Source organism: Anaerocaecibacter muris, from assembly GCF_943192945.1.
GTDB lineage: Bacteria > Bacillota > Clostridia > Christensenellales > Pumilibacteraceae > Anaerocaecibacter > Anaerocaecibacter muris.
In genome coordinates this window covers 1-115,343 of sequence record NZ_CALPCE010000004.1, presented here as the reverse complement: position 1 = coordinate 115,343, position 115,343 = coordinate 1, and the positions used below count along the sequence as shown (strand labels likewise).

The following is a 115,343-nucleotide window of genomic DNA, read 5'->3' as shown; positions in this document are numbered from 1 at the left end:
GCGAACGGTAGAAGTTAAACTCAAACCACAGCAATACGCGAGCAAATACGCATTTCCTAATCGTGGGGATAAAGCCGTGGTGTATATGGACACGGCGGCAAACAGAGCGTACCGATGGGATGAGATTACGGGAACGTATATTTGCATCGGCGCGGATTACAGTCAAATAAAAATCATTAACGGAGGTAACGCAAATGGCTAACGAAACAACGGAAAGAGTGTTGGAGAGCAGGATACAACTGCGAAACGACACGGCGGCGAATTGGGCGGCGGCAAATCCCGTCCTCTTAAAAGGCGAGATAGGCATCGAACTCGACACGCGAAAGATTAAGGTGGGCGACGGCACGACGGATTGGGAGTCGCTCAAATACTTGTCGGACGACATCGTGCTGTCGGAAACCAATCCGACCGACAGCGATGCGCAGTATGACTTGGGCGAACTGTGGCTCAATCAAGCGGACGGAAAGATATACATTCTCATCGCCAAAACGGATACGGCGGCGGTATGGACGCGCATCGCAACGGCGGATGAACTCGCTGTCGTTGCGGAAGCGGAAACAGCACAAAGGCTTAAAACGCCGCGCAAAATCGAGATAAGCGGGGATGCGGAAGGCTCGGCGGATTTCGACGGTAGCGAAGACGCAAACATCGAAATCGTGCTGAAGAACAGCGGGGCGACCGAAGGCACGTTTACCAAGTTTACGATCAACGAAAAAGGCTTGGTCATTAAGAGCGAATTGCTTACGGCGGAAGACATTCCCGAACTCACGCTTGCCAAGATAACCGATGCAGGCACGGCGGCGGCAAGAAATGTCGGTAGCAAAGCGGGGGATTTGCTCGAACTCGGTGCAGGCGGCAAGATAGACAAAAAGTACCTTCCGCCCATTGCAATAACGGAGCCGTTTGCGGTGTCGAGCGAAGAAGAAATGCTTGCGCTCAACTGTCAAAAGGGCGATGTGGCAATACGTTCTGACGAAAGCAAGTCGTATATTCTCAAAACCGTCCCGGCATCGAAATTAGAGAATTGGCTTGAACTGCAATCGCCCGATTGCAAGATAAACTCGGTCAACGGAAAAATCGGCGCGGTTGTATTGACCACGGCGGACATCGAAGAGAAAGACAATCTATACTTTACCGAAGACCGTGCGAAAGCATCGTTTGCGGACAATTTTGCACAGACAAGTTCGACGGATCTTACCGACGGCGAAACCATTCTCCACGCGACCGACACTATAATTCTCAACGGCGGCAACGCATAAGGCGGCGGCTATGGCGGAAAAAGAAGTACAAGTCAAACTCCGTCTTCGCTCGGACAGTGCGACGAATTGGCTCAAAGCCAATCCCGTACTGCTTGCCGGGGAAATAGGAATCGAGGCGGACACGGGCAAGATGAAGGTGGGCAACGGTCAAGCCAAGTGGCGGGTACTGCCATACCTTATAACGGGGATGAGTCAAGAAGAAATACTCGATTGTTTCTTTCCCGTCGGATCGGTCAAGGTTACATCGATAAACGCCAATCCCGAAAGCAGTGTGGGCGGAGTGTGGGAACGCACGGCGGCGGATGATACCGCTCTTTTTTATTGGGAGAGAAAGGCATAGGAGGCAATATGGTAGCAATCATTATAAGCATTGCATCGAGCATCATCAGCGGTATGGTGCTTTTTTTCTTGCAGCGGTTTTTCAAGAAGAGAGCGAAAAGCGAAGAAGAGCGCGATGCGGCAAAGGCTAAGGAAAACATACTCATACTGAAAAGTATCGATGCGGTCGGAAAACTGACATACGCCAATGCGATAGCAATCCGCGACGGAAAGACCAACGGTGAGATGCACGAAGCGATGGAAAGTTACAACGAAAGCAAGGACGAAATGTACGAATACCTTTTGGAACAAAACGCAAATAAATAGGAGGTAACAATGGAACAATATCTCGAACTCATAAGCGTACCCGTGATTGCGGCGATTGTTTATTGGGTGGTCAATCTCATAAAGTACGCAACAAAGCAAAACGAAAAGTTTAAGCGGTTTATTCCGCTTGTGGCGGCGGCTCTCGGAGCCGTTCTCGGTGTGGTGGCATTTTATGCTGTACCGAGTATCGTCCCGGCGGAAAACGTGTTTGTGGCAATACTCATCGGAATAGCAAGCGGACTCACCGCAACGGGAACAAACCAGATCATCAAGCAGCTTGGCAAAAAGGAGGAAGACTCCGATGGAAAGCAAGGCGATTAAAATAGCATACGCGAATGCCATTGTCGAAAAGATGTGGCTGAAGGGCATAATAAACGATGTCGAAAAAGAAAAGATATGCGGAATAATTCTTTCTAAAATTCTTTCGTGATTTGGCGATGTTTCGCTGGGCTCAAATCGCTTTTTACGGTATTGTTTGTCCTACCCACGATGAATGGGTAGGACAAATTTTTTTACACTACATTCAAGTCCGATAATGCAAAGGTGTAGTTGAACAGGAGGTAATAATGCTTAAAAAGAAAGCCGTTGCATATTGTAGGGTTTCCACAAAAAGCAACGCGCAAATGCACAGCTTGGGATACCAGACCGAGTATTGGAAGAGTCAAATGGCAGAGAGCGAAGAGTATGAGTTTAGCGGAATCTATGCCGATGCAGGAATAGGCGGTCGATGGATGCGTAAACGACCGCAGCTATTAAAGATGTTAGCCGATGCAAAAGACAAGCGGTTCGAAGTGATTTTCACCAAGTCCGTCGCAAGGTTTGCAAGGAATACCGAGGAATTACTCACGATGGTAAGGGAATTACGCGAAGAAGGCGTAAAGGTTATATTCGAGAAAGAACAAATCGATACCTTTAATCCCAATAGTGAGGTGTTTTTAACCATAGCCGCATCGGTTGCCGAGAATGATCTAAAGATTTACTCGGAAAACCAAATGTGGTCGATGCGAGAAAAATTCAAAGAAGGTTATATCAGCGTCGGTGCAGGAATTTTAGGATACAAGATGAACAAAGAAACAAACACCCTCGAAATAGAACCGACCGAAGCCGAGTTAGTAAAGAGAATATTCAAAATGTATATCGGCGGTATGGGGATGATAGCCATAAGTAAGCAACTCCGTAAAGAGGGTGTGAAATTCAAGACAAAGGAAACATGGAGCCGAGGCACATTACAATATATCCTTACAAACGAGAAATATATCGGTGATGCGCTCTCGCAAAAATACCATACTGTAGACGGCGCAAGCATCCGAAACAAGGGCGAGGTAAGGCAATATTATATGCAGCATACGCACGAGCCGATCATATCCGTTGAGGACTTTCAGCTTGTCCAAAAGCTAATGCACGATAGAGCAAGCGAGAATGAGTTCGGCAAGACTCCGCAACACTATGAGTTTACAGGAAAGATAAGATGCGGAGTGTGTGGCGGCGGCTATACTCGTAAGGTGCAAAATCCGAATTTACCATATCGAGTCGAGGTGTGGGTATGCTGTAAAAAGGACACATTCGGGCAAGAGGCCTGCAACACCACGCGAATAAAAGACAAGGTTCTCAAAGAGAAGTTTGTGGAGTGCTATAACGAATTTATAGCACAGCGTGGCAATGATGACGCAACGCTTAAACTGCGGCAACAAAGAGCCGAACTACTTGAACAAGAACGCGAACTGAATGCGCTGAAAATTAACCGCATGATAGAAATCGCCGATTATAATGCGGAATGGAAAGAACTCAAGGTAAAGATTGATGAGATAACGCACGACATCGATATGCGCGAAATACGAGGAATAGACAAATCGGATTATGTCCCAATAACCGAGTTCGAAGCCGACAAGGTGGAGAAATTCTTGGATCATGTCGAAATAGTCCCATACAACATAACATTCGTATTCATCAATGGGGCGCGAATCAGTAGAGAATACACAAACGGTCCATCGGGGAATAGACCTGGGTGGGCGGAACGAAGGCAAGAAAGATTGGCTAAGGAGCAAGAGGTGAAAAATGGCAATAAACGGTAGAATAGTAGTCGAACGTCCAGCCATATATCGTCCGAACATGACTGCGGTGACGGCATTAGAAAATGTGACTTACTATGCGCGTGTTAGTACGGATAGCGATGAACAAGAGGAATCCTACGAACGGCAAAAAGAACACTTCGAGGCGAAGATAAAGTCGAACCCGAAATGGAACTACATAGAGGGCTACGCCGATTGGGGTGCAACGGGAACTCGCGCCGAAACACGCAAGAATTTCATGCGTATGATAGATGATTGTCGAGCAGGAAAAATCAATCGTATCCTATGTAAATCGATATCCCGATTCGGCCGCAATACAGTTGATACATTAAAGTATGTGCGCGAACTCCGCGATCTCGGAATCAGCATATTCTTCGAAACACAGCAAATAGACACGATGACGGCGGGCGGTGACGTGCTTATAACTATTCTCGCGGCGATGGCGGAACAAGAAAGTCGCACGATGTCAACAAACATTAAGTGGTCATTCCAAAAGCGATTCAAAGATGGGCGTGTGCTTATAAACGCAAACACGCTCGGTTATAAGAAGGATGGCGATAACTATGCGATAGTAGAGGAAGAGGCGGAAATAGTTCGAACTATATTCCGAAGCTATATTGCAGGCGATTCCGTAAGGCAAATAGCCGAAATGTTAAATGTCGAAGGGAAACGTACTAAATGCGGATACCCGTGGAAAGCAAATTCCGTACTGAACATCCTTGCTAACGATAAGTACACAGGTAACGCCGTCATGGGGAAATCATTCAAACCCGACGTTTTATCGCCGCGGCGAGTAAAGAACGAAGGGCAAGCACCGAGTTATTATATGCCGAACAGTCACCCTGCAATAATCACCCAGGAGATGTTCGACATGGCGCAAGCGGAAAAGGCAAACCGAAAAGCACTACGTTCGACCGCGAAAACAGGGAAAGGAAAATATAGCCAAAAGTACATCTTAAGCGGTCTTCTGGTGTGCGGACAATGCGGAGGCAAGTTTAGGCGCAACAGCAGAAAGCTTGCAAGTGGTGAGTCCGTTCCGACCTGGGTATGCATCACGCACCAGTTGGATCGAGATAAGTGTGGAATGAAACCGTTGAAAGAGGATGACGTGTACGCAGCATACGAACGCGCAATAGAGCGGCTTATAGGAGATGCAAGCGAAATCATCGAAATCGTAAGGCAATCTACGCAAGAAGGCTTGCAAGTTAATGAAAGCGATGGTATCGAGGAAGTGCGCGAGGCACTTATGCAAGCAAGGAAAGAAGTCCTGGATTTATTCAAAGCACGAAAGGACGGCTACATTTCGTCGAGCGAGTACGAGAAAAAATACGAAGAATACAGCCGAACGATAATAGAGCTCGAAGAGCGCGAAAAGGTAATCAGCGAGCAAAACCTGCAAAATCAGCTTGCGCAACGAAAATTGGATGAGGCATATGAATTACTTGTCAATGCAGGCGAAAACCGTCTGGATAGGGATGTGATGCGTAAGATAGTCGATGTCATAAAAGTTAACGGCAAGCACGAGTTGGAATTCCAATTTAAATGCGGCGTTAACATTATAGAATCCGTGTAGGATCAACAAAAGAAAGCACCTCATAGCTCAATGCTATGGGGTGCTTTTGTCGTTATTGCAGTTGGACGATTTGGTACTTATGAGTGCCGAAAATCTTTTTTACTTGGTATTGCGAGTCGTCTATCCAGTAAGTGATTTTGTCGGACGCAGACTCATTGGTAATAATATTGGTACAGATAAGGTTTTCGGTAGCATCTGTACCGCCATGTGTTTTCGGAAGGATGTGGTGGATATTCCATCCGCAATATATCCGCTGCCCGTTTTCCCGAATGAAATAGTCGGCATCGCCGTAAGCGGATCGACACATAAGATTGCCGTGAAAGTCTTCGGCATACTCCTTATCCCCGAAACTCTCATACCACAACTGCATGGCATTGGTGCGATTGATTTTCACTTGCTTCACCTCCTTTCCAAATCAGAATAGAAAAACCCCACACGTTGCGTGTGTGGGGAAGAAACCGATTTGGAAGTTTTCTACGTTACACGCAACAAAAAATTGGCAAAGGAATAAACCAATGCTATATTTTTTTGTAGGGTGTAACGCAGCGGTACGGGCAACGAAGCTAAGTTGAACCATTTCCGTGGCTTAACGAGAATTTTCAATGACCACGTCAGTACCGATGAGGTTACGAAATGCTGTCATAGGTACGTCGTGCTTTCCTCAATCCCGATTGTCTTCAAACCTATGGGGGAGTCCTCGTCAAACCCTTGTAGGGAGAACCAGCACGGTCTTCTAACTAAAGTACCTATGGCTTACTTATATATTATAACAAAAAAACAGGTGAAAGTCAATAGCTAATATGAAATATTTAGCGAAAAGGAAAATAGACCGACGCTGAAACGTGGCCGCAAGGTTGCAAAAAAAGCGTGGTACGTTGCAACCTTACAAAAGACAAAATACCACCGATAAAGGCACGATTTTATTGGTAAAGCCAATAGAAATCAATATTTCGGTTTGCAAGGTTGCAAGAATACCGAGGGAATACTTTTCGACTATTTAATATACTTCACCATTTGTGTCAGCATTCTTTGTCCATCGATAGAAATGCTTTGCATATCAGCAATAACGCTTCGCATTTCGGGTGTGATTTCATCTTCGGGTGCAAAGAATTCCCACAGCTTAATGCCGAGAATATCGCAGATAGAGCAAATGGTTTGAAGATTGGGCATCGACTTATTAGCGCGAGTTTTATAAAGAGTGGATATATTTATATTCGCCCGACAACTTAACTCGTGTAAAGACATTTTGTGTTCTGCCAGAACAAATTCGAGCCGTTTGAAAAAGTGTTCCGAATCCCAAATCGTCATGTTGCTGTACATAAGAAATACCTCCTTTTCAGTAGTCTGCCAACTTGGGAGTGCAGCCAAATTGATTTGTACAGCATCTGTGAAAATTAACCAAGCGATTTGGCGGTGTTTTGAAAAAATGCATTTTAGATTTTTTTCAAGTTTTTTATCTGAATTTTCAAGAATTCGGTGCGAAAATTAGAATTAAGTATTCGCGGTGCGTTTTATGAAGATGGTATAATAGTTATAGTTGAAAATTGGAGGCTTTATGGACAGCAAAACGCAGCCCTATCCAATTAAATATTACAAAGAAGTCAACGCCAAGGCGGTCGAGTGGCTGTGGTATCCGTACATCGCATACGGCAAAATTACAATAATACAAGGCGATCCCGGCGAGGGAAAGTCTACGGTTGCAATTAATCTGGCGGCGGCAATATCCAACGGTGAACCGATGCCGTTAGAGAACGAAAAGATAGAGCCGCAGGCGGTAGTATATCAAAATAGCGAAGATGGGAAAGAGGACACGATCGTGCCACGCTTAATAGCTTGTGGGGCGAATTTGGACAAGGTTTCTTATATCGATGAGGACGAGGCAACGGTTGAACTCGGCGATGAGCGCTTGGAAAAAGTCATTGAAGAAACAGGGGCGCGAGTGTTAATACTTGATCCGATTCAAGCCTATTGGGGAGCAAATACCGACATGAATCGTGCCGGGGCGATTAGACCTATAATGAACCATTTGGCGCACATAGCCGAACGTAGGCATTGCGCGATTATTATGGTCGGACATATGAATAAGGCTAATGGGAAAGGGCTGTACCGAGGACTTGGCTCGATTGATATAGCGGCCGCCGCAAGAAGTGTTTTGCTTGTTGCGAAATTGAGCAGTCAACCCAATATGCGTGTACTTTCTCATGTGAAAAGCAATCTCGCACCGTTAGGCGATTCAATACTGTTTTCGGTGGATAATAAGTCGGTGGTCTCTTGGATGCGAAGAAGTAAAATAACCGCAGAACAAGTATTGGATGAGTCATATGATGATGAATACAGTAAGACGGACCACGCTATCCTTATTATTAAAAAGAATATGGAGTCGGGCGAGTGTTCCGCAAATCAAATTCTGCAACAATGCGAAATGAACGGAATATCCAAGCGTACAGTCAATGCAGCAAAAGTGCGGTTGAATATAGCATCGGTTAAAAGAAAGGACGGATGGTATTGGGTATTAGATGAAGACAATCAATCGGACGATGCGGAGTAAAGGAGGTACGCATGGTTGAAAACGAGAGCCGTGACCAAATTCGGCAAGCATACAAAATAAGTGCTGACGATGCTCCGACAAGGACAATTCCAGCTCAAAGAAAAATCGATATCCACGAAGATAATCGAGCAATGCGCGTGTGCGCATATTGTCGTGTATCGACGGGCAACGATGAGCAGTTGTCCTCTTTTGTCTTGCAACAGGAACATTATTCGCATCTTGCCGGGGCGCACAAAAATTGGGATTTGAAGCACGTCTACGCAGACGAGGGCATATCTGGTACATCCTTAAAGCATCGAGATAATTTCAATGAAATGATAGCAGCTTGTCGAAGGGGCGAATATGACCTCATTATAACAAAAAGCGTCTCGCGTTTTGCAAGAAACATCGTGGACTGTTTATCGTTGGTTCGAGAACTGAAAAGTCAAACTCCACCTGTTGGCGTTTTATTTGAAACGGACTCTATCTACACGCTTTCGGAGGAGTCGGAATTAAAGCTGTCGTTGTTTGCAAGCATAGCGCAGGCTGAGTCGGAAAAGAAAAGCGAGGCGATGAATTGGTCGCTAAATGAACGTTTCAGGCACAATAAACTCCTTACGCCAGAATTATTCGGTTATAGGCGTCCACGTGATGGAGCAGGGAATTATATAAAGTACGGCATACTGCAAATAGAAGAAAAAGAAGCGGCAATCGTCCGTTGGATTTTTAATGCTTTTCTTACGGGCTTTTCTTTGGAACGAATAGCTGAAATGCTCACAGAAATGAATGTAAAGACTATGCTTGGAAATACCAATTGGAATAGTGGAACGATAGGCTACATTATTCGTAATGAAAGGTATTGTGGGAGTGTTCTGACTTGGAAAACTTTCACTGCGGATATATTTGAGCATAAAAAGAAAAAAAATCGCAATAATCGCGATCAATGCTATTACGAAAATCATCATGAGCCGATAATATCGGTGGAAGTATTCGAGGCGGCGCAACAACTATTATATAATAGGCGTCACGGTATGCGCGGCGGTTTTCATGTAATGCAAGTGATTGATGACGGCATTTTTCGAGGGTATGTGCCAATCAATCACCGTTGGACAAATGACGATCCGACAGCATATTACAATGCATCGGATAGCGTGGAAGAAAGAAAAACAGCGGCTCGAAGAATACGTCGGTCGGCGTTTAGTGCATTCGATTTATCTGGATACCAAGTAGTACGAGGGCAATTTCTTACGGCTCGGAGCGAATTGCCTTGTATGACAATATCGTCAGAGAAAATAATGTTTAATACAGCTTGCGGAAAGAAACTGCAAGATTTTTCGTACATACAATTACTGCTACATCCAACCGAGAGAAAAATAGCCATTCGACCTTGCGAAAAGGATGACGCTTTCAGTATTTCTTGGTTGCGAAAAAAGACGGGAGAGCCTGTCCTAATTAAGGTGCTGTCTTGCCCGTTTTTCATTAAAGCGTTAATGCAAATAATGGATTGGAATCCCGATTTCAATTATAGGATATTGGGTACTTGGATAGAAAAAGGTCCCGATTGCATTATGACTTTCAACCTTATGAAAGCAATGCCTATTGTAGAGATAACCAACGCTGAAGAGCAAGAATCGATACGTAAACGTCGAATGGCGATATGTCCAGAAGAATGGGAGGAATCCTTTGGCGATGAATTCTATGAATTTAGCATGGACAATGAATTATATTATTTGAAATCCGTACCGAGCCTGCAAAGCAGCGTAAAGTGCCGGGATGTGGAAGGACAGCAACAGTTGACGCTATTATCTCGTGAGGAGATAATAGAAAGCGCAACTCAAATACGAACGGGAGTAAAAACTACAGATGAATGATAACGAATACATTCAAGAATTAAGAGAAGGCGAGGAAGCCGAGACGGTAAACCTTGCAGGCTTTCAGGTCGCAAAGGCGGAATTGTTTGCGCATACGCGAGAACCCGCCATAACAGTCTGGGATACAAAGATTAAATTTAATATGGCGTGTCTTAAGCGTTTCCCTGGGGTAACGCATATTCAATTATTGATACATCCCGATGAAAAGCGGTTAATCGTGCGACCGTGCGATGCCGATGCTCCAGATTCCTTACGGTGGGCAAGCGGAGGCGGCGAAAAAGAAATCAAAGCCAGGGATATGATATGCCAAATTTTTGCCGCAAAGTTATTCGAGCTTATGGGATGGGATAAGCAATATAGGTATAAGATGCTTGGTAAACCCGCCGTGTATAATAATGAGGGCTTATACCTTTTTAAACTCACGGACTTTGAGTTGTTCGTAGGAACAGGTACAAAACGTAAACGGTCATATTTGCCTGCTGATTGGCGAGAATGTTTCGGCATACCTGTTGAAGAACATGAAGAGCAATATAAAATTAATTTAGCCGAGGGTTATATCTCAACGAATGGAGGAGAAGTCAAATGATTGACGCATCAACACTTAAACAATTGGATCTCGACGGTTTCCAAGTAGTAAACAGCTCATTGTTTTGTAGTATGAGCTCACCGACTATGTCGATTTGGAATGATTCGATATCTTTCAGCCAAGCGACATATATAGCATTAAATAATTGTGAGGCAATCTCTATAATGGTAAACCATAAAACCCGTTCTATTCTTATAGGTACGGTACAGTCAAGCAGTCCCAATGCTGTTGCTTGGAAAAAAGGTAAGGAGGTGGTGAAGTACAGCAAAATAAGCTGTGCAACATTTACTCGTCAACTATTCGAGGAATGGGGATTGGACAGTGAAGCGCGATACAAAGCAATCGGACGTATGGTTCAAGCGGAGAAGAAAGTAATGATACTTTTCGAATTCGCCAATGCCGAAAAATGGTATGGCGATAAGGTTGTAAGAAACAATGAATGAGCAGACATACATATCATTTTATGTGAAGACAAGCTGTATACGCATATACAAACAGTCGGTACGAGCTATCGGAATGCCGAGGTTTATTCGATTTCGTATTAGCCAGGACGTAACGTCTATAATACTCGAACCGTTCGACAGGATTACTTTGACATCATTCCGTGTACCACCGTCATTAGATAAAGAGGAAATAGGAATGGAAGTGTACAGCAAAAGTATGGTAGATGCTTTGGCACAACGAATGGGGTGGAATAAGGACTGGTCATACCGTGTTTTGGGTACGCATTTAATCAGGCAAAATGTCGTTTTATTCGATCTGAATAAAGCGGAACTTATTCCTGCCGATGATAGATAATTTTTTATGTGAGCTGTTGCAAAAAATGCAACAGCTCAACTTGCTTGGAGGCGAATATGGAAAACATTACATTGGAAGACCTACTACAAAGGCATTTTGGACTAAAAGGTGCATTATACTTGAAAAAGCCTATTGCAGAAGGTTATGTCGGAGGGAATCGGAGCGCGGGTGATTATGATCCGCCTTCTCCCGAATTCCGATATTGGACAAAGGCAGGTTTCAAAGCATACGGCAAACTTACAGAGATGCTTTTTGACTTATCAAAGCACGTATCGCTACATATAAGCGATGAACTTGCGCGAGAGATTGTAAAATTTGTTGATACATTCGATAGCTATGAACACGGCTCCGATTAGAAACCGCATTGCTATATCCGCCATGCACGGCGTATATAAACCCCTTTCCGTAGGCCCGGCGATTATGGTAAGTGCAAATAACCATGACCAAGAAACCACAGGGAACACTACCGCCCTATATGTGCCAGCATACAATCGATAGATTGGTGGATGGGAAGGAACTTTTTGAGGTAATGGATATGGACAAAAAAATCGGTTGTCTTATTAGTGAAAGAAACAAGATAGCCGAAACGGTTATCTCGATTTGTGAGCCCGAAATTGCGGCAGTGTGCCATTTGTTCGAAAAAGGCGAGCAAGTAAGCGAACAAACCATAGAAAGGCTTTTTGACCGCCTTTTAGAGCATTGTTACAATGACGAGGTTGTAAAACTTTTCAATGAATTATGCCAGGTGGCGGTGGCACAGCATCCGCAACTTGTGCAGGACTATATTCGATATTATAAAGAGCAATGGGAATAGGATGGATTGATTTTTTCTTGGATAAGTGCTATAATATATTCAATTTTTATTAGAGGAATTAAATTATGCCATCCTTGACTACTAAGCCTTTATATGTCGTTTTAGATACCTGTATTTTTGAAAATGAAAATTTCAACTTTAATAGCCATGATTTGTCTATATTAAAGCAGTATACGCAAGACGGAACGATAGCCCGGCTTATTATTCCTGATATTGTAATTGGAGAATCGCAAAAGCATTTTCGAGATCGTATAAAGAAAGCGAATGAAAGAATTGATGCGCTACTTGATGGACGCGAGCTTAGGCCATTCTCCGCAACTAAGAGTTTATGCAATTATGTTAGACGTATAGATGATTCCAAATTGTTTTCGGAGATGGTTGGGGTAATGAATGCTTATCTTAGCGCAACCAGTGCTACAATTTTGAAAACCAATAAAATAAAGCTAAAGGATGTATTGGATGATTATTACAATATAAGACCGCCATTTGGTACGGGAAAGAAAACGCATGAATTCCGTGACGATATTATTATTAGACGGCTGCGAGAAGTGGTCGATGTTTATGGAGAAATAGTATCGGTAAGTACGGATGGCGATTGGAAGGATGCATTAAAAGATGATCAGCGTTTTATTTTTTATTCTAATCTGGAAGATTTATTTTCTTCGATTACAAAGGAGAAAGCGTTAACTCAAAAGACACAAGAATATTTTTCTATGCATCGTAATGAAATTGAGAGCCATATTGAAAATCGACTATTTGAAATTCCGTGCGATGTAGATGGTTTGGAATATGATAATAAAGGCGTCGTTGGAGGTGTGGATTATATAAGTAGCGATATACAAGAAATAAGTGTACGGTCAAAAATAAGTGGGATAGATTACATTGGTGAAGGAGAAGTTATAGCACGCTTGTTCACGCAGGCTGACTTTTGTATTGAGTGTGTTTGTAGGGATGAAAATAAATCTATATGGGATGCTGATGATAAGGATTATTGCTATGAAGAATTTATTCCTATTATAGAAGAACATATCTTAAACTTGAGTGTTGCAATTACTTTTTCGATCAAGGATGGAGAAGTGGACGGTGTAAAGAAAATTGAGCCGTTTATTAAAAATAAGATGCTTCATTTTGACACAGAAACGCGCACTGGATGTCACAGTAAAAATTTCGATGGTTTCTTTTCTTATAAACAAGTATATCAATGTGAGCAATGTGGACATAAAATTTGCATCGATTTGATAGATTATGCTGAAACATCATCAGCAATAGCAGACAGAGGTATGGGACCAGAAATAGAACATACAATTTCTCACAATGGGGAATGCCCGCGCTGCGGAAAACAGTTCGAAATTTCCGGGGCAATTTATGAATATCCGATGGGTGCGCTAAATGACGATTCAACTATTATAAAGTGGAAATGATGCAAGAAAACACTCATTGCAAGGTTGCAAAAGGACGAAATCTTGAAATATTACGTTATAGCAGATACCCACGGGTTCTATAAGGAAATGGTGGAGGCTCTAACCGAAAAAGGGTACTACACCGATACATCGCCACACAAATTGATTATATGCGGTGATTTGTTTGACCGCGGATCACAAAATAAGGATATAGAAAAGTTTGTACTCGACCTCTTGGCACGGGATGAGGTTATTCTTATACGAGGCAATCACGAAGACCTCTTGGTTTCTTTCGTGGAAACGCTACCGAGTATGAGCGAATTAGATATACGATACTCACATGACCAAACCAATGGTACAGTTGATACCGTGCTCCAGATTACGGGCTCGTCAATGAATAAGATGGTTTTATACCCGGACTTTGTCTCAAAACAAATGAAGCAGTCTGGCGTATTCACTAAGATACTCTCGGCGATGAAAAATTATTATGAGACGCAAAGGTACATTTTTGTGCATGGGTGGATTCCATCTGATGCAAGTGGCTTTGGCGGTCAAGGATTGTGGTTTAATTACAAGGTTAATTGGAGAGAAGATGATCCAATAGGGTGGGCATACGCTCGGTGGTACAATGGAATGTTGGCAGCGCACCAAGGCGACGTAGAACCTGGCAAAACAATCGTGTGCGGACATTGGCACGCATCTATGGGCACTCTCATTTCGAAGAGAAAGGCTCGGAGTTTGGGGCTGATGCAGACTTTTCACCGTACTATGCCGACGGGATAATTGCGCTCGATGCTTGCACGATTCACAGTAAAAAAGTTAACTGTATCGTGATAGAGGACGACGAACTCCAAGATGCGTAAGCCGATGGAAACGAACAGCAGGGAACAAGGGAAGACTAAACTAACTTTTAACACTGACGCTATAGAGAACTCTTGGGGAAGATTTTGAAGACATATTAACAAAAGAATTATTTAGGACTCGCTCGAAAAACGGGCGAGTTCTTTTGTGTCTTTTGAAAAGTTGGCTTTTTGTACAACAAACACCCGAAAAATATATTGAAAAAATGGATTTTGGTCAATTCACACAGATTTCTGGTGTCGCGGATATTATGTGAGTACAGTAGGAAAGAACGAAAAAGCTGTACAGGAATACATACGAAACCAAGAAAAAGAGGATATAATGGCAGACCAGATAAGCATAAAGGAATATATGGATCCGTTCAATAAAGATATGACATCCCAAAATGGTAGCATTTCTCAATGCCTAAGCATGTTACGGTATTGCCATCTTGTACGATTGCATCGTCTTGATCCAGTAGAGTTTTTATAGTGGCATTATTCGTATAAATAGTACCGGAGCCATTTGCTTTTGTATTCCAGTTCGTAAAACGCCAACCGCTTAAAGAATACAAATTAGAACTTAATGTTGAATCAAGGTAACCATGATATAATCGATAGTAAAATCAATTCAGTTTTTGATTATCTTTATGAGGCTAATGCGGAAGCAAGAGAAAATATTTTGCGTAAGTATGGCAGAGTGAGCGAATTCGATAGCGAAAATTTAATGCAATTATTGATAAAAGATATATTGAAAAACGATCGGTTTTCTAAACTTAATGTTGTAATGCATGTACCATTGCATTTATTGCTTAATGACCTGTCGAGCTTAAATGAACGAGAATTCGGGTTCGCAACTAACCATTTAACCCATGTGGACTTTGTGGTATTTTCAAAGTTGACGCATAAACCCGTGCTTGTAATCGAAGTAGATGGGTTCATTTATCATAACACAGATAAACAACGTGAGCGAGATAAGCTTAAAGATGGAATTCTTGATAAATACAATATTCCGATTTTAAGGTTAAGTACTGTTGGAAGTGGAGAAAGAGAAAGAATAACATCAAAACTTATTGCGTTGCTAAATTATGATGGTTGATTGTGAGTAATCAGCTTATCGAAAAATCGGTCAGTCGGAGTTGAGGACAAAGTTGTTGATAAATAGGGCAAGGGACGAAATGACTTTGCCGATAAAGAGTTCGCCGCGAGTGGTGCGCAGGGTGGCGCAAAGCACGTCGGGCGAGTGGAAAATCGCATAGGACATTGCGCTACTAACGGTTTTTCTTGAAATACCGTAAGTAGCGGCAATACGAGCATAAATTGCTTTAAATCTCGAACGCTTATCCTTGGCGCGGATCGCGGGCTTCCGCAAGGAAAAGAAAGCCTTGCAGGTGCGGCGGCACGTCGAGTGCGAACAGCATTATTTCCGCAAACTCGAATAGGTGATTTGAATAGCGTTTGTATGACATGGGATTTTTGTATTTACGGGCGGGGGTGCGGGGTTATTTATCTGTCGCGTGATTGTTGTTCGACTGATATTCGGCGTCGTTATAATAGTTCATTTTAATATAAATCGCGAACGATGTTATAAACGCCTTGGGGAACATGTATTTTTTTGGCATGTCCAAATTGGCGCACAGCTCCGACTTGTACGACTGAATTATCGTGTCGATTAGCTTCGGGATGGCGCGCACGTCTATTCGGTGCTTATTTGCTACGTACTTGTAGGCTTCAAGCAACGCGCGTGATTTGTAAATTACTTTGTGCGCGACGACTTCCGTCAGCATTTTGTATCCGAGCGAGTCGGGCGGTATTCCGCAACAGTCTAAAATATTGCCGACAAACTCGGCTATCGCGTCGAATTCTTTTGTATTGGACATTGGGTTCTCCGTTTTGGCTTTTGTAAAATTTCCCTCTCATTATATAAGACGTTTTACGAGGTGCGTTTTGGCGATGTTTTTTGAAAAAAGTTCAAATTTTTTTATTTTTCTTTTTTACCGAATTGAAGTTTATCGTGACGAGCTGTGTCGCGCATTGCGATACGGCGATATTTTATATTTTCGATTGACTATAAGCGCGAAAAGGTGATATAATATTTTCAGGCTAATGTAAATTTCGGAGGATTTATGAGAATAGGAATACTCACCTCGGGCGGGGATTGTCCCGGACTTAACGCCGTAATCCGCGGGTTTGGCAAGTATGCGTTTGAAAACATTAAAAACGTCGAGCTTATCGGCATTGCCGACGGGTACGGCGGGCTTATTCGCGGCGAGTGTCGGGAAATGCGAAAGTCCGATTTCACGGGAATACTGACGCTTGGCGGAACAATCCTCGGGACAAGCCGTCAACCGTTTAAACTGATGACGGTGGAGGACGAGAACAGCGTTTCGCGGCTTGATTTGATGAAGCGCAATTACAAAAAAATGGGGCTTGACTGTCTGTTGACCTTGGGCGGCGCGGGCACGCACAAGACCGCCGCACTGTTGTCCGCCGAGGGTTGCAACGTCATAGGTCTGCCCAAGACCATAGACAACGATATTTGGGGCACCGACGTTACGTTCGGGTTCCACACCGCCGTGGACATTGCGACCGAGTGTATCGACCGCATACACACGACGGCGGCGAGTCACGGGCGCACCATGCTCGTGGAGATTATGGGCAACAAGGCGGGCTGGCTCACGCTGTACGCGGGGCTTGCGGGCGGCGCGGACGTGATACTTTTGCCCGAGATCCCGTTTTCGCCCGAAAAGGTCGCCAAGGCGGTCGCCAAGCGCGCAGACTCGGGCAAGGCGTTCAGCATAGTGGCGATTGCCGAGGGTGCGATGACCGTCGAGGAAAGCAAGATGAAAAAGAAAGAGCGTGCGGCGGCGCGCGGCAACGATGTAACCGCGACCAATGCGCTCGCGCGTTACATTGCCGAAAAAGCCGACGTCGAAACGCGCGTCGTAATCCCCGGGCATATTCAGCGCGGCGGCAGTCCGTCGGCTTACGACCGAGTTCTCTCCACCATGTTCGGCAGTTACGCAGGCAAGCTCGCCGAGCAGGGCAAGTTCGGCGTGACGGTCGCGCTCGTCAACGGCAAGGTGACTTATAACGCGCTCTCCGAAATAGCGGGCAAAGCCAAGCTCGTGCCGACCGACTGTCAAGAAGTCCTTACGGCGGAAAGCATAGGAATAGCGCTCGGTCGATAGTTTGTAATCAACGCCGCGGCGATTGTCAAGCGTTTGGAATAAAAATCCAAATTCGGCGTTGAAATTGTATATATGTTACGCGGAGTAATCGTTCGCGCGGACGTAAACGTTTTTCAAGGAGTAATAATGAAGTTTGCTGTTATAGATTTGAGCTCGACGGGAGTGTCCACGGTGATAGCCGAGGGCGAAAAGGCGACGGGCATATTTTCGTCCGTATACAAGGACAGGACGAATATCGCGGTTGCCGATTATTTCGACGGGCGTTCCATTTCCAAGCGCGGCATAGAAAAGATTATCGACGCGCTTATCACGGCGCGTTCGACGTGCAAAGCCATGGGCGTGGAGGAGTGCTATTGCATATCCACGGCGGGCTTGCGCAACATAGACAACATTGCGGAGGTTGCGGAGCGCATACGCATGCGCACGGGCATTGTTATAAACTATCTCGACGGACCGACCGAAGCGTACTGCGACTTTGTTTCCAACCGCAAGTATGCGGCATACGACAAGGTCATACTTATCGACATAGGCGGCGGGAGCGTGGAGCTGTGCGACCTTGCCAACGATCGCAAGGACGAAATGATATGTTTGGACTTCGGACCGATTAAACTTCGCAACAAGTACGTCACCGATATTTATCCGACCGAAGACCAAGCCAAGCACATCAAAAAGTATGTGCGCAAAAAGTCGGACGAATCCAAGCTCGCGGGCAAGAGCAAGTTTACGACGGCGGTGCTTGTCGGAACGATAAGTACGGCGATTTATGCCGTGTATCGGGAATATTGCGAAATGGAAAAGCTGGGCACCGAATTCGATTACAGCAAGTTTAAACAGTTTACCAAGTGGCTCATGAATTCATCCGATCGCACGCGGCTTATCATGAAAGTCGCGCCCGAAAAAATACACGTATTGCCCGTCGCTACGCTTGTGCTTAAAGAGTTGTTGCGGCGGTTCAAACCCGACAACGTCGTTGTAAGCGATTGCGGCGTTAAGGAAGGATATATGACGCTCGTTGCGACGGGCGAGGAAAAGGGCGTGCCTATCAACCTCGACGGCGGCGCGCCGACTGCGGAAACGGTTGCGCAGACCGTAGCGTCGTCCAAGCCCAAGACGCGCTCAAAGAGCAAAAAGGCATAGCGCGCGATTACCGCGAATATGATAATCAGTCGGGCGCGCGGATACTGTTAATGCGCCGATTGCGGGCGAAAATGTCAGGCGCGAAACGGTTGACGGCGGCGGCGGAAAAGCACGCGAGCCGTGTGCAAATTCGGCGGAGAGTTACATGGATAACGAAAAAAACAAATTCATAAAAGGCGTATATGTCAACCGCGAATATTCGTGGTTGGCGTTTAACAAGCGGGTGCTCGACCAAGCGACTGACGGAACCAATCCGTTGTTGGAGCGGTGCAAGTTTTTGTCGATATTTCATTCCAACTTCGACGAATTTTTTATGGTGCGCGTCGGCAGTCTTTTGAACGACGCAAAGGCGCACCCCGACGCGACGGAGAACAAGACGGACTTAACTGCGCGCGAACAGATCGACGGGATATTGCGGCTTGCCAAAGGTTACTACCGCGCGGCGGACGCGGTGTATTGCAAGCTGAAAAGCGAGCTTGCGAAAAACGGGTTGAGAATAAGAACGGGCGCGGAACTGTCTCAAAAGCAGTACGCCAAGTGTAAGCGGCATTTTGAAACGCAGGTGCTTCCGTTGCTGTCGCCCATGGTGCTCGACGCCAAGCACCCTATGATAAGATTCGAAAGTATGAACTGTTACATGCTGCTCGAGCTGACAAAGGCGGACAGACCCATGTACGGCGTTATGGCGATAAGCCCCAAACTTCCGCGCGTGTATCGGATAGACGGCGGAAAAAAAGTAAACGTAATCACGACGGAAGAACTAATACGCACGTTCGGCGCGACAGCGTTCGACGGGTATAAAATCCAAAGCCAAGCGATGCTGCGCGTGACGCGCAACGCCGATTTCGACGCTAATATAGACGATGCGGATATCGAACGCGACTTCGATTTTTCCAAGTTTTTAAAGCGCAAAGTGGAGCTACGCGGGTCGCAGGACGCTGTGCGCTTGCAGATAGACGCGGGTGCGGACGGAATAAGGGCGTTTGCGCTGAAACTGCTTAATATCAAAAAACAGTTTTGCTTTACGGTCAAACACGGATTCGATTTCGGATTCATGACGGCATTGGGCGGGTTTATTTCGCCGGACGTTTTGCCCACGCTTAAATACAAGCCCGCGCGCCCGCTCCCGCCGCCCGTGCCGCAGGGCGCGTCCGTGCTGGAAACGGCGTTGCGGTCGGATATATTTTTGGCGTATCCGTTTGACAGCATGGACACATTGGTCAGACTGTTGGACGAGTGCGCGGACGACCCGCGCGTCGCCGCCGTCAAGATAACCATATACAGGCTCGACCACCGTTCGCGTATTGTCGAGGCGCTTAAAAAAGCGAGCGAGAACGGCAAGGACGTGACCGTCGTAATAGAACTGTGCGCGCGATTCGACGAGGAAAACAACCTGTATTTTTCGGAAGTGTTGCGCGACGCGGGTTGCACTATTATTTACGGCATGGGCAATTACAAAGTCCATTCCAAAATAATTTCTATTGTACTGACGGACGGCGAAAATCTGCGATACGTCACTCACCTCGGTACGGGCAACTATAACGAGCAAACTTCCAAACTGTACACCGACCTAAACATCATAACGTCCGACGACGGGATAGGTAGGGACGCGGTCGCGTTTTTTCGCAATATAGCAATCTGCAATACCGATTACGATTACGAACGGTTGCTTATCGCGCCCAAGTCGCTCAAAGGCGGCTTGATTAAATATATAGAACGCGAAACGCAAAAGGCGGAGAGCGGGTTGCCCGCGTGTATCAACGCCAAGATGAACAGCCTTACCGACAAGACCATTATAGACAAACTCATCGCGGCGAGCAAAGCGGGCGTGCAAATAAAACTGGTCGTGCGCGGCATTTGCTGTCTTGTTCCGCAGGTCAAGGGCGTTACGGAAAACATTTCGGTTATAAGTATAGTCGGCAGATTTTTGGAACACTCGCGTATATATTCGTTCGGGTCGGGCGACGATCGCGTTACGTTTATTTCGAGCGCCGATCTTATGACGCGCAACACCGACAAGCGCGTGGAAATAGCGACGCCCGTACTCGACAAAGAGATTGAGCGCAAGATCTGCGACATGCTGTGCGTAATGCTGTCCGACAACGTCAAGGCGCGACGCTTGACTGCGGAAGGAACTTACGCCTTGCCCAATATAATAGGCGAACCTATAAACAGTCAAGAAACCTTTTTAAAGGGGATTAAGTAGCGCGATTATAACGATAAAAATTTAAATTAAAAAGCTCGCTTTTGCGAGCTTTTGTATGCGTTATATAAAACTTATTCGGCGGGGTCTTGCGGCGGCGGGGTTTCGCCGTAAAACTCGGTTATCGTCTTTTCGGCACGGGCGTAATAGCGATTGTAGGCTTTTAAGCAATATTTGTCGTGCTTGCTCGCCTGCGGCGCGTCGGTCGGCGGCGCAAACGAATATTCGCCGTTAACTTTCCAGCTTTTCAATATGCCGAGCTCTATCGAGTTTTTTGGGCAGAACATTGCGCAACGCATGCACATTATGCACTTGCCGCCGAATTTTATTTTGCCGCGCTTATTTACGCGTATATTGTTTACGGGGCACAGCTTAACGCATTTGCCGCAGTGCACGCACGTTTTGTTTGCTTTGTAGGTTTTGCCGACGATATGCGCGCCCCAGTGTTCGGCGCGGAGTATCCATGCCAAAAATCCGCCCATAAACATTTTTTTGGGCAAGCTCGGCGTGCCGTTTACTATTTCGTTTACATGCACGGGCGTTAAGGCTTGCGCGGTCTGCCACATTTTATAGACCTGCGCGTCCGTGTGCCTGAAAATTATGTTGTACGGCATGACGTACTGATATTCGTTGGTAAGCGCGTAGCCGCGGCGTTTGAGTATGCCGCGCATTTTCAACGAAGAAACGTCGCTCATTCTCACAGGCTCGCCCGACGTTTTGTATACGAAAACTTTTTTTCGGGGTGTTTTGCGTCCGAGGGCTTTGCGACGGTTTTGCAACGCCTTGCACGCGTTTAATACGGTTTTGGGCGCGTTAAACGCGTGTATGGGGTAGCCGAAGCCTATAAAGTCGTATTCGTCGGGATTGATACAGTTTACCGCCCGATTATCGGCGGGCAGTTTTACTTCGTCCGTTTGATAACCGAGTTTTGCAAATTCGTTTTTGTACAGTTCGGTTATGCGCTCGGTGTTGCCCGTGCCCGAAAAGTAAATTAAAAGAACTTTCATTATTGCGCTGCCTTTGCGGAAAATACGGTCGCGTGCGCTTTGAAATCGTCGTCCAGCGAATAGGTTACGTCCTCGTCCGCGGCGTGCGTGTCGTACCACACCGAGGCGAAAACCTTATCGTTTTTGGCGAGCCTGTCGAAATCCCACACGAAGTCCGTATATATGGGATTAAACCAATGCCCCGCGCGCAATACCGTATATGCCGAAGCGGTAAACTTTTCGCCGTCCTGTGTGAGCCAGTCGAGCTTTTTATACATATCGCCGTCAAACTCGCTCAAAAGTTTGCCGCCGTGCGCGGTCGCCGCCGCCGCGACGTCCGCCGCGGTAAGGTCGTTGTCCGCTTTGCCGAAATCGAAGCCGTAATATACGGGCGTGTCGTTGTCCGATTTGGTCGCTATCGAGTTGCGGTCGGGGAGAGTAAAATCTTTCCACTTGGCGCGTTGCAGTTTTTCGTAATTCTCGCGTCCGCCGAAGTACGCTGTCAATCGCGCTTCGTCGCGGTGTTTCGCCCAGTAGTGCGGCGCGTTCTTGTCCTTGTACAGGCGGCGGAACATGAAGTAGCCTATAACGCGTTTGGGCACCGCTCTGCCCAGTTTGAATACGGGGTGCGCGCGGAACACTTCTTGCCAATAGTCGCTCGTGGTCTGCGATTGAAATTCGAACATGTCGTTTAGCTCGTCGCCGTCGAGATACCAAACGCCGTGGAAGTTGCGCGTTGCGTTATCGCCGGGGCGGAAGTAGTCTGTTGTTTTGCCGCCTATAATTTGAAACCCGTCGTCAAACGAGTTTACGCCGTAATTCCTGTTGCTCGCGCCGCCCGCTATGTTGTAACAGCGTTTCCAAAACTTATCGGGCATTGTGCCGTCGACAAACTTTTGCACAATGTTGCGAATAAGCACGCCGCTGTCGTGCGCCGTGACCCATTCGAGCGGGGAATCGAACGTCGTGTGGAACATAAGCCCGTCGTGAATATTGTCGGTGAGCATTTGCGGGTGGAGCATTGCCGATTGACGAAGCACTGCCCATTTTTCAATCGCGCTTTCGAGCACGCAAAATTCGCCGCGCAGTTTCGTCGCGGAATACACGTCGAGCGGACTGACCAAAAGCGGGTCGCCCACGCGCGCAAACGGGTGCGCCCCCGAACGGTTGCCGTATACCGCGACGGTGGAAACGTGAACGAGCGCGGGCTGATCGGCTTGCACTCGTTCTATTTCCTCCACCAAAATCTGCGTGCCTATTTGGTTGCACGCGACGGCGGCTTTGGGGTTTTGGTCGGAGCGCGGCGGAATAACCGCCGCCATGTTTATGACAATAGCCGCGTCGCTTATAAGGCGCCGTATCGCATTACGGTCGGACATGCCGCCCTCGACGAGTTCGATTCTGGGTCGCAAACTTTTGTGCCGTTTAAGCAGTTTTTTCATGCGCTTTTTGCTGTGGCACAGCAGTTTTATTTTGCCTATGTTCGGCGCGTTCGACAGTTGTGCGAGCGCGGCTTGACCCATATTGCCCGTAATTCCGGTGATTGCGATTGTCATAAACAGTACTTCCTTTCGGCTTATGCCAGTTTAATTTCTATCGTGCGCGACAACGTCCGCGGTGCGATTTTCGCCCGCCGCAGCTGTTTCGTCGATATAGTCTTTAAGTTCGTCGCGGAACGCTTGCGGTTCTACAAGCTCCGCGCGGATTACCAAAATATCTCCCTCGGACAGCTTTGTTTCGCCGTCTGGCACTATGTCGAGGTCGCCGCGGATTAGTTCGGTGACGAGCGAATTATACGGCCACAGCACGTCGCGGATAAGTTTTCCGCACGCTATGGAATCGCTTGTTACAAGCCCGCGCACCGCGACGTTTTTTCGCCCCGAGCTTGTCGGCGCGGCGTTTTGCATTTCTTTCATCATGCGTTCGTACAGCGGTTCCGACCGCGCAACGCCCGCTATTGCCGTTGCCACCGCGACAGCTATGGCGCAGGGCAAAAGGTTGGCAAAGCTCGCCGTCAGTTCCAACGCCATGGCAATCGCGCTTATGGGCGCGCGCACGGACGCGGCGAAAAACGCCGATATGCACAGCATGACGATGTTGCCCGCATACTCGGCGGGCAGACCGCACAGCGCGCACACCTTGACGAATATCGCGCCGAGTATGCCGCCGATAGCTATCATGGGAATAAACAGTCCGCCCGTCGCGCCGCTTCCGCTCGCTACCGCGGTTGTGACGAACCGCGCGACGAGCAGGGCGAAAAGCATCCACAGCGCCGCGCCGTGGAGCGCCGATTCGAGCGTTTTTTCGCCGCTTCCCACCGTTTTGAACAACGCGAAACCGATCGCGCACGTAAACAGGAACGCGGGCAAAAGTCGCAACGTTCTGCTTTTAATTTTGGAAAACGACTTGCCGAGCACGGCTATCGCGCAGTTGAACGCGACGGCAAACGCGGCTGTCACCGCACCGCATACAGCGGCGATGCCGCACACCGAAAAGAACACGCCCACGTCGGCGTATTGGGTTTGCGCGAGAAAGGGAAGTATGGATGCGCCCGCGCGTATGCCTATGGAATAGAGATACGGGTCGTGCCCCAGTCCCCAGAATATCAGTTGGGAAACAAGCACTGCGGGCACGACGGCGGAAAACGCCGCGAGCAAAATGTTCGGCGAAAAGCGTCGGTGCGTTTCTTCGAGCGCAAACGCAACGCCCGTAAGCGGCGCGTTGAACGCAACCGCAAGCCCCGCGCTCGACCCGCCCGTTATTAAATAACGTCTGAACTCCAACGGTTTTTTAGCCGTTCTGCCTATGCCGTCGCCAATAAGCCCGCCCACGCCTATGGACGGTCCCTCGCTGCCGAGCGGCATGCCGCAGGTAAAGGACAAAAGACTGCCCGCGATCAGCGCGCCCGCGGTACGCAACCACTTAACGCGCAAAATGCCGCGCGCGCAACCCTCGGCGAGCGGAATACCGCTGCCTTTGGCGGAGGGCGCGAGCGTTTGCACAACCGCCGTCAACAGACAGCACACTATGGCAAGCGCAATTACGCACACTATTGCGAGCGGGGTTTTTGCCGCTTCGTACATGCCGAACGCAAACGATATAACAATCTTGGCGCACGTCAAAAACAGCGAAATTACTCCGCCGCACGCTATGCCTGTGGCGCAACCGTACAGCAAAAGCCGCGCGGCGCGCAGTCTGTTTCCGTTTTTTCGTTTCACTTGCGCAAGACTCCCGTACTACCGTTAATTCTTTTTACGCGACTGCCCGTTGCGTTCGCTGTTTTTCGGCGTGCTTTTATCGGTCGGAGGCGTTTGCACGGACTCGGATGAGGCGCGTGCGCGAGTTATGGTTACGGTGCGCGGCGTGTACACGCGTTTGCGATCCGTTGTTTGTTGCGATTGCGGCGCGGTTTTGGGCAACGCGATTGTAGGAACTTCGTCCTCGACCTTGCCCGAGCGTTTTCCGCGCGATTTTTTGGACGCATCCGCGCCGATTTCGGGCGCGGGGCAGTCGAGCGGAACGGTTATAACCGCGTCGAGCACGTCTTGACGATTGTTTTTGTCCGAGCGAGAATTGCGGCGCGCCGTCGTTTCTGTCGTGGCGCAGTCGTGCGTTCTTTCGACAGTGCGGCTTGCGCGCGTTTGCGTCGGCGCGCCCGACTGTTGATCTATTGCTTGCGCATTTTGTTCGGCGGCTTGCTTCGCGGCTTTTTTTGCGGCGGCTTTTTTGCGCTTTGCCGCGTCGCGGAAAAAGAACGCGCGAAAACTCTTGCTGACGCATAACAGCAAAATTATAAACAGCAAAACCGCCGTAACCATTACGAACACGACCAACGTTACCGTGAGCGTAAATTCGCTCGCGCACGTAAATGACGATGCGATTGTCGAATTGTCTGTCGTCACGCGTCTACCTCCGCACCGTCGTTATGCCAACCGTTGCCGTTGGGCGGTATGCGCAGAGAGCGCGGGCGCGTCGTTGACGGCTTTAAGGAGGTTGTAATATTCGGTCGCGTTTGCGCCCTTAAAATAATCGTCGGCGAAAATTCGGTTGACGTGCGAAATTTTATCGAGTAATACGGTCGCCGACCGCTTGATTTGCCGTAAATAATCTTCGTCTGCGTCTGCGGACAGGTATATAATATTGCTCATGCTGTTGAAGTAAATTTTATCGGTCATAAACTTACTGTACGCGCGAGAATACAGCACCGACGTTTGCTCCGAGAACGCGCTCACGCCGTATGTCAAGTTGGAAAACACCGTGACGCCGAGCAAGTCGAGTATCGTGGGGTAAATGTCCAGCACGCACGTAAACTTTTTGATATGCGGATTGCCGAGCGTTTGATTGCCCACCTTCATCATTACGGGCACGCGGTATAACTCCGTATAGTTGGGCGCGTCCGAATTATATATGTTCTTTACGTAGTTGCTGACGCCTTGATAGTAAACGTTGTGGTCGCCGAACAGCGTAATCAACGTGTTGTCGGCAAGCCCGTTTTCTTCGAGGTAGTCGAGCATTATTCCTATCGCTTTGTCTAAATCCATGCCCGCCGCGCAGTAAAAGCGCAACGCGTTGGCATCGTCGTCGTCCTCGTTATAGGGGAGTATGCCGAGCGCGTCCATTTTTTCATAGTACGGTTGGAGGTTTTCGCGATAGGCGTACTGACCGTGTTGCGTAATGGTCGTGATGTACGTGTTGAACCGCCTGTCGGTGGGGAACATGTCTTCTTTGCACGCCTCGAACATCATCGAGTCCAGATTGCGTTCGCCCAAGCCCGTGTCGTCTGTCACCATGTCCATGTCCTCCGACGAGGTGTAGCTGTTAAAGCCCAACGCTTTGACGTGGTGAATATTGCGGTTGTAAAACGTCTTTGTGCCGTCGTGGAACGAATTGCTCTCCACCCCGTACATGTTTTTCAAAATGTTGGGCAAGCTGTACGGCAAAGTGTTTTCGGGATACGCATAGTTGATATATTCGTACAGCGGATAATTGCCGATTATAGATTCGTTTTCGGATATGTCCGTCTTGTTGAGCGAATACGAGTTATCGAGTACGACGGTCGCGTCCGAATCGTAAAATCTGTAAAGATTGGGGAATAACTTTTTAAGGTTGTTTACGACGGATTGCATATCGTCGTTTTTTACCGCCGCCGCGCGCGCAAAACCGTTGGGATAGCGTTGCGCGTCGTATAGGAAAGTAAACCATTCAAAGCTCTCGCACAGTATCGTGACCACGTTGTAGTCCGCGGCTTTGCCCGTCATGGGCGTGGTGTCGGTTATTTCTTTGTATATATAATCGTGAAGTTCCTTTTTGTCGCCGACGTCGATTTCCGAAAACCACAGCCCGCGCACGAGTTCGTTGTAGAAGTTGCCGACTATGCCTTTGTTTGAATACGTGCCCGTTTCGGTCTGTTCGAGCATGTAGCTCAAATCGTTGGAGTCGTATTTAAAGTTGCCGAAGTAGGACAGCAAGAAGTTTCCGCCCAGAACGAGCGCGGTGAGCGCGGCTGTCGTTATGCGCGCGGAGTTGGCTACATTGGGCGCGGGTATGCGCTTGCGCAACATAAACCCTATCGTGCCGTACAGCGCGATTATAAGCGCGCTCACAAACACATAAGTAAAACTGAACGGCAGGCTCTCTACAATCATCATTGCGTCTTGACGAAGATTTAACATTGCAAAGTCGAATACCGTTCCGCCCGTGCTGTCGTACACTACGATAAAAATGAGATCGAGTGTAAAATTGGCAAGCAACGCGACCAAAAACAGGGCGTAGCGCGATTTGTGTCCGGGAAGGAATTGCGAAATCAAACACGCAAACGCTATAAGCGTCAAATACAGCCACGGTTCGGTCATGTAAAACTTGCCCGCGGTGACCGCAATGCCCGTAAGTTCGATTAAGAGCGACGCGACGATGTAAGCGCACATCAAATAGTTGGTCAGTAAAAAAGTCCGAAGCGTTACGCCCGATTTTTTGAAGAAGTTTTTTAACTTCGTTTTAAACGGTTGTTTTTGTTCGGTTTGTTCTTCCATATTACAGCACCAAAATAGCGACCGACGTCCAGTAGGTCAGGTGAAAACTGTGGTCGGTAAGTTCGAAAACCGCGGCGTAAGCCAGCGTGAACAGATAATACATCGACGGATAGAGGTGGTCGGTCAGTTCCAGTTCGCAGACAAACTCCAACAGTCCGAACACGGCTACCAAAAATATAGAGCCCCAAGGCAGAGAATACTTTGCGGGCACGAGTATCGTCATTGCGCGCTGTACGAGCGCCGCCGCCGCAAGCCCCAGCCACAAATGGAACGCATAGTAAAAATATACGGCTATATTGGTGAGCGCGGTCGCCATTGTCACGCCCGTGCCCATTTCTATTTGAAGTTTGAGTTTAAACTTGAACGACGCGCTTGCAATAAACACAGCAACGGCGGCGACGGCTATAACGCCGAGCGCGCGCGTGATTGTCATTTGCGGTTTTTTGGGTTTGAACATGCGCGTGTCGCACGCTTTTTTGACGCATATGTTAAGCCCGACGATATACGCCGTAAACAGCACGCCTATTATTATATAGTACAGTATTTCGGAAAGCGTGCCGTAATAGACTTTGTCGAGCGCGGGTTCCAAATACCATATAAGCCGCGACAGGAACAGTACGGCAAGCGTGACCCCCGCCGCGACCAGCATGCCGTAAGCCTTGCGCTTTTCGGACGGCGGCACGGCGCGGTTTGCAACACGAAAATCGGCGTAAACGGGTTGTTCCGTTTCGCCGCCCGTCGCCGCGACGTTGCTTGCGGCAGGGATATTCGTATCGGGAGTTGCTTCTGTCATAAGTTAGTGCCGTTCCGTTATAGTATGCGCTATTCGCCGTGTTCGAGCACGGCAAGCACGTCGTGCATGGATTTAACGTATTCCGCCTCCGACGAATTGTAAAACAACAGCAGGTCGTCTTTTACGTCGGGGTTGTCGAGGTGCGACGGGATAGAAAAGTCCACGGTCTTTATATATTCGTCCCAGTGCTTTATTTTGTACACGTCGCGATCGGAGTTGCGCCGAAGCATGCGCTCGCGGCAGACCGCGGGCGACGTGACTACCCAAATTACCGTAAGCCGAGCTTTGTATTTAGCCAGCTTGTCTGTCAGCTTTTTGATATACGCTTCGTCGCGGATCTCGCGCGTGAACGGCGCGTTGATAAGCACCGTATCGTCGTACAGCAGAGCCTCGAACCCGAGGTTGAGAATTACCTCGTATTCGTAATCGCGTATCTGTTCTTCGAAAAAGTCGGAACTGCGATCGTAAGGCTTTTTTGCCACGCGAAATATCTGTTTGGACAGCGGAATAAGCGTGTCTTTGTCAAGATACACGACATGCTTCAAGTTTTGCGCGAGTTGCTTCGATATGTAGGTCTTTCCGCATGCAGGCGGCGACGTTACCAAAATCATTCTTTTCATGAACGTTCCGTGTTCCGAATTTTGCCGACCGCGGCCGCGCTTGAGCGTTAATCGGACGTGTCGAGCAAAGGTTCGGCGCCTTTGAATATATACGGATATTTTACCAAATCGCCAAAACGCCGTCAAGCGATTGTGCGGCGAATAGCCGAATTAGCCCTATTTTGGCGCGCAACCGCCCTTGTTTTAAGGCAAATCGCCGATCGGGCGGCGGGCGCATATCTATTTAAAAGTTAATAGGCACAATAAAACCCGCGACCGAATACTGCGTTCGGCGCGGGGCGTAAGTCGGTATATTAAAGATAAATAGGTTTTACGCGTTGGTTTGCCGACGTGAGGCAGTCGCGCGTTTGGCGCGAGCGCGCTTGCGTTTATCTGGCTTGGTTTTTTCGGGCTTTGGCTTGTACTTGGTCAGCCAGTAGGTAAAAAGATAGCCCGAACACAGCGCGGCAAACATGTACGGCGCGAGAACCGCGCCCGAAAATATTACATACAGCGTGAACCCCGCGCCCACCGTTATGACGGTCAACGCGTCGAGCACGAACGTTACGGGCAAAATATTCGTTCGCTTGGCGAGCGCGTTCGTGCCGATAAAAAGCAACCGCGCGAATATGCCCAGACCGAGGCAGAACAAAAAAGAGTACATTTCGCTCATTTGAAAATTCTCTTTAAAAGCGGCACTTTGGCTTGCGCGTACTTCATGCAGTCTATGTTGCCGCAGAACGACAGATTGCCGTCTGCGTCGTCGAACTTGACGATTTTAAGTTCGCTGCCCGTGATTATCAGTCTGCCCATGCACGTGGTCAGAGATATTTCGGTTTCGTTGGAGCTGTCCACACGGACGACGCCCGTCAGCGACGCTTTTTTGCGGTCGGACATGTTTATGCCGTGCGACGTGAATTTGGGCGCGGTTTGCGCAATAGTTTTGAGTTCTTTCATATCGATATTGTATGCCCGACGGCGCGCGGTTAGAATAGCGCGACGCGTTAAACTCGCGCTTCGGAAAGCGGCGACGTGTCGGCGCATTAACTTATATATAATAAATATATTGTATTTTATAAAGTGGAACTTTACGGCGGCGGCGGTCATATCATGAAGTATAAGAACCGCCGCGCAACCGTTTATCGACTTTTCGACAGATTTTTGCGCAGGCGGATTTTCGGAGAGTGAAATGACGCTCGGTCTTTGCATGATTGTCAAAAACGAAAGCGAAGTGCTTGCTCGCGTGCTCGACGTTGCGCAAAAGTTCGCCGACGAAATTGTCGTTGTCGATACGGGTTCGACCGACGGCACGGCGGATATTGCGTTGAAGTACACAGACAAGGTCTATTCGTTCGAGTGGCGCGACGATTTTGCCGCCGCGCGCAATTTCGCTCTGTCCAAAATCAAGTCCGACTATTGGATGTGGTTGGACGCGGACGACGTCGTTCCGACCGAAACCGCCAAAGCCGTCGCCAAGTTCATGCGCGGCGCGGACGGAAGCGTAGACGCGGTTATGCTTCCTTACGTGCTGGGCACGGACGGCAACGGCAAGCCGACTTTTTCGTATTTCCGCGAGCGCATTATAAAAAATACGCCGAGCATGCGTTGGCAGGGGCGGGTGCACGAGGCGGTCGCGGTGCGGGGCAACGTCGTGCGGTTGCCGTACAGAATTATGCACGCAAAACCCGAGGGGCGAAGCTCGGGCACGCGTAACCTAGATATTTACCGTAAGATGATAGACGAGGGCGTCAAACTGGAAGCGCGCGAACTTTACTATTTTGCGCGCGAACTGTATTACAACGGATTTATTTCGGACGCGGCGGAACGGTTTTCGGAGTTTATTGCCTTGCCCGACGGTTTCGCCGTCAACAAGGCGGACGCGTGTCTTATGCTGTCGCGCTGTCGGCAAAAATCGGGCGACTTGCGCGGCGCGCTCGACGCGGCGTTCTCGGGGTTTGCGTTCGGCTTGCCGACGGGCGAAGCGTGTTGCGAAATAGGTTCGCTGTTTTTCACGCTAAAAGACTACCGCGCCTCGGCGTACTGGTACGAGCGCGCGGCGCGAGCAAAACCCGATATTTCGTCGGGCGCGTTCGTGGACGGCGCGTGTTACGGATTTATCCCGCTTGTATGGCTGTCCGTTTGTTACGACAGGCTGGGCGACCGCAAAAAAGCATACCGCTATCACTGCCGCGCGCGCAAACTTTCACCCGAACATCCGAGCGTCGTTGCCAACGAACGCTACTTTTCCAAGCTGGGCTTTTCGTAATATTGTAACGCTTCGCTCGGCGATTTCGTATACCGATAGAAAAAGTCATTTAACAAAAGGAGGTCATCTATGTTTTTCAATTTCTTCAACCGACCGTGCGGCGACGATTGCGACTGCGATTGCGACCGTGAACCCGATTGCGAGTGCAAATGCTGTTGCGATAAGCCGAGCTGTCCGCTTCCGCCCCGTCCGACCCCGTGTTGCGTAGGTCCTACCGGCCCGACGGGCGCGCCCGGTCCCATCGGTCCGCGCGGCTATCCCGGCATGAACGGCGAACGCGGCGCAACAGGCGCGACGGGTCCGCAAGGCGTGCAGGGTATTCAGGGCGTTGCGGGTGAGCGCGGCGCGACGGGCGCGACAGGTCCGCAGGGTATTCAAGGCGTGCAAGGCATACAGGGCGTTACCGGCGCGACGGGCGCAACGGGCGCAAACGGAGCCGACGGCGCAGTCGGACCCACGGGCGCAACAGGCGCGACGGGCGCGCAAGGTATACAGGGTCCGCAAGGGTTGCAAGGCGTAACGGGTGCAACGGGAGCTACCGGCGCAACGGGCGCACAGGGTATTCAAGGACCGCAAGGTATACAGGGCGTTACCGGTGCGACGGGCGCAAACGGCGTTGACGGAGCAGTCGGTGCGACAGGTGCAACAGGCGCAACAGGCGCAACGGGTGCACAGGGTATTCAAGGGCCGCAAGGCATACAGGGTATAACCGGACCGACAGGTGCGACGGGCGCAACAGGTGCGGCAGGTGTAGACGGTGCAGTCGGCGCAACAGGCGCAACAGGTGCCACAGGACCGCAAGGCATACAGGGCGCGACGGGCGCAACGGGTGCGCAGGGTATTCAAGGACCGCAAGGCATACAGGGTATAACCGGACCGACGGGTGCAACAGGTGCGACGGGCGCAACAGGTGCGGCAGGTGTAGACGGTGCAGTCGGCGCAACAGGCGCAACGGGTGCGCAGGGTATTCAAGGACCGCAAGGCATACAAGGTATAACCGGACCGACGGGTGCAACGGGTGCGACGGGCGCAACAGGTGCAACAGGTGCGGCAGGTGTAGACGGTGCAGTCGGCGCGACGGGACCCACAGGCGCAACAGGTGCAACGGGCGTTGCCGATTTAAACGCTTACGGCGGTTTGTATAACACGACCCCGCAAACTTTAAACTTGACTGTCGGCGGCACGACGCAGTTGCCTATTCCGACGGCAATGCCGCTTAAAAACACTACCGCCGCGCCCGCGAACAGCATAACTGTCGAAAGTGCGGGCGTGTACGAAATCAACTACTATACCAACGTGTCGGCGGCGCTCGGAACCACCGTTACCATGTCGGTGCGTATAAACGGCACGGCTATTCCGCAAGCGACAATTTCGCGCGTGTTGTCGGTAGGCGTGGGGTCGCTCTATAACGGAAGTATAATAATAGCGCTCAATGCGGGCGACGTAATAGATATGGCGCTCTCCGCTTTGCTCGCTGTCGGCGTAACGCTCGGCGGCGGCGTAAACACGACCTTGACCGTAAAGCAAATCGGTGTGTAACGTTTTTTCGGCAACAGGTTAATTAAAGAATTCGGTAAACTTCGGCAACGTTATAACGTTATATTCAAGCCGCGCGCGATTTTTGTTCGCGCGCGGTTTTATCGTCCGCAAAGAAATTAAATTTCGGCAAACGGGCATAATACGTTATATGAGTACAGCGGTTAGAAGTAAGTTTAAAAAAGCGTTGCTGTCGTTGGCGTTGCTTGCGCTTGTAGTGTTGCTCGCGGGACTGTCGTTTTTGCCCGCAGTGAGAAAAACGCCCAAAACCGCGGCGACTTCGGCGGGGGGAGTGGACGGCGAAGCGTTGCGCGTCCTCGAAAGCTGTCGAGCATATGCCGCCGTTCACGATTTTCAAACTGTCATGAACGGAAAAATCAAAGCCAAGGTGTTCGGAGTGCCGTATACTCAAAACGTCCACGGCACTCGCAGAGTGTGCGGCGAGGAGTTTGCCGACGTTACGGAAAGCGTTTCCGCTTTTGTCAAAGCGGGGATTAAACGCGCGTGCGCGGACGGCAAATATACGGCGGCGCGCGGCAAGTACAAGAACAAAACGTTTGTGTACGGCGCGCCCGATTCGCTCGACCGCGACGGGTATGTCGCCGCTTACGGCATGCCCGCGACGGGTTTGGTCAAGTATAATTTGGACGATTCGATTATTGTCGCCGAGTGCGTGGGCGAAAATGTTTACCGTTATGTGCTGGACGTGCGCCGCGCCACGCAGTATTCGCGCAACGAAATAAAAACCATGCTCGGATCAAAGTCTTGTCCCGATTACGAATCGGTCGAGTTTACGCTGACCGCTGACGGCGAGCGCGCCGTCAAAATTACCGCAACTGAAAAATTTCGAGTGGATAACTTCGGCGGAACGCATTGCACGGCGCAATATACCGAAGTTTTCGAGTACGCCGAGCCTATTCTATAAGCGCGAGCGGTCTACGGTTTTTTGCGTTTTATGCCCTTGTAGCCGACGTTTGGACGCGGCGTGCGCCGCGCGTCGTCTTGCGTGCGTAACGGTGTGTCGGGCGTAGGGTTTTCGGAAATAGGTTTCGACGTCGCGTTAGATTGAGATTGATTTGATTCGGAAGACAACGGCATAGAACTTAATGTCGAGGGCGAATCGTCGTCCGTTATGTGGGAAAGCGCAGGCGCGTCGGGTTTAACGGGGGAGTAACGACCGCCGTCGGCGCGGGGAACGGCACGAGCGGGCGGGTGTTCTATGGCGTAAGCAATGCTGTCGAGACGCGACTGATAGGAGGCGGGCGAGCTTAAAGAGTGTTTGTCGAGCAGTTTGACAAAGCCCGTTTCGATATTTATGCGCGTCGGAATGAAATCGTCGGGCGGATACTGTTTGCCAACGATTTTTTCGTAACGATTACCGTCATTTTCCAAAATCAGTCGATAGACTTTTATTTCGGGCGGAGGCGAAGACGCATCGGGCGAGGTGATGGGCGTGCAGGAAATAATTTTGCTTACCTCGCGTAATTCATTGTCGTCGGGGATTGAGGCGATAAAACTGCGGTATGATTCAAGTTCCTTTTGCTCTTTGCGTTTACGAGAAAAATCTATCAGTTTGGAAATGACGAGTGATAATATTATCATAAGGCAAGAACAGCCGAACGCAATTCCGCCCGCAACGTAAAAGCCGAAACCAAACAGAAACATACTGCCGAATAGCAATCCGATGTAAACGACAGCAAATATTATACCAAACGCGCACGAGCGTTTGTCTTTAAAATGAGTTTTTTGCGACGACGAAGCAGAACTGTCGCCGTCGTCGCGAACGGGTCGGTTGTTATCCATACGAAAAATACTCCGAAAAAAGAGAAAAGGCGAAAGCGCGTGCGGCGCGGAATATGCGGAATAAATCCGCAAATGTGCCGCAGGATAGGTTACTTAAATAAAATAGCATATAACCAAAGGATTGTCAAACGTCGGCAAAATGCTTGACAAACGCCGATGTTTAATTTATAATGTAAAAACGAATGGAGAAGTACCCAAGTGGCTCAAGGGGCTCCCCTGCTAAGGGAGTAGTTCGGTAACACGGAGCGCGGGTTCAAATCCCGCCTTCTCCGCCAATCTGTGAACAGTACGACTTTTTATTATAAAATAATGGTACTGTTCATTTTTATATTCGGGATTCAAATTGTAAAACCCGTTTGTGCCGTTGGAAATGACATAAATCTTATTAGTAGTGACAAGTTGAACTTTATATTTTTATATTATAAGCAAAAGAGGTATTATGGACGCATCTGTTTACGAAAAAATTGAAACGGAAATTAAAACAAAAGATTATTATATGCGTGAGAGTTTTTTAAATAGTGTTGTATATATTGCGCTTTGTATTGTGCTACCTATGAATGTTTGGCTTGTTGTATTATATAAGTATATAGGGTGGATAGTCCTTGTGTTTGAAATTCTTTTATTTGCATTTATAATGCATATTATAAAGTTTAAATTGGTCTATCAAATTTCTCGTTTACATAATTTGAACAATGAAGACCCTGAAAGTACGGTGAAACGTTCGGAAATATTTAACTTAAAAAAAGTTGATCTAATAGCAAAAAAATTAAAAACTTGTAAGCCGAATATGTTAGAAATATTAAAACAATTCGGTATAACTACTAAAGATGGATTGGAAGAAGCAATTGAGCATTATAGATTTAAATTAAACAATTCTGCCCATATATCTGTAAATTTTTTAGCTTTATTTACATCGGGTGTCAGTATAATTAGTTTTTTTCTTAATTACGAAAACATTCAAATGAATTTTTCCAAAATTATAGTTATTATTATTTTGATTTTAATTTTTATTGTATATTTATTAGTTTTATATATTTATAGAACAATATTTTATAAATATAGCAAAAATGCGTTTTATTCCAGAATAGAAAACGCATTGTCAGAAATTAGAGCTTTAAATAAATTGACAACACGCGGAAGAAAGAAAAAAGAAGATAGAGCGTTGTCTAATATAACCGACATTAAATAATTTTGAGCATGCGATAAATTATAGTGTCGAAATATTGCATAATATAGGTTTGACAAGAGGTTATTTTTAGGATATAATCTTTTTATGGAAAACGACCGAGAAAAATTTAATGTTTCTATAAATAAAATATTGAAATGCGTAAAAAACGGAGATAAAAACAAAATGGATGAGTTGTTCTTAAAGTCGTTCAACCATTTTTACGCGTATGCGCTGTATCGTACATACAATAAAACGAGAGCCGAAGACGCCGTAATGGGAATGTATGAAAATATATTAAAATATATAGATTCATTTGACCCCGATAAAGGCGGCGTCGGCTGGATGGTTAAGATTTTAAACAGGGTAATTTATAATTTAAACAGCGACGAATTTGATAAGAAAAAGCACGAGCAAGCTATTGAGGATGATATAAACGCGACACAGTTAAATGACATATACGAAACTATCGGTTTGGCGGAAGCAGTTTCGGATTTGAGTGATAGCGATAAACAAATAGTGTTTTTATATTATTTTGAACGGAGAACGCTTAATGAAATTGCGAACAAGGTTAAGTTGAGTAGTTCGGCGGTACATAAGCGTTTACAGCAGATTTTAAAAAAATTAAAAAAGGTTTTGGAATAGATTATGCGCATAAACGGTTATATCTATTATCAGTTTTTAATTAGGAGTATTTATGAAAGGTAATAAGATAGACGACGCTATTGAAAGCGTCAATAACGAAAAAAAGACGGAGATGCGTGCGCAATTACATGCTCGTCTTGGTATACAAGTATGCGATGAAAAGCCAATAAAAAGACGGCGACGGTTTTTTGATTATAAAGCCATTGCGTTCGGTAGCATAGGCTTATGCGCAGTATGTCTTGCCATAATATTGCCTATTGCATTTCGTGATACGGCTCCAAATAAGCAAGATAGATATAAATATACTTCGTCTGAACTTTCACATTCAGATTTAGGATATAACGTTAAGGAATATGCTGAACTGTTAGGCAAAAATTTATTATATGTAGATTGGTACGATATTGCCGATGATTGCATAACGTCAAAATACTTTTTGCCTAATGATGAAAATAATATTATTTACATTTCAGAAGATTTATGCAACGGGGAAACCGGAGATCATGTCCGCATGCTCATTATCGAGAATAGTATAGATATAGATGCTTTTGAATTTATAAAGGAATCATGTGGTTTAACTTTCGAGTACAATAATATCCTTATAAAATGGTCATACGATACAGCTGCGTCACAAGCATACTTTGAGTATGATGGGTATGAATATATAATGCGTTTATTTGAACCGACGGAAAGAGAGGCAATATTGGATATAGCGAAAGATATGTTGCAAAAAAAATTATAAAAATTTTTATTTTTGGGGGAAAAAACCATTCATAATTTACTATTTATTAATGAGGGCGAGAAGCGCTATGCGTGACATATTTATAAGTCGGCATTTGATTGGGTCTGTTGCAATTTAAGGAGTTCATTATGAAAAAGAACAAAAAAACAGTAGTTTGGGTAATCGTATTTACGATTTTGTTGAGCCTTTCGGCAATGGCTTTTTTGGCGTGCGGTAACGGTAAAAAACATTACACGTTGAGCGCGCCGGAAGCCGAACATGTTTTTATTGATGCGTTTGACGACCATATTGATGTACAAGTTACATATATGCCGTATGACGATACGCCGTTGTTATTTATGATTACACCCGGTGGCGGACAATGGGAGGAGGCAAATAACGAAGCGGATAGAACTTCCAATCCTGCGCCGATGTTCACGCATCGATTTAGCGGGTTATCGCCTAATACGGAATATATTGTAAGCGTAAAATATAAGGGTAACGCCACTAATAACGATAGTGAGCCTTACACGCAAACAGTGACGACGCTGAAATATGTTCAAGCCAAACCCGAAGCAACATATACGCAAGCAAATAAAACGGTGACCGTCGAGAAAAACTCCCGACTCGAATATTCTTTTGACGGCGGAGCAACATTCGGTGATGAAAATATATTTACATTTGCCGAAAAAGGCGAAAAAATTATTAAAGTAAGATATAAAGAAACAACAGACAAGTATAAGAGCGACGAACAGATTATAAACGTTTACATTAGTGATTATTATGCCGGATTCGGTACGGCGGATGATCCTTATTTAATAGCGTCGTATGACAATTTCAGCGCGTTATCAGGTAATGAAAAAGGACTATATTATAAACTTGTGTCGGACATAACTTTCCCTGCGACTGCTGTTACTCCAATAGTGGGATTGCAATATAGTTATTTTGATGGCAACGGATATAAGTTAATAAATCCTATTATTTCACTAAATAAAAGAAATGAGAAGTGCGCTGTTTTCAAGGAAATCGGCGCGGTTAAAAATCTAACTGTGGATAATGCAAAAATAAATTATACTCCAGATGATACGGGCGATTATTATGTGGGCATTATTGCCGGCAGCGCGCAAGTCTTGGAAAATTGTAAAGTAAGCGGAGAAATTACTATTACACATACAGGCACTTACGGTGCAACTAGTTATATAGGCGGTGCGGTAGGTAGAATGCGCTCTGCACTCGGTTTGGATGAATACAAGGTCATAGATTCATATAGCGATGTAAAAATCAGATACTATTCGGTAAATAAAACGTCAAGATCATTGTATGTCGGCGGGCTGTTTGGCTCTGACGAAGAATCATCAAATTTGGATCATAAAATCGAATTTTCAGGTTGCGGCGCAAATGTGAATATAGAATTATTGGGCGTAAGTACTGTGCTTGTCGGTGGGCTTATAGGATATATGACGGGTGATATAACAAATAGTTATGCGACCGGGAAAATCGTGGTGGACGGTGACGGCAGCACTGCAAGTAACACGGTTATTTCCATAGGTGGGGTGGTCTCTAATGTAAATAATGGTAGTATAACTTCGTGCTATGCGGCTATGAATCTTACGGCTAATGGCGACGTACAAAACGTATATATCGGAGGTATTGCGCGGTCTGCAGCGGGTAAAAAAGAACAAGAATTGAAAAATTGCCTTTTCGTAGGTAATATTGCGATTACAGCGGGCGAGGATAAGCTCGCAATGTCGAATAGTTTGGCTGTGGGATTACTGCCATTGTATACCGTAAATAATTGTTATCATTCCGATAATTTGGTTGCTCCCGTTGTTACCGAGAAAACTATTGCTGTTGCGGAAGCAACGATTAAGACAGCGGCATGGCAACAAGAAACGTTAAAGTTTGATCCCGATGTTTGGAATATCGAGGATGGGAAGTACCCGACGTTAAAATAGTAAGAAACGGATTTAAAGCGAGGGAACAAATGATAAAATACGCCGTAAAATCACTCCTATTAAAGAATCGTATCCTCACTAATATGAAGCGCAAGCAAAGAAATAACTCTCGAAGCGTAAAGGTTGTTAAGCCCTAAACGGAGAACGGAACAAATGTGTTCTCGGTTTTTGCCCAAAGCATAAGCAATAGAATTGGAAACTGTCTTTGAAGTAATACCGCGCGAGGAAGCAATGCGGGAATAAAGGATATTGCTTTTACGATAGTTAAATAAACATTTTAAGACGGCGGCTTCTGCGATAAAAGAAAAGCCGTCTAAATGAATGGGTACGCCCCAAAGTTTAAGAGTGAGTTTGGCTTTGTAAAATAACAATTTTGTTTCATTGGACTTGACAATCATAATTTCCTCCTCGATATAAAACGGCACGCAAAAATAATTCTTCGATAGGCCAGGAAGAATTAGAAAGGCTAATGCCCTATGTAAAGACGGCAGGGGAACAAGACCCGCCGAATAATTACAATATAAACAAAGAAACCCCAAAAATCAACAATCTGCGTTGTTTCTTTTTTGGGGTTTTTGTTCGCAAAATTTTTGTAAACAATCTTTGATTTATTTAAATGTAGATATATAAAATCGTGTTGCGACGGGTTTATTGGACGAGTTTTATTATGTCGGCGGGAATATTGGCTATTTTGTCCGCGCCGGCGGATTTCAGTTCGGCTTCGTCGCCGTAACCGTACAGCACGCCTATCGATTTTATCCCGACGGCTTTTGCGCCGTCTATGTCAAAGTGTCTGTCACCGACCATGACGGCGGTGCGCTTATCGATATTGCAAGTTGCAATCGCGTATTCTATCACCTGCGCTTTTTCCGCGCGGGATTTGTCCAGCGACGCGCCGGCGACGTAATCGAAATATTTGTTGAGTCCGAAGTGTTCGATTATTCTAACCGACATGATTTCGGGCTTGGACGTCGCGACGTACAGCTTTTTGCCCGCGGCTTTGAGCGCGGCGAGCGTTTGCTCCACGCCGTCGTATACTTTGTTCTCTTTCCAGCCGCGGTCGTTGTAATACTCGCGGTAGAACTCCACCGCCAGCGCCGCTTTTCGCTCGTCGCCGCAAAACCGTTTCGTAAACGAATCGAGCAGAGGCGGACCGACAAAACACTTTAATTCCGATTTGTCGGGCGCCTGCTCGCCCAGTTCGCCGAGCGCGTACAGAACGCCGCCCGCAATGCCGTCGAACGAATCGGTCAGCGTGCCGTCGAGGTCGAATAGAATACTGTCGAACATGGTTTACTCCTTAATCGGCAAAAGGTTATTGCGTTCGGGATGAGTGAGCGCGGAGTGCACGCGCTCGAACGCGGCGGGCGTGACGTCGCACATTTTGTCTATAACGGACTTCATGACCTCGCGCTTGGTAAAGCCGTTTGCGGGGCAGGGATTGACGATTATCGGCGCGCCTACGTCCTTGACGAACGCGGCGGTTTCCTTTTCGCGCACGTACAGCAACGGGCGTATCAGTTTAATGCCCGAGCGGTCGAGGTAAGATTTCGGTTGCAGCGTGTTGAGCCGACCCTCGTACATCATGCCGAGTAAAAACGTTTCCACCATGTCGTCGGCGTTGTGACCGAGCGCAAGAGTATTAAAGCCCAGCTCGTTGAGCTTGCCGTCGAGCGCGCCGCGTCGCATTTTGGCGCACAGCGAGCACGGGTTTTTCTCCTTGCGCGCCTCGAAAACGATGGGCGCGATCTCGGTGCGCACTATGTGCAAAGGCACGTCCAAACTTTGACAGAGCGGATCGAGCGGCGAAAAGTCCGCGCCCGCGCCCGCATCGATAACGACGGCGCAAAGCTCGTACTTGTTCGGGCAGAACCGTCTGTACGCGGCGAGCGCATACAAAAGGGCGAGCGAGTCTTTTCCGCCCGACAGCCCGACGGCAATCCTGTCGCCGTCCGCCGTAAGACCGAAGTCTGCGTCGCACCGCCTGACCATGGACAATAATTGTTGAAGTTTCATCACGTCAAGTATACTGTAAAACGCGGGATTTGGCAAGCGTTACGCGCGATTGCGCACGCCTTGCGCGCCGCCGATAAAAAAATTATGTCGGACGGGGTATATATATCATGTCTGCGGCAATAATCGTGTGTATGAAAAAACTTATTCCCGTATGCAAAAAAACACTATGTATGTTGTTGTCCGCTTTAATAATTTTTTGCATTCCGTCTATATTTTTGGGGTGCATAGATAATAATACTTATGACGGCGAACTGTTGCGCTTACACATACGCGCGCACTCCAATGCGACGGTCGATCAAACGGTCAAGTTGAAGGTGCGCGACGCGGTAAACGACTTTATTGCCGACAATATCCGCAAATCGACTTTTGAGGAGGCGTATGCCGAGATCGGAGCGAACCTCGGCGCGATAACCGACATAGCGAACGGCGTTCTGCGCCGCAACGGATTTTATTACGGCGCGCGGGCGCGGCTCAACAACGAGTACTTCCCGTCGCGCATGTACAAAGACGTTACGGTGCCTGCGGGATATTACGACGCGCTTATTATCGAACTGGGCGACGGCAAGGGCGATAACTGGTGGTGCGTGGTGTATCCGCCGCTGTGCTACGGCGAGGACTTTGAATATAAGTCGTTCTTTGCGGAATTGTTCGGTTGACCGATAGGCGCGCGCCCTATCGGTCAGGCGTATGCGATACGGTCGATAAGTCGTTAGGCGCACCGTCGCCGAATAAAAACAAGGAAGAAAAACTATTACATGACAACAAACATCAAACGCGCGGTCATGCCCGCGATCTTGGCGGTGCTTGTGCTTGCGGTCGCGCTTTTAACGGCGGCGCCGACGGTGTTCGCGGACGTATTGAAAGGCAATACGTTTGCCAACGTCGCGGCGGTACAAGCTCGGCTCGCGACGCTCGGCTACTATTCGTCCACGGTTGACGGCAAGTGGGGTTCGCGCACGACGGCGGCGGTCAAACGCTTTCAGACGGACAACGGACTTAAAGCGGACGGCATTGTCGGCAGTTCCACCGAGAGCAAGTTGAGAATACGCCTGCCGATTACGGGCGGCATATCCTACGGCAAAACGGACGCGAACGTCGCGGCGGTGCAAGCTCGGCTCAAAACTTACGGTTATTATAAATCGACGGTGGACGGCATGTGGGGCAACGGCACGCTTGCGGCGGTGCTTCGCTATCAGTCGAACGCAGGGCTGACTGTGGACGGCGTGGTCGGCGGCGGCACGGCGAGCAAACTCGGCATAACGTTGAGCACGGCGAGCCGATCGGGCGGAATCAACAAAGGCAAGACCTACGACAACGTCAAAAAAGTCCAGTCCGCATTGAAATCGGCGGGGTATTTCACCTCGACGGTGGACGGCGTGTGGGGCAGACGGACGATGTGCGCCGTTATGCACTTCCAGTCGGACGCGGGCTTGACCGTGGACGGCGTGGTGGGTTCGGCGACCGAACGCAAGCTCGGCATAACGCTTACGAGCGGCGGAAGCAGTAACGGGTCGGGCACCGTCGGCGGAAGTTCGTCGGTGAGCGACAGCGACCTCAACCTGCTTGCGCGGTGCGTATACGGCGAATCGCGCGGCGAGCCGTACAACGGTCAGGTCGCGGTCGCGGCAGTCGTGCTCAACCGCGTAAGGTCGTCCAAGTTCCCCAACACAATATCGGGCGTTATCTATCAAAAGAACGCGTTTACTGCGGTCAACGACGGGCAAATTAACCTCACGCCCAACCAAACCGCGTACAACGCCGCGCGCGACGCGCTTAACGGCTGGGATCCGACGGGCGGGTGCCTGTACTACTACAATCCCGCGACCGCGACGTCGAGCTGGATTTGGTCGCTTACCGTGCATATTAAGATAGGCAGACACAACTTTGCGTTATAAGCCGCACTTTTGTTTCGCGCCGCTGTGCGCGGGATAAAAGGGCGATAAAATCCCGAAACTAAACTAAAACAAATAAACAAGGAAAAACACATGACTAACAATCTTAACGAAAAACGCAGTTATGCGGTAATAATAGCGGCGGTGGTTTCCGCCATGATCGTAATGGTCTGCGGGCTGGCGACGGGGCTTGTGTACGCAGTGCGCGAACGCCGTCAAGCCCCGCCCGACGACAGTAGACTGATTGCGGGATACTTGTTGACGGACGCGGCGTATAGCCTGCGCAACTCCATGTCGGCTTTAAGGCTGTGCAACGAACCCGAACCCGCCGAGGAAATAAACCGCACCGCGCTCGTGCATGCGGTAAGAGCGGAAACCGCGCTCGAATGTCACGACGACGATTGGGCGGGTAACAGAAGTAAGGAACAGTTTTTGAACGACGTTGCGACGGTGTTGCACTCGTACACGCCCGAACAGACGATTGAACTTTCCGAAAAACTTTATGAATATTCCGCAAAGTTCTACGTCAGCGTTATCGGCGGCGCGGAGTTTGAATACAACGGCGAGCTTATAGAGTCGAACGGCGTGCAGGAAGACGAAGAACAGGTCGAAGTGACGCAGGAGCAAAAGGACGAAGCTCAAAAAATAGTGGAAGCCGCGCTCGAAACAGAGCGTTCGGAGTTTGTCGGCGCGTGGGGCGAACACATGGAGTTTTATATCGAGCGCGACGGCAAGACGGGTTATGCGCTTGTGTGCGACAGCAAGATAATAGAATACTCGTTAATGCGCGAGGACGACGCGGAGCACACGGACGTGGACGAAGCGGAACGGCTTGCGCTCGAAGCGGCAAAGGCGTGCGGGTTCGATCACCTCACCGTCAAATGGAGCGTTGACTTGGGCAAGTCCGTCGGCGTGATAATGTGCAAGTCCTACGGCGGCGCGCTCGCAACCGACGACTGTGCCAACGCGGTTGTTTCCGGCGGCGAAGTGGTGGCTTTTTCGGCGGGCAAGTGCGAAACCGAACATAAGGATATACCGTCCGTCAAAAAGACCGAAAGGGAAGCGCGCCGCGCGACAAAGGACGGCGACAAAGGCACGCTCGTCGTGCGCAACATCAACGGCAAAGAACGCATTTGCTACGAATATCGTTACGACCTCGAAGACGGCGTGCATTACGTTTACGTTTGCGCCGAAAACGGCAAACAGATACAAGTTAAATAATAAAACCTATCACCATAGAAACAAAAAAAGCGCTTATGCGCTTTTTTTGTTGGTTGAAACGACTTATTTTTATGTCAAAGCGGAATTGCGGGAGTGTGACTGTTGACATAAAAATAATCATATTTTGAAAATGGGGGGGGCATTATGTGGGCGAGCGGTAAAGGCTTAACAGTTGTGCGGCGGTTCGCCTTGATCCCTCGGCGTTGCTCGGGATGATGGGGAAAGATTAAGTGAATAGATAAGAGATGAAAGATAATAGTTGAGGAAGTTTTGCTCTGCGCAAAACTTGATTTAATATAGATAAGTCTACACTCCCATCATTTCGACCGAAGCCACATGATTTTGCATGCATTTAATCGGGTGAAAACTAAATCGACAATTAAAGTAAACACACGAAGGGAATCCAATCTGTGATTGGCGGAGAAATCAAGGCGAAGCCGCATGCTAATTACGACTATTTATATGTCAAAACGGAATTACGTGAGCGTGACCGTTGACATAAAAATAATCATATTTTGAAAACGGGGGGCATTATGTAGGCGAGTGGTAAAGGCTTAACGGTTGTGCGGCGGTTCGCCTTGATCCCTCGGCGTTGCTCGGGATGATGGGGAAAGATTAAGTGAATAGATAAGAGATAAAAGATAATAGTTGAGGAAGTTTTGCTCTGCGCAAAACTTGATTTAATATAGATAAGTCTACACCCCCATCATTTCGACCGAAGCGAGCGTCAGCGAGCGGAGCGGAGAAATCAAGGCGAAGCCGCATGATAATTACGACTATTTTTATGTCAAAGCGGAAAGACGGGAGCATGACCGTTGACATAAAAATAATATGTTTTCGACAACGGCAACAAAAAAGACCCGTTTTGCGGGTCTTTGGCGGTTTAAGTCATTCGATTATTTATATCGCGGAATTTACTTCATTTCGAGCGTGGACATTATATAAGTTATACCTTCGGGATAATCGGAAGTGTAGTCTATATAGTAACGATACCCTTTATACTCGAACTTTGCAAACGCTTTGCCCGCTTCCTCTATAACTCGGTATTCGTATTCCACTAAATCTGTGGTTTCTTTATTGGGGAGGTTCTCGAAGCGTGGATAGTTGGCGACTTTATAATTATTTACAAATACAATCGATATAGATAGTTGACCGTCAAACACATGTAGAGACATTGAGGTGTAAATAGGTTTATTATTTTTATTGTAACTGTGAAGTGAATATGACGAATGATATAAATCTAAATTTGGCACTAAAATATCAAATTCACCAGTTAAATCCTCGTAAGTTATAGTGCTTGCCGTTAAATCAACATCATAATAGAATGTAGGCTCGGCGTTACTCGGTGCGGACTTGTGCGGAATAAGAAAAACGCAACACAAAACTGCGCAAAGAACGGCGGAAGCGGTCGGCGCAAAGCAAAGCCAAAACTTCTTTTTTCTGTTCGTTTGCGTTTTAGTTTTAGGGGGCAAAGCGTTTGCCTGTGCAAGCGCATGCGCGCGCACTTCGAGTTCCGCAGGCGGTTCGAGTTCGCTTCCGTCGTGAGTATTCTCCGTGAGTTCGCTCAACCGTTCCCCTATAAAATTTTTGTTCCTTTTTGCCATTAAGCACCTATACTATAGTTACCGCGAGAGCCTCGTAAATGTTTTCTTTATCGTTTATTCTCATATATCCGTTTGTTATATTAGAAAGAGCTGTGGAAATTTTTAGATATTTATCGCTTCTGAATTTAGAGCCGCTCGCATTGTAGTAATCTACATCCAAATATCCGCAACCTACCATCGCATGATTTACAGTGTAATATGTAGTGCTGATATGATCCGCATCATCGTAAGGCAACACCCCGTCATTAACATTAAACGACATAAGGAATAGCGCAATGGGTTTACCGTTTTTAACTTGCGTTTTGTAGCTGTCGTAATCGAACGCGCCGCCCGATTTGACGCTTGCGTAGGTTGCCGTATAGCCTTGTCTTTTGGCGTAATTGTATAAACCCGTTTTGAAATTGGGCACATTCGTTCCGTTTGTCACGTTGGTTTTCATGTCGTAATACAGTTGATCTATAACCGCGGACGTTTCTGCGGATTGTAAATAATATCGTGTTCTGTTATTTACCGTATAAATAGTAGAGTAATTAGGTATAAGATTAGGACAAAATATGTCGTAATAACCGAGAATAATACCGCCCGATATATTTGCGCACGCGTTGCGGTAAGACGATATGCTGTAAGTAGGCAAGCCGTAATTAAAAGTAAACGTCGCGGTTTCGCGTCTGGCGTAATTTATTTCTTCGTAAACTGTGTCGTAGTTTTCGTAATCGTCGTCCGCGCCGAAGCCGTGTTGTTCTATCGCGTCCAGTTGTGTATTTGTCAATTCCGCGTCGGAAGTAATTTCGTAATACGCGCCGTCCTTATAATCTATATAAGTGAACATGTCGAGGTAAACTTTTTTGCCTTGCGCGTCGGCGAAAGGCGAGGGCGCGTCGAAAAATATTTCCATTACGTCGTAATAAACATTGCCGACGGAGTCCGTTTCGGACGTCATAAGCGCGTAACACTGTTCGTCTTGAATAGTGAACACGTATTCCAGTCCGTTCGCTTCGAGGTCTTTATTATATGTATAGTCTATTTGGTAGCCGCCCTCCGGGGTATAACCCATGTCGGACAGCGTGACTTCGAGGTACTCGGTAGGGTCTTGGTTGGCATAGCTTTTGGCTTGAGCGTCGTTGCTCCAAGCGGGCGCCGCGAACGCGGTCGCCGCGCACAAACAAGCAACGGTCAAAGCCGCAAACTTTGTCTTTTTAGTCATTTGTAAGAACCTCCGAGCGGGTGCATAATTTTTCAAGTTTATTATATATAAGGTAAAAATGGCAAGCAATATACAAATTGTACAAGAAATATCGTATATGTTTATTTTTGTGCGTATTTTAATCTGTCGGCTGTTTACGGAATTATAGTGCGAAATTTGTAAAATAAGCGTTATAATTGTGGAAAATTGTTGACAGGAGCGGAAATCGGTGGTAAAATAATCGAGGTTACGCGCGCGCATTATTGCGGCGGTATGTTCGTAAATATATACGGATAGCGGTAGACGTAGTTCGGCTTGCGCGAGCGGTTTTTAAGTAATCAAATATCAAAGGAGATAGGTATGAAAAAGTGTTTCAGTTGCGGCTTCGATAACGAGGACGATTCCAAGTTTTGCGCCACGTGTGGCGCGGCGCTTGCTCCGTCCGATCCTGTCGAGCCTGCCAAAAGCGATCCGTTTGTCGAGCAGATTATGCCGACGGTGAGCGCGTCGGAGGGCGGACAACAGCCGACGACCGTCGAACAGAAAGGCGGGTTTAAAGCAAAGTTCAATTCGGCGAAAAACAAAACCGTCGAGTTTGAAAAAAAGCACAGCGTTATTCTTAACGCGATTGTTGCGGTGTGCGCGCTTGTAATCGCGCTCGTCGCGCTGTTTGCGCCTATTAAAACTGTGCAATACGTTTCCGTTGTCGGTTATAACATGGAAGTGGAAGACCTTGACGAAGGCGATAAAAGCGTAACTTACTGTTATACGGAAGTCAATCAGTCTATATGGCAGATGATAGGCTCGATAGGCTATATTAAAGCGAACGATGAGGACAAGATAAAGTTTGCCGAACAGCTTTCGGGAATAAAAAAGAACATCGGTATGGAAGTAGCGGCGTGGGCATTGGCGCACCCCGACGCGGACGAAGTGGAGCAAATGTCGGCAATGGCGGATATTGTCGCCGATAATTTGTCCGACCTCAACTATTTGGGCTATATTATGGCTATGAAGGGATCGAGCGGCGTGGACGGCGAGGACGTCGGCATATCGATTTCGGGCGATTATTGGGCGGCGGTTTTGAGCATGGCGTTCGGACTGGCGATAACCGTTATCGCTATGGTAATTGCCGTGTTCTCGTTAGTGCGTCTTATACTCGCGATTATCGGCATGGCAAAAAAGAAACTGCAACAAAAACTTTATAAGTATCTCGGACTTATGATCGCTCTGTCGGGCTCGGGGCTTGCGTGCATGTTTGCCGCGCCCATGCTCAAAGCGGGCGGCGGCATGTTTGCGGTAGCGTTGTTCTCGGCGATTGCGTACTTGATATGCGGCGGCGTGGGAGCGTTGCTCGCAGGAAAGGATCGCAAGATAATAATTATCAAACGCGCGATAATAGCGACCGTCGCAATAGTTGCGTTCTTTATGCTTACAACCAACGTTTTCTCCATTACCGTGCTCGATTCGGACGGCGCGTCCGAGTCTATGAACGTGCCCACCGGTTACGGCATTTACGGCATGCTCGCCACGCTCGACTTAATGGACGCCATGGGCGAAAACGCGGCGGCGAGTCTGCTGTTGCGCGTGGCAAGCGGATATATCGGCGTAGTTTTCTATATCTTAATGGCGGGGTTTGCCATATCGTATGCGCTCACCGCTATGAAGCGGTCGCTCAAACGCCTTGCGTTCGGCGAAGTATCAAAATCCAAAAGCACGCCGTTCATGATAGCTTCCGCCGTGTTTATGCTTATTTCGATAATCGTCGGATTGGCGTTGTCGGAAATGTTAATAGAAAAACTTGCGGCGGTGTTTGGCGATAATACGGAGTTTGACCGCAGCATGGAGTGGACGATGCGCGCGCAAGTGTGGGTGTCCATGATTATGCTTATAATCGCCGCGGTGTTCGACTTGGCGTTTAAGCCCGCGGGTAAACAACCCGCGCCCGCCGAGGCGCAACAACCCGTTGCGTAAAACAGTAAACGCAAAATAAATTCAACAACAAAAAGAGGTCGTACAATCGACCTCTTTTGCTTTGTGCTTTTTTGTTGAGTTTATAACCGTTTGTCGGTTGCGGATTGTGCCGCAATCGTCTTGCTATTAAATTTGCACGGACACGACGGTCGTGCCGAAGTCGGAATATTTGGCGGAAGTAGTCGCCTTAACGTTGCCGTTTGTGCCGTCGGCGGAGAAGTTTGCACTGACAACCGCTGTTGCGGTGGAGAGTTTGCCGTCGTACACGTTGTATTCCGCAGTTGCTTTGAGCGAGCCCATATTTAAGCCCGCAACGCCGTTCAAGTCGTCAATCGCGTCTTGCAGATAAAGATCGAACTTTTCGGAATTGAGCTTAAAGCCGCTGTTGGTTTTGATAAAATAGGAATAGTCGTTTTCGATTTCGCCGACGGAGCCGACTTCGGACAAATCCATGTACGATTCGACCCATTCGGCGTCGCCGCCCTCTTTCATGTACAGCGTATAATCGCCGTTAAATCCGTTGTTGCTTTCAAACTCGACATAGAGTTCGGTCGTTTCCGTCTCCGTATGATTGAGCATGGACGCGGACGACACGATTACTATATGCGCGCTGTCGGCAGTGCATTTGAACGTGCTGTTGGTCTTCATAGTCATGCTTACGGACATGCCCTGCGCGGATGCGGTGGTTACGACGGTCATGTCGTAGACCATGGTGCAGTTTATGTACTTGGACGGGTCGAACACTTGATCGTAATACGCTTTCGTCAGCACGTCGCCCGCTACGAGCGCGGGGGCGTAATATCTGTACTCGTTGCCGATCTTGACGACGTAAACTTTAATCTTTTTTACGTTTTCCGTCGCGGAAGCGTAAACGTTATACGCGGCGACCGCGCTTTCGGTGTAGTTTACAAAACCTTTTTCTGCGGATACGACCGCGGTTTTTTCGGCGTCGGTCAAGTTGAGCTCGGCTATTTCTTCCTCGGTCATGTCCGCTTGCTTTTCGTAAGACTCAAACTTGGCGGCGGTTGCGTCGCCGCCGCAACCGATAAACGCAAACGCGGAAGTCGCCGTCATTACCGCGGCTACCGCGATAGTTGCAAATCTTTTTTTCATTTCCTTATCTCCTTTTTGCCGCATAATTTTTTCACGGCATGCACACAGTATATCACCGTGCGGCAGGAGTGTCAACCGATTGCCCGGCATGTCGAATATTGTCAAAAATTGTAACAGAACAACGTGACAGATTGGCGCGCCGTAAAAGCCTACTGCGATAAACGCTTTTTGTATTCGGACGGGGTAACGCCGTACTTTGCCGAAAACGCGCGCGTAAAGTACGACATGTTGTTAAACCCGACGGTCGCCGCCGCCTCGGTCACGCCGACGGCAGGCTCGGCGAGTTTTTGCGCCGCGATTTCCAGCCTGTAATCTACGACGTACCGAGTGAAACTTTTGCCCGTAAGGTCTTTAAACAGTTTCATAAAATGCGACGGGGAATAGGAACACATAGCCGCCGCCGCTTCCACGCTCAACTCATCGGCGTATTCGGACTTGATGTAGTCGAGCAGGATTTTCAGCTTGTCGTAATTGTTTTTAAGCGAAATTTCCGCCGCGGCGGTGGGTACGGCAAACCTGTGCAGTACGTCGATTATCGCAAACAGCTCGGATTTAATTTTTAGCTCGTCGGTTTGGATTTTGTGACGGTTGTCTATTAGGTAGGCGACATGCGGCAAAAGCTGTTTGTAATATTCCGATTTGCGCTCGGCAAAGATGGGCGGCAGTTCGGTTTGGCAGTACAGCGGTTTTAGGTATTTTTCATAGCACACGTCGTTGGCGGAATTGTCGAGCAGGGAAAAATTGAACAGTACGTTAAAATACCGCATACCGCGCTCGCTCTCTATCGCGTGGACGGATTGCGGCGGCACGGTTATAATATCGCCGCGTCCCACTTTTTGCTCGTGCGATTGCACCGTTATTACGCCGCTCCCGCTCTCTATATATATAATTTCCGCATCGTCATGCCAATGCAAGGGGAACGACCGCATATCTCTCGGTATATCGCTTTTGTAAACCGCATACGGGAACGAAAGTTGCCCGTGCGTTTTGGTTTCGTGAAGGTCGTTAGCGTTGGTCATGGCGCGCCTCGCTGCTTTCAATAGTATTGTGTTACGAAACTCGGATATTCATGCGAGAATTATACAACGTTTAGATGTATAATGCAAGCAAAAATATACAAAAAAGGAGAAAATTTGCAGTGGAAAATTTTTAAAATTTTCCGCGTGAAAATATCTAACCAAAGGCAAAAAAAGCAACGTAAAACCGCGCTTACGGGGCGCGGTTTTAAAACGTTTATTCTTGTGATTACTTTTGTTCGCCGTCGGGGTTTTCGCTCTCGACCGTTTTGTCGTCGTCCTGCGGCGCGTCGGGGGCGGGGACAAGCTCCGCGTTTTTCAGCGCGAAATTTGTAACCTGTCTTGCGGCTATCGCACAGCCGAGCGCGGCGGCGCACACAAACAGCGCGCCCAAACCTACGCCGTCGTAATGTATGCACACGAACGACAGTTCGAGCACGACCATAACGGCGTTTATTACCATATATACTTCCGCGCCGAAAAACGCGCGGTATTTAAACCCGTTACGCGGCGCGTACTCGATCGGTATGCGCTTGCGAAATTTGTACCGAGTCATGTTCATTATAACGATCCAAATCGACGTGCCGAGCATGACGAACACTATCCACATATACGCATACGAGTACGACGGGATTTTGTGTGTGACGTATTCCAGTCCGCCCTGCGGCATGAGCAATACCACGACTTGGAGCATAAACGCTATGATTGTGAGCGTGGTGCGGATAAACGCTTGCTCCGCCAACTTCTTTTCGTCGGTGTCCACATAATAATATGCGCCGGACAAGCGTTGCTTTTTCTTTTTTGTCGGTTCGGCTTGTTGCGGCGCGCCGTCTTGCGCGGCGTTACCGCCGCCGTCCGAATTTTGCGCGACAGTCTCGCTCGCGCCGTCGGCGACGGGCGAAGTCTGTTCGTCTATTTTTTTGTATTCGGATTTGTCGTGCGGATTTTTCATTGTATCACTTTGCAAGCGATCGCCAGAACACGTGTTCTTTGCGGTTGCCTTGCGATTTGTAATAGGCGGCGAGCGCCGAGCACGCGGACTTAACCCCGCTTTCGGCAAGCTCTTCGAGTTCGCGAAGCGCGGCGGTTTCGTTGTCGCCTAATTTCATGACGGCGAGCTTGACCGCGCAGTCGGCAAGCCCCGCTTTTGCGCCTACCTTAAAATACTGTGCGGCGTGCTCGAAGTCCTGTGCGTCGAAATATTTGTCGCCCAGTTTTTCGGCGGCAAACGGATAGCCGAGCTGGGCGGCGAGCGTCAAATATTTATCTGCCTCGGCGTTGTCCGTCGCGCGCAGATATTCGGAATAGGCGAACAGAGCCGCGGGCTCGTCCGCGTCGGCGCGGGCTTTAAGCGCCGCGATTTCGGTTTCGTTCATAAATTTTACTGTTTGGGTTCGACGAGCGCCGCGACCTGTTCTTCGGTCGCCGTCGCCGCGGCTTTAAGCAAGGGGATATACATATCGACAAGCGCGCCGCAAAGTTCGGCTTTGGCTTTGTCGCCGAGCTTGACTCCGCCAATCTTGTCATATATGGGGCGGAACTCCGCAAGTTCGTTGTTGAGCGCGGTGCCTTTTTCGAGCACGGACAACAGCGGCAGGCAGTTTACGGTTTTAACAACGCCGCACACATCGAGCGCGGAGCCGTTGCACTTGATAAATTCGTTGGGTTTTAAGCCGTCGGCAAACACGATATAGAACGTAACGCCGTCTTTTGCGGCGGCGGCTACCGTGCAAGCGTAGTCAGCCTGTGCGGCGGCTTTTATCGCCTTGCCCGCTTCGCGCACAACGGCGTTTTTGGCAATGCCGTTAAACGCGAGAGCGGGCGCGGGGTAGTCGAGAAGCGAGATTTTGACCGTGCCGTTTGAAATCTGTTTTTTGACGGGCGCGGACGCGAGCGCGATTTCGTCGCAGCACGCGTATTCCGCATTGTCGCCCGATTTGACGGCAATCGCGCCGCCGTAAGCCGATACGTAAGCCGCTTGGCGAGATAACACGTCGTTCGACATGATGTCGCGGTTTTCGAGCGCGGCTATATGATTGCCGAGCACGCGCGGCGTGTACACAAGCTCCTCGCCGACGTTGAGCGTTGCGGCGCGCATGGGTATTTCCGCGTCGCCGTAATAGCATGCGTAGCCGTTTTTGGTAAGCGCGGGGGATTGCGAAAGATTTTTGTAGCCGTGCGCGTACAGATCGAACAGGAAGTCAACGCCTTTTTTGACGTCGCGCGCGAGTTTGGCGGAAAAATAATAGTTGACGGTGCGCGGCATGGGGAACAGTATGTCCGCGATTACCGTCGCGTCGACTTTGGGCGCGGCGGCGGCAAGCTCCGCCAAAAGCGTTTCGAGCGTCGCGTCGCCGTAATCCGCGTCTTCGTCGCGCACGGGCGAAGAAAAACCGCACGCCGAGGCGAGGCGGTTAAGCGTATACGTTTCGTCGAGCGCATCGAGCAAAAGATTGTCGAGCGCATAAGATATAAGTTTGTTAAGCGTGAGATTGATGTCGGATTTCATGTTGCCTCCGTTGTCGGGGTGGTGGATTTTGGTCGTTACGATTATTTATCGCGGATAAACGCCGCAGAACGGGGATTTCCGTCCGCGGGTTTGCCTTTTTCGGTAGTTGTTTCGGTTAAAAATTTACTATTAGCGGGATAAACGCGCGTATGCGGGGGATAAAATATCAAACACTGCGCACGGGCAGAACGAGGTAAATATAATCCTCCAAACCGCCGACGGGCGAAACGACGCACACCGAAGTCGAGTTGGTAAGGTTGAGCACGACGGTTTCGCAGTTCATGCAGTGCAAAAACTCGGTGAAATAGCGCGCGTTGAACGATATGGAAAGGTCGGCGCCGTCGGTGTTGACGGGCAGGTTTTCCTCGACGTTGCCCGCCTCGCTGTGCGAGCTGACCGTCATGTTGGTTTGCGCTATGTCAAAGCGCACGAGGTTGTTGTTCTTTTCGGAACGCGCCATAAGCACCGCGCGGTCGATCGCGTCCTCGAACAGATTTTTGGGGATATAGACCTGCGTGTCGAAGTGCTGGGGAATTATTTGGCGGTAATTGACGAACGTGCCGTCGATAAGCCGCGTGGTGATGGTGGTGGAGTCCACTTGCACCATTAGGAAGTTTTTGTGAAGATTGAGTTTTACGGGATCGTCGTTGTCCGAAAGCAGACGCGAAATTTCCATGACCGCGCGGACGGGCACCGTTATGCTCGTGGACGCGGTGGTGGAAAGCACGGGCTTTACGCATTTGGCAAGGCGATAACCGTCGGTCGTGACCGCGACGACTTCGCTGTCGTTAATTTCCAAAAGCACGCCTTTTAAAGTGGGGTGCGCGTCGTCGGTGCACACCGAAAACGCTACTTTATTGACCACGTCTTTGAGATCGGCGTTTTTGAGCTCGAAATGCTGGGTGTCCTCTATGCGGTTTACTTCGGGAAACTGCTCCGAGGGATAGCAACCGAATTCGCCCTCGCTGCGTTCGTAATCTATTTTAAGGCGCGAGCCGTTGGCGGTGAGCACAATGGTCTGCGACGTCAGCTTTTTGACGAAGTCGCCGAAAAGTTTGCCCGGCACAACCGCGTCGCCCGATTCGATGACGTTGGCGCGAATCATGTGTTCAATGGACAGTTCGAGGTCGGTAGCGGTAAGGGTGAGCGTGCCGTCCTCCGCCGATAGCTTAATGCCTTCGAGTACGGGGTTGGTCGAGCGCGCGGGAACCGCTTTAATAACTTTTGCGACCGCTTCGCATAAATCGTTGCCGTTACATTCTACTTTCATTTGTATCTCCTGCCTGCGTTTTCTTTTAATTATACTACAACGAAAATTCAATGTCAATATTTATGCGACTTGTTTGACCGAGCGGACGACGGAATTTTGCAAAACGCTTTACTTTGACGGCGCGCTGTGCTACAATATTATAACATAATCGGTCGGCGCGGCGCGTGTCGCGGCGCTTAAAAGGGCGTAACATGAAAGATCACGAATCGGAAGAAATGTATCTCGAAACGATACTCGTATTAAAGGGCGAACGTCCCGCAGTGCGGTCTATCGACATCGCGGACAAGCTGGGCTATGCCAAATCCAGCGTGTCGCGCGGCGTAAGCCTGTTGCAGGACAGGGGATATATCAAGGTCGCCGACGACGGGTTTATCGATTTTACCGAGGCGGGCGCAAAAAAAGCCGAAACCATTTACGAACGTCACAACGTTTTGACCAAGCTGTTCGTCGCGCTCGGCGCGGATACCGAGCTTGCGGAAGCCAATGCGTGCCGTATAGAACACGTTATAGACGACGGAATTTTCGACTTGATAAAAAAATACGTGGACAATAAGCGGTAACGGAAAATATAATTGTTTATAATATATAGAATTAAAAAACGGAGCGGCGGTATGTGCCTGCTCCGTTTTGTGTTTGTTTTTTTTGAGTTTTGCCGTGGGCAACGAATTATTACGGTTTCAGTCTGCTCGGACCTCTGAACAGGAAGGTTACGTCCTTGACGCTCGGCAGGTCGAACAGCTTGACGAGCGTGCGCGTTATGCCCAAGCCGAAGCCGCCGTGTGTGGGCGCGCCGTAACGGAAAAAGTCGAGATATTCGGTCATGGAATCGGGGTTGATGCCGTTTTCCTCTATGTTTTTGCGCAAATTGTCGTAACGGTGTTCGCGTTGCGCGCCGCTTGTGATTTCTATGCCCTTAAACAGCAAGTCGTAAGTTTTGGTGAGTTCGGGGTTGTCGTCTTTTTTCATGGAATAGAACGCGCGAGCCTTGGCGGGAAAGTCGATTATAAACACGAAATCACTGCCGTATTTTTCCTTGACGTACTTGCATATAAGTTTTTCGCCGTCGGGGTCGAGGTCGCCTTTGAGCGCGCGCGGCACTTCGTAATTCATTTCGTCTTTTAGAATTTTGTACGCATCGGCAAGCGTTATGCGCGGGATTTTATAGTCGAGCGAAATTATATCGTTGCCGAAATACTTTTTGTATTCGTCGTTGAACTGCGCTTTTACGCCGTTAATCACATATGCGAGCAACGCTTCTTCCGCGTCCATAACGTCGTGGTGCGAATCGATAAACGAAATTTCCACGTCTATGCCCGTAAATTCGGTGTCGTGACGGGAGGTAAAGCTGGGGTTGGCGCGAAAATACTCGCCAATCTCAAAGGTTTTGTCAAACCCCGCCATCATGCTCATTTGTTTGTAGAGCTGGGGGCTTTGCGTAAGGTACGCTTTTTGTCCGAAGTAGTTTTTAAGCTCAAAAACTTCGCTTCCGCCCTCGCTCGACAGCGCGGTGATTTTGGGCGTGTGAATTTCTATAAAGCCGTTGTTGTTAAAGTATTCGACCGCAAGCCGCTCGAACGCGGTCTGTATGCGGAACATAAATACCTTTTTTTCGTCGCGCAGGTCTATCCAGCGATAGTCCATGCGCAAATCCTGTCCGCTCTCGGCGTTTAGCGGAACAAGGTCGGCTATGCTCATGATTTCAATGGCGGTGGGGTAGATTTCCTTGCCGCCGTTGCGCACGTATTCCGAATACACGCACTTGCCCGTGATCGCCACAAAGCTGTGCGGCGTGAGCTTTTTGGCTTCGTCGTAAGTAGGGTTGTCCTTTTCTATCGTAACTTGCACAAAGCCCGTAACGTCGCGTATGACGAGAAACATTATTTTCTTGTCGCGTATCGTTTCGACGTAGCCTTTTATAAGGTGTTCGCCCTCGGTCAGGTCTTTGATGTACGTTCTTTTCATGACGGTGTTTTCTCCGTGGATTTATTTTAGTACATTTTATCACCGACGATATAAAATGTCAATTATTATCGCCGATATTCGCTGCCGAAAGCGTCAACAAAAAAACCGACCCGTATCGGCAAAACCGATAACGGATCGGCGCGGATCGTCCGCAGATCGCTTTACGTCATAATTTTAAAAAACGGCGCGACGGCAATCAGCAACCGCAGTCGTTGCGCCCGCAGTCGCCGCCGTTGCCCATGCCGTTCATGCCGAGCGGCATTATGCCGTGGCAGCATTTGCAGCAGCAGCATTTGCAACGGTCGCAAACGGGACGGCGGCAGCAGTCGTTCTGCCGATTGCGGCAACAGTCGCAACGTCCGCAGTCGTGGTTCGCGTGACAGTGGTTGTGCGCATTGCAATCGCACTCGGATTCGGGACGACAGCGCACGCAGTCGTTTTGGCGGTTGCAGCAGCAAGAGTGACAGTTGTTAAAGAAGAACATATAACACCTCCGTAGTAGTATGTAAGCGGCGTTTCGGAGGCGTCTTAATATCGGTTTATGACATAAACAGGCAAAGCGTTACAAGTATTGCTTTTTTATTTTTTGCGGCGCGTATCGCTGTTTGTCCGCATAAAAACAGCGGATAAATTTGTTAAACGCGTGTTGACATTATATATAATATTGTGTATAATTGTATTATCGCTGTAAACGGAACGCTCGCCGAACGTGTCCGTCGGCATGGTTACGGTATAAGACAAGCGCGTTGCATTAGCGCGTTGTCCGATATAATAGGAGGATAAAGGAATATGAGTAAGTGCAAAAACTGCGGTTACGACAACCCGCCCGACAACAGGTTCTGCGGGAATTGCGGCGCGCAGTTGCCCTCGGAAGAACTGTGCGCGTCTTGCGGCGCGCCGTTGTCGCCCGACGCCGCGTTTTGCGGCAAATGCGGCACGCCCAAGTCAAAGCGTTGCGCCACGTGCGGCGCGGCTCTTTCGCCCGACGCGGCTTTTTGTTTTAACTGCGGATCGCCCGTGAGCGGCGCGGCAAAACCCGCCCCGCAGACAGCCGCAACGCCCGCGTATACAACGCCCGTAAACGCACAGCCCGCGCCCAACTGCGCCAACGCGCCCAAAAAATCGGCGAAGCAAAGTTTTGTCGAAGCCAAATCCAAAGTCGCGGCGTTCGAGAAAAAGCATTGCGTTATAATAAACGGCATAATAGCCGTGCTCGCGTTTATATTCATATTCGTTTCGCTGTTTGCGCCCGTCAGAATGATAGCTTCCGATCCGACTATGTCGTTTGACGATTCTATGGAATCGAAATACGCCGAAGGTTCGGTTATCGAAATCGATCAGTCGATATGGCAGGTTATGGGTTCGGTTAAATACGTATCGCTCGATATTAACGATTCGTCCGACCGCAAACTAATACAGGAAGTTTATGCCGATTACTCGGTTGCATACAAAAGTGTATTATCTGCGTTAAGCGCTTGGAGGAAAACACATCAGTTCGCTACGGAAGACGCCGTAAATGAAAAATATGCCGAATTATTTGAAAAATATATGTCGGATATAAATTTACTCGCCTTTCAATTTGTATTTACAACGGTGGGCGCGCTCGACTACCTTGTAGGCGAAGAAGTGGAAAAAGAAATGGAAGCCGCGCTGATTGCCCAGCGTAACACAGCGGTTTTGGCGCTCGTTATGGCGTTGATAACCGCCGCCGTGCAGATAGGTATTGCGATTGTGTCGTTGGTTTTCCTTATATTGGCAATTATCGGCATGGTGCGTAAAAAGCAGAGCAAGCTCTTCGGTTACTTGTTAACCGCCTTGATAATGTCGGGCGCGGGGCTTGCCGTTCTGTCTGTTTCGCCGCTTTTGTCGGCGGGCGGAGCGATGTTCGCCGTCGCCTTGATGACCGCGCTTGCGTTTTTCGGTTGCGCTATTGGCAAAGCCGTTATGACCGATAAGGGTTTGATGTTTATTGTCAAGCGCGCAACATGTTCCGCACTTTCTTTAATCGCGTTCTTCATGCTGTGTTCCAATATATTGTCTTATCATCTAATTCAAAGTATGAATGATGTAAATGTGACGCAAGTAGTAACAGGTCCGCTCGGTATGGCGTTTGAAAGTATTTTCACCGTGTTGGATTTAAATAGCGTCGAAGGCGTTACAATAGGATATTCGGACGCGAGTATTGCTTCGTGCGTTGCTGTGTTGGCGATCGGCTTGATTGCGTTCTCCGTGCTGTTTGCGGCAATGGTAAAATCGTTTACCGTACTGGCAAACAAAACCGAACAAAAACCGCGTATCGACGTGCTCTCGCTTGTCGGCGTTATTGCGCTTATCGCTTTTGCGACGACCCCCGCGATTATCGCCGCCGCCGACTCCACGCCCGTAATGGATAACGGGTTGGGTTTCAGTACCGGCATAGCGACTATGATAAAGTTTGTCGCGCGCGCGTTCGCGTATGTCGCAATGGCGTTTGCAATCGCGGCGTTCGTTTTGGAACTCGCGTTCAGACCCAAAAACGCAAAGAGTTATGCCGCGACGGTCGCGACGCAACAGGGCGGCGGTGCGGCGGCGCAAGCGGCAGTGGGCGCGCAGACAAATCCCGCGCCGCAATCCGCCGAGGCAGATAATAACGAGCATGCGACGATCGCGGAGGAAACAACCGCATCCGCGACGGAAACAACGGAACACGTAGCGGATGCGCCGAGCGACGGCAGTGCGCCCGACGACGAGCCGACCGTTACGCCCGTCGTGGACGAAAACGCCGCGCAATAAGCGGGGAGCCGAGCGATTGCGAGCGGCTGTTAAGTTGATTTACAAAAGAAAAAGCGGCGAAAATTCCGCCGCGCCCTCTCGCATAACGCGAGGGGGTATTTTTAATTTACGGATAGCGCAAAGCCGAGTTAGTGCGCGCTTAATCCTAAACAAATCTTATATCTATATCGCCGTTGGAAGTGCGGGCGTTCAGCCGTTTTTTTGCGGCGGCAACGTCCGATATGTTTTTGCTCGGCGTGCCGTCTACGGCGATAGTGCCGTTGGCTGTTTCGAGCGTCAGTCTGTAATCGTCGCGCTTGCCGAGCGCCATGGCGGTAATCTTGCCGTTGGAAGTTTCCAGCCGAATATCGGACGTGTCGAGCGCGCTCGCGTCGATAGTGCCGTTGTGCGTGGAGCAGTCGAACTTATCGGTTTTAATATCGACGGCGGACAGTCCCGCATTGTGGCAGGAAATAGTGAGTTCCTGCGCGGCGACCGATTCCGCTTTGATATTGCCGTTGGAGCATTTTAAAGTAACGTCGCGCGCGGCTTTCATGTTTTTTATCAAAATACTGCCGTTGCGCATTTTAAGCGCAAACTCGGCGCAGGCAACGTCCTCGACGTCGAACTTGCCGTTTTTGGTGGACACGTCCACGTCGGCAAAGTTCCCGCCTTTAAGGTACAGCCCGCCGTTCTTGTTGCGCAGTCGCAGTCTGCCGTTAAAACTGCGGGGGAGAATAAGTTTAAACTCTATGCGCCGCATGATAATGCGCGACAGCAGGTTGCCCGACTTTTGCGTAACGGTCAACTGCCCGTCAACCGCCTCCACGCGGAAGTTCTTTTCCTTGGCGGACACGAAGCGACACGTGTCGTCGTTCCCGCGCGATATGTCTACCACGCAGTTTGCGCCGTACACCGATATGTTTTTTACGTCATCTAAATCCATGTTCACCTACGGGTTGTGTTTTGCCCCTACATAGTTTATAGTATTTTGCGCCATAAATCAAGCAAATCGCGGTCCATGCCGTCGGGTGCGGCAATCGCCGTCGTCCGTGCGGAAATGGGACGAAAAATGTCGCAGATCTTACATAATAGGTCGCAAAACTCCAAAAAATACAATAAGCAGGGTGTTTTTCGGGCGTTTTGCGCGTGCGGGCTTGACAATATTCGCAACGCGGTGTATAATTATCAAACATGTGTGCGGGGTTTGTGCTCTGTTTATACGCTTTTGCACACAAACAAGCGACGCGCGTCGGGCTGTCCGCCGCGGCGACAGGAACGGTAAATGGAAGCACTGGAAACTCTGGACTATGTCCTTCATATAATAAACGATTACGTATTGCTCCAAATTTTGGGCATAGCGTTTTCCATACAGGTATTTTATATATTATTGTTTTTCGTCAAGGCAAAAACTTATCCCAAAGCCAAAACGCAACACAGGTTCGGCATTGTCATACCCGCGCGGAACGAAGCGGACGTTATTGCCGATACGATAAAATGTATACTCAAATCGGACTACCCGCGCGATCTTTTCGACGTGTACGTAGTTGCGGACAACTGTACGGACAACACCGCCGAGCTTGCGCGCAAGGCGGGCGCGATAGTTTACGAGCGCACCGACAACGACCCCAAGCACCGCAAGGCGGGTTACGCGCTTAAATATCTGTTCGAGAAAATAATGGAAGAACATAAGGGCTACGAGGCGTTTATAAAATTCGACGCGGACAACCTTATGGAGCCGGATTACATTTCGCGCATGAACGACGCGTTCGACGCAGGCGTAAAGTGCGCGCGCGGCTATTCCAATTCCAAGAATATCGACCAAAACGTCGTTACGGGAATATCGGGTTTGTGGTATATCCGCGATTGCCGCTTTGCCAGTCATTTCCGTTCGGCTATCGGGCAGGGCACTATGCTCGGCGGCGCAGGCATGATGTTCTCCGCGGAAATAATCGAAAAGCACGGCTGGGACTGCCTGTCGTCGTCGGACGACGCGGAGTTCACTATGCGTCGGCTCAATCAGGACAAGATAAAAACGATGTACGTCAAGGACGCTATCGTGTACGAAGATCAGCCCTCCACGCTTAAAGACACGTTCAACCGCTATAAGCGCATGGCGGGCGCGTTGCACTCACTGTTCTATACGCAGGGCATAAAATCGCTCGGTTTGTTTTTCGTGCGTTGGAAGTGGACGTATATAGACATGTTCTTGACGCTCATGTTTATACCCGTGTGCGTGCTTATGTGTCTGTGGTTGCCCGTGTACTATATTTTTTACCTGATATATCACGGAATCATGGAAATGAAGTTCGGCATTTTCCCCGTTGACGCCAACGGCATGGAATTCAGCAATTTTTACAAATGCCTTAAAATGATAGGAATAATGCTCTCTTGCGCGTTTGTGCTCGCGTTCATACTTCAAGCGTTGCTCGCGGTCGGTTTGGAGCATAAGCGCATAAAAGCGCCCGTGCGCAAAATGTTGCCCGCGGTGTTCCTGTTCCCCGCGTTCATGATTATCTACGCAATAGCAATTACGCTCGGCGTGTTCAGCAAGCCCAAGTGGAAGCAGATTAAACGCAACACCTCGACTATAAGTATCGGTGGCGGTCAGGTCGCGGCGGAAAGCGCGGCGACGGGCGGCGACGAGGTAGCGCAAGCGCAAACGGACGCGGACGGCGGTGGAGTTCCCGCGGCGGATAACGCGCATGGCGAATAACAGCGGTGCCGAGCCGTTTTTAAAAAAAGCAAATAAACCGCGCGGGCGCGTGCTTGCGCGAGGTAGTAATGAAAAATAAATACGATTACTTGATTGTCGGTGCGGGACTTTTCGGCGCGTGCTTTGCGCAGATCATGACCGAGCGCGGCAAGCGTTGTTTGATAATAGAAAAGCGCGAAGCGATAGGCGGGAACATTGCGACCGAACAGGTCGAGGGTATTACCGTGCACAAATTCGGCGCGCATATTTTTCATACGAGCGACGAGCGCGTGTGGAAGTACGTAAACCGCTTTGCGCAGTTCAACAACTTCGTAAACAGCCCGATTGCCAATTACAAAGGCACGCTGTACAGCCTGCCGTTCAATATGTATACGTTCAATCGGCTGTGGGGCGTTCGCACCCCCGCGGAGGCTCGCGCCGTTATAGACGCACAGCGCGCGGCGGCGGGCGACGGCGAGCCGCAAAACCTCGAAGAAAAGGCGTTGCGGTCTGTGGGCGAGGACGTGTATAAAACGCTCATCAAAGGTTACACCGAAAAGCAGTGGGGCAGGGATTGCAAATATTTGCCCGCGTTTATTATCGGGCGCGTGCCGTTGCGGTTCACTTACGACAATAACTATTTCAACGACAGGTTTCAAGGTATCCCGATCGGCGGATATTCGCAAATGATCAAAAATATGTTGAGCGGCACGGACGTGATGTTGGGCATCGATTACTTTTCGGACCGAGCCAAGTTCGACGGCATGGCGGAACGCGTGCTGTACACGGGCGAAATCGACAGATATTTCGATTATAAGTTCGGCGAACTCGAATACAGATCGTTAAGGTTCGAAACGGAAACAATCGAAACGGACGATTTTCAAGGCAACGCCGTGGTCAACTATACCGACTACGAAACGCCGTTCACGCGCATAATCGAGCACAAGCATTTCGACAAAACGCAGGTGAGCGACAGAACGGTCGTCACGCGCGAATATCCCGAAAAGTTCGAGAAGGGAAGCGAGCCGTACTATCCGATAAACGACGAAAAGAATACCGCGCTATATAAAAAGTACGCGGCGGAAGCGGCAAAGAGCGAAAAAACTTTGTTCGGCGGTCGGCTTGCGGGCTATAAATATTATGATATGGACGATACGGTCGCGGCGGTGTTCGCGCTCGCCGACGGGCTTAAATAGTTAGTATGGACAGCGTGACTTTTGCCGATATAGAAAAATACATGTGCTCATGTATGAGCGACGCGGCGCACGACAAGCAGCATGTTTACAGAGTTTTGTACAACGCCGTCGAAATTGCCAAGACCGAGCGCGGCGTTAATTACGACGTGCTGATTGCGGCGTGTCTGTTGCACGACATAGGCAGAAAGGAACAGTTTGAAGACCCGAGTAAAGACCACGCGGAAGTCGGCGCGCAAAAAGCTCGCGCGTTTCTAATCGAGAGCGGCGCGGACGAAGCGACGGCAACCGCAGTAGCCGATTGCATAAAAACACACAGGTTCAGAAAAGATCGCGCGCCGCAGAGCGTGGAAGCGAAAATTCTGTTCGACGCGGACAAACTGGACGTGACGGGCGCAATGGGCATAGCGCGCACGCTTGTGTATAAAGGCACGGTCAGCGACCCGCTGTATTCGGTCGATAAAAACGGCATGCCGACGAACGGCGAAAACGAGTGCGCGCCGTCCTTTTTTCAAGAATACAATTTCAAACTGAAAAACTTGTATTCGCGGTTCTATACGGAACGCGGCGCGCAGATAGCGCAAGAACGTCAAGCCGCCGCGCGCGACTTTTACAATAGCCTGTATGCGGAAGTCTGCAAAACGTATACAAACGGCATGACGGAACTTAAAACCCTGTTGACCGAATAACGGAACGGCATAACCTTTAAAATTTTAAAATAAACTAAAAAGAGTTTGACAAAATAAATCAATCGTGATATAATACATCACGCAATCGGAAAGAAAAATCGGACAAAATATCGTAAGAACAATAGAAGTCCGATAGCGAATAAGCAATCAGGGAAACAATCTGTGATTGTGCGGCGTAAATCGGACAAAATATCGTAATAACGGTAAAAGTCCGATAGCGAATAAGCAATCAGGGAAACAATCTGTGATTGTGCGGAAATGGCTCAATGGTAGAGCAGTAGCTTCCCAAGCTGAAGGTTGCGGGTTCGATTCCCGTTTTCCGCTCCAAGCGCGGCAAAGGACATAGACTTCCGCGCCGCGAATAACGAGGTGTAGCGCAGTTGGTAGCGCGCATGGTTCGGGACCATGAGGCCGCGAGTTCGAGTCTCGCCACTTCGACCACAACAGAAACCGCCAAACGGCGGTTTTTTGTTGCAGTTGAAGTGGCATTGGGACGAGAGCGCGGCGGAGGGAAATAAATAAAACGTAAAATAATAGAAAAAGATAAAAAGCAATATATGAGTAAAGCTGTTCGCCGCGCAGTTCGCTAGGCGATTGCGCGAGAAGCGCGCAAAGCCCGCCGCGAATCCGCGGCAGTCTCGCCACTTCGACCACAACAGAAACCGCCAAACGGCGGTTTTTTGTTGCAGTTGAAGTGGCATTGGGACGAGAGCGCGGCGGAGAGAAATAAATAAAACGTAAAATAATAGAAAAAGATAAAAAGCAATATATGAGTAAAGCTGTTCGCCGCGCAGTTCGCTAACCGCTTGCGCGAGAAGCGAGTTAATACTTTATGCGATTAATCACGCAGATGAGTAAGATTAGTCCAATTTTGAATCGTCACTTTCCATTATAAAATTTATATAATAAATAGTGAATTGTCATAAAGTTCGTTTATTCTAAAATGAACGGTTATGCGTTTACACTTTCCATAATGAAAAAGTACAGGCGATAAGCGCCTGTACTTTTTATAATATTATATAGGATTGTAATATGCGTAATTCAGTGTTCGCAAATTGCGGATTTAATAGCTTCGGACAGGACGGGCACGTCTATGGGTTTGGTTAAGTGCGCGTTCATGCCCGCCTCTATGGATTCGCGCTTGTCGCTCTCGAAAGCGTTTGCCGACAGTGCGATTATGGGAATATTCGCGTGCGCGGCGTTGGACAGTTTGCGAATTTCCTTTGCGGCGGTGCGTCCGTCCATGACGGGCATTTGTATATCCATCAGCACCAGCGCATATTCGTCATTGGCGGACGATTGCACTTTTTCGACGGCGATTTTGCCGTTGGGCGCGAAGTCCGTTTCGTAACCGAGGTCTTGCAATATTTCCGTTTCGATTTCCAGATTGATTTCGTTGTCCTCGACAATAAGAATCTTTTTGCCGCGGGCGCAAGCATTTAGCGCGGCTTCCGCTTCGATTTGTTGTTCGTCCGTTTCGGATTCGGCGCGCAGGCTCAAAATTGCGGTGAACTTACTGCCTTTGCCGAGCTCGCTCTCTACCGTTATATCGCCGCCCATGGTTTCCATAAGGTGTTTTGCGATTGTGAGACCGAGCCCCAGCCCGTATACGCCGCTCAACGTGGTGTTGTGCTCGCGCTCGAACGGCTCGAATATGCGGTCGAGCGTGTGCTTGGATATGCCTATGCCGTTGTCTTCGACTGTGAAGTAGAAGGTGACGAACTCGCCCGATTTGTCGTTTGTCTTTTCGGACACCGAGATTACTACGTTCCCGCCTGCTTTGGTGTACTTGATGGCGTTGCCGACGATGTGGTTAAGCACTTGCGCGAGCTTGTGGCTGTCGGCATACACGTTTGCGTGCTTGACCGAATCCGCATGCAAGGCGAGCGAGATATTTTTTTGCGCGGCGGCGTTTATGGATGCGGCGTGTATGTCGCGCATAAAGTCGAGGATATTGCACGGTTCTTCCTTGACGGCATAGTCTTGCGTCTCCATGTACGAAATTTCCAAGACTTTGTCTATCAGTTCGAGAATTTGATTGCTTGCCGTTTCTATCTTGTCAAGATAAGCGCGCGTGGATTTGCCTTTGTCCGCGTTCTTTTTGGCGAGCGCGACGTAGCCGAAAATCGCGTTGAGCGGGGTGCGCATGTCGTGCGACATGTTGGACAGGAATGTGTTTTTTGCGACCTCGGCTATCTTTGCGTTATTGAGCGCGACTTCGAGAAGTTGTTTCTGTTTAATTTGCTGTAAAACTTCTTCGTCCACGTTGCGATAGCCCATGACTATCTGCGACACGTGATCGCGGTTGCCGACGTTGACTATACGCAACTGAATATACTGCGTTTCGCCGTTCTGTATGCACCTGTAATTAAGATAGTACGTCTGATTGTTTTCGAGCGCTTTTTTGATATACTCGACGGACGTCTTTTGCCGCACGCGTTCGCGGTCGTCGGGGTGCACCCATACTTTGACATAGTCGGTCAAAAACCATTGCAATTCCCGAACTTGCAAACGCTGTTCAAACTGGCGTTCGAGCCGCGTGCTCAATCGGTAGGGCAAAACTTTGTCGCCGTCGAGGTCGGCATAGAGTATCGAGTCGTAATTGACGCTCAATCCCTCTATCACCTCCAAGCGTTGCAAGTGTTCCTGCCGAATAAGTTTGCGTTCTTTGTCGTATTCTTCGATAAGGCTTTGGAGTTTTTGCTCTTTTGCCTTGCCTTCGTTTATTATAGTCGCGGTTTCCGCCATTCTGCGCGTGACCTTTTCGGTCGCGTCGCTTATAAACACGTAATAAAAATTGCCAGCCGTTTCGCTGTGGATAAAATGTCCGTAATCCTCCACCCAGCGCACGATTCCGTCCTTGCGCATAATGCGATACTCGACGTAATCGAGGTTGTCGGGGCTGTTGGAAATCTGCGATTTTATGCTCTTTTGTACGGCGTCTATATCGTCGGGGTGAACCATGCCGTTAAAGGAGTTGCCCGTAAGAGTTTTGAACTCGGCGAGGTTTTTGCATTTGAAGATACTGATTAACGCTTTGTTTGCGTACACTATTTCTTCCGCGCCGTCGGCGTTATATATCAAAAACCCGCCGGGGATCTCGTCGATAAACGCTTTGATTTGCCGCGCGGTTTCCAAATACAGCAGTTCTGCGCCCGTCGGAGCGTCGTTGCTCTTTTTAGCGGTGTTCAAAGGCGAGTCGTCGGCGATATGCAACAGCGTCAGCATGTATTCGATTATGCTGTTTTCATGCGTTTGCCTATCCATAATTTCACTCCTTTGAACATGTATTTTATAGATTTTATCACATAATACATTGTATTGTCAATTATATAGTCAAGTTTGATTTGCGTGCGTATTAAATACACTTCGCGGCTGCGCGCTAGACCGATTTTATTATATGATCGGCGTAAGCTCCCGCGACGTTTAGTCCCGTGGCTTGCTCGAACGCGTCGAAAAACGCGTTGGAGTTTACTTCGCACAATAGCGGTTCGTCGCCGAACAGGAAATCGATTCCGCAGTAGTCAAGCCCCAAAATGTTTGCGGCTTTGATTGCCGTGTCGCGCACGTTTTTCGGCACGTCGCAAGCGCGAGCAGTGCCGCCAAGCCCGACATTGGAACGGAAGTCGCCGTCAGACTGTCTTATTATCCCGCCGATAACGCGCCCGCCGATTACTATAACGCGCATGTCGCGCCCGTGGGATTTTGCGATATATCGTTGAAAAAGATGCGGGTACAGTTTAAGATTTTCGGCAAGCCGTTCGAGCTCGGCGCGGTTGTCGGCTTTAAATACGCTTTTGCCCATAGACCCGTAAACCAGCTTGACGATAATGGGGTAGCCGAGCGACTGTTCGGCGACGTCGAGCGCGCGGACGTTTACGGGCGCGTCGGTATAGTAGCACAGCGGCGCGGCGACGGTGTCGGGCATGGCTATGCCGTTATCGGCGAGCAGGATATGCGTCGTCATTTTGTCGTCGCACGCTTCGATGGCGGCGGCGGTGTTGAACAGGCGCACGCCGCGCGCTTCGAGCGCGCGCGAAGCGTACTTGTCCTTGTCGAGATACAGGCAAAAATCAAAATCGGCTGTAACGTCGATTTTGCCGTTTGTTACAGCCGAATAGCTTATATCGTTGCGTGCAACGGTTACGACCGCGCCGCGCGCTTCCAGTTCCTCGCGAATGCGAGTTACTTGGCGCGTTTCGAGCGTCGCCGCGTAAGCGTTGACGATTATAAGTCCTTTTAGTTTGCGCATATAGCGATTATTCCGCCGCTTTGTCGAACGAACACGACGTTAAATTGTACTCGGTGTGGCGGAAAACGCTACTGCCCGAATACTGATCGTAAGAAATGCGCAGGGGGATTTTTTTGTGTTCCTTGCCGCCCGACTTGAACGGGTTTTCGGCATAATGCACGACGTAGGGCGGTCCGTGGTTTTCGGCGTTGATGCTTATGGTCGTGTAAAAGCAGGACACGGGGTATGACGTTTCGCCCGTCTTTTCGTCTGTCACGGCTTCCACGCCGTAATCCTTGACCCAGTCGCCGATTTCTATTTTGTGCTTGGACTCGTCGCAGTTGACAACCATTCTGTACTCGGCAAGACTGCCCGTGTTGAATGTGTCGAACAGGTTGACCATTTTAAAGTTATTGGACGCGCTCGTCGAAAGCGCCTGCGCGCGCGCAAGATAGAACATCATTTCGTTGTCGCGGCAGGTGTTTTTGGGCAGGGAGAAAGTCTTTTTCTTTGCGCCGTCCTGCGCGGTAGCAATATACGTCGCTTCGTGCGTGTCGAAGTAGTCCGCGGTAATCTTGTAGGACAAGTTTGTCTTGCCCTCGCGATCGGCGAGCGTAACCGTCTTTTCCGAGCGCTTGGCGGCAAGGCTGTTGGACTCGAACTCGACTTCGCTTTGTATGCGGTCGGTCTTGCCTCTGTCGGCTTCGGGCGCGGCGTCGTTGTAAGTCACCGCAAAGTTCATTGCGAGCGACGTGTACGATACCGATTCTTTAAGCTCGAAACTCATTTCGCCCTCGGCTATGACTATGCGTTTGTCGTCCGCGACGCCCTTGGTCGTGTCGTAAATCGCAACCGAATAATCGAGCCGTTCGTAAGACCCCGTGGGCGCAAGCTCGACCGAATCGTGCCACGGCATGGTTTTGTCGAACGTGGTTTCGGCGGTTTCGGTGTTGCAAGCACAAAGCGACAACGCCGCAACGACGGACATAGCCGCGCACATCTTCTTTTTAATCGTAAGTTTCATAACGCTATTTTAGCACAACCGCGCGCGTTTGGCAAACGTTTATCGGCTACCGCTTGATTTTCGGCGCAATCCGATATATAATGTACGTATGTCCGAACACCTTTACGAAAGCTATCCCTCGGCGCTCGACGCGCTCGCGCAAAAGATAAAAGCGCGGCGGTTCGCGCCCGACGAATATCATATAGTGCTCACGCCCGACCGCTATACGCAGAGCGTGGAACGCGCGCTGTTTGCGGGCGGCGGCGCGATTGACTGCGAGGCGCTTACGCTGTCGCGGTTGTTGCGGCGGCTGACCGACGACGTTAAGTCGCTGTCGCGCGAGGGCGCGGTCATGCTTGTGGCGCGCGCGATAGACGCGGTCAAGGACGAATTTACATATTACGGCAGAGCGGCGAAGTACAACGACTTTGCGCGCGAAGTCTATCAAACTCTAATACAGATTTTGTCGTCGGACGTGCAAATCACCGCCGTAAAAGCGACGGGCAACACCGCGGCGAAACTGCACGATCTCGCACTGATAAAGGCGGAATACGACGCGCGCAAAGCGGGTTACGGCGACGCGTCGGACAGGCTCGCCGAGCTTATCGCGCTAATCCCGAATAGCGAGCTGATAGCCAAGTCGCACGTGTATGCGATAGGTTTTGCGGACTCCACAAAGCTGAACGCGCGCGTGTTGCGCACGATAGAAAAGCATGCGCTGTCGTTCGAGCGGTACGAGGCGAAGCCGCCCGCGCGCATGCGCGCCGACATGGAAATACTGTCCGCGCCCGACCGCATAACGCAGTACAAGGAAGTCGCAACGCGCATACGCGAGTATATAGACAGCCCGACGGACGGCGGCGCGCCGCGCAGATATTCGGATGTGTCTATTGTTTGCCCGTCGCCGCGTGCGCTTGCGCGCATACTGCGCGAGTACGGCATACCGTTTTACGCCGACGAAGCGACGCCGCTTGCCGAAACCGCGCCGCTCGACGCGCTGTCTTGCATTTACCGATTAAAGAAATCGGCGGACGGCGAAACATTGGCGTCGCTGTGCAAAAACCCGTATTCGGGCGTTGCGGACGACGACGCGGAAAAACTGCAAAACCACATAGCGGCGCGCGGCATTACTTACGGCGTGTTCGATATGGATATTGACGACGAGGGCGCGGCACGCGCCGTTGCCCGCGCGAAAGTTTTGACGGACGGCATGACCGGTTCGGGTTTTGCCGATGCGTGCGAAGCGGTCGTCGAGCTTGCCGATTTCGAGGGCGTACAGCGTAGCTTGGGCGAAAAGGAAACGGACGAAGTTTCGCCCGTGCGCGCGCTTACCGCGCTGTTGCGGCGATACGGGTCGAGCGGCGAAGGGGGCGCGGACGGCGCGGAGTTCGACAGGGACGCGGCGGCGTTTTTCGGCGCGGCGCGCGCGGTCGAAATAAAATCGTTGCCGCGCGAGCGCGACAGAGTGACCGTAACAATGCCGCAGGCTTTGCGGCTTACGGCGTGCAAGCTGTTGTTCGTCGTCGATTTCAACGAGGGCGTTCTGCCTGCGACCACTTCGGACAGCGGACTTATTTGCGACAACGAGTTAAAGAGTTTGGGCGGCGTGATAGAGCCGAGCGTGTTCCAACAGAACAAGCGCGAGCGCGCCGAGCTTAAAGCCGTTGTGAACAATGCCGACTACGTCGTGTGCGCGTACTCGACCGAGGGCGGGGCGCGACCCGCGGCGATAATGGGCGAGCTTGCGTCGCGCGTGTTCAGGTACGACGGCGCGGAGCGGCTGGCGGTTTTGCGCGCTACCGACGACGCAAAGTATATAGCAAAATACGCGTGCGTGGAGAGCGCGGCGCGGGAGATTGCGACGCGCGGACTGACAAAACACGCGCAGTCGGTCGAGCTTGCCGTCGGCGCGCGGCGGCACACTGCGGCGGAGTTTTCGCCCGTAATCAAATTACGCAAAAAGCGCACGCTGTCGGCGAGCGAGCTGGCACACTGGTTCACTTGTCCGTATAAGCGGTTTTTGTCGGACGCGGTCGGGGTAAAGGAACGGCGCAACTCGCCGCTCGGCGCGCCCGATTTCGGCATAGTCGTGCACGACTTTATGCAGGAGCTTGTGAACGGCGGGCAGTACGACTGTTCGCGCGAGGCGGTGACGCGGCTTATAGACGGCGCGCTCGCAAAAAAGGGAATACGCGTAGACGACGCGGCGCGTGCTCGGCTTATTGACGACGCTGTCGATTACGCGACGGCAAACGTCGCGGCGATCGAGGCGGGCGAATACCGTCCGAAGTACACCGAGTACGCGTTTACGCTTAAAACGCCGCTCGGCAAGGACAAGTCAACCGACTTTTTCGGCATTATCGACAGGCTGGACGTGTGCGGCGATCGCGCGCGCATAATCGATTATAAAACGGGCAACAAAAAATTCCGCGTGCGCGATTGTCTTAACGGTTGCGATATGCAGTTGCCGTTGTACGCGGCGGCGGCGGAGGAACTGGGCAAGGACGTTACGGGCATGTTCTACTCGACTTTTTCGCCGCGGTACGACGCGAAAGATACGGACGGGCGACTGGACGGGTGTATGATAAAGGATGTCGCGGTCGCGGCGGAATACGATCGCGCGCTGGCGGACGGCGAGCGGTCGAAGGTGGTAAACGCCAAGTTCAAGATTAACAAGGACGGCGGCGCGGAGTTTTCGCGCCCGTCGGATTTGCTCATGGAACGCGAACGGTTCGACGGGTTGATTGCGCGGTGCGTCAAGACCGCGGACGTAGCCGCCGACGAAATAGCGAGCGGGTACATAGCGCGCGCGCCGATAGAGGGTGCGTGCGACAAGTGCGCATACCGCGGCGTGTGCGGCGGCACGGCTGCCGTGCGCAACTCGGACGCGGACGACGGGCTTGCGGAGGACGAATAATGGCGGTTGAATTTAAAGACATTAGCGGCATTATAACCGACAGCCCGTTTACCGACAATCAGCTTCGCGCCGTGACCGAGGACGGGAATATGATAGTTTCGGCGGGCGCGGGCAGCGGCAAAACCACCGTCATGATCGCGCGCATAATAAACAAGCTCGTGCGCGGCGCGCGGCTGGACGACATGCTTATAGTAACGTTCACGCGCGCTTCGGCGGCGGACATGCGAGTTAAGCTCGCCGAAAAACTGGTCAAACTGAAAACGGACGAAAACGCGCCGAGCGCGGCGCGGCTCGCGGCGGCAGACGCGATAGACGCAATGTCGGTCGCAAATATAGGCACGCTTCACAGCTACTGTCAAAAATTGATAAAGTCATATTTTTACGCGGCGCAGATAGACCCGTCCGCGACGGTGAGCGAGGAGAGCGAGGCGGCGGCGTTTAAACGCGCGGCGTGCGCGGCGGCGGTTGCTTCCGCGTGGTCTGACGGCGACGAATATTTTGCGGCTATGTACGACGCACTGCGCGGGCGCAGAGGCGACGACGGGGTTGTAAACGTCGTTGCGGACATTTTGGACTTTGCTTTGTCCACGCCCGATCCCGTTTCGTACTTGACGGACGTGCGCGACGATCAATCGCGGTTTGCGGAACTGGACGGCATTTTGGACGGGCGGCGCGCAAAGATCGCGGCGAGCGCGGATTTACTCAAACGCGAGCTTGACGGCGCGGGCATGAGCAAGCACGCCGTCGTAACGGGCGAGTTCGTCGATTACATAGACGGCAAGATCGATGACATTACGGCGACGAGTTTTCGCGCGCAGGGCGACGCGCGCGATATTTTGAACGAGCGATTTAAAGCGTTGAAAGCGGAGTGTAAAGAGCTTCGCACGGCTTACGACGAGGCGGCAAAAGCAAAAGCGGTCAACTCCGCGCCGTATGCGCGCGCGCTTTGCGCCGTCGCGCTGGACGCGCTCAACCGCTACGGCAAGCGCAAAGAGCAGACGGGCAAAACCGATTATTCGGATTTGGAACACGGCGCGTTGCGCGTGCTCGAAAATTCCGACTGTATGCGCGAAATCGCGGACGGCGTCAAATACGTGTTTATCGACGAGTTTCAGGACGTAAACCCGTTGCAGGCGCGCATTGCGCAAAAGTTTAAGGACGCGGGTGCGGAAATGTTTGTAGTGGGCGACGTAAAGCAGTCCATTTACGGATTTCGGCGGTGCAGCCCTCGGCACTTCAAGTCGGCAGTGGCGGACGGCGGATATACTCACGTCGCGCTCGCGGACAACTTCCGCTCGGCGCAACCCGTTATCGACTTTGTCAACAAGGTTTTCGACAAAACAATGACCGACGCGTTCGGCGGCGCGGACTATGCCGACGAAAATGCGGGACAACGCCTTGTTTACGGCAACAAATCTATTACGGGCGGAAGTGCGGAGCTTACGCTTATAAACGACGAAATCGGCACAGACGATTGCGACGAGCAAACGGACGGCGCGCCGAGCGACAATATTTATTCGGTGGTCAACTGCGCGACGGCGAGCTTACCTTCGGACGGCGAGGCGCAGTTCATTGCGGACAGCATTACCGATTATATAGGCGGCGGCGGGGCGTTAAGCTCGGTCGCGGTGTTAATACGATCTTTCAACGCGCGGTTCTGTTCTGCGCTCGCGCGGGAACTGGACGCGCGCGGAATACGTTATTCGTTCGGGCGCAAGTCCAAGGCAAAGGATTTTACGGAAGTTACGGAACTTACCGACATTGCGCGGTATATAGACAATCGTTACGACGACGTCGCGTTGCTCACCGCCATGCGCTCGCCCATGGGCGGGTTTTCGGACGAACAGATTGCCGAAATAGCGGCGGACGGCGAAGCCGAGCTTAAAAAGACAAACGTCAAAAAAACGGGCGAGCGGAAGACGTTCGCGTTTTGGCAAAAGGCGGACGCGTACCGCGGCGAGTATTCGGATAAAATATGCGCGCTCAAAGCGTTGCGCGCCGACATTGCAAACTATGCAAAACGCAACCGCGACAGCGCGGACGTTTTGGGCTACATCACGTCGAGTATAGACTACTTTGCGCACGTGTACCAAGCGGGAGGCGACGCGGCGGCGGTCGAGGCGCTTATAGACTGCGCCGCGGAACGGCATTGCGGCTTGCACGAATTTTTGAGTTATTACGACAGCTCGGACTTCGACCTGCCGATTGTCGGTTGTGCCGACGCGGTCAACATCACGACGGTGCACGCATCAAAGGGTTTGGAATACGATTACGTTATCGTTGCGGACGTAGCGCGCAAGTTTAACGAGCGCGACAACAGCGCGCGCATAATAATCGCGGAGGACGGAGTGGCTGTAAAAGTGCCCGACGCGGCGACGCGCACGCTCATAAAGTCCGTGCCGTGGATAATTCAAAATTATACCGCGCCCGCGCGAACGAAAGCGGAAGAATTGCGGTTGCTGTACGTTGCGCTTACACGGGCAAAGCGCAAGCTCGTCGTGTGCGGCAAGACCGACGGCAAGCCGCGCGTCGAAATAGAGCCGAGCGAGGCGAAGCGCATGCTCGACTTTATGTCGCATGTACCCGCGGTCGCGCCCCCGCCGGCACTGCCGATAGGCGACGACGCCGACGAGCAGGCGATCGCGCCCGTCGCGGCAATCACGGACGAAGTGCGGCGGCGGATAGACCTGTCGCGCGCGTACAAAATGTGCGACTTGCCCATTAAAACATGCGTGACGGCGATAGCGGCGCACGAATCGGAACTCGAAGACAAGCGGGACTACCTGTCCGCCGCGCCGGTGCTCACCGACGACGATCGCGCGCAGTCGGACAAACCCGACGACGGCGGGGAAACGGCGCGGCTACGCGGCACGGCGTTCCACCGCGCCATGGAGCTTATAGACTTTGATAATCCCGACTTGAATACCGTTAAAGACCGCTGCGATAATTTCGAGCTTATAAGCGGCGAGCAGGTTTTGCGTGCGGCGCAAGCTATGCGCGAGCTTACGCGCGGCGCGGCGTTCGTCGCAAAAGAGCGATACTTTATTTACGACGCTTGCGCGAGCGAACTTTACGGCGACGGCTATGCGGGCGAGAGCGTGCTCGTTCAGGGCGTTATCGACTTGCTGATAGGTTATCTCGACGGCACGGCGGTCATAGTCGATTACAAGACGGGCGACCCCAAACATTTGATAAACGCGGGTTATAAAACGCAACTGCGGTTGTACTCGGCGGCGGTCGAGCGCGCCGCACCGCTTCGAGTAAAGCGCGCGTGCCTGTATTCGTTCGCTTCGGGCGAGCTTATAGATTTGTGATTGACTAATCGGTCGGCGCGCGTAAAACGCGGCATAAACAGCCAAAATAAAGATAAGTCGCATTGTTATCGGTCAAAAATCGAAAATTCGTCAAAAACTTTGCCTAAAAGTATAGATTTTTTGCTTTTGTTATGTTAAACTATAATAGTCTATCTGTACCCCTGCAACACCGCGGGGGGAAAATATATTAACGTAAGGAAAAGGAGAGTAAAATGCTCGAAGCTCTTACCAAGTTATTCACCGAAACCTTGAAGTTGTCGGCAGACGTATGGCTGATAATTTGTTTGGCTGTATTGGTGGTCGCGTTCGCCGTTCCGCTTATCGCGGGGCTTGTTGCGGGCAGACTTAAAGCAGTCAAAACGGTTATGAAGTCGGCTATCGCTCACCCGCAGACCGCTGTTGCGGCTATGAAAAGAATGCCCGCCTCCATCAAGGCGCAGTATAAAAACGCGCGTATGGGCAACCTTCGCCCGTCCATGCTCGTTACCGAGCAGATGTGCGTTGCCGAACCGTACAAGCGTTCGCTCATTTCCAAGGTGTGGATAAGCACGCTCGCCGCGACTGTCGTTTGCTCGGGCATTGCATATTTTTCCGCGCCCACTGTTCCCGAAAACAGCGTGTCGGCTCTTGTCGCATCTCCGCTTACCGTATTTATACTGGGCGGACTGCTTACCGCAATCGGCGGAATAATAGGCAAGTGCGTGTACGGCGGCGCGGTTAAAACTTACGAAAAGTTTATACCCGTTCTCGACGGCGATCAAGTAAAAGGCGCGGAACCCGCCGCGGCGCAAGCGGCGCAACAGCCGGCGTATTCCGAACCTCAAGCGGCTTACGCAGAGCCGCAGGCGACTTATTCCGAACCGCAAACCGCTTACGCGGAAGCGCAACCCGTGTACGAGGAACAGCCGCAACAGGTCTATGCCGAACCGCAAGCCGCGTATGCCGAGCCGCAACAGACCGCCTATGCGGAAGCCCGGCCCGTATACGAGGAACAACCGCAAGTAGTAAACGTCGCGCCGCAGGAGAGCGACGAGGAAATCCGCCGCAAGGCGAGAGAGGAAGCGTTGGCGCAAGCTCGCGCGCAACAGCAACAACAGCAGGCGCAAGCGGCAGCACAACAGCAAGCCGCGCAGCAGCAGGCGGCGCAAAAGCAAGCCGCGCCCGCAGGCGGAACGTCCGCGGACGACGTAATTGCGCAAATAGAAAAAATAGACCGCGACGGCGCGCCGAGGGAAACCATGCGCGAGGTTGCAACTCTGTTACAGCGCGAACGCGCCAAGCCCGAAAACAAAACGCCCGAACAGCAGAAAAAACTCAACGAAGCGTTGAGCAAGCTGTTAAAGGCAATGTCTGCGGCGAGCAGAAAATAATACAATATAATCCTAAAAGCGCGGACGCTCTCCGCGCTTTTAAAATGCTTAATTACTATAATGATAAGCGAGTAACTATCATGCGCCGCGCAACGCCGCAGGTCGATTTTTGCGCAATAAAAAGCCCGCCGTTGTCAAGAGCGACGGGCTTAATATATATCTACTGTCAGCTTTTGCTCGAATCGCAAGTGTCGTCGTCGGGATCGATCATTTTGTAATCTGGGTTGGTCGGGCGGGTGCGCTTGCTCGCCGGCTTGCGCGTGCAACCGCAACGCTTGCACGTTTTTTTAGCCGCGTGCTTTTTGGCGGGGAAAACTTCTTCCTGTATAACTTCCTCCGCGGCGAGTTCGCTGTTTATCTTGCAGGAGTCGCCGTCGCAGTCCGACTTGTCGTTTTTGCTTTTGTCGTCGGTCTTGCATTTAACTTTATTCCAGACCGATTTGATTTTCTGTTTTATGCTCATTATACTTTCTCCTTGCATATAGTATTTTTCGGTTGCGTATTATTTATTCGCGGGCGCGGGCGATTTTTAAAATTTGATTAGATTTGTCGCCGTCGAGCGTTATTTCTTTACAAACGCGACAAAACATTGTATAATATATCGAATATGCGGCGCGCACGGGTTTTCGGTCAAAGGGGCGCAAAGCCGCCGCATAGTAAAGTGAGGCTTGCATGTTAGAACTTAAAAACATCACAAAGGATTACGAAGTCGGCGACGACAAGGTCCACGCGCTTAAAGGCGTAAGTCTGGCGTTCCGCGAGAACGAAATGGTGTCCATACTCGGACAGTCGGGTTGCGGCAAGACGACGTTGCTCAACATTATAGGCGGACTCGATCGCTACACCGACGGCGATCTTATTATAAACGGTCGCTCGACCAAGTATTTTAAAGCATCCGACTGGGACGCGTACCGCAACCAAAAAATAGGTTTCGTTTTTCAGTCGTACAATCTTATCCCGCACTTGACGGTGCTGGGCAACGTCGAGCTTGCGCTTACGCTTTCCGGCATTAAAAAATCGGAGCGCAGGGAGCGCGCGATAGAAGCGTTGCGCAAAGTCGGTTTGGAAGGCGAGCTTAAAAAACGCCCCAACCAAATGTCGGGCGGACAAATGCAACGCGTCGCAATAGCCCGCGCGATTGTAAACAACCCCGATATTATTCTCGCCGACGAACCTACGGGCGCGCTCGACAGCACGACCAGCGTAGCGGTTATGGATATATTAAAGGAAATTGCGCGCGACAGGCTTGTAATTATGGTCACGCACAACCGCGCGCTTGCCGAGGAATATTCCACGCGCATAATTTCAATGCTCGACGGCGAGGTCAAGGGCGATACTGCGCCCGTGTCGTTTGCGGACGGCGGCGCGGAAACCACCGCCATAACAAACGACGACGCGGACGGCGTGCAATCGGACAGTGCGGATAACGCGCCCCAAGCCGCAGGACAAACCGCGTCCGACGAACAAGCGAAGCGCGCGGAGAAGCTGCGCAAAAAGCAACATAAAAAAGAACAAAAGGCAATCACAAAAGCCAACAAAGCCGCGCTTAAACGCACGTCCATGTCGCTGTGGACGGCGTTCGGCTTGTCGTGGCGCAACCTCATAACCAAAAAGGGCAGGACGGTAGCGACGTCCATTGCCGGTTCTATCGGCATTATCGGCGTTGCGCTCGTGCTCGCGCTTTCCAACGGATTCAACCACTACATAGAGGACATGCAAACATCAATGCTCGCGCATTATCCCGTTACGGTCACGGAAATGACAATGGATATAGACGCGATGATGGAAAACATGGAAAACGGCGGAGTCAAGCTGGAACAGTTTCCCGACGGAAATAAGGTCGTGTTAAAGGGCAGTAACTCGGCGGCGGTGTACCATTACAACCGCATAACCAAAGAGTACATGGAGCACATCGACAAGATGCCGCAGGGATTGGCTATCGATGTGACGCGCGACTACGCCAAAAGCAAGATAATAGTAAGCAACAACATGAGAACGGACACGGGCTTCGGCGTGGTGGACACGTCCAACAACGCGGTCAACGGCATGATGGGCACCAACTCGTCGGGCTTTCAACAGCTTTTGAACAACACGGAATACGTGCAGTCGCAATACGACGTTTTAAAGGGTAAGTATCCCACCGAGGCGGGCGAAATAGCGATAGTTATAGGCACGGACAACTCCATTGCGATAAGCGTGCTTAACGAGCTCGGTTTAAAAACGCCCGAAGATACGGAGAACGCGACGTTCGACGATTTCTTGGGTCAGGAATACAAACTGATATTCAACAATCAATGGTTTACGTACAACGCCGAGCGCGACTTGTACGTTTCGTTCGACAAGCTGTCGCCGAGCAAAGCCGACTGGCAAAACCTGTATGACAACGAGAACAACCTTACGTTAAAGGTTGTGGGCATAATGCGCATTAAGGAAACGTCGTCGCTCGCGCTTTTCTCGACGGGCGTAGTGTACACTCCCGCGCTTAACGAAATGTTAATACAGAACAGCATGAATAGCGAAGTAGCAAAAGCGCAACTTGACGATCCCGTGCGGTGCGTGAGCGACGCGTTGGAGATTTCCGCAGGCTCTGCGGGCAAGTTCCCGTGCGCGGGCTTGCAGTTTTCCGCTATACAAGCGGGCATGGAAAAGCCCATGGGCGCGCTCGGCATGCACATAACAGCCGATGACATTTACAACATGGCGTTGCGTGCAGTGGGCGCAAACGATATTCCCAACGCCGTTAATTTCTATCCCGTAACGTTCGCCAAAAAGACGGACATGATAAACTATCTTAATAAATACAACGCGGGCAAAGCCGAGGGCGATAAAATTTACACGCTCGACGCGGCGTCCGTCGTCACGGGCACGGTCAGCGACATGATAGACATTATATCATACGTGCTTGTCGCGTTCGCGGCAATTTCGCTGTTGGTGTCGTCGGTCATGATAAGCATTATCACTTACGCTTCGGTCGTGGAACGCACCAAGGAAATAGGCGTGCTTCGCTCGGTCGGCGCGAGAAAGACGGATATCATGCGCGTGTTCAATGCCGAAACGATTATAATCGGGTTTGCCGCGGGCGTGTTCGGCGTGCTCGTCACGCTTATACTGTCGTTCCCGCTGTCGAGTCTGTTCAAGAGCATATCCGACGGCATGGTTACGGTCAGTCTGGTATCGCTCGCCTGGTGGCATGCGTTGCTTCTTATCGGCATATCTGTCGTGCTCACGACGATAGCGGGCATGCTGCCCGCGCGCAGTGCGTCCAAACGCGATCCCGTCGTCGCGCTCCGCAGCGAGTAAACCGAGTAACGGCGCGGCTACGCTTACGGGCGCGGGCGAAAGCAACAACGTTTTTAAAACCGCATAGCGGTATATAATTAGGACAAGGAAAAAGGTCGGAACGGTATGGCAAAAAGCAAACCTACATTTTACATCACAACGCCCATATATTACGCGAGCGGCGCGTTGCATATAGGTCACTGCTACACGACGGTGGCTTGCGACGCGATAGCTCGGTTTAAGCGCATGGACGGGTACGACGTGTTCTATCTCACTGGCACGGACGAGCACGGGCAAAAGGTGCAAAAAGCGGCGGAGGAACGCGGTTTAAGCCCGCAGGCGTTTGTAGACGGGCTTGCCGAGCGCATACAAAAGCTGTGGGAACGCATGGATATAAGCAACGACGGCTTTATCCGCACCACGGACAAGGCGCACGAAAAGGCGATTGCGGACATCTTTACAAAGCTCTACGAAAAAGGCGATATTTACAAGTCCGAGTATTCGGGCAAGTATTGCGAGCCGTGCGAATCGTTTTGGACGGCGTCGCAGCTTGTAAACGGCAAATGCCCCGACTGCGGGCGCGAGGTGCGCGACTCCAAGGAGGAGTGTTACTTTTTCCGTTTGAGCAAGTATGCCGATCGCGTGCGCAAGCTGTTGACCGAAACCGACTTTTTACAGCCCGATTCGCGCGTCAAAGAAATGGTCAATAACTTTATCGACAAGGGGCTTAACGACCTTGCCGTAACGCGCACTTCGTTCGACTGGGGCATAAAAGTCCCGTTCGACGAAAAGCACGTAATTTACGTGTGGATAGACGCGTTGCCCAACTATATAACCGCGCTCGGTTACGGCGCGGGCGACGACGCAAAGTATAAAAAATATTGGCCGTGCGACATGCACGTCATGGCAAAAGAAATAGTCAGGTTTCACTCGATAGTGTGGCCCGCCATTTTGATGGCGCTCGAAATCCCGCTACCCAAGCGTCTGTACGGTCACGGTTGGATAATGTTCGGCGGCGATAAAATGAGCAAGTCCAAAGGCAACGTCGTGGATCCGTTCGTGCTTACCGACAGATACGGCGTGGACGCATTGCGTTATTATTTGCTGTCCTCCATGCCGTTCGGCGACGACAGCAACTACACGAGCGAGCTTTTGCTGTCGTCCATAAACGTCAATCTTGTAAATGACCTCGGAAACCTTGTGCGCCGCACGTTCGCAATGAGTAAACAGTATTTCGGCGGCGCAGTCAAAAAGCCTGCCGCGGACGACCGCGACGCCGCGTATATCAAGGCGATAGACGCGCTTGCGGCGGCGGTGCGCGCGGACATGGACAAGCCCGAAATAAATCGCGCGCTCGAAAAGATTTTCGGCGTTATCGATTTATCCAACAAGTATATCGACGAAAACAAGCCGTGGGAGCTTAAAAAGACGGGCGACGACATTAGGCTAAACGCGGTGATGTACAATCTTTTAGACGGCATACGCGTTTGCGCGAACATGCTTTTGCCCTTCCTTACCAAATATCCTCGGCGCATATTCGACGGGCTGGGTTTGCCCGTGCCGACCGACTTTGCGCAGGCAAAGCACGGCGTTATCGAGTGTTACAATACTACCGAGATAGAGCCTATACTCAACAGGCTGGACATAAAAAAGGAGCTTGCAGAATTGGAAAAGATAGCCGAACAAGCCGAGGTCAAACCTACGGCGGAAAACAGCGGCGCGGACAGCGCGCAAAACACGCAAGCCGCGGAAGAGCCGCAACTTATATCCATTGACGACTTTTTCAAGTCGGAACTTGTCGTCGCCGAAGTAGAGGCGTGCGAAAAAGTGGAAAAAGCCAAAAAACTGTTAAAGCTGACCGTGTTCGACGGCGCGCGCCGCCGCACGGTTGTTTCGGGCATTGCGCTCGCGTACAAGCCGGAAGAAGTAGCGGGCAAAAAGGTCGCGCTTGTCGCAAACCTCAAACCCGCCAAACTGTGCGGCATTGTGTCGGAAGGCATGCTGTTGTGCTCGGTGGGCGAGGACGGCTTGCCGCGGCTTGTTCACCCCGACGGTAAGGCGGGCGACAAAATATGCTAATCGATTCGCACGCGCATATTTACGACGAGGAATATAACGACGAGGGCGGCGCGCAACCGATTATCGCCGCTATGGATAAGGACAACCTCGAATATATAGTGTGCGTTGGTTGCGACGTTCCCACCTCGCGCACGTGCGTGGAGCTTGCGCAAGCCAATCCGCGCATATACGCAACGGTGGGCGTTCACCCGTATGACGCGCATACCGTAACGCCGCAAAACATAGATATACTGTGCGGACTTGCCGATTGCGAAAAGGTGGTCGCGGTGGGCGAAATCGGACTGGACTTTCACCGTCCAAACTCGGACAGGCAAACGCAAATCAAGGCTATGATAGCGCAGTACGAGCTTGCGCGCGACTTGAATTTGCCGACGGTCTACCACATACGCGACGGGTTCGGCGAATTTTACGAGTTTGCCAAAACGCGCGATTTTCCGCGCGGCGCGGTGTTGCACTGCTTTTCGGGATCGGCGGAAATAGCCGAGTATTACGTCAAGAAAGGTTTTTACATTTCGTTTTCGGGCACGCTCACTTACGCCAACGCAGTCAACCTTCGGCGCGCGGCGGAAGTCGTGCCGACGGACAGGCTGTTGGTCGAAACGGACAGCCCGTATCTTACGCCCGACCCGCTTCGCGGGCGAAGAAACTATCCCAAAAACGTCGCGCTTGTCGCAAAGCGTTTGGCGGAAATCAAAGGCATTAGCGCGGAACGCATGGAAAATACGACCGCGGAAAACGCGAAAAGGGTGTTCGGAATAGAGTAATGGCTAACAATTACGTTTATACGCTCGACGGCAAAGCATACATAAACCTAACCAACAAATGCGGGAACGCTTGTTCGTTTTGCATACGCAATACGGGCGACGGCGTCAAGGACGTAGCGCTGTGGTTGGAACGCGAGCCGCAAAGCGCGGACGAAGTGCTTACTGCGTTCGATAAAATCGCGCCGACGTTAAAAAGCGACGAGGTTGTGTTTTGCGGGTTCGGCGAGCCGACCGAAGCATTGGAAATTCTTAAAGCCGTTGCGCGCAGGCTCAAAGCGTCGGGATACAAAACGCGACTGAACACCAACGGACTGGGCAATCTCGTAAACGGAAAAAACATCGCGGCGGAGCTTAAAGGCTTGATAGACGTCGCGTCGGTGTCGCTCAATAATTACAACGCTCAAAAGTATCTTGAAATAACCTCGTCCGTGTACGGTTTGCGCGCGTTCCCCGCGGTAGTGGAGTTTGCCGAGCAGTGCAAGGCGCAAGGCATAGACACTGTGTTCACGGTCGTGGACACGATCGGCGCGCAGGACATAGCGCGTTGCCGCGAGCTGTGCGAAAGTTTATCAATCCCGTTGCGCGTGCGCGAATACGTCGCGGACAATTATAAAAACGAACAAGGAGTGTGACGGTGCCGCAAGCTATTGTATATATAGGCTATATAGCGATGGTCGTAGTTATCGTCGCGTTATCAATAAAGCTCGGCAAGTACGTCGATATTATCGACGCAAAAAGCAATATTTCCGGCGCGTTTATAGGCGGCGTTATGCTCGCAGCCGTTACGAGCCTGCCCGAGCTGTTTACGTCGCTGTCTGCGGTGTGGATAGTGCGCGAAAACTCCATGATTATCGGCAATATTCTCGGGTCGGATCTTATCAATCTCGCGTTCTTCGGTGTAATATTGCTCATATTCGGCAGGGGTCTTAAAAAAGCGACGTTCTCCAAGTTTTACTACGTCGCGCTCGGCGTGGCGTTGGGCATGTACGCGCTTGTCGCGATAGGACTGTACTTTGCGGAATATATGCGCGTAACGTGGTTTTCGGCGATATCGCCCGCGGTGCTCGTGCTGTACGTGCTGTTCGTAAGCAAAATGCCCAAGACCTCGGAAGCGAGCGATCAAAAATCGACCGACGACGGAATTACGCTCAAACAAGCGGTCGTGCGCTTTCTTATTTGCGCGGTCGTGCTGATAGGCGCGTCCATAGCAATGACGTACTTGACGGACATGGTCGCGGACAAACTCAACCTCGGCAAGACCTTTGCGGGCGCGCTGTTCTTGGGCGTCGCAACCAGCCTGCCCGAACTTATTTCGTCGGCAACGCTGTGTTTCCGCGGAAATTACGATGCGGCGGCGGGCAATATCATAGGTTCCAACGTTTTTAACTTTGCAATACTGTTTGTGGCGGACACGCTTTCGTTTATGCCCGATCGGTCTGAAATTTACATACTAAATTCCGATTCCAAATGGTTGCTTATATTCGGCGTGATAGCTACGGCGACTACGCTTTGCATGATGATTATTAAGAATAAGTGCAAGCCGAGCCGCGGCGCGCTGATAGGCGTGCAGGCGATAAACGCCGTGCCGCCCGTGATTTACGTTTTGTATCTGCTAATCACCACTGCGGTGATAGCCGTATAAAACGCGTCGAAATAGGTTAAATTCGAGAATATATATAGGAGAACGACATGGCGGAAGAACAGAATGAAAAAATCGAATATCAATACGTTATGAACTACAAAGCATACAGGCGCAAAGCCATAACGTTGCGAGTGCTCGGCACAGCAGTGATCGCGGGCGGTTTGGCGGGGCTGTGCGCCGTGTCGATTATGCTGGGCGCGGTGCTCGCGGCAATCGCGGTATGCTTCGGCGGGATAGCGGTAGTCGTGTCGCTCGGCAACGAGCAAACATATACCGTGTACAACACGCGTATCGTTCTCAAACGCCGTCACAGCGAAAAGCGCACGACTGCGGCAATGGACAGTGTAGTTAAGGTCGCATACAAGCGCGCGTGGTACGAAAAAGATTTGGGCACAGGCACTATTACAGTCACCGCCAAAACGGACAAGGGCGGTACGAGAAAGTACAAACTCCGTCACGTGTTTAACGGCATGCCCGCCGTCGAATATATCCAAAACGAAATAGCGCGAAGAGGATTTAAAACAAATGAAGATCGAAAATAAAACAATGGACGAGGAGCGCGCGCTTTACGGTCTGGAACGAGTCGAAATAGATAATTGCAGGTTTGCGGGCGAAGCCGACGGCGAAAGCGCGCTCAAAGAGTGCGGAGCGGTCGAGGCGCGCAACTGCTTTTTTGATTTGCGGTATCCGCTTTGGCACGACAATTCGGTCGCGTTGGAAAATTGCGAAATGACGGCGAACTGCCGCGCCGCGCTGTGGTATACGAAAAACATAACTGCGGTAAAAACCAAAATGCACGGAATAAAAGCGTTGCGCGAGTGCGACAACGCCGTAATCAAGGAGTGCGATATTGTTTCGCCCGAGTTTGGGTGGTTCACGGACGGCGTGCGCATGACGGACAGCACGGCGGTCGGCGAATATTTTATGATGCGCGCAAAGAATATCGCGGCGCGACGGCTGAACTTTAAGGGCAAGTATTCTTTTCAGTACGTCGAGGGCGTTATAATCACGGACAGCAAACTCGACACAAAGGACGCATTTTGGCACAGCAAAAACGTAACGGTGGAAAACTGCGTCGTAATAGGCGAGTATTTGGGTTGGTACAGCAAAAACCTCACGTTCAAAAATTGCACTATAATCGGCACTCAACCGCTTTGCTATTGCAAAAATTTGCGGCTCATCGATTGCGTCATGCAAAAAACCGACCTGTCGTTCGAGCGGTCGGAAGTGTACGCGACTTTGCGCGAGAGCATAGACAGCATTAAAAATCCGTACAAGGGCATTGTTAAAGCGCCCGCCGTCGGCGAGATCATACGCGACGACAAAAACGCAAAAGCGCGAATTATTATCGACCCCGTGTTAAAACGCGAGGCGGCTGTATGAAAAACGGTCAGCCGAGCGCGTTTCAAACCGACGTTTACGAAGCCGTCAAATCGGTGCCGCGCGGCAAGGTCGCAACCTACGCTCAAATCGCCGCAATGTCGGGTCACCGCGGCGCGGCGCGCGCGGTGGGAAACGCTTTGCACGTCAATCCCTTTTTCGGGTCGGTGCCATGCCATCGCGTTGTAAGCGCAAGCGGCAGAACCGCGCCCGACTTCGCCTTTGGCGGATCGGACGCGCAAGCGCGCATGCTCCGCGACGAAAACGTCGAAGTTAAAGACGGAAAAGTCGATCTTTACATATATCAGTGGCGCGGTGAGTAGGATAACGATAGATTGCGTCGAGCATAAAATCAACCGATAAACGGTAAAAAACAAAACATAAGTAAAACACGCAAACGGACACACCGCGCGTGTTTTTTTGTTGCTATAACGATTTTACGCACGCAATCCGATCGCCGCGAATATATAAAAAGTGCTATGAACGAAATAGAATTGTTGGCGCGCATAATACAGTGTGAGGCGGGCGGCGAGGGCGATATAGGCATGCGCGCGGTCGCTTCGGTGATAATGAACAGAGTGCGGCAAATGCAGGGCGAGTACGGCAGGTACAATTCCGTGCGCGACGTGGTGTTTGCTCCGCGCCAGTTCGAGTGCGCGACCGACCAGCCGCAAAACCTATATAACATGTCGCCCGAGCCTATTCATTACGACATAGCGCAGTGGGCGTTGAGCGGCGGGCGGCTGTCGGACACAGCGGACTCGCTGTGGTTTTTCAATCCGTATTCGGAAACGTGCAGAGCGAACTTTCCCAATCAAAACGGATACTTTAAAACCCGCATAGGCAACCACTGCTTTTATTCCCCGACAAGCAGTTATTTTTCGACCTGATATAAGGATAACGCGCGCGCAAATATCGCGGCGCATAAAGTTTAAAGTCAAGTAATTTTCCCGAATGGAGGACATAAATATGGATTGCGAAAACAGACCCGTGGATATAAATATCCCCGACCCGTTGCCCGATTTCAATTCGGAAAACAACATCGGCACGTGGAAACAGCTGTTCGCCACGAACATCGGCAAGCGCGTAAAAATAGACATATCGTTATTCGACGGATCGATACGTTCGGTGTCGGGCGATATTTACATAGTCGGCAACGCGTATGTCGGGGTGTCGTGCGACGGCAAGATTTGCATTGTGGACATATTCTCCGTCAAACTGGCAACGTTTTATTGATTTATAACAAAGCCGCCGCGGCGCGACGTAACGTAAACACGCCGCACCGCTTTATTATGGTTTTATATTGTGTCGTCGAGTGCGCCGTTTAATACAGCTTCGAGGTTGCTCGCGTCGGACACGTAAAATTCCGTTGCGCCGAGGCGGTTGAGTAACGCCTGTATCACTATCGCGCCGTATGGCACGGTGTCTGCGCGCTTTTGGCAGACGGGGCGAAACAGCGCGAGTTTGGGGCTTAACAGCATGGGCATAAAATCGTCGAGCTGTTTTGCCGTAAAGCGCGTGCTTACTTTGTTCTTATCGTAAATTTTAAGGTTTAACATGCACGCGGCTATCGTGCACGCGCTCCCGCCCGTTATAACAACGGGATGGGCGGGGACTGTGCCGTATTCGCGTAAGAGCGTAGGCAGTTCGTCTATTGCGCGACGGTAATCGCCGTTGAATTTATTTTTCATAACTACAACGCCGAGCGGCAGACTTTTGACATAGCTCGGCGTTTTGCCGTCCTCGGAACAGATCACTTCGAGGCTTCCGCCTCCGAGGTCGCAGACTGTAATCGCGCCGTCGGGCTTTGTCGCGCCCGCGAGCGCGAGCCGCGCTTCCTGTTCCGCCGACAGGATAAGCACGTCAAGATTGATTTCGGCTTTGACGGCGGCGCAAAACTGCTCGCCGTCGGCGGCGCGGCGCACTGCTTCGGTTGCGAACACGGTAATATTGTCGCAACCAGCGGCGCGGCAAACTTTTGCATATTCGCGTAGCGCGTCGAGAGTAGCCGATAAACCGACGGGCGAAAGTTTACCCGTGCGGTCTATGCCGTCGGCAAGTTTGGTTATAGTCGAACGCCCCGTTCCGTCGGACAGGGCGAGCCGTATGGAATTCGAGCCTATGTCTATTGCGGCGCGCATAATACTCCTTAAAAGCGTATCTAAAATGTGTTAAAGCAGTAGTTGCAAAAACAAAAAACCGCCGCTTCCGCGACGGTCTAAATCAAAAACTAATTGCCGTCAATCGAGGTTTCGCCGCGGTAAATCATGTCGAGCATTTCCCGCGCGTAATCCTCGATAAATTCGGCGGATTCGCAGTAGTCGATCATGCCGTTGTTTTTATCGATAAGCTGTTCGAGCCGAGCGTTCTGTGCGGCGAGAGCGTCTTTTCGGCTGTTGGCTGCGCCCAGTCGCACGAGATTGACAATCAGCGCGATAATCAAAAGTACCAGCAGAACCGCGCCTGCGGCAACCGCTATCTTGATTGCGGATTTGTTCGTATCGTTCTTTTTCTCTGTCATCATCGACATTTTAGCACTGCCGCGCGCGCTTGTCAAGTATTTTTCAAGTTTTGCGCGCAGCGCGCATATAATAAAACATGCGATTAAAATTTTACCGCGCTTCTATTTGAATTATGCGTTTATGATCGAAAAATACAATAAGAAACAAACACACACAATCGCATTACACAGTCGTCATAATTATTTCAAAATTTAACAAATAGTCTTGACAGCTGAAATTTATTATGGTATAATTCCCCAAATGACAACGGCGTCGCAAAGTTTTTTGCGGCGCGTTTTTGTTTTTTAAAAAATTATCAACGGTTAAAAAGGAGTCGGCATGAAGATTACGGTAAAAAGTTTATGCAAGGCGTTTGCAATAGCGGCGCTTGCGGTTTTGACGGCAGTGACTGTATTTGCCTGTGGCGTGGATAAGCAAAAATTATCTGCTCCGACTGAATTGAACGTCGGAACGGACGATATTTTGAGATGGACTGCGGTAGAAAACGCAACGAGCTATACCGTCGATATAGACGGCGAAACGTACAGCGCCGAACAAAACAGCTTGGATATATTTGAAATAACAAATCAGGTAAAAACTTATATAATAAAAGTTCGCGCCGATAGCAATGGCTCTTATGACGCGTCGCCTTGGTCGTCGGGATTTGAGTATATAATTCCCGATACGTTTTACAGAGGTCTGACTTTTTCGATGGAAAATAACCGTGCTTCGTTTAACGTTACAAATAAATCCTTTTTATCGGGCAAGATAATAATTCCCGCCGAAACACCTAACGGGATATTGGAATTTATAGGTAGAAACACCTTTGAGAATTGCGATAAAATAACAGGCATATTGTTGCCGTCAACTATTCGCTCTTTACATAATGAAGCGTTTATGAATTGCTCGCGCATGGAAAGGATAAATTTGCCGTCGTCGCTGAATTCCATTGACAGATTGGCGTTTAAAGATTGTGCAAAGTTAAAGAGCGTGCATATACCCGCAGGAATCACAATATGGGATTCGAGTTGGTTTGAGGGTTGTTCCGGCGTGGAAAACATTTCGATAGACCCGAACAACGAGGTATTTAAAAGCGAGAGCGGTTGCGTAATCACAAAAGAGGATAACTCGGTTGAACATGCCTTTAAATATAGCGAAATTCCGAACGGCGTTACTAAAATAAACAAATATGCGTTTTTAAAATTGAACGGATTAACAAAAGTGGTTATTCCGGACAGCGTCGAAACAATCGAGGACATGGCGTTCAGATCCTGTGACGATTTGACCGATATTAGCATCGGTGCGAACGTCAAAAACATTTCCGAGAACGCGTTTTATAAAATCGGCGTCGCGCCTATTCTGCGAGTTTCGGAAGATAATACGGCGTATAGCGTGGTAGACGGGTGTTTGATGGAAAAGGCGACAGGTCTGTTGATTTTGGTCGGGAACAAAGACAAAATTCCGTCCGTCACAAAAATAATAGGCGCAAGCGCGGCGTATAGCGTGCCGTGGACGGCTGTCAATATTCCCTCTTCCGTTAACACCATACAAGCAGGAGCATTCAAATCAACCTCGATTAACACCGTAACGCTGTCAAAAAGCAGTTGCAAAATAAACGCCGAAGCATTTATGGGCGTAACGGCTTACGTGCCTTTTGATAATTGGCAGGACGGTTGGCAGAAAATGTTCCAAATGATCGGTTACGGAGGAATCGGCGCGGCGTTTCATCACAGCAGTGTCGTTTACGGGTGCGAAACGCGCGAGGACGGTGGAGTGCCGTGGGTATATTCGATTAAGAATAATATAGAAGGCGTAAGTCCATATGACGGCGGTACGGACCGCATACAAGATTTATGCGACAACCCGCGCATACCGCACCGCGACGGCTATGTATTTAAGGGCTGGACGTCGGTAGAAGGGGGAACGACGGCGGAATACGCGCCGTATACGCTCGATAACGGCGAGGTGGCGGCATTGTCCGCCGCACAGCGCGCGGATATTCCGCAAGACGCAACGTTGTATGCCGTTTGGATAAAGAAATAAACTTTAATTAAGGAGAAATATAAAATGAACAAAGCAACTACTAAAAACAAGACGTCGGCTTGGATACTGATTGCTGTAATATTGTGCGCAGCCGTTATCCCCGTGTTTGTCGGTTTAATGGTCACGGTTAACGCGGCAAGTTATGATCCGCTTTACGACAGGCTGTATTATTTCAGCGACTATGTCGGTTGCGAAGATTATGTAAACAGCATTGACCAAAGCGAAAACGGCGACGAATATTGGCACGGTTTTCTAAACTCAACACTCGAAGATTATAAATATAATGTTAACATAGATTTCGATACCGAAATCGTCTTGTATAATTGGAGTAACGAGAAACTGGAGGAAGACGAAGACGGCGATACATTTGTTCAAATGGTAGAGAATTACCACACAAGTGAGCAATATAAAAACATACATAATTCATTTGTAATATTTGAAATGCGCAACGAACTGCCGATAGACGTTTTGGACGACGGCAGCGGTAACATGTTAAACGAATATATACAAGCCGATATGTTGGAATATATTGACTATCGCCCTATCTATGATAATAGTGATAAATTTGTTTATATTTTACGCGACATATTTCGTACTCTTAAAGAAAACGAGTGTAAGATAATGGTTATTTTCGGCACCGACGAAGTGCGCTTTACGGAAGGCAACGAATATAGCGACGGTGACAGTTTTTTAAATTACGTCGATATTCAAATCGATTTGGATACGTTTTATGTATATATCGACAGTATTTTTCAATATATCGAATCGGAGTGTGATTTTAGCAATTGCATAATTGCACTCGATTACTCGCTGTCCGATATGGAGTTTTTTGCCGGATATTTTTTCCCGTATGCCATTGATATGTATTATAAAGACGATTTTGAGCCGAAATGGGATTATCCGATTGATATGGATAAACAAAAAATAGAAATAATGGAAATTCTTTATAAAGATAGAAACGTTAAATTTATAATAGACGACGTAGCGTTAAACAGCCCGATTTTTAATTACTGTTACTATACGGCAGAAACCGGTAAATTTATACGTACCGTCGGAAGTTTAGACGACGATTATTTAAGTAATGAAACGGTCAGCGGCGTGTACATGATAGGATCTATGCAAGACTACGGAAAAAATTTCGACACATGGTTGGATTGTCAAAATATTTTGAGCGAGCTCGGATATTATTATAGTATAAGCACTTATTTGTATAACGGATTCAACTATGATGAATATATTTACGATGTATATAATTTAAAAGATTACTACATATACGACGACGGATTTGTTTTGTCTAATTTGAATAGATGGTTGCCCCGCGTCGTTTACGATTTTATTATGGGAAACGATTTGTCGGTATACGATAATTATGATAGTTCTTGTCCCGTTTGTTTAAAGGCGTTGCTATCCGGTAGCGGCGGCTGGATGAAATCTCCGCGGGCAAGAGACGCTGGTAAAAAAGTTATGAGCACGGATATTTTCGTTAAGTTGTACGGAGGTATTAAGTGGTCGGAGATGTGAAGTTAATGGCATATGTTAATACGGGCTTTAAACGGATAATTAAATACGTTTTATTGCCGATTGTAATCTTTTTCACTCTGCTGTTATTGAGTTGCGGAAACGAAAAGCAAAAGTTATCGGCTCCCACAGACATAGCGGTTGGCGACGACGGTTTTCTTACTTGGAGCAAGGTAGATAACGCGCACGCATATACCGTCGATATAAACGGCGAGCAATACGAAACTGCCGAAAACCGTCTTGATATATTCGAGCTTACACATAACGTAGACAAGGTTTATAATATAAAAATATCCGCGTTTGGGAATTGGGATAAATTTGACGAATCCGATTGGTCGGAAATAACTGAATATAAAATTTCCGATCTGTATTTAAAAGGATTGGGATTTGCGCTTATAAATAACGACGCCGAAATCGAAGTGTCCGTTATTTCGGCTTCGCTAATGACAAATAAAATTGTTATACCTCAATCTATAGGCAATCTTCCCGTGACAAGCGTCGCCCAAAACGCGTTTAAAAATTGCGAAAAACTGACGAGTGCGTATATTCCCGATACGGTAAACAATATAGGTTTCAACGCTTTTGCAAATTGCTCCGCGTTGACGAGAATAAGACTGCCGAAAAATATTACGAAGATCGAAAGCGGTATGTTTGAGAGTTGTGTAAATTTGTTATCGGTCGTAGTTCCTTCATCCGTAAAAGAGATATCGACGAGCGCATTTGCTCGTTGCAAAAAACTGTCGGCGGTCGATCTTTCGGCAGATTTGACGCATATAGGCAATTCGGCATTCAGCGGCTGCGAAAGTTTGCGCGAGGTTATCTTCCCGAATAATGTGGAAGTAATTAAACTGGGCGCGTTTAGCGGATGTAAAAGTTTAAAGTCGATTCATATCCCTAAATTTACGCGTTATATAGAAGTCCGCGCTTTTTACGGCGAGTATATAGACAGTATTACGGTAGAGGACGGCAACGACGTTTATGCGGGCGACGGAAATTGTTTGATACGAAAAGCCGATAAATTTTTGCTGGCGGGCTGCAATTCGAGCGTCATACCTAATTATGTCGAAAGTATAGCGCAATCGGCGTTTTATAACTGTTTGATAAAAAGCGTAAATCTTCCCAATACTTTGCGGTCTGTCGGGCGTATCGCTTTTTACGGTTGTGCCGAGCTAAAAGAGCTGCATATTCCGCAATCGCTAACCGAAATTTACGAAGACACTTTTAGCGGGTGTGTAGGCATAGAGCGCATAACCGTTGCGCAAAATAATGCGGTATATTGCGGAGAGGGCAACTGTATCATAAGAAAAGCGGATAACACGGTCGTTTACGGGTGTAGAAATTCAGTTATTCCCGATTACATAGAAACAATAGGAACAGTTTCGTTTAGATATTGTATCTACCTTAATAACATAGTTATTCCTAATAGCGTAAAAACAATCGAAGTAAGCGCATTTAGAGATTGCATCAGCTTAAAAAAAATATCGCTTCCAAATTCCGTTGCAAAAATAGAAACAGGAGCTTTTCATGGCGCGGGTTTATACAGCGTGACGTTGCCGCAGAGCGCGGGCGCTATTGAGCGGCAAGCGTTTATGGGGATAACGGCTTACGTACCTTTTGAAAATTGGCAGGACGGTTGGCAGACGCAAATCTTTAACGGAACGTGGACAGGCGCGGCGTTTCACCAAAGCAGTCTTGTTTACGGATGCGAGTTGCGCGAGGACGGGGGAGCACCGTGGGTATATTCGATAAAGAATAATATAAAAGGCGTAAGTCCATATAACGGCGGAGAAAAACGCGTGCAGGATTTATGCGATAACCCGCGCATACCGCACCGCGACGGCTATGTATTTAAGGGCTGGACGTCGGTAGAGGGAGGAGCGACGGCGGAATACGCTCCGTATACGCTCGATAACGGCGAGGTGGCGGCATTGTCCGCCGCACAGCGCGCGAATATTCCGCAAGACGCGACGTTGTATGCCGTTTGGGCAGAAGATAAATAAGCAGTAATTAAACAGCTTCGCGCCGATTAGCCCGAGGCTGTTTTTTTATGCCGTCCCGCGGCGAAAAACATTAATTATAAAGTTTTCGACACTGCTTGATTATGGTTGTTATTCGTGATATAATTGATTACATCAATCAACCGTGACGGAGAATCGCAACATGTTAAAGCCTTATTATAAAGACACTAAAAGCGTGGGAACGACGCCCGCGCGCAGTTATTATATTCCGTTTAGCCGCGCCGACAAAAAGTCTTACGATCGCGAGGACAGCAGTAGATTTACATCGCTTTGCGGGGCGTGGAAGATAACGCCTTACGAGAGCGTGCTCGACGTGCCCGACGATTTTTATAATAACGACGGGGCAGACGATATTGCCGTGCCGAGTTGCGTTCAGTATTACGGTTACGATTATTTTCAATACACGAACGACAGATTTCCGTTTCCTTACGACCCGCCGCGCGTGCCCGAGCGCAATCCTGCGTATCACTATTCGCGCTATTTCGATTGCAAGGTCGGCGGCGAAAAGACGTACATAGTTTTCGAGGGCGTGGACAGTTGTTTTTATATTTTCGTCAACGGCAAGGCGGTCGGATATTCGCAGATTTCGCACCGAATAAGCGAGTTCGATATTACCGATTACGTCAAGGACGGAAAAAACAAGCTCGACGTGCTTGTGCTTAAATGGAACATGGGCAGTTATTTGGAAGATCAGGACAAGTGGCGGTTTACGGGAATATTCCGCGACGTGTACTTGCTCCGCCGCCCGCATAATCACATTACCGACTACAAGATAGAAACGCGCATACACGGCGCGGACGGCATTGTCGCGTTTATCAACAAGAGCGACGTGCAAGTTGCCGTTACGTTCGGCGGCGAAACGCAGTCCGTGCCCGCCCGCGCTCAATCGGAATTTACCGTTAAAAACGCGCGGCTGTGGAGCGCGGAAACGCCTTTTCTTTACGACATGGTTATACAGTCGGACGACGAGGTTATTTACAATCGCGTCGGCATACGCGTTACCGAGGTCAAAGACGGGCTGTATTTGTTCAATGGCAAGCCTATTAAGTTTTACGGGGTCAACCGTCACGACTTCCACCCCGAAAAGGGTTACGCGGTGAGCCGCGAGGACATGTTGACCGATATTAAACTCATGAAGTCGCTTAACGTCAATGCCGTGCGCACTTCGCACTATCCGTCGTCGCCGCTGTTTTACGAAATGTGCGACGAGTACGGACTGTACGTCATGAGCGAAGCCGACCTCGAAAGTCACGGTTTTGTCAAGTCCGACGGCGGGTACGACTGGGCGATGCAAGCTATTCCGCAGGACAAGAACTTCGAGCAAAGTATAGTCGAACGCAGTGTTTGCAACGTCGAGGAACACAAAAATTTTGCGTGCGTCGTTATGTGGTCGTTGGGCAACGAGAGCGGTTGGGGCGCGAACGAAAAACGCGCGCTCGAAGCGGTTGTCGCGCGCGACGACAGACCCGTGCATTACGAAAGTATTTATCCTTACGTCGTGGGCGACGAAGAATATTACAACGGTTCGGGCTTGAAGACGGTCAGTCGCATGTACAGCACGCCTGACTGGATAGTAAACGAATATCTTAACGACGCCAAAGAAACGCGTCCGTTTATGCTTTGCGAGTACGCTCACGCCATGGGCAACGGTCCGGGCGGGCTTAAAGAATACTGGGAACTTTTTGAAAGTACGGACAGACTGATGGGCGGTTTTGTTTGGGAGTGGGCGGACCACGGCGTTAAGTACGGTGCGGGCGACGGCTTTAAATATGGCGGCGATTTCGGGGAAAACCTGCACGACGGCAACTTCTGCATTGACGGCATCGTGTCGCCCGACAGGCAATTCAAAGCCGGCTCTTTGCAAATGAAATATTACTATCAGCCGTTGAAGTTTAAGCGGGCGGACAACAAACTTACAGTAACAAATAAAAACTTTTTCGGCGCGCAGACGGGCGAGCTGGTTATAACTCAAAACGGCAAGGCGCAAAAGCGCGGCGTTTGTATTCCGCCGAGAGAAAGCGTCGTTCTGGATTTGGCGGACGGCGACGCGACGGCGCAATATTATGTAGGCGGCGCGGAAGTCGCGCGGGCGCAGTTCGTAAGCGACAAGCCGCGCGCGAAGTTTGTTTGCGAAAAAATAAAGACCGAACTGTGCGGGCATGCGCTTATCGTCACGTCGGGCGACAACGAGTATCGCTTGGACGTGCAGAGCGGCGAGGTGGAAAGCGTGCGCGCGGGCGGCGCGGAATACGGGCGGATTTCGCTTAACGTTTTGCGCGCGCCGATAGATAACGACATGTATATCCGTCAAAAGTGGGACGCGCGGTATTTGAAGTTTGCCAAGCCGTGCGCGCGCGGCTACCGTGTGGAAAATGACTCTGTAATATTCGATATTATCGTTGCGGCGGACAGTCTTGTGCCCGTTATTGACGCGACCTTAACGTATTCGTTTTGCAAAAGCGGCGTGCGCGTCGCGATAGATTACAAAGTAAACGACGTAACGAAGTTCGAGTTTTTGCCGCGTATCGGCTGGACGTTGAAACTCGATCGTTCTTACGACAAACTTAAATACAACGCTTACGGCGACGGCGAAACGTACTCGGACATGTACGAGTACGCGATTAAGGGCGAGTACGAATGTTCGGTCAAGGACGAATACAAGCATTACGTCAAGCCGCAGGAGAGCGGCAGTCACTATCTGCCCGACTATGCGGAAGTGAGCGACGGCAAGCGCGTCGTGCGCGTCGAGGGCATGACCTCTTTTTCGGCGTTGCCTTACTCGACGGCGCAGTTGGAAAACGCGGCGCACGATTACGAACTGCCCGAGCGCGACGGCACGTATTTGTCGGCGGATTACTATATGAGCGGGCTGGGCACAAATGCGTGCGGACCGTTGCCGTTCGACGGTTACGTTACGCCCAATGCGGGCGCGGACGCGATTTGTTTTTACTTCGGCGAAAAGCGATAGGCGGGGTGCGGCGAGCATGTTTTTATCGGAATGTGATTACGAAGATTTGACGCACGAACAAATAGATAAGCTGTTGTTTTCGGCGGACTTGGAAAAGCCCGTCAAGAGCGATTATGCGATACTGCTCGGCACTGCGCCCGAGTTTGCGGTCGTGCGCGCGCGAATAGCCGCCGAGTATTTTCATGCGGGCGGCGCGGACAGGATAGTGACGACGGGCGGCGCGGTAAACGACAAGACCGTCACCGAGAGCGCGGTCATGCGCGCCAAGCTCGAACAGCTCGGCGTGCCGAGCGACTGCATAATCGACGAGCCGACCGCGCAAGACACCGTGCAGAACATGACGTGTTCGGTCACAGAAATTTGCAGGCGTTGCAATATTTACGAAGTGGGCACGGTCGCGATTATTTCCGAGCCGTTCCACATGCGTCGCGCGCTGTGCTTGGCGGACATGTTTTTGCCGAGGTTTATTAAAGCGGTGGGATACACTCGCGATATTGCGGCGCAGCGCGACGGGTGGAAAACGGACGACAGACTCGCTCGGTGCGTTCGGACGGAAGTGGATTTGCTCAAATATTACATATCGCGCAAAGTGATTGACGATATACGAATTTAATTCTCGACAATACCGAAATGGAGATTATTATGGATTTTAATAAAAGCATTTTTGAAAACAGGTCAAAGCGCGCCGCGCCTATGCTGGCGGCGCACCGCGGCGTGTGCGGCGCGAACGTGCCGTGCAATACGTTGCTCGCGTACAAGATAGCCGTCGATCAGGGCGCGGATATTGTGGAGATAGACGTTGCCAAAAGCGCGGACGGCAAGTTTTACGTGTTTCACCCCGGCATGGAGTACGCGTACCTCAAAACGGGCAAGCTCGTTTCGGAAATGGACAGCGCGGAAGTTTTGTCCACGCCCATACTCAACTGCGACGAAGCCAAAACGCATTATCGCATACCAACGCTTCGGGAAGTGTTGGCGTTGCTCAAAGACAAGGCGTATATAAACGTCGATAAATATTGGACGGACGTGCGCGGTATAACCGAGGAAATCCGCGCGGCGGGCGTCGAGAAGCAGGTTATAGTCAAGACCTCACCCGACGAAAAGTTGTACGACGAAATAGAAAAGTACGCGCCCGATTTTATGTACATGACCATGGCGTGGCACAAAGACGAAGTTACGCCCGTCATGAAAAAGCGCAATATAAACTACGTCGGAATCGAGGCGTTGTTCGACAAAGCGGACGACGAAATAGCGAGCGAAAAATACATAGCGGATATGCACAGGCAAGGCTTGCTTGTTTGGGGCAACGCCATAATCTACGACGAAACCGCGGTGATAAGCGGCGGCATGACCGACGATATATCGCTCGAAAAGGGCGGCGATTACGGCTGGGGCAAGCTGCGCGATCGCGGGTTCGATATTATTCAGACCGACTGGCTTTTGCCCGCGCGGTTGTATTTGGACAAGCGCAACGCGTAAAAAATTATATCGATTGATTCCTCGGCAAGCCCGGAATGACGGGGGTGTTGATAATTGCCGCCCCGTTTGCGGCGGTTCGCCTTGATTCCTCGGCAAGCTCGGAATGATGGGAATATAAGCATTTCTTTTCTTTATACACTAATCAAGTTTTGCGCAAAGCAAAACTTCCGCAACTATTATCTTTTATCTCTTATCTATTCACTTAATCTTCTCCCATCATTTCGACCGAAGCGCGGTCACGCGCGAAGCGGAGAAATCAAGGCGTAGCCGCATTATCGTTTTTGCCGCGGCGTGCTCCGTGCGAAAAATATTGCGGGAATTGCGGTCTAATTTGCTTGACACGGGCGGTTGCCGCGCGTATAATAGCAATGGAATTTAGCAAAGGCGCTGTAAAAATTTACAGCGTTTTTGTATTTACGGAGGTTTGTATGACAAAAGTGCCCGAATTATTCGGTTCCATGGTGTTCGGCGAACGGGTTATGCGCGAGCGTTTGCCCAAGGATATATTCAAGGCGTTGCAAAACACCATCAAGTCGGGGAATCCCATATCTTCCGAGGTTGCGGACGTCGTCGCCAACGCGATGAAGGATTGGGCAATCGAAAAGGGTGCAACCCACTATACGCACTGGTTTCAGCCCATGACGGGCGTTACCGCCGAAAAGCACGACAGCTTTATTCAGCCTGCCGACGGCGGTTCGGTCATTATGAACTTTTCGGGCAAGCAGTTGATAAAAGGCGAGCCCGACGCGTCGAGTTTTCCGTCGGGCGGCTTGCGCTCCACTTTCGAGGCGCGCGGCTATACGGCATGGGACCCGACGAGCTATGCGTTTGTCAAGGATTCGGTGTTGTACATACCGACCGCGTTCATATCGTTTTCGGGTCAAGTGCTCGACAAGAAAACGCCGTTGTTGCGGTCGATGGACACATTGAGCAAAGCCGCGCTGCGCGTGTTAAAACTGTTCGGCAAAAAGCCGTGCAGAGTCACGCCGTCGGTCGGACCCGAACAGGAATATTTTTTGATCCCGCGCGAGCTTTATAAAAAACGCCCCGATCTTATTATTACGGGTCGCACGCTGTTCGGCGCAAAGCCGCCGAAGGGTCAGGAACTCGACGATCATTATTTCGGACATATAAAAACCCGCGTGCTCGAATACATGGAGGATTTGGACACCGAACTGTGGAAGCTCGGTATTTACGCGAAGACCCGTCATAACGAGGTCGCGCCCGCGCAACACGAACTTGCGCCCATTTATTCGACGGTCAATATTGCGACCGACCACAATCAGTTGACGATGGCGGTCATGCGTAAGGTCGCCAAAAAACACGACCTTGTGTGCCTGCTTCACGAAAAACCGTTTGCGGGCGTAAACGGGTCGGGCAAGCACAATAACTGGTCGATTTCCACTTCCGACGGAGAAAACCTTTTGGAGCCGGGGAAAGACTTAAAGAACAACTTGCAGTTTATGCTGTTTTTGACGGCGATCATAAAAGCTGTGGACGAACATCAAGACCTGTTGCGCCTGTCCGTCGCGTCGGCGGGCAACGATCATCGCTTGGGCGCGAACGAGGCGCCGCCCGCCATAATTTCCATGTTCCTCGGCGACGAAATTACCGACCTTTTGGAAACGCTCGCGTCGGGCAAGGAGTACAGCAATCATGTGGGCAACAAGCTGTCCACGGGCGTGGAGTCCGTGCCCGTCATTTACGAGGACACGACCGACCGCAACCGCACTTCGCCGTTTGCGTTTACGGGCAATAAGTTCGAGTTCCGTTCGCTCGGATCGGCGCTCAATATAGCTTGCCCCAACATAATGATAAACGCCGCGGTCGCGGACGCGCTCAATGCGTTTGCCGATGTTCTGGAAAAGGAAAAGGCGGCGGACTTTAAGAAAGCGGCGATCGAGCTTATCAAAAAAGAATACGTCGCGCACCGTCGTATCGTTTTCAACGGCGACAACTATGCAGAGGCGTGGCGCGAGGAAGCCGAAAAGCGCGGACTGCTCAACCTTAAAAGCACGCCCGAAGCGTTGTCGTACTACGACCGTCCCGAAAACGTCGAGCTGTTTAAACGGCTTAAAATTTACACCGACGAGGAAGTGCGCGCGCGCAAAGATATTCTGCTCGAAAATTATTGCAAGGTGATAAATATCGAAGCGCTTACCATGTGCGAAATCGCGCTCAAACAGATACTTCCCGCCGCTACGCAGTTTACCACAATGCTTGCGGAAAACATTATCAATCTTAAATCGCTCGGCATGGAAACGACGGCGCAAAAGGACATTTTGGAAAACGTGTCCAAGCTGATAACCGCCGCTTACGGCGCGCAACAGCGGTTGTCGGACGTCCAGCTCGCCGTCAAGAACGAGAGCGACTTACAGACCGAAGCAAACCTTTGCTATTCGCAGGTGTTTGAGGCCATGCAGGAACTCCGCACGTACTGCGACAGACTGGAAACGCTGTTGCCCAAAAACATGTGGCCGTTCCCGACCTACGGCGACTTGCTGTTGTACGTGTAGAGCGGTGTGGCGAGCGGCAATACGCATAGCACCGTATAATAAACAAAAAGTCGAGAGCCGTTGCGTGAACGTTTTTTGCGCGGCGGCTTTTTCTGTTCGATAAATATCGGCGCGGGCGGTATGACCGCGCCGTATAAACGTATTGACAAAATTCGCGGTTTGTGATAAAATACAAATTAGCGGGCATAATTCCGTTATCGAGTATCGAGGAGAAAAAGTGGCGTTTGGCGTTTTAAATTCCGTCACAGGAAATACGGCGTTTCTTGCCGCGGCAGGCAATAATTTTTCTGCGGCGGTCGATATTATGTTCTATATCAATCTTGCATTGATTTTTTGCGCGTTGATAGAAACTACCGCTTTTGCTGTGCTGTGTAAAAAAACGTCGTGCGCCGTTGTTGCTGGGCTTGTTTCGGTCTTGCTGTTTGTTTTCGGACTGATAGTCTTTATAGTTCAGCTCGTGCTGTACTCTTACGGACACCGAGGAACGGTGTACGCCGTGTATATGTGCCTTGCGTTTCTCGCTTGCGGGTTTATTGCGGGCGGAGTGTATTGCTGTATACTCTCGCGCAATTCGCATGCCGCGCTGTGCTATTTTACTTGCGCGTTTCAGCTTGTGCCGCCCGTCGGCGCGGCGCTCGCGGTGTTGCTGTCATACCGCATAGGCAAGGACACGCGCGTGCAGGAAATGGTGTTCAACGGCTATGCGTATACTTACGCGGCGCTCGGTTCGTTCTGCCAAAAGAATTCTGCGGTGTTTGCGGACAATTCGGGCGAGGAGTACTTCGAGCCGCTGTCGGTCAAGCAGATAAAGCGCAAACTGAAATCGCTTAAAGCGCGTTCGACGTTAAGCGCGGAAAACATGTACGAGTACGCGTCCGCGCTAATCAACTACCGCCCGTACAAGTACAAAAAGGCGTTGCGCGCCATGGAACGGGCGGCGGAAAAGAATTACTCGCCCGCGCTGTTCAACCTCGGATATTATTACGAACGCGGATTGTACGAAAAAAAGGATTACAAAAAGGCGCGCGATTATTACGTCAAAGCCGTTGCGAGCGGCGACGACGACGCGGCGTTGCGATTGGGCATTATCGCTTTGGAAAAGGGCGAGGCGCAGGACGGCATGCGCGTTTTGGACGAGCGCGCCGCAAAAGGCGATCTCTGCGCAAAGTTCGATATAGGCATTTGTTACGAGCGCGGACTGGGCGTTGCGGCGGATATGGACAGGGCGCTCGATATTTACACGGAGTGCGCGCAGGCGGGGTTGTTCGCCGCGCAAAAACGCATATTCGCATTGGCGAGCACGGACATTAACTCCGCGCAGAACGGCGAGTTCTTCCGCAAAGTGACCGATCGCAAATTCGACGGCGGGTTTGCCGACATGATAGACGGGCTTATCTGCATTAAAAAACGGCTTGCCGCCGACGCATCCGAAAAGTTTTTGTCCGCGATATTAAAACGCGATAAGTGGGAGGGCGTGGCGCGCTGTCTTGTGGGCACGCTGTATATCGACTGCGGTAAACTTCCGCAGGACAAGAAGAACGGCGCGGAATACATCAAGTCGGCGTTCGACATGTTGCCGAGCGCGCACGAAATATATTCGGTCGTGCCGCGATCCATACTCAAAATACGCAGCGGAAAGTCGGACAAGCCCCAAGCGGACTGAAAAATATTTTTAATTTTTTTGTCGAACGGTTCTCAACCGCAAAATCGCGCATATAATATAGTACGCGCGGGAGCAAATCGGCGCGTTTTGCGCGGTCGGGACGGGTATAATATAAATCGTATAAAAAATATGCGAAAACACCCTCAAAACGCTTGACAATAATTTTTGCGTAATATATAATGAACTTGCAATCAACGTGATGCTGTTGTGCTAAACGATTGCAACCCTTAATATGCTCATCATTTTCCCCCTTATCATATAGCAAAACGCTCGACAACAGTCGAGCGTTTTGCATTTTCGGATAATTTTGTCTGTTTTAGCGTTTGTTCGGTCTTGCTTACGCGAACGCCCAGTAGCCGAGGTAGATCATTATGAGTCCGACGACTACGAGGAACACCGTCATTACGACGCCTGCGGCAATCGACTGGCGATAGCAAAGTATGGTCGTGCCGAGCGCAAGCGCAGTCGTTATCGACGACATGATATAAGCGGCGGTGGGCATGTTGTGATAGATAAAGAACGGGGTTATCGCGGTTGCGATAAACAGCGTGATCCAGAACGCCCACGTCCAGCCGCGAACCATTTTGCCGTTATCGGTGTAAACGTTTTCGCGCAGTACGAAGTACAGCGCAAGTCCGAGGTGGAAGAATAGAATGGGCGGAGTAGCTATCACCAACCACTTGGGGATTATAAACGGCAGGTTTGCGGAATTGGCAACTCTTCCGAAAATACCCGAGCAGTAGGAAACGGCAAGCCCGATACCCACGGTTGCGAGCGTGCACAGTAAAAACAGCGCGACGTTCGACAGTCTTTTTTCGGTCTTAACAATAACTGAATTTTCCATAGTGCCGTTAGTATGCGCGGCGTTGCGGATTTTATTCGCGCAAGGGGGCGGGTCTATCGTGCGGCGCAATCCGAGCAAGTCAACTTTAAAGACTTGACAAAATGCAAAGCGTTTGTTAAAATTTAACGGGAGATACCGAGATGAAAGTTATATTGTTAAAGGACGTAAAAGCACAGGGCAAGCAGGGCGATATTGTGGAAGTATCGGACGGATACGCGCGCAATTTTTTGTTCCCCAACAACCTCGCCAAGCCCGCGACGGCTACCGCGCTTAACAGCATTAAGATAGCCAAAGAAGCGGAAGAGCGGCGGCGCAAGATAGAACACGACGAGGCGGTGGAGCTGTGCAAAAAGCTCGCGGGGCTTACCGTTACGGTCAAGATTAAGACGGGCGCAAACGGCAAGCTGTTCGGCTCGCTCAATACCGCGGCGGTGTCCGACGCGCTTAAAGCGCACGGCATTGACCTTGACAAAAAGAAAATAGTTATTTCGGAGCCTATCAAATCGCTCGGGCGGTATGTCGTGACGGTCAAGCCGTTCGCCGAGGTGTCGGGCAAGCTCAACGTCAACGTTGTGGCGGAATAGAGTGGGTTACGGTGCGGCAGGACAAGCCCGCCGCTATCATATTAACTAAAGATAAAAAATAATTTTCTGTGCCGGTACGACCGGTCAAGGAGCATGTAAAATATGGCAGTCAAAGACGACAACAAAGCGGCGAACAGAAAACTTTTGAACCGCAATCTCGCGCAGATGTTAAAGGGCGGGGTCATCATGGACGTTACCAACGCCGATCAAGCGATTATCGCCGAGCAGGCGGGCGCGGTCGCGGTAATGGCGCTCGAACGCGTGCCCGCGGATATTCGCAAGGACGGCGGCGTTGCGCGCATGTCCGATCCCAAAATGATTTCCGAAATCCAAAAAGCGGTTTCTATCCCCGTCATGGCAAAGGTGCGTATAGGGCACTTCGTCGAGGCGCAAATACTCGAAGCCATTAAGATAGACTACATAGACGAAAGCGAGGTGCTTACACCCGCCGACGACATGTATCATATTGACAAGACCAAGTTCGAAACGCCGTTCGTTTGCGGCGCGCGCGATCTCGGCGAGGCTCTGCGCCGCATAGCCGAGGGCGCGTCCATGATCCGCACCAAGGGCGAAGCGGGTACGGGCAACGTCGTCGAGGCGGTCAAGCACATGCGCAAAATGCGCACGCAGATTGCCGAAGTCGCGTCGCTCCAAAGCGAACAGCTTGCGACCTATGCAAAAGACATAGGCGCGCCGCTCGACCTTGTTAGATATGTCGCCAAAAACAAGGCTCTGCCCGTTGTCAACTTTGCGGCGGGCGGCGTTGCTACGCCTGCGGACGCCGCGCTCATGATGCAGCTCGGCGCGGACGGCGTGTTTGTAGGAAGCGGCATATTCAAATCGTCCGATCCCAAACAGCGCGCCGAGGCAATAGTCAAAGCCGTCGCGTATTACGGCGACCCCGCTATCCTCGCGGGCGTGAGCTACGGTCTGGGCACCGCCATGGACAGTTATGACGTCAGTTCGTTGGCGGAAGATCAGCGTTTTGCCAAGCGCGGCTGGTAGTTTTTAGCTTGTATTCATCGGCATATACTGCGTTAAGCTGCGGTCGGCGCTCGGTCATTTAGGGGGTTCTAAACTCCCGTCGCGCCTCCCTTGCTTGCCTTGTCTATGCCGCGACTACACGCTAAAAACGGGCGGAAGTAATCGATTTGACGTAGCTTTTGCTACGACTTCGCGCCCGTGCCTTTTTGACAACGCGGTTGTATGACGCAATTTGCTCACGCCGTCGTCCGTCGAGGGTTTGGGCGCATACATCGGCATTGGCGTGCGGCGTTTCGCGCGGACAAGAGGTTATGCGATAAAAGGGTCATAAAGTTTATATTTAATTTTTTGAGTTTGCCGAAGATAAACAAATATCGTTGAGAGGTTAATATGAACGTTGGAGTTTTGGCTTTGCAGGGCTCGGTTGCCGAGCACCTTAAAATGATAAAATCGGTCAATAAGAAAATCGTCGCCACGCCCGTGCGCACCATTGACGAACTTGCGGCGGTGGACGGTTTGATTATCCCCGGCGGCGAGAGCACAACGCTTCGCCGATTGATGGACGACTTTAATCTGTACACGCCCATTAAGGAGCGTATCGTCGCGGGCATGCCCGTTTGGGGCACGTGCGCGGGGCTTATTCTTCTTGCCGATCGCGTGGAGGGCGAAACGCCGTATTTTTCGGTGCTGGACGTAGACGTCAAGCGCAACGCTTACGGCAGGCAGATAGACAGCTTTGTTGCCGAGGGCGATTTCGACGGCATGTATATCGGCATGGTATTTATTCGCGCGCCGCAAATCACGCGCGTGGGCGACGGAGTAAAGACGCTCGCCGAGCATGACGGCAAGCCCGTCGCGGTGCGGCAGAATAACGTGCTTGCCACGGCGTTTCACCCCGAAATGACGCGCGACAGCCGCGTGCATAAATATTTTTGCAACATGATAGAATTCAAAGAATAAAATGGGAATATTGAGCCGTAAAAAAACGCCCGAACGTCCTATCGTCGGGCTTGTATTGGGCGGCGGCGGAGCGCGCGGGTTTGTTCAGGTCGGCGCGCTCAAAGCGTTTAGGGAGCGCGGAATCGATTTCGATTTGTGCGTGGGTACTTCGGTCGGCAGCATTATCGGCGCGCTGTACTGCGCGGGGATCGAGCCGGAAGAAATCACGCGCGCGGCGGAACAGTTGGAGTTCGGCGACCTGCACGGGAAAATCCTGTTCAAGCCCGACGACCCGCGTAAGATAGGCAATGCGCTGTACCGCATTATCGGCGACGCGCAGATAGAAAACCTGCACAAAAAGTACGCCGCGGTCGCTACCGACTTAAAAACGGGCAAGCAGGTTATTATGGACAGCGGGTCGGTGCTGGACGCGGTTTCCGCGTCGTCGGCATTTCCAATAGCTTACGCGCCGCTATCCATAAACGGCATGAACCTGTCGGACGGCGGGCTTGTAAACAATATCCCCGCGGATGTTTGCCGCATGCTCGGCGCGCAAAAGGTGGTCACCGTGGACGCGCACGGCTCGCGCGGAAGCGGCACCGACGGCACGGGCATGATAGACATGCTTAAAGCGATGTTTTCCATTATGGGCGCAAACGCGTCCGTCGTCGGGCTGATGCAATCGGATATTGTTATCGCGCCCGACACGTCAGCTTTTAAATCGACGAGCAAAAACGGGTATCTCGAAATGATAGAAATCGGCTATCGCGCCGCATTGGAAAAGTGCGACGAAATAGCCGGGCTGTTCAATCCGCGAGCGGACGGCGCGCGGTAGACGGCGCTACATATAACGGAGTGGCAGGCATGAACAAATCGCGTAAAAAAATACTTATAATCGATATTATCGCGTTGGTGATAATAGCGGTCGCGCTTGCCGTTTCCATGAAATGGTCGTTCGACATCGAGTTAAAACTCGGACTTTTATATTATGTCGATTCAAATACCGTTGACGAAAAAGACATAGTCACGCCCAAGAACGGCGGGATTAGAGTATCCGCCGACGGGCAAATAACCGACTATGCGCGGAGCGGCGCGGACGGCGATCTGTATATTCATTACGTGGACGTAGGGCAGGGCGATTGCACGCTCATAGAATTTCCCGATGGCAAGACCATGATTATCGACGGCGGGGAAAACAAAAAATCCACCGAGGCGGCGATCGGCGCGTTTATAGCCGACAACTTCCCGACGGACTTTAAGTATTTCGACTACGCAATACTTACTCACCCCGACTCCGATCACTGCGGCAGTCTTGATTACGTGTTGCAAAACTATCCCGCGCGCGTGTCGTACCGCCCCAACGTCGAGGCGGTGGGCACGAGCAGTAACCCTTATACCGATCCCGCAAAGGACGACTTAAAAAACGCGGTTACAAAAAACACCGCGGCTTATGCGTCGTGCGTAAAAGCCATGTATGCGCCTGCGCCCGACTTTACCCCTACGGTGTACGTGACCGATCCGAGCGACGAGGCGCAGACCGTTACGGGCGGAGTCGAGGATAGCGCGTACACGTTCACCTTCTATTCGCCGCTGTCGGAAAGCTATACCGATTGGAACGACTATTCGCCGATTATGATTTTGTCGTACCGCGGCTACAACTTTGCGTTGTCGGGCGACGCCGAAAAAAAGAACGAGGCGGAATTCGTCGCCAAGGTCGAAGCCGCAAAAACGGACGGCGTGACAGATAAATACGATTTGTTTACCGACGACTTTACCGTCAACGCAATAAAATGCGGACACCACGGATCGCGCACGTCCACTTCGCAGGCGTATATCGACGCAATCACTACGCCCGTCGGCGCGAAAAACGCGTACTATATAATTTCGTGCGGTGAGGGCAATAGCTATAAACACCCGCACGTCGAAACGCTTGATAGGCTTGCCGAAATGGGTGTGCCGCAGGATAATATTTTGCGCACCGATTTAGTCGGCGACATTACTTTGTCCGTTCGCGCGGATGAATCCGGCGAGTTTAAACTGTTTTACGGCGACAAGCAAACCGCGCCGCCCGAAGTACCCGACCCGCCCGAAACGCCCGACAATCCCGATACCGAACAACCCGACCCGCCCGTAAAAGTGCTTGTGTATTTAAAGATAGGCGGAATAAAAATTACGTGGGCGTTGGTCGCATGGAGCAGTTACGCGGTGTTGATCATACTCGCGGCGGTGCATGTCGCATGCTTCGGCAACGGTCGCGGCGGTTCTCCCGACAGCGGCGCAACATCGCGCGGCAAGCAAGGACGGCGGCGTTGATTGTAACCGAAATTAAAGTAAAAGATTACCGCAATGCGGCGGAACGCATGGTGGAGCTTGCGCCCGAACGCAATGCGTTTGTCGGCGCAAACGCTCGCGGCAAGACAAACCTGCTCGAAGCGGTGTATTTTGCGGGCGTGGGCAAGTCGTTCCGCACGCCGCGCGACCGCGAACTTATTAAGAGCGGGGAGGCGCGCGCGTTTATAAGCGTTACGGCGGTCAAGGATACGGGCGCGGAAACGGTGCGCATTGTTATCGACCGCGAAACCAACAAGCGCGTCGCGATCAACGATTTGCCCATATCGCGAATGAGCGAGCTTATGGGCGTTTGTCCGGTCGTGCTGTTTTGCCCGGACGGATTAAAGATAGTAAAGGACGCGCCCGCCGACCGCAGGCGGTTTATGGATATTTCGCTGTGTCAGGTGTCCAAAACGTATTTCGCGGCGCTCATGCAGTACGACAAAATTCTCGTCAGCCGCAACAAGCTGTTAAAAAGCGGCGGGGCAAACGATAACACGCTCGCGCCGTGGGACGAGCTTATTGCCGACGTCGGCGCAAAGATAATAAAGAGCCGCAGGGGATTTATCAAATCGCTTATGCCCGTCGCCGCGGAGTTCCATGCGTTTTTGTCCGACGGCAGGGAGAGCCTTGCGCTAGAATACGAGGGACAGAACGGCGAAACCGTCGATATTATCAAGGCGGGTTTGCTCGAAAAAATTTCCGCCGATCGCGAGGTGGATTTGCGACTTAAATATACGCACAGCGGTCCGCATAAAGACGATCTTAAAATCACGGTGAACGGCGTGGATTTGCGCGCATACGGGTCGCAGGGGCAACAGCGCACCGCCGCGCTCGCAATGAAGCTGGCGGAAACGCGCATACTCACGGAAGTGCTGGGCACAAGCCCCGTGCTGTTGCTGGACGACGTGTTCAGCGAACTCGACGGTGTAAGGCGAAACAAACTCATGGCGGCGACGGCGGGGTTTCAGTCGATAATAACCGCAACCGACAAAGCGGACTTCGACGGGTTCAACGTTAATATAGTGGAAATTTAGGCGACGGCACAACCGCCGCTTTATTTTCGCATGATTTCCGGCAACTCCAAAAGCCGTGCGAGGTACGCTATTATGCGCGCCGCGTGCACGTCCTGTTCGTCGAACGCCAGCCCCGTAATTTCGGACATGCGCGCGGTTATGTCTGTTGACGCGTTAAGCGCGTAAGAGATTTGGCGTAACACCGATTTGGGTTTCAGTCCGCGCCGTTCGGCTATTATGCGGTATATTTCGCAAAAGCCTTTATTGCGGTTTTCCGCGTACAGCATTACCGCTTCAGCAAGGCAGTCACTGCCTTTCAGGTCGGCGCGCACGCCGCACTTATGCACCAAACCGATAGCGGCGGCGCGCGTCCCTTTGTTTATAAAAACGTTTGCAGTATTGTTTTCCATGCTTCAAGCATATAACATAATTCGACAAATTTCAACACGGCGCGTTGTGTATAATTTAGGACTTTTGTTATTGCTCGATTGTAGCGGCGGGTCGAAATTCGGGCAATTTTGGGAATATAAAAAAACGCCGCTCGCATGTTATTGTCGAGCGACGGTTAAGCAAACTTGCCGTACACTGTATTTATCTTATAAAGTTGGTGCGCGCGGATTTTTCGGTCTGCGGCGGGGTAATGCCGCTGTCCTTGCCCGCTTGCACGCATTTTATAAGCCACGCCATGTTTTTGGCGAGGTTGCGCATTGTTTGCAAACCCTCCTCGTCGCGCTTGATTTCTTGCGGCGTGTTGCCGTAAATCATGTTCCAGTACGTGGACGATACGACGGGCATTTGCGTTATGGTAAAGTATTTATTGAGCACGTCGAAAGACGCGGCGGTGCCGCCTCGGCGTGCGCACACGATTGCGGCGGCGGGCTTGTGCATGAAAAACGCTTTGCCCGCATAGAAGGCGCGGTCGAGCACGGACAGCACGCGCCCCGTCGGGTGCGCGTAGTATACGGGCGTGCCGACAATCAGCCCGTCGGCGGTTTTGATTTTTTCTATAAGCTCGTTAGCTATATCGTCGTCGAAAACGCATTTGCCCTTGCCGACGCACCCGCCGCAAGCGATACAGTCGCGCACGGGCTTGTTTCCCGCTTGCAAAATTTCGGACGACACGCCCTCGGCATTGAGCGTCGCGGCTATTTCGTCGAGCGCGGCGTGCGTGCAACCGTTTGCGCGCGGGCTTCCGTTTAACAGTATGACTTTCATAATATCCTCCGTGCGCTATTTTATTTGCGCAAGCGTTTTGATTGTTTCGGTGAGCGGGAGTTTGTACGCGGGCAGTTCGGACAGGCGGGCGAGAGTGCGGTAAATCTGTTCCTGCGTTTTGTCCGCCATAACGGTGTCGGCATAGTAGCGTATGTAGTCCGTAAAATCCTGTTCGTCGTTTCCGCGTTCGAGCGAAAAGAATATATGGAAAAAGGTGTTCAGGTAAAAATCGGAATTTATTTCTTTCAGGAAGATTTTTGCCACTTCGCCCTCGACGCCGTCGAGCGTCACGTCGAGCGCGATATTTTCGCCTATGGCTATCGTCGAATAGTCTATGTCGCGCATCCACTTCATAAGGCTGAACAACATGCCGCTGTAATTGTCGCCGTATTCAAACCGCCGTCGGTGTTCGTCGATATCCGTGTTTGCGCCGAGCGCTTTGGACATGTTGGCGGCTATGGTCTTTATAAGCGGTTCGCCCGTCATTTCGTTGGTGTAAGACGACGCGGTTATAAGATAATCGACTATCGCTTCCGAGTACTCGGTAATGGAAACGGGTATGCCCGTGTTGGCTTTTACAATCGCCGTGTACATCTCGTTAAGCCCCATGGCGATCATGCTTTTAAGCTGTTCTTGCTGGTTGCTTATCGTGTTGCCCGACACGCGGTCGAATATTAGACTTAATTGGTGGTCAATGCCCGACAAGCTCTCGTGCGTCGAATCGAGCATTTCTTTCATGAGGTTGTCGAACTGATTGAGGCGGTTGTTTTTGTATATAAGTTTATGTTCTATTTCCGACCAAAAACTGTTTACAAGCGATTTTATTTGCAACTCGAACTTGTAGTTTTCGCCCGCATACGTAACGTTGCCGTCTATGCGGTAAATGTTGTAGCCGTTCTTTTGCTTTTCGGGCTGGGGCGCGTCCAGCTTTAATTTAACCGCTTTTTTGTCCGCGGTGCAAAACATGCCGTCGCCCATGTCCACGCAAAACGTTTCGCATATTTTTTGGTAAATATACGCTTCGTCCTTGAAAAACCGACACTCTATCTTTACGCCTATAATGTCGTGCATTTCAAACACTATCCGTTCGGCAGGCGCTTCGCGATATAGGTTGTTGCGCAGTATTTTTTCTTTTAGGCTATCGCGCGTTTTTATGCGCGAGGTCACGCCGATCGTCGCGTCGATGTCGCCGAACCGCGCCGTCAAAAACTCGGTGAGCTTGTCTGCGGCATGCGTAAACCCCACAAGATTGGCATCGAGTACGCCCGCCGCTGTTTCTATGTATTCAAATACGTCGATCTTTCCCATATATTTATTTACCTTTATCGTGTTTTTAAATCGCAATATCCGATTGCGCCGCGCTTGCGGATTTTAGCAAAGCGTGCTCGCCGTATATTAACGGCCGTTCTTTTTTAAGACCAGTTTAAGCCCTTTAAACAGCTTGCCGTTGGCGATTTCCATAACGCCCTTGGCTTGGTTAGCCGTCATTGCTCCGCCCGACATTGCGTATACCGCGGACAGGGGAGTGTTAAGCGCGGACGCGATAAACGCCGCGCGTTCGGGACTGTTCGGTTCGCCTGCGCCGTCGGCTCTGCGCATAACGGCGCGCTTTGCGATTTTGCCCGCAAAAGTATGTTGTATGTCGGTTATACAGCAATCGAGCGTGTATTCGCCGCGTTGCGGGCGCGGCTGCGGCTTTTCTATCGGCGCGCCGAGCAGTTGCTCGAAGTCCGCGTCGGTTATTTTCGAGCGGATGGGGCAGACGTACACCGCGGGATATTGTTGCGCACCCGAAAACTCGCCGTTCACTTTGACGGTAGCGGTCAGCCGAACGTCGGCGGCGCTCGCCGCGGCGATTATTTTATATTCGCCGTCCGCCACCTCGAACGCATTGTTCTCGACGTTAAAAAACTCGAACGCGCGCCGTTTTATTCGCACCGTCGCAACCGTCGAAGTCTGCCCTTCTATAAACACTTTCATATAGCCCGCGAGCTGTTTTTGCGCGCACATCACCCGACCCGTGCGATCGGCAACGTACAACTGCACTATTTCGTAAGCGTCGCGCGCGGACTTGTTTGTAAGCGTGACCGTCACGTCGAACTCCGCGTCGCCAATTCGCTTGACGGTCATAGTGTCGTAAGAAATTTCCGAAAACGACAGACCGTGCCCGAACGGGAACAGCACGTCGCGGTTGATTTTGTCGTAATATCTGTACCCGACGAAAATGCTCTCGCGATATATCGTTTGTTCCTTGCCGAAGTCGTCGCCAGCGTCGGACAAATCGAGCGGAAAAGTTTCCGCGAGCTTGCCGCGCGGATTTATTCTGCCGTACAGCGCGTCCACTGCGGCAAGCGCGCCGTTTTGCCCGTTAAGCCCCGCGTATACGACTGCGCGCACTCGGTTTATCCACGGCATGCGCACGGGACCCGCGCCGCACAGTACGGCTATCACTCGGTGTCCCGCGGCGGTAAGTTCGGTTATAAGCCTGTCCTGTTCGGGCGGAAGGTCGAGCGTCGTTCGGTCTATACCTTCTTGCGGCGCGGGCGCGCCGACGTACACTATAACCGCGTCGCTCGCCGCCGCGCCGTCCTGCGCCTCGCGCAACAGCCGATCGTTTTGTTTCGCGTCGGACGAATATCCGCGACAGTACGTTATTTCTATTCCGCGTTTGCCGAACGCGTCGAGCGGGGACGGGGATTTGAGCGCGGTCACGTGCGAGCTTCCGCCGCCCTGAATAGGCGCGTTGTCGGCAAGACCTCCGCACACCGTCACGCGCATGTCGCGTGTCAGCGGTAAAAACCCGTTATCGTTTTTGAGCAGAACTATGCACGCCGCCGCCGCGTTGTATGCGAGCTTGTCGTTTTCGTCGGCGTCGTAATCGCCGTATGGCTCCAAATATACGTTGTCGGTAAGGCGAAGTATGCGCCTAACCGAGCGGTCTATCGTTTGTTCGGTTATACTCCCGTCCGCCAACGCGGCGTTTATGTTTTGTTCAAACAGTCCGCGCGAGTCGGGCATGGCAAGATCAAGCCCCGCCGCGAGCGCGCGCGATCTGTCGCGAACCGCGCCCCAGTCGGAAATTACCGCGCCGTCAAACCCCCATTCGTCGCGCAAAACGGTTGTCAGCAGAAATTCGTTTTGCGAACAGTATTCGCCGCACAGTTTGTTGTATGCGCACATAACCGCTTCCGGCGCGGCTTCGAGCGCTATTTCAAACGGCTTTAAGTATATTTCGCGCAGAGCGCGCATGTCTATCACGCTGTCCGAATACATGCGGCGCGTTTCTTGATTGTTTGCCGCAAAATGCTTGACGCACGCGCCCACGCCCGTGGACTGCACGCCCGATATAAACGCTTTGCCAAGCTCGCCCGCAAGCAACGGATCTTCCGAATAATACTCGAAGTTGCGACCGCCGAGCGGATGGCGTTTGATGTTGACCGCAGGCGCGAGCAGTAAGTTTACGCCCATGGCGGTCGCTTCCTTGCCGATGCCCGCGCCGACGCTGTACAACAGCGCCGGATCCCAACTGCAAGCGAGCATGGACGGAGCGGGATAACACGTTGCGGGCACTGCGGACAAGTTTTCGTCGTCCGTCATGCGTAACCCGTTCGGACCGTCGGACATGCGCACGCGCGGCATTTCGCCCGCGCCGAAAGTGTGCCACAAGCCGTCGCCCGACAGCATGCGCGTTTTTTCGTCGAGGGTAAAATACGCGAGCGTTTTTTCTATGTCCAGTTTTTCTTCGTCCATTTTAAGTAGTATAGCATAGGCGCAAAACGCTGTCAAGTATTAACCGATTATGGGTCACTTACCGGTTATTGTGTCATTAAAAAAAATCAGAAATATACTTGACAGAGCGGCATATAAATAGTATAATGAAAATACCAAAATATTGAAAGGAGATGGATTTATCATGGCAAAGAGCGATTACTTTGGTCTTTCTTACATCGTGAGCGTAATTCTCGCTATCATCCCCGTTACTGCGTGGATCTGCGGCGTTATTACCCGTATCACGGACGGCAAGATCGTAGCCGGCATCCTCCGTGTGATCTTCGGTTTCTGGATCATCTGGTTGGTTGACCTTATTCTCATGATCGTGAGCAAACACATCTTGCGTTTGATCAACATCTAACGACAATCTAAAACGCCTCGCGTCTACTCGCGAGGCGTTTTGCGTTAGTGAATTTAACCACTGGCTATGCCAGTGGGCATCATAGAGCTTTAGCTATGGGGATAGACAAAAAAAGTCCTCC

104 protein-coding genes, 3 tRNA genes and 1 pseudogene (1 of these 108 running past the window's edge) are annotated in these 115,343 nt (G+C 50.2%); 69 read left to right on the top strand and 39 right to left on the bottom strand.

Features of this window, described 5'->3' with window-relative positions:
* The 8 genes from NFR57_RS04845 to NFR57_RS04815 all read left to right on the top strand — a co-directional run.
* Positions 1-202, top strand: the 3' portion of a protein-coding gene (locus tag NFR57_RS04845) for a hypothetical protein (protein WP_251182709.1). The gene continues 119 nt to the left of window position 1, outside the view; 202 of the gene's 321 nt are visible here — the last part of the coding sequence; the start codon falls outside the window, past its left edge; the stop codon is at positions 200-202.
* Positions 195-1,259, top strand: coding sequence for a hyaluronate lyase N-terminal domain-containing protein (locus NFR57_RS04840; protein ID WP_251182708.1), 1,065 nt, complete (start codon positions 195-197; stop codon positions 1,257-1,259). Before NFR57_RS04845 ends, NFR57_RS04840 begins: the two co-directional genes overlap by 8 nt.
* A 10-nt stretch (positions 1,260-1,269) precedes the next feature.
* Positions 1,270-1,599, top strand: a complete 330-nt coding sequence (locus NFR57_RS04835; protein WP_251182707.1) for a hyaluronate lyase N-terminal domain-containing protein — start codon at positions 1,270-1,272, stop codon at positions 1,597-1,599.
* An 8-nt stretch (positions 1,600-1,607) separates the two neighbouring features.
* Positions 1,608-1,904: a hypothetical protein gene (locus NFR57_RS04830; RefSeq protein ID WP_251182706.1), complete on the top strand. Its 297-nt coding sequence runs from the start codon at positions 1,608-1,610 to the stop codon at positions 1,902-1,904.
* Positions 1,905-1,913: 9 nt separating this feature from the next.
* Positions 1,914-2,225, top strand: coding sequence for a phage holin family protein (locus tag NFR57_RS04825; RefSeq protein WP_251182705.1), 312 nt, complete (start codon positions 1,914-1,916; stop codon positions 2,223-2,225).
* Positions 2,206-2,334, top strand: a complete 129-nt coding sequence (locus NFR57_RS08720; RefSeq protein WP_275557178.1) for a hypothetical protein — start codon at positions 2,206-2,208, stop codon at positions 2,332-2,334. The genes NFR57_RS04825 and NFR57_RS08720 overlap by 20 nt, the downstream gene beginning before the upstream one ends.
* A gap of 136 nt (positions 2,335-2,470) precedes the next feature.
* The gene (locus NFR57_RS04820) at positions 2,471-3,976 is read left to right on the top strand and encodes a recombinase family protein (RefSeq protein WP_251182704.1); all 1,506 of its coding nucleotides are present in this window, start codon (positions 2,471-2,473) and stop codon (positions 3,974-3,976) included.
* Positions 3,960-5,546, top strand: coding sequence for a recombinase family protein (locus NFR57_RS04815; protein WP_251182703.1), 1,587 nt, complete (start codon positions 3,960-3,962; stop codon positions 5,544-5,546). Before NFR57_RS04820 ends, NFR57_RS04815 begins: the two co-directional genes overlap by 17 nt.
* 52 nt (positions 5,547-5,598) lie before the next feature.
* On the opposite strand, the gene NFR57_RS04810 is transcribed toward NFR57_RS04815, so the two are convergent.
* Positions 5,599-5,940 carry an HNH endonuclease gene (locus NFR57_RS04810; RefSeq protein WP_251182702.1) on the bottom strand — a complete coding sequence of 114 codons (342 nt, stop codon included), beginning with the start codon at positions 5,938-5,940 and terminating at the stop codon, positions 5,599-5,601.
* Positions 5,941-6,539: 599 nt separating this feature from the next.
* Entirely contained in the window at positions 6,540-6,866 is a 327-nt protein-coding gene (locus NFR57_RS04805; protein WP_251182701.1) for a helix-turn-helix domain-containing protein, read from the bottom strand.
* Positions 6,867-7,101: 235 nt separating this feature from the next.
* Between NFR57_RS04805 and NFR57_RS04800 the strand changes: the two genes are divergently transcribed.
* From NFR57_RS04800 to NFR57_RS04750, 11 genes and pseudogenes are all read left to right on the top strand, one after another.
* On the top strand, positions 7,102-8,094 hold the full coding sequence (locus tag NFR57_RS04800) for an AAA family ATPase (protein ID WP_251182700.1): 993 nt from the start codon (positions 7,102-7,104) through the stop codon (positions 8,092-8,094).
* Between the two features lie 11 nt (positions 8,095-8,105).
* Positions 8,106-9,944: a recombinase family protein gene (locus tag NFR57_RS04795; protein ID WP_251182699.1), complete on the top strand. Its 1,839-nt coding sequence runs from the start codon at positions 8,106-8,108 to the stop codon at positions 9,942-9,944.
* Positions 9,937-10,530 carry an integrase gene (locus NFR57_RS04790; RefSeq protein ID WP_251182698.1) on the top strand — a complete coding sequence of 198 codons (594 nt, stop codon included), beginning with the start codon at positions 9,937-9,939 and terminating at the stop codon, positions 10,528-10,530. The genes NFR57_RS04795 and NFR57_RS04790 overlap by 8 nt, the downstream gene beginning before the upstream one ends.
* Positions 10,527-10,973: a hypothetical protein gene (locus NFR57_RS04785; protein ID WP_251182697.1), complete on the top strand. Its 447-nt coding sequence runs from the start codon at positions 10,527-10,529 to the stop codon at positions 10,971-10,973. The genes NFR57_RS04790 and NFR57_RS04785 overlap by 4 nt, the downstream gene beginning before the upstream one ends.
* A gap of 196 nt (positions 10,974-11,169) precedes the next feature.
* Positions 11,170-11,328, top strand: coding sequence for a hypothetical protein (locus tag NFR57_RS04780; RefSeq protein WP_251182696.1), 159 nt, complete (start codon positions 11,170-11,172; stop codon positions 11,326-11,328).
* A gap of 56 nt (positions 11,329-11,384) precedes the next feature.
* Positions 11,385-11,684, top strand: coding sequence for a hypothetical protein (locus NFR57_RS04775; protein ID WP_251182695.1), 300 nt, complete (start codon positions 11,385-11,387; stop codon positions 11,682-11,684).
* An 83-nt stretch (positions 11,685-11,767) separates the two neighbouring features.
* On the top strand, positions 11,768-12,142 hold the full coding sequence (locus tag NFR57_RS04770; RefSeq protein ID WP_251182694.1) for a hypothetical protein: 375 nt from the start codon (positions 11,768-11,770) through the stop codon (positions 12,140-12,142).
* 65 nt (positions 12,143-12,207) lie between these two features.
* Positions 12,208-13,563, top strand: a complete 1,356-nt coding sequence (locus NFR57_RS04765) for a PIN domain-containing protein (RefSeq protein WP_251182693.1) — start codon at positions 12,208-12,210, stop codon at positions 13,561-13,563.
* 42 nt (positions 13,564-13,605) lie between these two features.
* On the top strand, positions 13,606-14,325 hold the full coding sequence (locus NFR57_RS04760; RefSeq protein ID WP_251182692.1) for a metallophosphoesterase: 720 nt from the start codon (positions 13,606-13,608) through the stop codon (positions 14,323-14,325).
* Between the two features lie 309 nt (positions 14,326-14,634).
* Positions 14,635-14,766, top strand: a pseudogene (locus NFR57_RS08840) (IS200/IS605 family transposase); the annotation flags it as partial.
* A gap of 201 nt (positions 14,767-14,967) precedes the next feature.
* On the top strand, positions 14,968-15,480 hold the full coding sequence (locus NFR57_RS04750; RefSeq protein ID WP_251182691.1) for a DUF2726 domain-containing protein: 513 nt from the start codon (positions 14,968-14,970) through the stop codon (positions 15,478-15,480).
* Positions 15,481-15,721: 241 nt separating this feature from the next.
* On the opposite strand, the gene NFR57_RS08715 is transcribed toward NFR57_RS04750, so the two are convergent.
* Positions 15,722-15,850, bottom strand: coding sequence for a hypothetical protein (locus NFR57_RS08715; RefSeq protein ID WP_275557177.1), 129 nt, complete (start codon positions 15,848-15,850; stop codon positions 15,722-15,724).
* 33 nt (positions 15,851-15,883) lie between these two features.
* The gene (locus NFR57_RS04745) at positions 15,884-16,261 is read right to left on the bottom strand and encodes a hypothetical protein (RefSeq protein ID WP_251182690.1); all 378 of its coding nucleotides are present in this window, start codon (positions 16,259-16,261) and stop codon (positions 15,884-15,886) included.
* A gap of 246 nt (positions 16,262-16,507) precedes the next feature.
* Between NFR57_RS04745 and NFR57_RS04740 the strand changes: the two genes are divergently transcribed.
* From NFR57_RS04740 to ppk1, 3 genes are all read left to right on the top strand, one after another.
* Complete coding sequence (locus tag NFR57_RS04740; protein ID WP_251182689.1) at positions 16,508-17,572, top strand: 6-phosphofructokinase; 1,065 nt, start codon at positions 16,508-16,510, stop codon at positions 17,570-17,572.
* A 126-nt stretch (positions 17,573-17,698) separates the two neighbouring features.
* Positions 17,699-18,709, top strand: coding sequence for a Ppx/GppA phosphatase family protein (locus NFR57_RS04735; RefSeq protein WP_251182688.1), 1,011 nt, complete (start codon positions 17,699-17,701; stop codon positions 18,707-18,709).
* 145 nt (positions 18,710-18,854) lie between these two features.
* Positions 18,855-20,915, top strand: a complete 2,061-nt coding sequence (gene ppk1 / locus NFR57_RS04730; RefSeq protein ID WP_251182687.1) for a polyphosphate kinase 1 — start codon at positions 18,855-18,857, stop codon at positions 20,913-20,915.
* A gap of 71 nt (positions 20,916-20,986) precedes the next feature.
* On the opposite strand, the gene NFR57_RS04725 is transcribed toward ppk1, so the two are convergent.
* The 9 genes from NFR57_RS04725 to NFR57_RS04685 form a co-directional block, all read right to left on the bottom strand.
* Positions 20,987-21,919 carry an EFR1 family ferrodoxin gene (locus NFR57_RS04725; RefSeq protein WP_251182686.1) on the bottom strand — a complete coding sequence of 311 codons (933 nt, stop codon included), beginning with the start codon at positions 21,917-21,919 and terminating at the stop codon, positions 20,987-20,989.
* Positions 21,919-23,454: an NAD-dependent epimerase/dehydratase family protein gene (locus NFR57_RS04720; protein WP_251182685.1), complete on the bottom strand. Its 1,536-nt coding sequence runs from the start codon at positions 23,452-23,454 to the stop codon at positions 21,919-21,921. Before NFR57_RS04720 ends, NFR57_RS04725 begins: the two co-directional genes overlap by 1 nt.
* A 30-nt stretch (positions 23,455-23,484) precedes the next feature.
* Positions 23,485-25,116 carry a chloride channel protein gene (locus tag NFR57_RS04715; RefSeq protein ID WP_251182684.1) on the bottom strand — a complete coding sequence of 544 codons (1,632 nt, stop codon included), beginning with the start codon at positions 25,114-25,116 and terminating at the stop codon, positions 23,485-23,487.
* Between the two features lie 24 nt (positions 25,117-25,140).
* Positions 25,141-25,800 carry a hypothetical protein gene (locus NFR57_RS04710; protein WP_251182683.1) on the bottom strand — a complete coding sequence of 220 codons (660 nt, stop codon included), beginning with the start codon at positions 25,798-25,800 and terminating at the stop codon, positions 25,141-25,143.
* A 21-nt stretch (positions 25,801-25,821) separates the two neighbouring features.
* Complete coding sequence (locus NFR57_RS04705; protein WP_251182682.1) at positions 25,822-27,927, bottom strand: LTA synthase family protein; 2,106 nt, start codon at positions 27,925-27,927, stop codon at positions 25,822-25,824.
* 1 nt (position 27,928) lies between these two features.
* A complete protein-coding gene (locus tag NFR57_RS04700) occupies positions 27,929-28,720 on the bottom strand; it encodes a hypothetical protein (RefSeq protein ID WP_251182681.1) in 792 nt (263 codons plus the stop codon).
* Between the two features lie 29 nt (positions 28,721-28,749).
* Positions 28,750-29,340 carry a P-loop nucleotide/nucleoside kinase family protein gene (locus NFR57_RS04695; protein WP_251182680.1) on the bottom strand — a complete coding sequence of 197 codons (591 nt, stop codon included), beginning with the start codon at positions 29,338-29,340 and terminating at the stop codon, positions 28,750-28,752.
* A 310-nt stretch (positions 29,341-29,650) separates the two neighbouring features.
* Complete coding sequence (locus NFR57_RS04690) at positions 29,651-29,992, bottom strand: hypothetical protein (RefSeq protein WP_251182679.1); 342 nt, start codon at positions 29,990-29,992, stop codon at positions 29,651-29,653.
* The gene (locus NFR57_RS04685; RefSeq protein ID WP_251182678.1) at positions 29,989-30,276 is read right to left on the bottom strand and encodes a YabP/YqfC family sporulation protein; all 288 of its coding nucleotides are present in this window, start codon (positions 30,274-30,276) and stop codon (positions 29,989-29,991) included. Before NFR57_RS04685 ends, NFR57_RS04690 begins: the two co-directional genes overlap by 4 nt.
* Positions 30,277-30,508: 232 nt before the next feature.
* Between NFR57_RS04685 and NFR57_RS04680 the strand changes: the two genes are divergently transcribed.
* From NFR57_RS04680 to NFR57_RS04670, 3 genes are all read left to right on the top strand, one after another.
* Complete coding sequence (locus NFR57_RS04680; RefSeq protein WP_251182677.1) at positions 30,509-31,585, top strand: glycosyltransferase; 1,077 nt, start codon at positions 30,509-30,511, stop codon at positions 31,583-31,585.
* A 264-nt stretch (positions 31,586-31,849) separates the two neighbouring features.
* Entirely contained in the window at positions 31,850-33,124 is a 1,275-nt protein-coding gene (locus NFR57_RS04675; RefSeq protein ID WP_420840777.1) for a BclA C-terminal domain-containing protein, read from the top strand.
* Positions 33,125-33,272: 148 nt separating this feature from the next.
* Positions 33,273-34,046 (top strand): hypothetical protein, encoded by a 774-nt coding sequence (locus NFR57_RS04670; protein ID WP_251182676.1) that lies wholly within the window; start codon positions 33,273-33,275, stop codon positions 34,044-34,046.
* 11 nt (positions 34,047-34,057) lie between these two features.
* On the opposite strand, the gene NFR57_RS04665 is transcribed toward NFR57_RS04670, so the two are convergent.
* On the bottom strand, positions 34,058-34,924 hold the full coding sequence (locus NFR57_RS04665) for a GtrA family protein (protein ID WP_251182675.1): 867 nt from the start codon (positions 34,922-34,924) through the stop codon (positions 34,058-34,060).
* A gap of 184 nt (positions 34,925-35,108) precedes the next feature.
* Here NFR57_RS04665 and NFR57_RS04660 point away from each other — a divergent pair.
* From NFR57_RS04660 to NFR57_RS04640, 5 genes are all read left to right on the top strand, one after another.
* A tRNA-Ser gene (locus NFR57_RS04660) sits at positions 35,109-35,199 on the top strand.
* A gap of 164 nt (positions 35,200-35,363) precedes the next feature.
* Positions 35,364-36,113: a hypothetical protein gene (locus NFR57_RS04655; protein ID WP_251182674.1), complete on the top strand. Its 750-nt coding sequence runs from the start codon at positions 35,364-35,366 to the stop codon at positions 36,111-36,113.
* An 84-nt stretch (positions 36,114-36,197) separates the two neighbouring features.
* Entirely contained in the window at positions 36,198-36,734 is a 537-nt protein-coding gene (locus NFR57_RS04650; RefSeq protein ID WP_338022266.1) for an RNA polymerase sigma factor, read from the top strand.
* Between the two features lie 52 nt (positions 36,735-36,786).
* On the top strand, positions 36,787-37,473 hold the full coding sequence (locus NFR57_RS04645; RefSeq protein WP_251182673.1) for a hypothetical protein: 687 nt from the start codon (positions 36,787-36,789) through the stop codon (positions 37,471-37,473).
* 128 nt (positions 37,474-37,601) lie between these two features.
* Positions 37,602-39,407, top strand: coding sequence for a GLUG motif-containing protein (locus tag NFR57_RS04640; protein ID WP_251182672.1), 1,806 nt, complete (start codon positions 37,602-37,604; stop codon positions 39,405-39,407).
* 59 nt (positions 39,408-39,466) lie between these two features.
* On the opposite strand, the gene NFR57_RS04635 is transcribed toward NFR57_RS04640, so the two are convergent.
* The 3 genes from NFR57_RS04635 to NFR57_RS04625 all read right to left on the bottom strand — a co-directional run bounded on the left by NFR57_RS04635 (position 39,467) and on the right by NFR57_RS04625 (position 41,423).
* Positions 39,467-39,805 carry a hypothetical protein gene (locus tag NFR57_RS04635; RefSeq protein WP_251182671.1) on the bottom strand — a complete coding sequence of 113 codons (339 nt, stop codon included), beginning with the start codon at positions 39,803-39,805 and terminating at the stop codon, positions 39,467-39,469.
* Positions 39,806-40,055: 250 nt separating this feature from the next.
* Positions 40,056-40,697, bottom strand: a complete 642-nt coding sequence (locus NFR57_RS04630) for an HAD family hydrolase (RefSeq protein ID WP_251182670.1) — start codon at positions 40,695-40,697, stop codon at positions 40,056-40,058.
* A gap of 3 nt (positions 40,698-40,700) precedes the next feature.
* Entirely contained in the window at positions 40,701-41,423 is a 723-nt protein-coding gene (locus NFR57_RS04625) for a tRNA 2-thiocytidine biosynthesis TtcA family protein (RefSeq protein ID WP_251182669.1), read from the bottom strand.
* Positions 41,424-41,554: 131 nt separating this feature from the next.
* Between NFR57_RS04625 and NFR57_RS04620 the strand changes: the two genes are divergently transcribed.
* From NFR57_RS04620 to NFR57_RS04610, 3 genes are all read left to right on the top strand, one after another.
* The gene (locus NFR57_RS04620; RefSeq protein ID WP_251182668.1) at positions 41,555-42,079 is read left to right on the top strand and encodes a stage II sporulation protein R; all 525 of its coding nucleotides are present in this window, start codon (positions 41,555-41,557) and stop codon (positions 42,077-42,079) included.
* A 99-nt stretch (positions 42,080-42,178) separates the two neighbouring features.
* A complete protein-coding gene (gene sleB / locus NFR57_RS04615; RefSeq protein WP_251182667.1) occupies positions 42,179-43,318 on the top strand; it encodes a spore cortex-lytic enzyme in 1,140 nt (379 codons plus the stop codon).
* 90 nt (positions 43,319-43,408) lie between these two features.
* Complete coding sequence (locus NFR57_RS04610; RefSeq protein WP_251182666.1) at positions 43,409-44,536, top strand: hypothetical protein; 1,128 nt, start codon at positions 43,409-43,411, stop codon at positions 44,534-44,536.
* 914 nt (positions 44,537-45,450) lie between these two features.
* Here the strand turns inward: NFR57_RS04610 and NFR57_RS04605 are convergent.
* On the bottom strand, positions 45,451-46,140 hold the full coding sequence (locus tag NFR57_RS04605) for a hypothetical protein (RefSeq protein ID WP_251182665.1): 690 nt from the start codon (positions 46,138-46,140) through the stop codon (positions 45,451-45,453).
* Positions 46,141-46,147: 7 nt separating this feature from the next.
* Positions 46,148-47,344: a hypothetical protein gene (locus tag NFR57_RS04600; protein ID WP_251182664.1), complete on the bottom strand. Its 1,197-nt coding sequence runs from the start codon at positions 47,342-47,344 to the stop codon at positions 46,148-46,150.
* Positions 47,345-47,683: 339 nt separating this feature from the next.
* Between NFR57_RS04600 and NFR57_RS04595 the strand changes: the two genes are divergently transcribed.
* The gene (locus NFR57_RS04595; protein WP_251182663.1) at positions 47,684-49,294 is read left to right on the top strand and encodes a zinc ribbon domain-containing protein; all 1,611 of its coding nucleotides are present in this window, start codon (positions 47,684-47,686) and stop codon (positions 49,292-49,294) included.
* 126 nt (positions 49,295-49,420) lie between these two features.
* Here the strand turns inward: NFR57_RS04595 and NFR57_RS04590 are convergent, their stop codons facing one another.
* The 6 genes from NFR57_RS04590 to dnaN form a co-directional block, all read right to left on the bottom strand.
* Positions 49,421-50,407, bottom strand: coding sequence for a hypothetical protein (locus NFR57_RS04590; protein WP_251182662.1), 987 nt, complete (start codon positions 50,405-50,407; stop codon positions 49,421-49,423).
* A 149-nt stretch (positions 50,408-50,556) separates the two neighbouring features.
* Complete coding sequence (locus tag NFR57_RS04585) at positions 50,557-51,447, bottom strand: helix-turn-helix domain-containing protein (RefSeq protein ID WP_251182661.1); 891 nt, start codon at positions 51,445-51,447, stop codon at positions 50,557-50,559.
* A gap of 205 nt (positions 51,448-51,652) precedes the next feature.
* Complete coding sequence (locus NFR57_RS04580; RefSeq protein WP_251182660.1) at positions 51,653-52,375, bottom strand: hypothetical protein; 723 nt, start codon at positions 52,373-52,375, stop codon at positions 51,653-51,655.
* A gap of 4 nt (positions 52,376-52,379) precedes the next feature.
* Positions 52,380-52,799, bottom strand: coding sequence for an SEL1-like repeat protein (locus NFR57_RS04575; protein ID WP_251182659.1), 420 nt, complete (start codon positions 52,797-52,799; stop codon positions 52,380-52,382).
* A 5-nt stretch (positions 52,800-52,804) separates the two neighbouring features.
* Entirely contained in the window at positions 52,805-53,932 is a 1,128-nt protein-coding gene (locus NFR57_RS04570) for a hypothetical protein (protein ID WP_251182658.1), read from the bottom strand.
* A 166-nt stretch (positions 53,933-54,098) separates the two neighbouring features.
* Positions 54,099-55,202, bottom strand: a complete 1,104-nt coding sequence (gene dnaN, locus NFR57_RS04565) for a DNA polymerase III subunit beta (protein ID WP_251182657.1) — start codon at positions 55,200-55,202, stop codon at positions 54,099-54,101.
* Positions 55,203-55,393: 191 nt separating this feature from the next.
* Here dnaN and NFR57_RS04560 point away from each other — a divergent pair, with 191 nt between their 5' ends.
* A complete protein-coding gene (locus NFR57_RS04560) occupies positions 55,394-55,762 on the top strand; it encodes a metal-dependent transcriptional regulator (RefSeq protein ID WP_251182656.1) in 369 nt (122 codons plus the stop codon).
* Between the two features lie 109 nt (positions 55,763-55,871).
* Here NFR57_RS04560 and aspS read toward each other — a convergent pair whose 3' ends face one another.
* Entirely contained in the window at positions 55,872-57,164 is a 1,293-nt protein-coding gene (gene aspS, locus NFR57_RS04555) for an aspartate--tRNA(Asn) ligase (protein WP_251182655.1), read from the bottom strand.
* Between the two features lie 196 nt (positions 57,165-57,360).
* Entirely contained in the window at positions 57,361-57,648 is a 288-nt protein-coding gene (locus NFR57_RS04550) for a hypothetical protein (RefSeq protein ID WP_251182654.1), read from the bottom strand.
* Positions 57,649-57,953: 305 nt separating this feature from the next.
* On the opposite strand from NFR57_RS04550, the gene NFR57_RS04545 reads away from it, so the two are divergent.
* Positions 57,954-59,936: a zinc ribbon domain-containing protein gene (locus NFR57_RS04545; RefSeq protein WP_251182653.1), complete on the top strand. Its 1,983-nt coding sequence runs from the start codon at positions 57,954-57,956 to the stop codon at positions 59,934-59,936.
* A 145-nt stretch (positions 59,937-60,081) separates the two neighbouring features.
* Here NFR57_RS04545 and NFR57_RS04540 read toward each other — a convergent pair whose 3' ends face one another.
* Positions 60,082-60,861, bottom strand: coding sequence for a DUF4097 family beta strand repeat-containing protein (locus NFR57_RS04540; RefSeq protein WP_251182652.1), 780 nt, complete (start codon positions 60,859-60,861; stop codon positions 60,082-60,084).
* Between the two features lie 339 nt (positions 60,862-61,200).
* Here NFR57_RS04540 and NFR57_RS04535 point away from each other — a divergent pair, with 339 nt between their 5' ends.
* The 5 genes from NFR57_RS04535 to NFR57_RS04515 all read left to right on the top strand — a co-directional run bounded on the left by NFR57_RS04535 (position 61,201) and on the right by NFR57_RS04515 (position 64,933).
* Positions 61,201-62,631, top strand: coding sequence for a glycosyltransferase family 2 protein (locus tag NFR57_RS04535; RefSeq protein WP_251182651.1), 1,431 nt, complete (start codon positions 61,201-61,203; stop codon positions 62,629-62,631).
* A 68-nt stretch (positions 62,632-62,699) separates the two neighbouring features.
* The gene (gene glf, locus NFR57_RS04530; protein WP_251182650.1) at positions 62,700-63,806 is read left to right on the top strand and encodes a UDP-galactopyranose mutase; all 1,107 of its coding nucleotides are present in this window, start codon (positions 62,700-62,702) and stop codon (positions 63,804-63,806) included.
* A 5-nt stretch (positions 63,807-63,811) separates the two neighbouring features.
* Complete coding sequence (locus tag NFR57_RS04525) at positions 63,812-64,492, top strand: HD domain-containing protein (protein WP_251182649.1); 681 nt, start codon at positions 63,812-63,814, stop codon at positions 64,490-64,492.
* Between the two features lie 252 nt (positions 64,493-64,744).
* Positions 64,745-64,819, top strand: a tRNA-Gly gene (locus tag NFR57_RS04520).
* 38 nt (positions 64,820-64,857) lie between these two features.
* A tRNA-Pro gene (locus NFR57_RS04515) sits at positions 64,858-64,933 on the top strand.
* 600 nt (positions 64,934-65,533) lie between these two features.
* Here the strand turns inward: NFR57_RS04515 and NFR57_RS04510 are convergent.
* From NFR57_RS04510 to NFR57_RS04500, 3 genes are all read right to left on the bottom strand, one after another.
* Positions 65,534-67,759, bottom strand: a complete 2,226-nt coding sequence (locus NFR57_RS04510; RefSeq protein WP_251182648.1) for a hybrid sensor histidine kinase/response regulator — start codon at positions 67,757-67,759, stop codon at positions 65,534-65,536.
* A 115-nt stretch (positions 67,760-67,874) separates the two neighbouring features.
* Positions 67,875-68,744, bottom strand: coding sequence for a RimK family alpha-L-glutamate ligase (locus NFR57_RS04505; protein ID WP_251182647.1), 870 nt, complete (start codon positions 68,742-68,744; stop codon positions 67,875-67,877).
* Positions 68,745-68,751: 7 nt separating this feature from the next.
* Positions 68,752-69,747, bottom strand: a complete 996-nt coding sequence (locus NFR57_RS04500) for a hypothetical protein (RefSeq protein WP_251182646.1) — start codon at positions 69,745-69,747, stop codon at positions 68,752-68,754.
* A gap of 88 nt (positions 69,748-69,835) precedes the next feature.
* On the opposite strand from NFR57_RS04500, the gene NFR57_RS04495 reads away from it, so the two are divergent.
* From NFR57_RS04495 to NFR57_RS04485, 3 genes are all read left to right on the top strand, one after another.
* Positions 69,836-72,643, top strand: a complete 2,808-nt coding sequence (locus tag NFR57_RS04495) for a PD-(D/E)XK nuclease family protein (RefSeq protein WP_251182645.1) — start codon at positions 69,836-69,838, stop codon at positions 72,641-72,643.
* The gene (locus NFR57_RS04490) at positions 72,643-75,957 is read left to right on the top strand and encodes a UvrD-helicase domain-containing protein (protein WP_251182644.1); all 3,315 of its coding nucleotides are present in this window, start codon (positions 72,643-72,645) and stop codon (positions 75,955-75,957) included. The genes NFR57_RS04495 and NFR57_RS04490 overlap by 1 nt, the downstream gene beginning before the upstream one ends.
* 212 nt (positions 75,958-76,169) lie before the next feature.
* On the top strand, positions 76,170-77,327 hold the full coding sequence (locus NFR57_RS04485) for a hypothetical protein (protein WP_251182643.1): 1,158 nt from the start codon (positions 76,170-76,172) through the stop codon (positions 77,325-77,327).
* A 166-nt stretch (positions 77,328-77,493) separates the two neighbouring features.
* On the opposite strand, the gene NFR57_RS04480 is transcribed toward NFR57_RS04485, so the two are convergent.
* Entirely contained in the window at positions 77,494-77,790 is a 297-nt protein-coding gene (locus NFR57_RS04480) for a hypothetical protein (RefSeq protein ID WP_251182642.1), read from the bottom strand.
* A 209-nt stretch (positions 77,791-77,999) separates the two neighbouring features.
* Here NFR57_RS04480 and NFR57_RS04475 point away from each other — a divergent pair, with 209 nt between their 5' ends.
* The 10 genes from NFR57_RS04475 (at position 78,000) to NFR57_RS04430 (ending at position 87,707) form a co-directional block, all read left to right on the top strand.
* Entirely contained in the window at positions 78,000-80,627 is a 2,628-nt protein-coding gene (locus tag NFR57_RS04475; RefSeq protein WP_251182641.1) for an ABC transporter ATP-binding protein/permease, read from the top strand.
* A gap of 105 nt (positions 80,628-80,732) precedes the next feature.
* Positions 80,733-82,685, top strand: a complete 1,953-nt coding sequence (metG, locus tag NFR57_RS04470) for a methionine--tRNA ligase (protein ID WP_251182640.1) — start codon at positions 80,733-80,735, stop codon at positions 82,683-82,685.
* Positions 82,679-83,449 carry a TatD family hydrolase gene (locus NFR57_RS04465; protein ID WP_251182639.1) on the top strand — a complete coding sequence of 257 codons (771 nt, stop codon included), beginning with the start codon at positions 82,679-82,681 and terminating at the stop codon, positions 83,447-83,449. The genes metG and NFR57_RS04465 overlap by 7 nt, the downstream gene beginning before the upstream one ends.
* Positions 83,449-84,081, top strand: coding sequence for a TatD family nuclease-associated radical SAM protein (locus NFR57_RS04460; protein ID WP_251182638.1), 633 nt, complete (start codon positions 83,449-83,451; stop codon positions 84,079-84,081). Before NFR57_RS04465 ends, NFR57_RS04460 begins: the two co-directional genes overlap by 1 nt.
* Positions 84,082-84,083: 2 nt before the next feature.
* The gene (locus NFR57_RS04455) at positions 84,084-85,091 is read left to right on the top strand and encodes a sodium:calcium antiporter (protein ID WP_251182637.1); all 1,008 of its coding nucleotides are present in this window, start codon (positions 84,084-84,086) and stop codon (positions 85,089-85,091) included.
* 47 nt (positions 85,092-85,138) lie between these two features.
* On the top strand, positions 85,139-85,633 hold the full coding sequence (locus tag NFR57_RS04450) for a hypothetical protein (protein WP_251182636.1): 495 nt from the start codon (positions 85,139-85,141) through the stop codon (positions 85,631-85,633).
* On the top strand, positions 85,617-86,474 hold the full coding sequence (locus NFR57_RS04445) for a DUF3737 family protein (RefSeq protein ID WP_251182635.1): 858 nt from the start codon (positions 85,617-85,619) through the stop codon (positions 86,472-86,474). Before NFR57_RS04450 ends, NFR57_RS04445 begins: the two co-directional genes overlap by 17 nt.
* Positions 86,471-86,794, top strand: a complete 324-nt coding sequence (locus NFR57_RS04440; RefSeq protein ID WP_251182634.1) for an MGMT family protein — start codon at positions 86,471-86,473, stop codon at positions 86,792-86,794. Before NFR57_RS04445 ends, NFR57_RS04440 begins: the two co-directional genes overlap by 4 nt.
* Before the next feature lie 156 nt (positions 86,795-86,950).
* Positions 86,951-87,361, top strand: coding sequence for a cell wall hydrolase (locus NFR57_RS04435; RefSeq protein ID WP_251182633.1), 411 nt, complete (start codon positions 86,951-86,953; stop codon positions 87,359-87,361).
* A gap of 79 nt (positions 87,362-87,440) precedes the next feature.
* Complete coding sequence (locus NFR57_RS04430) at positions 87,441-87,707, top strand: hypothetical protein (protein WP_251182632.1); 267 nt, start codon at positions 87,441-87,443, stop codon at positions 87,705-87,707.
* A 62-nt stretch (positions 87,708-87,769) separates the two neighbouring features.
* On the opposite strand, the gene NFR57_RS04425 is transcribed toward NFR57_RS04430, so the two are convergent.
* Positions 87,770-88,612, bottom strand: coding sequence for a Ppx/GppA phosphatase family protein (locus tag NFR57_RS04425; protein WP_251182631.1), 843 nt, complete (start codon positions 88,610-88,612; stop codon positions 87,770-87,772).
* Positions 88,613-88,701: 89 nt separating this feature from the next.
* Positions 88,702-88,995, bottom strand: a complete 294-nt coding sequence (locus NFR57_RS04420; RefSeq protein ID WP_251182630.1) for a septum formation initiator family protein — start codon at positions 88,993-88,995, stop codon at positions 88,702-88,704.
* Between the two features lie 316 nt (positions 88,996-89,311).
* Between NFR57_RS04420 and NFR57_RS04415 the strand changes: the two genes are divergently transcribed.
* The 8 genes from NFR57_RS04415 (at position 89,312) to NFR57_RS04380 (ending at position 103,177) form a co-directional block, all read left to right on the top strand.
* Positions 89,312-91,015 (top strand): leucine-rich repeat protein, encoded by a 1,704-nt coding sequence (locus NFR57_RS04415; RefSeq protein ID WP_251182629.1) that lies wholly within the window; start codon positions 89,312-89,314, stop codon positions 91,013-91,015.
* Positions 91,016-91,039: 24 nt separating this feature from the next.
* The gene (locus tag NFR57_RS04410; RefSeq protein WP_251182628.1) at positions 91,040-92,536 is read left to right on the top strand and encodes a hypothetical protein; all 1,497 of its coding nucleotides are present in this window, start codon (positions 91,040-91,042) and stop codon (positions 92,534-92,536) included.
* A 5-nt stretch (positions 92,537-92,541) separates the two neighbouring features.
* Positions 92,542-94,533: a leucine-rich repeat protein gene (locus NFR57_RS04405; protein ID WP_251182627.1), complete on the top strand. Its 1,992-nt coding sequence runs from the start codon at positions 92,542-92,544 to the stop codon at positions 94,531-94,533.
* Between the two features lie 160 nt (positions 94,534-94,693).
* Positions 94,694-97,519, top strand: coding sequence for a glycoside hydrolase family 2 TIM barrel-domain containing protein (locus NFR57_RS04400; RefSeq protein WP_251182626.1), 2,826 nt, complete (start codon positions 94,694-94,696; stop codon positions 97,517-97,519).
* A 16-nt stretch (positions 97,520-97,535) separates the two neighbouring features.
* Positions 97,536-98,132, top strand: coding sequence for a YdcF family protein (locus tag NFR57_RS04395; protein ID WP_251182625.1), 597 nt, complete (start codon positions 97,536-97,538; stop codon positions 98,130-98,132).
* 29 nt (positions 98,133-98,161) lie between these two features.
* Complete coding sequence (locus NFR57_RS04390) at positions 98,162-98,998, top strand: glycerophosphodiester phosphodiesterase family protein (RefSeq protein ID WP_251182624.1); 837 nt, start codon at positions 98,162-98,164, stop codon at positions 98,996-98,998.
* A 428-nt stretch (positions 98,999-99,426) separates the two neighbouring features.
* The gene (locus NFR57_RS04385) at positions 99,427-101,514 is read left to right on the top strand and encodes a glutamine synthetase III family protein (RefSeq protein WP_251182623.1); all 2,088 of its coding nucleotides are present in this window, start codon (positions 99,427-99,429) and stop codon (positions 101,512-101,514) included.
* Between the two features lie 217 nt (positions 101,515-101,731).
* A complete protein-coding gene (locus NFR57_RS04380; RefSeq protein ID WP_251182622.1) occupies positions 101,732-103,177 on the top strand; it encodes a tetratricopeptide repeat protein in 1,446 nt (481 codons plus the stop codon).
* 337 nt (positions 103,178-103,514) lie between these two features.
* Here the strand turns inward: NFR57_RS04380 and NFR57_RS04375 are convergent, their stop codons facing one another.
* Positions 103,515-104,021, bottom strand: a complete 507-nt coding sequence (locus tag NFR57_RS04375) for a tryptophan-rich sensory protein (RefSeq protein WP_251182621.1) — start codon at positions 104,019-104,021, stop codon at positions 103,515-103,517.
* Between the two features lie 140 nt (positions 104,022-104,161).
* On the opposite strand from NFR57_RS04375, the gene rplI reads away from it, so the two are divergent.
* From rplI to recF, 6 genes are all read left to right on the top strand, one after another.
* Positions 104,162-104,605 (top strand): 50S ribosomal protein L9, encoded by a 444-nt coding sequence (gene rplI, locus NFR57_RS04370; protein ID WP_251182620.1) that lies wholly within the window; start codon positions 104,162-104,164, stop codon positions 104,603-104,605.
* Between the two features lie 102 nt (positions 104,606-104,707).
* Positions 104,708-105,610 carry a pyridoxal 5'-phosphate synthase lyase subunit PdxS gene (pdxS, locus tag NFR57_RS04365; protein WP_251182619.1) on the top strand — a complete coding sequence of 301 codons (903 nt, stop codon included), beginning with the start codon at positions 104,708-104,710 and terminating at the stop codon, positions 105,608-105,610.
* A 369-nt stretch (positions 105,611-105,979) separates the two neighbouring features.
* Complete coding sequence (gene pdxT / locus NFR57_RS04360) at positions 105,980-106,549, top strand: pyridoxal 5'-phosphate synthase glutaminase subunit PdxT (RefSeq protein WP_251182618.1); 570 nt, start codon at positions 105,980-105,982, stop codon at positions 106,547-106,549.
* 1 nt (position 106,550) lies between these two features.
* Positions 106,551-107,363 (top strand): patatin-like phospholipase family protein, encoded by an 813-nt coding sequence (locus tag NFR57_RS04355; protein ID WP_251182617.1) that lies wholly within the window; start codon positions 106,551-106,553, stop codon positions 107,361-107,363.
* Positions 107,364-107,392: 29 nt separating this feature from the next.
* Positions 107,393-108,841, top strand: coding sequence for a ComEC/Rec2 family competence protein (locus NFR57_RS04350; RefSeq protein WP_251182616.1), 1,449 nt, complete (start codon positions 107,393-107,395; stop codon positions 108,839-108,841).
* Positions 108,838-109,896: a DNA replication/repair protein RecF gene (gene recF / locus NFR57_RS04345; protein WP_251182615.1), complete on the top strand. Its 1,059-nt coding sequence runs from the start codon at positions 108,838-108,840 to the stop codon at positions 109,894-109,896. The genes NFR57_RS04350 and recF overlap by 4 nt, the downstream gene beginning before the upstream one ends.
* 20 nt (positions 109,897-109,916) lie before the next feature.
* Here recF and NFR57_RS04340 read toward each other — a convergent pair whose 3' ends face one another.
* The 4 genes from NFR57_RS04340 to NFR57_RS04325 all read right to left on the bottom strand — a co-directional run bounded on the left by NFR57_RS04340 (position 109,917) and on the right by NFR57_RS04325 (position 114,840).
* Entirely contained in the window at positions 109,917-110,285 is a 369-nt protein-coding gene (locus NFR57_RS04340; RefSeq protein ID WP_251182614.1) for a sporulation initiation factor Spo0A C-terminal domain-containing protein, read from the bottom strand.
* 181 nt (positions 110,286-110,466) lie between these two features.
* Positions 110,467-111,090 (bottom strand): flavodoxin family protein, encoded by a 624-nt coding sequence (locus NFR57_RS04335; protein ID WP_251182613.1) that lies wholly within the window; start codon positions 111,088-111,090, stop codon positions 110,467-110,469.
* A 15-nt stretch (positions 111,091-111,105) separates the two neighbouring features.
* Positions 111,106-112,398: a GTP pyrophosphokinase gene (locus NFR57_RS04330; protein WP_251182612.1), complete on the bottom strand. Its 1,293-nt coding sequence runs from the start codon at positions 112,396-112,398 to the stop codon at positions 111,106-111,108.
* An 87-nt stretch (positions 112,399-112,485) separates the two neighbouring features.
* Entirely contained in the window at positions 112,486-114,840 is a 2,355-nt protein-coding gene (locus tag NFR57_RS04325; RefSeq protein WP_251182611.1) for a beta-glucosidase family protein, read from the bottom strand.
* A gap of 163 nt (positions 114,841-115,003) precedes the next feature.
* Here NFR57_RS04325 and NFR57_RS04320 point away from each other — a divergent pair, with 163 nt between their 5' ends.
* A complete protein-coding gene (locus NFR57_RS04320) occupies positions 115,004-115,222 on the top strand; it encodes a hypothetical protein (protein WP_251182610.1) in 219 nt (72 codons plus the stop codon).
* The last annotated feature ends 121 nt before the right edge of the window (positions 115,223-115,343 follow it).

Coding starts and splice junctions, on each gene's coding strand:
- NFR57_RS04840 (WP_251182708.1), top strand. CDS start 195: ATGGCTAACGAAACAACGGAAAGAGTGTTGGAGAGCAGGATACAACTG.
- NFR57_RS04835 (WP_251182707.1), top strand. CDS start 1,270: ATGGCGGAAAAAGAAGTACAAGTCAAACTCCGTCTTCGCTCGGACAGT.
- NFR57_RS04830 (WP_251182706.1), top strand. CDS start 1,608: ATGGTAGCAATCATTATAAGCATTGCATCGAGCATCATCAGCGGTATG.
- NFR57_RS04825 (WP_251182705.1), top strand. CDS start 1,914: ATGGAACAATATCTCGAACTCATAAGCGTACCCGTGATTGCGGCGATT.
- NFR57_RS08720 (WP_275557178.1), top strand. CDS start 2,206: ATGGAAAGCAAGGCGATTAAAATAGCATACGCGAATGCCATTGTCGAA.
- NFR57_RS04820 (WP_251182704.1), top strand. CDS start 2,471: ATGCTTAAAAAGAAAGCCGTTGCATATTGTAGGGTTTCCACAAAAAGC.
- NFR57_RS04815 (WP_251182703.1), top strand. CDS start 3,960: ATGGCAATAAACGGTAGAATAGTAGTCGAACGTCCAGCCATATATCGT.
- NFR57_RS04805 (WP_251182701.1), bottom strand. CDS start 6,866: ATGTACAGCAACATGACGATTTGGGATTCGGAACACTTTTTCAAACGG.
- NFR57_RS04800 (WP_251182700.1), top strand. CDS start 7,102: ATGGACAGCAAAACGCAGCCCTATCCAATTAAATATTACAAAGAAGTC.
- NFR57_RS04795 (WP_251182699.1), top strand. CDS start 8,106: ATGGTTGAAAACGAGAGCCGTGACCAAATTCGGCAAGCATACAAAATA.
- NFR57_RS04790 (WP_251182698.1), top strand. CDS start 9,937: ATGAATGATAACGAATACATTCAAGAATTAAGAGAAGGCGAGGAAGCC.
- NFR57_RS04785 (WP_251182697.1), top strand. CDS start 10,527: ATGATTGACGCATCAACACTTAAACAATTGGATCTCGACGGTTTCCAA.
- NFR57_RS04780 (WP_251182696.1), top strand. CDS start 11,170: ATGGAAGTGTACAGCAAAAGTATGGTAGATGCTTTGGCACAACGAATG.
- NFR57_RS04775 (WP_251182695.1), top strand. CDS start 11,385: ATGGAAAACATTACATTGGAAGACCTACTACAAAGGCATTTTGGACTA.
- NFR57_RS04770 (WP_251182694.1), top strand. CDS start 11,768: ATGACCAAGAAACCACAGGGAACACTACCGCCCTATATGTGCCAGCAT.
- NFR57_RS04765 (WP_251182693.1), top strand. CDS start 12,208: ATGCCATCCTTGACTACTAAGCCTTTATATGTCGTTTTAGATACCTGT.
- NFR57_RS04750 (WP_251182691.1), top strand. CDS start 14,968: ATGTTGAATCAAGGTAACCATGATATAATCGATAGTAAAATCAATTCA.
- NFR57_RS08715 (WP_275557177.1), bottom strand. CDS start 15,850: ATGTCATACAAACGCTATTCAAATCACCTATTCGAGTTTGCGGAAATA.
- NFR57_RS04745 (WP_251182690.1), bottom strand. CDS start 16,261: ATGTCCAATACAAAAGAATTCGACGCGATAGCCGAGTTTGTCGGCAAT.
- NFR57_RS04740 (WP_251182689.1), top strand. CDS start 16,508: ATGAGAATAGGAATACTCACCTCGGGCGGGGATTGTCCCGGACTTAAC.
- NFR57_RS04735 (WP_251182688.1), top strand. CDS start 17,699: ATGAAGTTTGCTGTTATAGATTTGAGCTCGACGGGAGTGTCCACGGTG.
- ppk1 (WP_251182687.1), top strand. CDS start 18,855: ATGGATAACGAAAAAAACAAATTCATAAAAGGCGTATATGTCAACCGC.
- NFR57_RS04725 (WP_251182686.1), bottom strand. CDS start 21,919: ATGAAAGTTCTTTTAATTTACTTTTCGGGCACGGGCAACACCGAGCGC.
- NFR57_RS04720 (WP_251182685.1), bottom strand. CDS start 23,454: ATGACAATCGCAATCACCGGAATTACGGGCAATATGGGTCAAGCCGCG.
- NFR57_RS04705 (WP_251182682.1), bottom strand. CDS start 27,927: ATGGAAGAACAAACCGAACAAAAACAACCGTTTAAAACGAAGTTAAAA.
- NFR57_RS04700 (WP_251182681.1), bottom strand. CDS start 28,720: ATGACAGAAGCAACTCCCGATACGAATATCCCTGCCGCAAGCAACGTC.
- NFR57_RS04695 (WP_251182680.1), bottom strand. CDS start 29,340: ATGAAAAGAATGATTTTGGTAACGTCGCCGCCTGCATGCGGAAAGACC.
- NFR57_RS04690 (WP_251182679.1), bottom strand. CDS start 29,992: ATGAGCGAAATGTACTCTTTTTTGTTCTGCCTCGGTCTGGGCATATTC.
- NFR57_RS04685 (WP_251182678.1), bottom strand. CDS start 30,276: ATGAAAGAACTCAAAACTATTGCGCAAACCGCGCCCAAATTCACGTCG.
- NFR57_RS04680 (WP_251182677.1), top strand. CDS start 30,509: ATGACGCTCGGTCTTTGCATGATTGTCAAAAACGAAAGCGAAGTGCTT.
- NFR57_RS04675 (WP_420840777.1), top strand. CDS start 31,850: ATGAACGGCGAACGCGGCGCAACAGGCGCGACGGGTCCGCAAGGCGTG.
- NFR57_RS04670 (WP_251182676.1), top strand. CDS start 33,273: ATGAGTACAGCGGTTAGAAGTAAGTTTAAAAAAGCGTTGCTGTCGTTG.
- NFR57_RS04665 (WP_251182675.1), bottom strand. CDS start 34,924: ATGGATAACAACCGACCCGTTCGCGACGACGGCGACAGTTCTGCTTCG.
- NFR57_RS04655 (WP_251182674.1), top strand. CDS start 35,364: ATGGACGCATCTGTTTACGAAAAAATTGAAACGGAAATTAAAACAAAA.
- NFR57_RS04650 (WP_338022266.1), top strand. CDS start 36,198: ATGGAAAACGACCGAGAAAAATTTAATGTTTCTATAAATAAAATATTG.
- NFR57_RS04645 (WP_251182673.1), top strand. CDS start 36,787: ATGAAAGGTAATAAGATAGACGACGCTATTGAAAGCGTCAATAACGAA.
- NFR57_RS04640 (WP_251182672.1), top strand. CDS start 37,602: ATGAAAAAGAACAAAAAAACAGTAGTTTGGGTAATCGTATTTACGATT.
- NFR57_RS04635 (WP_251182671.1), bottom strand. CDS start 39,805: ATGATTGTCAAGTCCAATGAAACAAAATTGTTATTTTACAAAGCCAAA.
- NFR57_RS04630 (WP_251182670.1), bottom strand. CDS start 40,697: ATGTTCGACAGTATTCTATTCGACCTCGACGGCACGCTGACCGATTCG.
- NFR57_RS04625 (WP_251182669.1), bottom strand. CDS start 41,423: ATGAAACTTCAACAATTATTGTCCATGGTCAGGCGGTGCGACGCAGAC.
- NFR57_RS04620 (WP_251182668.1), top strand. CDS start 41,555: ATGAAAAAACTTATTCCCGTATGCAAAAAAACACTATGTATGTTGTTG.
- sleB (WP_251182667.1), top strand. CDS start 42,179: ATGACAACAAACATCAAACGCGCGGTCATGCCCGCGATCTTGGCGGTG.
- NFR57_RS04610 (WP_251182666.1), top strand. CDS start 43,409: ATGACTAACAATCTTAACGAAAAACGCAGTTATGCGGTAATAATAGCG.
- NFR57_RS04605 (WP_251182665.1), bottom strand. CDS start 46,140: ATGGCAAAAAGGAACAAAAATTTTATAGGGGAACGGTTGAGCGAACTC.
- NFR57_RS04600 (WP_251182664.1), bottom strand. CDS start 47,344: ATGACTAAAAAGACAAAGTTTGCGGCTTTGACCGTTGCTTGTTTGTGC.
- NFR57_RS04595 (WP_251182663.1), top strand. CDS start 47,684: ATGAAAAAGTGTTTCAGTTGCGGCTTCGATAACGAGGACGATTCCAAG.
- NFR57_RS04590 (WP_251182662.1), bottom strand. CDS start 50,407: ATGAAAAAAAGATTTGCAACTATCGCGGTAGCCGCGGTAATGACGGCG.
- NFR57_RS04580 (WP_251182660.1), bottom strand. CDS start 52,375: ATGAAAAATCCGCACGACAAATCCGAATACAAAAAAATAGACGAACAG.
- NFR57_RS04575 (WP_251182659.1), bottom strand. CDS start 52,799: ATGAACGAAACCGAAATCGCGGCGCTTAAAGCCCGCGCCGACGCGGAC.
- NFR57_RS04570 (WP_251182658.1), bottom strand. CDS start 53,932: ATGAAATCCGACATCAATCTCACGCTTAACAAACTTATATCTTATGCG.
- dnaN (WP_251182657.1), bottom strand. CDS start 55,202: ATGAAAGTAGAATGTAACGGCAACGATTTATGCGAAGCGGTCGCAAAA.
- NFR57_RS04560 (WP_251182656.1), top strand. CDS start 55,394: ATGAAAGATCACGAATCGGAAGAAATGTATCTCGAAACGATACTCGTA.
- aspS (WP_251182655.1), bottom strand. CDS start 57,164: ATGAAAAGAACGTACATCAAAGACCTGACCGAGGGCGAACACCTTATA.
- NFR57_RS04550 (WP_251182654.1), bottom strand. CDS start 57,648: ATGTTCTTCTTTAACAACTGTCACTCTTGCTGCTGCAACCGCCAAAAC.
- NFR57_RS04545 (WP_251182653.1), top strand. CDS start 57,954: ATGAGTAAGTGCAAAAACTGCGGTTACGACAACCCGCCCGACAACAGG.
- NFR57_RS04540 (WP_251182652.1), bottom strand. CDS start 60,861: ATGGATTTAGATGACGTAAAAAACATATCGGTGTACGGCGCAAACTGC.
- NFR57_RS04535 (WP_251182651.1), top strand. CDS start 61,201: ATGGAAGCACTGGAAACTCTGGACTATGTCCTTCATATAATAAACGAT.
- glf (WP_251182650.1), top strand. CDS start 62,700: ATGAAAAATAAATACGATTACTTGATTGTCGGTGCGGGACTTTTCGGC.
- NFR57_RS04525 (WP_251182649.1), top strand. CDS start 63,812: ATGGACAGCGTGACTTTTGCCGATATAGAAAAATACATGTGCTCATGT.
- NFR57_RS04510 (WP_251182648.1), bottom strand. CDS start 67,759: ATGGATAGGCAAACGCATGAAAACAGCATAATCGAATACATGCTGACG.
- NFR57_RS04505 (WP_251182647.1), bottom strand. CDS start 68,744: ATGCGCAAACTAAAAGGACTTATAATCGTCAACGCTTACGCGGCGACG.
- NFR57_RS04500 (WP_251182646.1), bottom strand. CDS start 69,747: ATGAAACTTACGATTAAAAAGAAGATGTGCGCGGCTATGTCCGTCGTT.
- NFR57_RS04495 (WP_251182645.1), top strand. CDS start 69,836: ATGTCCGAACACCTTTACGAAAGCTATCCCTCGGCGCTCGACGCGCTC.
- NFR57_RS04490 (WP_251182644.1), top strand. CDS start 72,643: ATGGCGGTTGAATTTAAAGACATTAGCGGCATTATAACCGACAGCCCG.
- NFR57_RS04485 (WP_251182643.1), top strand. CDS start 76,170: ATGCTCGAAGCTCTTACCAAGTTATTCACCGAAACCTTGAAGTTGTCG.
- NFR57_RS04480 (WP_251182642.1), bottom strand. CDS start 77,790: ATGAGCATAAAACAGAAAATCAAATCGGTCTGGAATAAAGTTAAATGC.
- NFR57_RS04475 (WP_251182641.1), top strand. CDS start 78,000: ATGTTAGAACTTAAAAACATCACAAAGGATTACGAAGTCGGCGACGAC.
- metG (WP_251182640.1), top strand. CDS start 80,733: ATGGCAAAAAGCAAACCTACATTTTACATCACAACGCCCATATATTAC.
- NFR57_RS04465 (WP_251182639.1), top strand. CDS start 82,679: ATGCTAATCGATTCGCACGCGCATATTTACGACGAGGAATATAACGAC.
- NFR57_RS04460 (WP_251182638.1), top strand. CDS start 83,449: ATGGCTAACAATTACGTTTATACGCTCGACGGCAAAGCATACATAAAC.
- NFR57_RS04450 (WP_251182636.1), top strand. CDS start 85,139: ATGGCGGAAGAACAGAATGAAAAAATCGAATATCAATACGTTATGAAC.
- NFR57_RS04445 (WP_251182635.1), top strand. CDS start 85,617: ATGAAGATCGAAAATAAAACAATGGACGAGGAGCGCGCGCTTTACGGT.
- NFR57_RS04440 (WP_251182634.1), top strand. CDS start 86,471: ATGAAAAACGGTCAGCCGAGCGCGTTTCAAACCGACGTTTACGAAGCC.
- NFR57_RS04435 (WP_251182633.1), top strand. CDS start 86,951: ATGAACGAAATAGAATTGTTGGCGCGCATAATACAGTGTGAGGCGGGC.
- NFR57_RS04430 (WP_251182632.1), top strand. CDS start 87,441: ATGGATTGCGAAAACAGACCCGTGGATATAAATATCCCCGACCCGTTG.
- NFR57_RS04425 (WP_251182631.1), bottom strand. CDS start 88,612: ATGCGCGCCGCAATAGACATAGGCTCGAATTCCATACGGCTCGCCCTG.
- NFR57_RS04420 (WP_251182630.1), bottom strand. CDS start 88,995: ATGATGACAGAGAAAAAGAACGATACGAACAAATCCGCAATCAAGATA.
- NFR57_RS04415 (WP_251182629.1), top strand. CDS start 89,312: ATGAAGATTACGGTAAAAAGTTTATGCAAGGCGTTTGCAATAGCGGCG.
- NFR57_RS04410 (WP_251182628.1), top strand. CDS start 91,040: ATGAACAAAGCAACTACTAAAAACAAGACGTCGGCTTGGATACTGATT.
- NFR57_RS04405 (WP_251182627.1), top strand. CDS start 92,542: ATGGCATATGTTAATACGGGCTTTAAACGGATAATTAAATACGTTTTA.
- NFR57_RS04400 (WP_251182626.1), top strand. CDS start 94,694: ATGTTAAAGCCTTATTATAAAGACACTAAAAGCGTGGGAACGACGCCC.
- NFR57_RS04395 (WP_251182625.1), top strand. CDS start 97,536: ATGTTTTTATCGGAATGTGATTACGAAGATTTGACGCACGAACAAATA.
- NFR57_RS04390 (WP_251182624.1), top strand. CDS start 98,162: ATGGATTTTAATAAAAGCATTTTTGAAAACAGGTCAAAGCGCGCCGCG.
- NFR57_RS04385 (WP_251182623.1), top strand. CDS start 99,427: ATGACAAAAGTGCCCGAATTATTCGGTTCCATGGTGTTCGGCGAACGG.
- NFR57_RS04375 (WP_251182621.1), bottom strand. CDS start 104,021: ATGGAAAATTCAGTTATTGTTAAGACCGAAAAAAGACTGTCGAACGTC.
- rplI (WP_251182620.1), top strand. CDS start 104,162: ATGAAAGTTATATTGTTAAAGGACGTAAAAGCACAGGGCAAGCAGGGC.
- pdxS (WP_251182619.1), top strand. CDS start 104,708: ATGGCAGTCAAAGACGACAACAAAGCGGCGAACAGAAAACTTTTGAAC.
- pdxT (WP_251182618.1), top strand. CDS start 105,980: ATGAACGTTGGAGTTTTGGCTTTGCAGGGCTCGGTTGCCGAGCACCTT.
- NFR57_RS04355 (WP_251182617.1), top strand. CDS start 106,551: ATGGGAATATTGAGCCGTAAAAAAACGCCCGAACGTCCTATCGTCGGG.
- NFR57_RS04350 (WP_251182616.1), top strand. CDS start 107,393: ATGAACAAATCGCGTAAAAAAATACTTATAATCGATATTATCGCGTTG.
- NFR57_RS04340 (WP_251182614.1), bottom strand. CDS start 110,285: ATGGAAAACAATACTGCAAACGTTTTTATAAACAAAGGGACGCGCGCC.
- NFR57_RS04335 (WP_251182613.1), bottom strand. CDS start 111,090: ATGAAAGTCATACTGTTAAACGGAAGCCCGCGCGCAAACGGTTGCACG.
- NFR57_RS04330 (WP_251182612.1), bottom strand. CDS start 112,398: ATGGGAAAGATCGACGTATTTGAATACATAGAAACAGCGGCGGGCGTA.
- NFR57_RS04325 (WP_251182611.1), bottom strand. CDS start 114,840: ATGGACGAAGAAAAACTGGACATAGAAAAAACGCTCGCGTATTTTACC.
- NFR57_RS04320 (WP_251182610.1), top strand. CDS start 115,004: ATGGCAAAGAGCGATTACTTTGGTCTTTCTTACATCGTGAGCGTAATT.